Below are 85,111 nucleotides of genomic sequence, written 5' to 3'. Positions count from 1 at the left end.
TCAGAATGTCTGTTCGGACATATGGAGCGCCCCCTGATTTTAGGGGCTTATGCGATAAGACGTGCTATACTTGAGTCAAGCGATACCTATGCTAAGGGGATAGACCCCAACTCGTTTCAGGGTCCATTTTGTCATCTGTCGAGCTGTTATCGGCATGGATGCTGAAACAAGTTCAGCATGACGGATTTGGAAGAATGACGGGTTTAAATGCGCGTCACCCCGGCGAAAGCCGGGGTCTCATGGCGAAAGAAGCGCTTTTTCGTTACGAGATTCCGGCCTTCGCCGGAATGACGTTTGAAATTGAGGGAGTGAAGACATGTTCGATCTTTCGGGAATGACCGCGCTGGTAACCGGCGCCTCCGGCGGCCTCGGTTCCGCCATTGCGAAATCGCTCGCCGCCCAGGGCGCGAAGGTCGCGCTTTCCGGCACGCGCGAGGATGCGCTGAAGGCGGTGCAGGCCGAAATTGGCGGCGACAGCGTTATCCTGCCCTGCAATCTGTCCGATGCCGCAGCGGTTGATGCGCTCGTCCCGCAGGCAGTTGAAGCGCTCGGCGGCAAGATCGACATCCTCGTCAACAATGCCGGTGTGACGCGCGACAATCTCGCCATGCGGATGAAGGATGAGGAGTGGGACACGGTGATCCGCGTCAACCTCGAAGCCGCCTTCCGCCTCGCCCGCGCGGCTTTGAAGCCGATGATGCGCGCAAAGTTCGGCCGCATCATCTCGGTTACGTCCGTCGTTGGCGTCACCGGTAATCCGGGTCAGGCCAATTATGCGGCGTCCAAGGCCGGCCTCATCGGCATGTCCAAAGCGCTCGCGCAGGAAGTCGCGAGCCGGGGCATCACGGTAAACTGTATTGCGCCTGGCTTCATTGCCTCGCCGATGACGGACGCGCTGCCCGACGCGCAGAAGGACGCTTTGCTTGGCCGTATTCCAGTCGGCGCGCTCGGCACGGGCGACGATATCGCCGCCGCCGCCGTCTACCTGGCCAGCAAGGAGGCGGCTTACGTCACCGGCCAGACGTTGCACGTCAACGGCGGGATGGCGATGTTGTAAGCGCCCAAGTTTCAAGCCCACTTGCCAGCGGGCGGGGTGAAAGGCTAGGGCAGCGTCAAACATCACGAAGGAAGGCTTGAGTTATGAGCGAGACCGCTGATCGCGTTAAGAAGATCGTTGTGGAGCATCTGGGCGTTGAAGCCGAGAAGGTCACCGAGGAAGCGAGCTTCATCGACGATCTCGGCGCGGACAGCCTCGACATCGTCGAGCTGGTCATGGCGTTCGAAGAAGAATTCGGTGTCGAAATTCCCGACGACGCGGCTGAAAAGATCGCGACCGTGAAGGACGCCATCGATTATATCGATCAGAACAAGGGCTGATCCGGCCCGGCCGCTTCGCTCCGGCGAAGCGGGCCGACAGGATTGCCGCCCGGCTGTGCCGGTACGGTAGGGGAAGGGGGCGTTTGCCCCCTTTTTCCGTTTCCTACACAATTGCTTCCTGCCATGCTCGCCCGGAGTAGCGAGGCTTTTGGGGAGTGGCGGAAACTGACAAAACTGACGGTTTCGTTGTGCGAAACCATCAAGAACGTCAGCTTTCATATCTGCCTGAGCAGCAGCGCCCTGAGCGGGAAGCCGATTGACGTAACGGCTCCTCGCCATCAAAGGCCATGAAGCCGTTTCTACTTTTGACGAACTGAGGAGTTAGCGGATGCGCCGCGTCGTTGTAACCGGACTTGGACTTGTGACCCCGCTCGGTGCGGATGTCGAAACCAGCTGGAAGAACATCCTTGCGTCGAAAAGCGGCGCTGCCCGCATCACGCGCTTCGATCCCACCGATTATGCCTGCACCATTGCGTGTGAAGTGAAGGCGCCGGACCATGAATATGGTTTCGACCCTTCACTGCGCGTCGATCACAAGATCCAGCGCCAGGTCGATCCCTTCATCGTCTACGGCATCGATGCTGCTGGTCAGGCGCTCGAAGATGCGGGCCTCCTCGATATGAGCGAGGAAGAGCGCTACCGCGTCGGCTGCTCGATCGGTTCGGGCATTGGCGGCCTTCCGGGCATCGAGAAGGAATCGATCGTTCTTCACGAAAAGGGCCCGCGCCGCGTCAGCCCGCACTTCGTCCATGGCCGCCTCATCAACCTCATTTCCGGTCAGGTCTCGATCAAATACGGCCTGATGGGCCCGAACCATGCGGTCGTCACGGCCTGCTCGACGGGCGCCCACTCGATTGGCGACGCCGCGCGGATGATCCAGCTCGACGATGCTGACGTGATGGTCGCGGGCGGTGCGGAAAGCGCGCTCTGCCCGCTCGGCATCGCCGGTTTCGCCCAGGCGCGCGCGCTCTCCACCAATTTCAACGACCAGCCCGAAAAAGCGAGCCGCCCGTGGGACAAGGCGCGCGACGGCTTCGTCATGGGCGAGGGCGCTGGCGTCGTCGTGCTGGAGGAATATGAACGCGCCAAGGCGCGTGGCGCGAAGATTTACGCCGAAGTCATCGGCTATGGCATGTCGGGCGACGCCTATCACGTCACCGCGCCGCACCCCGAAGGCGCGGGCGGCTTCCGCTCGATGCAGGCCGCGATGAAGCGTTCGGGCCTCGCGCTCGAAGATATCGACTATATCAACGCCCACGGCACCTCGACCCCGCTCGGCGACGAGCTGGAGCTTGGCGCGGTGAAGCGGCTGTTCGGCGACAAGGTCGGCGGCCTGTCGATGAGTTCGACCAAGTCCGCCATCGGCCACCTTCTCGGCGGCGCAGGCGCGGTGGAAACCATTTTCGGCATCCTCGCCATGCGCGACCAGATCGTGCCGCCGACGCTGAACCTCGACGATCCTGAAGAGATTACGCAGGGCGTCGACCTCGTGCCGCATAAGGCAAAAGAGCGGAAGGTGAAGGCGATCCTTAACAACAGCTTCGGCTTCGGCGGCACCAACGCCAGCCTGGTGCTGCGCGCCCTCTGATGTCTATCCGGGTCAAGGCCCTTCTCTCCTACGCCGCACTGGTCCTGATCGTCCTTTCGATCGGGTTCGTGTTCAAGAGCTGGTGGGGAGAGGGGGCAACGGCCCGCGACCGCAACTTCGTGGTGGAGCAGGGCGCCACGCTGACCAGCGCTGCGCGGAAGTTGGAGGAAAAGGGGCTGATCCGCTCCGCTTCGACCTTCACGAAGTTTGCGGCGGTTCTGGGATCGGACGATCCCGTGCGGGCCGGCGAATTCACGATTCCCGCCGGTGCCAGCGCCTCGCAGATCCTCGACATATTGCAGCATGCCCAGCCGATCCGTCGGCTCGTGACGATCCCGGAAGGCATGCCGTCCATCCTCGTCCATGAGCGCCTTCGCGGCGAAGCGCGGCTGACCGGCGCGGTCGCGGTTCCGGCGGAAGGCAGCGTCCTTCCGGACAGTTACAGTTACGAAAGCGGCGAAACACGCACCGCCGTCCTGAAGCGTATGCAGGACGCGATGAGAAAGGAACTCGACCGGCTCTGGGCTCAGCGCAAGCCGACGAGCGTGGTCAGAACCAAGGAAGAAGCGATCATCCTCGCGTCAATCGTCGAAAAGGAAACCGGCAAGCCGTCCGAGCGCCGCATGGTTGCTGGCGTCTATTCCAACCGGCTCCGCGTGGGCATGAAGCTCGATGCCGATCCGACTGTCATCTATCCGATCACCAAGGGCAAGCCGCTCGGCCGCCGCATCCTGCGCTCCGAGCTTCAGGATAAAAACGGTTACAACACCTATGCGAGCCCCGGCCTGCCAATTGGCCCGATCGCCAATCCCGGCCGCGAATCGATCGCCGCCGTCCTCGATCCCGCACCGACGCAGGCGCTCTACTTCGTTGCGGATGGTTCAGGCGGCCACATTTTCGCGAACACGCTGGCCGAGCACAACGCCAACGTCCAGAAATGGTACGCCATCCGCCGCGCCCGTGGAGAGATGTGACAAGGCACCCAGCTCTTACCCAACAACCGCTAGCCCTGAGCCTGTCGAAGGGCGCGTGAAGGGCACGATGCACACGGGCTTCGACGGGCTTAGCCCTAACGGGAGTGTTAAATTAAACCTTCAACCGCGTAGCAGGAACATAGCCGACAATATGATCCGCCACTCGATAGCCCCAAGCCCAACCGCCTGTAATATCGAGAAGCGCAAACTCTTCCTCCCCCATGTCCGCCGCTACTTCGGACCCGTCATCGGCTTTCACATGAAGCGGTCCAGCCGACACCATCCGGCTCACTGGCTTCACGTAATGCGGCGCGAAATGCGTGCTGGCGAGCGCGATGTCGGCAAGGTCACCGCGCCACGCGTCACGCAGCGGGTCGAGCGGCGCCGACCGGCCGCTCAAAGTGAACCTTTCAACTGTGTTGGAGGAGGAGTCCGCGTTCTTTGCCGGATTTCCGGTCGCTACTGCCTTGGCCGATATTGCGTTCGAAGCTGTCAAGAAAGTCCTGCCCTGTCGGTGTCTTGGCGACGAAAACGTTTCGCCGGTCCGCCTCGTCACGGACGCGCCGCAGATAGCCGAGAGCGCCCAAGGTATTCAAGGCGCGAGTGATAACCGGTTTGGATACACCCAAAAGCTGGGCCAGCCCCCGCACCGTATGCGGCCCCGGTGTCAAATATACCAGCATCATCAGGGCCATCTGGCGGTTGGTAAGATCGGGCTGCCCCGACCGGACGTAGCGGATGAGGGCGTCCATCCAGCTTTTAAGACTGCGCTCCGACACGGATAATCTCCGAACAACAAATCATTTCACGTTCGGAAGTAAAACCTGTCAGACCGCGTTTCGTTTCGACGCAAGATCGGATTTCATCGCAAAAGAGCAGTTGGTTCGTCTCAGCAGTAGCGGCTCTTCAGCATCGCCCATGCCGCGCGAAGGCCCATGGCATCCCCGCCCTTGGGCCGGCCGGGCTTGGCAGCCGGACGCCAGGCGAAGGTGTCGAAATGGGCCCAAGCCGTGCCGTCCGGCACGAATTTCTGCAGGAAGAGGGCGGCCGTCACGCACCCTGCCATCGGACTGTCGCTGGCGTTACCGATGTCGGCGATGTCGGATGACAGCATCTCGGCATAATGCTTCCACAGCGGCATCCGCCACAAAGGGTCGGATATTTGATCGCCGCTCTTCAGCAAATCGTCCGCCAGATCGTCGCGATTGGCGAAAAGGGCAGGGAGGTCCGGACCTAGCGCCACGCGGGCGGCGCCGGTCAATGTCGCAAAATCGAGGATGAGTTCGGGCTCGCCTTCCGCAGCTTTGGTTAGGGCATCGCCGAGGATCAGGCGGCCCTCGGCATCGGTATTGCCGATTTCCACGGTGAGGCCCTTGCGGCTCCTCAGAATATCGCCCGGGCGGAAAGCATTTCCCGAAATCGCATTTTCAACGGCAGGAATGAGAAGATGGAGCCGGACGGGCAGGCGGCTCTTCATGATGATTCGTGCCAGCGCCAGCGCGTGCGCCGCGCCGCCCATATCCTTCTTCATAAGGCGCATGCCGGATGAAGGCTTGATGTCGAGTCCGCCGCTGTCGAAGCAGACGCCCTTACCCACAATGGCGATGCGCGGATTGGCCGGATCGCCCCATTCGAGCTCGATCAGTCGCGGTGCACGGTCGGTGCTTGCGGCCTTTCCGACCGCGTGTATCATCGGGTAGCCCTCGGCAAGCTCATCGCCTTTTGCGACGGCGACGGTCGCGCCGCATTCGGCGGCAACATCCTCGACGGCTTTTTGAAGTTCAGCGGGGCCGAGGTCTGCGGCGGGTAGATTCACGAGGTCGCGTGCGAGTAATGTCGCCTCAGCAATTAATGTGATTTCAGCGATTCGTGCGGGATCGTCGGTCAGCAGGATGCGTGGACCCGTCGGCACTTTGTCCTTTTTATACCGGTCGAACCGATATTGACCCAAAATCCAGCCAAGGGCGGCCGGACCGGGGCTCCGGCCTTCGACGCGATAGCTGCCCTCCGGTAGGAGATCGGCAGCTTTCGACAGGCACCAGACACTCGGAAGGTCCACGTCGGCAACCCCGAGTACGGCCGCCCAATCTTCCGCTTTTTCGCCGGGCACAATGGCAAATTGATAACCGTCCGCCTTGAAGCCGCCTGCGAGCACCGCCTGACGCACCCGTTCGGGCTGAGTGGACAGCCAGGCGGCAAAGCCCTTCTTGTCGACGAGTATGAGCGAGCGGGCGGCCTGGCCCTTGTCGGCCTGCAAAAGCTGGGAGATGTCGTTCATGCAACCAACATAACGCTGAAACCGCCACTCGCTAGGGGTGAGCGTGTTTAAGCCACCAAATGGTGTGGGCTTAAGGGTCAGCGCTTCTGTAAAGCAGGCACGCCGAACAAATCGTGTTCGTCGGCATCCTCGATCAGGACCGGAATGATGTCGCCCTGCGCAAAGCCCTGAGCGTCGCGGAGGTGGACTTCGCCGTCGATTTCGGGGGCATCGGCCTTGGAGCGGCCCGTCGCGCCGCCTTCTTCATCTACCACATCGAGGATCACATCGATCGTGCGACCGACCTTCGCCTGGAGCTTTGCGGCGGAGATGAGCGCGGTCTTCTCCATGATGCGGGCGTAGCGTTCTTCCTTCACCTCTTCCGGCACGGCGCCGGGGAGGTTGTTTGCCGTAGCGCCCTCGACGGGTTCGAACCGGAAGGCGCCGACGCGGTCAAGCTGCGCTTCGTCCAGCCAGTCGAGCAGATATTGGAAATCTTCTTCCGTTTCTCCTGGGAAACCGACGACGAAGGAGGAGCGGATCGTGATGTCCGGGCAGATGGCGCGCCAGTTCTTGAGGCGCTCCAACACCTTGGCTTCGTTCGCCGGCCGTTTCATCGCCTTCAATACCTTGGGCGAGGCATGCTGAAACGGAATGTCGAGATAGGGAAGGATCAATCCTTCCGCCATCAGCGGGATGACCTGATCGACATAAGGATAAGGGTAGACGTAGTGGAGGCGAACCCAGGCACCGAGCTTGCCCAACTCGCGGGCGAGATCGGTCATGTGCGCCCGAACCTCGCCGCCCTTCCACGGCCAGGAAGCATGTTTGAGGTCGAGGCCATAGGCCGAGGTGTCCTGGCTGATGACCAGCAATTCCCTCGTGCCCGCGGCGATCAGCTTTTCGGCTTCGCGCAGGATCGCGTCGGGGCGGCGGCTGACGAGGTCGCCACGCAGCGAAGGAATGATGCAGAAGGCGCAGCGGTGGTTGCAGCCCTCGGAAATTTTCAAATAGCTGTAGTGGCGAGGCGTGAGCTTCAGGCCACCTTCCGGCACCAGGTTGAGGAAGGCGCTTGGCGGCATGGGCGCAGCGTCGTGGACGGCGCCCACCACTTGCTCATATTGATGCGGGCCAGTGACGGCGAGCACCTCCGGAAAGCGTTCGCGGATGACCTCCGCTTCCTTCCCCATGCAGCCGGTGACGATAACGCGGCCGTTCTCCGCAATCGCCTCGCCAATCGCAGCCAGGCTTTCTTCCTTGGCACTGTCGAGGAAACCGCAGGTGTTGACGAGCACGACATCCGCCTGATCATAATCGGGCGACATTTGGTAGCCGTCGCTGCGGAGCTTGGTCAAAATACGCTCCGAGTCGACGAGCGCCTTCGGACAGCCGAGCGAAACCATGCCGACTTTCGGCGGGGAGGGAAGCTGAATTGCCATGAGTGGCGCTCACATAGTGTAAAATGCCACGATTTCCTAGAGGCGCCTCTTCGAGTTGCGGAGCGCTCTCAATTCAGTACCTCGTACATACGAAATGGCGCTTCTGTCCCGGAAGGGTACGGTTCCGAAATGGCTGTAACGCCTTATTCAAGCAGCATTTTTATGTGCTAGATTGACGATGCCCCCACAGGCATTCACGGAGAGTTGGGCATGCATCAGGCCGTCCAAATCCTACCAAGCCTCACTCATCGAGAGGCAGAGATATTGGCAATGATCGCCAATGGTTTGTCGTCGAAAGAAGCTGCAATTCATATCGGCATCGCTCCGCGCACCGTGGAGCGTCATATAGAAAATGTCCGGATGAAAATGCGTGCGCGCAATCGCGTCCAGATGGTCACCCGCGCCGTCGGCCAAGGCATGCTGACCGTTGCGCGTGGGCAAGCAGCACCTGCCTGCGCGGTCCAGACCGAGATGTTTTTGCCGTTGCCCCATGCGTAGCAACATGGCTGGGCTTGAAATGTAATCATCGATGGCATCCATGATGTTGCCTTTGGCATCGGAGCAGAGGCTCCGAAGCACCTTCGCCATCGTTCCTACTACAAGCCGGGGAGGCACCGCCCGATTGAGCTGCAAGAGAGCCAACCCCGTGCCGCATCCCCCTATGCTAGCGTAGCAGTCGAGCGTGCCCTCCGGCACGCGCAATGCGTCTTATTAGAAATGCCTTATAAGGATCTCTTATAAGGGGCGCGGGCTTGATGACGCCCTCTGTAAGGCTCGGTTGCAGTTGGTACGGCAGTGTTTTTGTTGCTCTGATCGACGCTGCTTAGCTCGAATGCCGCTCCTCTTCCATTGTGGGCAGGATTTCGATGATAATATCGTCCGCCTCGAGCGCCTGCGCTTCGGACTCCCAAAAGCCGTGAGGGCGGCCATTGCGGTAGATGCGAAGGCCAATCGTTTTCGGGCCGCGCGTAAGCGGGTGGCCGATTTCGTCGGAGCGCACCGGACGCTGGACGAGGCGCACGCGCCCATGGGTCGAGGCGAGGTCGGCCAGATAGTCCGATATGTTCGCACCGTGGGTGGATGTGGCGAGCAGGAGGCCGGTGAAGCTCACCGGATTGATTACGGTGGTCGCTCCGGCCTGGCGTGCAGGAAGCTCATTATCTTCGTTGCGGATCGCGACGCTGATTGAAAGGTCCGGAGCAAGGTGTCGCGCGGTCAGAACCATCAGGATCGATGTGTCGTCGCGGCCCGCCGAAATGATCATCGCGCGGGCGCGGTCGATCCGGACATCTTCCAGCGTACGGTCGCGGGTCGCATCGGCCTGGATGATGTTGCAACCCAGCGCCTTGGCCTTGTCCAGCGCCGCATTGTTCATGTCGATAACGACGATGCACGACGGATCGGTGCCGTGGGCAAGCAGTTCCGACACTGCGCCTTGGCCGCTCGTTCCATATCCGGCGATTACGATATGGTCGTTCAAATTCCGCTGAATATAGGCCATGCGCCACCTGTACCATGTCCGCCTCAGCACGAAGCTATAGGCGGTTCCCAAGAAAACGAGCACCGCGAAGACGCGGATCGGCGTGACGATCAGCGCATCGAACAGGCGCGCGCGATCGCTCACCGGGGTGATATCCCCATAGCCGGTTGTCGTGATGCTGATCATCGTGAAGTAGACGACATCGAGGAAGCTCACCGCGCCGTCATATGTGTCGCGAAGTCCGTCGCGTTCAAACCAGTGAACGGCGATGGCGAGGCCGAGTAGGGCGAGGACGAATAAGACGCGCCAGCTGATCTGCGCCCAGATGGGCAGGCGCCCCTTGCGCTGCAGGGTCGAGAGGAGCCCGCTTGTCCGCGTGCGTGGAGCCATCAGGAATAGAGGCCCTTCAGCCGGGATAAAGAGGCATCGTGCGTCAGATCGAGATGAAGCGGCGTCACGGTCACGTAACCATCGGCCACAGCCTCAAGATCCGTATCATGGCCCGGCGTTTCAACCATAGGGCCAAGGCCGAACCAGAAGTAGTCATAGCCTCGCGGATCAGTGCGCTGTACGAGGCGCAGGCGACCATAATCGCGTAGCCCCTGACGGACGACGCGCACGCCCTTCACCTCACTGGGCGGCAAGGCAGGGAAGTTGACGTTGACCAGAGAACGCGGTGCCATCGGCTCGGACACGAGCGGACGGACCACGCGCTCGCCCCATTCTTCGGCGGCTGCAAAGGGGACGGTGTACCCCATGCCTTCGCGTGCGTAGACCTGGCTTAAGGCGATCGATGGAATGCCCGCGAGCGCGCCTTCCATAGCAGCCGATACGGTCCCCGAATAGGTCACGTCCTCCCCCAGATTGGCGCCGCGATTAACGCCTGAAAGGATGAGGTCGGGCGGATTGTCTTTCATCACATGAGCGATGGCCATCATCACCGCGTCGGTCGGCGTGCCCGTAACGCAGAAGCGCCGCTCGCCAAGCTGGCGTAGGCGGATAGGCTTTGTAAGGGTAAGGCTATGGCCCGCGCCGGATTGCTCCTCCATCGGTGCCACGACCCAGATGTCATCGGAGATCGTCCGCGCGATTCGTTCCAGAACCTTCAGGCCGGAGGCATTCACGCCGTCATCGTTGGTAAGCAGAATCCGCATTCGCAAATCTATGGTCGCGCCCTGTCATGCGCGCAAGCCGGGCAACCATCGTCCACCATTCGGCGTTGGCCAGATAACGGGACAAGGAGAAGCAGATGCAAGTACCGCATAACAGCTTCGTTCTCGTCGCGGATGGGCAGAAGATGCTGTTCTTCCGGAACGAGGGCGACAACGACTTTCCGAACCTCACGGTCGAAACGAAGGAAGTTCAGGATAACCCCGCAGATCGCGACCAAAAAACCGATGGTCCGGGCCGTTCGGTCAACAGCGTCGGATCGGCACGCAGCGCAATGGAGGAAGTAGATTTCCACCAGCAGGAAGAAGACCGCTTCGCAGCCGATGCAGCCCAGATGCTGAGGGAGCGCGCGCTTCAAAACAATTTCGAATCGCTGATCGTGGTGGCGCCGCCGCGAACGCTCGGCGAGCTTCGCAAACATTATCACAAGGAAGTCGAGAAGCGGCTGATCGGGGAGATTGCCAAGGATCTCACGGGTCATCCAGTCGATGAGATCGAACGAATCATCGCCGCAAGTTGAATTTGAAGCCTTTTAGGCGGGTATCGGCCGGCCGTCGCCCTATTCGGTGACCGCCGGCCATTTTATTTATTCAGCAAAAATAACTACTTATATAGTTCTTGTGCTGCCTCGGGCGCAAATGTATAGGCGCAGCCGGGCGATTGCCGACAGGTCCGATTAATCGGATCGGGCCTAAGGAAACCGCAAGCGGCTATCGTGGCCGCACGGTGAGTGGAGGGGTTTATGGCTACGGCTTTGAACGAAACTTTCGACCCGGTATTTCAGGCGGACATGCCTACCGGTTACGTGCCTGAGCCTGGCGAAGAGTTCATGAACGCGCGCCAGCTTGCCTATTTCCGCAAGAAGCTGCTCGATTGGAAGGAGGCGATCGTCCGCGAATCTCGCGATACGATGGCGCAGCTGAAGAGCGGGCCGATCCAAGAAGCCGACATGACCGATCGCGCGTCGAGCGAGACTGATTGGTCGATCGAGCTTCGTACGCGGGACCGCCAGCGTAAGCTTATCTCCAAGATCGATTCTGCGCTTCGCCGCATCGAACAGGGTGAATATGGCTATTGCGAAGTGACCGGGGAGCCGATCCCGCTTGCCCGCCTTGAAGCACGCCCGACCGCAACGATGACCGTCGATGCGCAGGAGAAGCACGAACGGAACGAGCGCGTTTCCCGCGACGATTGAGCCGAAGCTGTCGTGTTCCGGCGGACCCTGGAACCCGGCAGTTCAGGGCGACTGGCTCCGGCTTTCGCCGGAGCACAATCTACCTCCGCAGGATGCCCAGCGCCTCAATGAAGGCCGCTAAGCTCTTCCTTCAGCTTCAATTTCTGCTTCTTGAGTTGGGAAACGAGGGCCATGTCGGGGAGGGGGCGATGCTCCTCAACTCCGATGCGGGCATCAAGATCGGCATGCTTGGATTGAAGTGCCGAGATATGCGCGTTGGCCATTCTCATCTCCTCTTCATGATACGGGAATGAGACTAGACCGGCTTTCTTGCTTTTGTCTTTCCGGTTTAGACGATTGGCCGATAATCTGCGACATGCCGTTATGGCGGCGGCCGGGTGTGGCTCCGCAGCGGTGAAGTGTGGGCAAGGGGCAGAATGACGGATCAGGACCAGCAACCCGATCTCGCCGCGAAAGTGGCGCAATTGCAGATCGAACATCGCGATCTCGATGCCGCTATCGCTGCGCTGGCAGCCGCCGGGACGCCCGACCTTTTGCAGGTTGCGCGCCTCAAAAAGCGGAAATTGCGGCTAAAGGACGAGATCAAGACCATCCAGGATCTGATGATCCCCGACATCATCGCCTGAAAAGAGTCCCGAATCGGGCGAAGCCGTTTGATCGCTTGCCATTTCGCGTTTCCGGAGAGCCATGCTTTGTGGCACAAGGCCGCCGCAATGTACGCCGAAGACGCCCATAGCCGGATCACGCCAAAGCTCATCGATGCGCTCTATGCGGATGCGATGGCGCTCGCCGATCGGGCTCGTGCTTATTTCGACAGTGAAGGCCGGGCCGATCGCATGGCGCTCGATCCGCTCATCCGCGTCGGCTTTTCCTGCGAGTCGCTGAAAGTCACGACCCGGCTGATGCACGTCATCGCCTGGTTGCTCAATCAGCGCGCGGTCGAATCGGGCGAGATGACGCCCGATGACGCGATACGGCCCGAGCGCCGCTTGGGTGATGCTCCCGACGTTGATGGAGAGCTGATGCCGCTTCTGCCCGATCGGGCTCGTGACATCATCTCGGCCAGCATTGACCTATACACGCGCGTCGAGCGTCTGGAGGAAGGGACGGTGCGGATCGAGCCGCCTTCCAGCCCTGCGCGCAGCCTGTTGAGCCGTCTTCAGCGCTCGCTTTAAACGGACAGTCCATGAAGGCGTTCGATTTCAGCTACGGACCCAAGCTTGTTTGCGGTGCGGGCACGACCGCGCGGGCCGGTGACTTGCTTCCCCAAGGGCGCTGTCTGGTGGTGAGCGATGCGCAGGTGCTGGGGCTAGGGCTGGCCGATGCGATGCTGGCCGCTCTACCTGATTCCGGGATCGAGCCGGTGTTGTTCGATGCGGTTGAAGCCGATCCCTCGCGCGCCACTCTGGAAGCCGCGGTCGCAATGGGCCGCGACGCGGGCGTTAGATCCGTGATCGGCTTTGGCGGCGGCAGCCCGATGGATGTTGCAAAGCTTGCCGCCTATTTGCTCGGCTCAGACGATGATCTCGACACGCTTTGGGGCGTCGGCAACGCGAATGGTCAACGCCTGCCTCTGATCCTGATACCCACGACGGCGGGCACTGGATCGGAAGCGACGCCGGTAACGATCATCACAGTCGGGAAAGGCGAAAAGAAAGGTGTGTCCAGCGCCGCCTTGATCGCGGATCACGCCATCTTGGACGCCGAACTGACGCTCGGTCTGCCGCGCGCCGTGACTGCGGCCACCGGCATCGACGCGATGGTTCATGCGATCGAAGCCTTCACTTCTGTCCGCCTGAAAAATCCGCTGTCCGACATGTTGGCGCGGGAGGCGTTGACGCTGATCGATGCCAATTTGCTGCGTGTCTGCGAGAAACCGGGAGACGTGGAGGCGCGCGGCGCGATGCTGCTGGGCGCGCATCTTGCCGGTGTGGCCTTTTCCAACGCGCCGGTCGCCGGCGTTCATGCCCTGGCCTATCCGCTCGGCGGCCATTTTCATGTGCCGCACGGCCTGTCCAATGCGTTGATGCTGCCGCACGTTCTTGGCCACAACATGTCGCACGCGCTTCCATTATATGCCGAACTTGGCGCTCTGCTCGATCCTCGTCTGACGGGCGAGGGACGTCAGGCACAGGCAAGCGCACTGATCGGGCGCATGGAATATCTGTCGCAAGCATCCGGATTGCCCCAGCGGCTTCGCGAGGTTGGCGTCAGTGCCGAGCATCTCGACATGCTGGCGCGAGACGCGATGAAGCAGGAGCGCCTTCTGATCAATAATCCCTGCCCGATCGACGAGGCCGATGCGCGTCGCCTCTACGAGGCTGCTCTATGAGCCGCGCGCCATTGAGGGTAAGGAGCGCCTATAAGGTGTGGCGCGAAATCGGCACGCGCTGGGCCGACAATGACGCTTATGGCCACGTCAACAACACCGTTTATTATGCCTGGTTCGATACGGCAGTGAACGCCTGGCTGATCGAGACGGGACTGCTGGATATCGAGCGCGGCGATCCCATCGGCCTCGTCGTCGAAACCGGCTGCCGCTATGCGCGATCGATTTCTTATCCGGAGACGGTCGATGTTGGGCTAGTGGTGGATGAAATAGGCTCGTCCAGCGTCCGCTACCGTATCGGCGTCTTTCGTAAAGGTGAAGCGGAGGCTGCGGCCGAGGGCCATTTCGTCCACGTCTATGTCGGACGCGAGACGCGACGCCCGGTGCCCCTACCGGACGAATGGCGATCACGACTTGAATCGATAAGGGCGGCCTGAGTCGGGATCAGAAGGCGACCTTCAAGGCCAATTCGCGCTTCGCCGCTTCATATTCCGCGCCCAGCTTCGCGATATAGTCCGCCGCGGGAACCACGTCGCGGATGCAACTGATACCTTGGCCGGATCCCCAGATATCTTTCCACGCCTTGGCCTTGCTGCCATCGCCCGTGCCGAAGTCCATCGTCTTCAGGTCGCCTTCCGGCAAGGCATCGGGATCCATGCCCGCAGCCACGATCGACTGGCGCAAGTAATTGCCGTGAACGCCGGTGAAGAGGTTCGAATAGACGATGTCGTCGGCGCGGCCCGCCACGATGGCCTGCTTGTAATCGTCGACCGCATTGGCCTCCGCCGTCGCGATGAACGGCGATCCGATATAAGCGAGGTCCGCGCCCATCGCCTGCGCTGCCAGCACCGCCCGGCCATTGGCGATTGCGCCCGATAGAATGAGCGGACCGTTAAACCATTCGCGAATTTCCTGAACGAGCGCGAAGGGCGACAGCCGTCCGGCGTGGCCGCCAGCGCCTGCGGCGACAGCGATCAGGCCGTCGGCGCCCTTGTCGATCGCCTTGCGGGCAAAACGATCGTTGATGATGTCGTGCAGCGTGATGCCGCCCCAGGCGTGAACACCCTTGTTCACATCCTCGACCGCGCCGAGCGAGGTGATGACGATCGGCACCTTCCATTTCGCGCAGGTCATCATGTCTTCTTCGAGGCGCGCATTGGAACGGTGGACGATCTGGTTGACCGCGAAGGGGGCAGAAGGGCGATCGGGATTGTCGCGATCCCAAGCGGCCAGCTCCTCCGTGATCCGGTGCAGCCATTCGTCGAGCAACGACTGGGGCCGCGCATTGAGCGCTGGGAATGACCCGACGATGCCCGCCTTGCACTGCGCGATGACGAGATCGGGGTTGGAAATGATGAAGAGCGGCGATCCGATAATGGGCAGCCGCAGGTGGTCGAGGGGCGCGATCAGGCTCATCCTCTTTCCCTTAACGTAAACTGCGCACCCGGCAAGGGGCGGACCGTGACCTAAGCGGCGGCCCGCTGGGGATTGTTTCACTAACATATTGAAACGCAAGTAAAACAAGGCTTGTAGAGGCGGAACGTCCGCACTCCCCCTCCCGTTACTCGCACTCTGGAGAGGAAAGGAGCCACCCATGTTCATGCACAACAAACGCCTCCAATATACGGTGCGCGTATCAAATCCCGATCCCGTTCTTGCGTCCATGCTGCTTGAGCAATTTGGCGGGCCGGACGGCGAACTTGCCGCGGCCATGCGCTATTTCACCCAAGGGCTGGGCGAGGATGATCCCGGTCGCAAGGACATGCTTCTCGACATCGCCACCGAGGAGTTGAGCCATTTGGAGGTGATCGGATCGATCGTCGCCATGCTCAATAAAGGCGTGAAGGGTCAGCTTGCCGAAGGGCATATGGAAGAGGCCGAAATGTTCATGGCGCTGAACGCGGGCGGCAACAGCCACACCCAGTCCATCCTCTATGGCGGCGGGCCGGCTCTTACGAATTCGTCCGGCGTGCCGTGGACGGCAGCCTATATCGACAGCCGTGCCGATCCCACTTGCGACCTGCGATCGAACATTGCCGCCGAAAGCCGGGCCAAGATCGTCTATGAGCGGCTCATCAACATCACCGACGATCCCGGCATCAAGGAGGCGTTGGGGTTTCTCATGACTCGTGAGGTCGCCCATCAGAAATCGTTCGAAAAGGCGCTTTATTCCATCGAGGATAATTTCCCGCCCGGCAAGTTGCCGCCCGTGGAACGCTTTGCCAGCACTTATGTGAATACGTCTCAAGGCGAAGGCGATATGACCGGCCCCTGGAATGAAGGCGAACAATGGGATCGTGTGGACGACGTGCTCGGCCACCTCCCCTTCGACGGCCAAGGAGATGGCATGGCAACGGTCGATCTGCGCGGGGGTGAGCGAGATGCCGTCTCGCAGCTCATGTTCCGCACCAAATCCGATCCGGTAGCCAATCCGCTCACGGGCGCAGACCTGGGCGCCGGTCCCGGTGCCGGGCGTACGACCAACGGCGACATGGGTGGCGCGTCCAGCATTCAAGACGCGGCGCAGCAGGCCAAGCAGAAGGTGAAGGTGGATTGAACCTTGTGCCGGTGCCGTCGGTTCGGCACCGGCACCTACCCTTCAGAGGTCAAAACTGATGAATGATCGGCCGAATGACGTGAGATGTCGCTGATCCTGACAGGCTTTCTGGGCAGCCTCGCGGCTGGCGCGGCAACAGGGGTTGGAGCGCTCCCGATCCTGAAGCTCGGCATGCCGGATGAGCGCCGCCAATCGATCCTCCTTGGCTTTGCTGCGGGCGTCATGCTGGCAGCCTCTTTCTTCTCGCTGATCCTTCCCGGCATTGCGCAAGGCCAGGCAAGCGGCATGTCGCCTGTCTTGTCCTTTGGCGTCGTCGGCGCGGCCGTGCTCCTTGGCGGCGTAACGCTGGCCCTGACCAATGTCCTCATGCCGCCGCTCGATCGCTTTGGCCTTGGTCCGGAAGGCATTGCCGCGACCCGCTTCAGGCGCATCTGGCTGTTCGTCGCCGCCATCACCCTCCACAATTTTCCGGAAGGCATGGCCGTCGGCGTAAGTTTCGGTGGCGGGGATTTTTCCGCCGGGCTGACGACGGCGATCGGCATCGGCCTTCAGAATATGCCTGAAGGGCTCGCCGTCGCGGGCGCGGTGGCGAGTCTAGGCTATTCACGCCGGGCGGCGTTTGGGACGGCATTGTTGTCCGGTCTCGTTGAGCCGGTAGCGGGATTGATGGGCGCCGCCCTGGTTTCGCTGGCGCTATCATTGCTGCCCTGGGGCCTTGGGTTTGCGGCGGGTGCGATGATTTACATCGTCGTTTCGGAAATCATTCCAGACGTGCGCCGGGAGGTGGCGGTCCGCAAGCCCGCCATGGCGAGCTTGATGACCGGCCTCGTAATCATGATGGCGCTCGATCTTTCCCTGACCTGATTACTGCGCAGCTGTCGCAGAATTGCCGGTCTGCTCCGGCGCATTCGGCTCCATCAGGGTCGTGGAGATCATCTGCCCGCGATCGCTGGTTGACTTGACGGTCTTGCCGGGCGTCAGCGGGCCGCCATAAGGCCAGCATTCGCGCGGTTGCCCCGGCCAATCGAAGCAAAGCTGCCCATTGGTGACGGACCACCGGCCGGTTTTATCAAGGCCGGCCGAGTCGGTCATCCGCGCCGTGCCATCCATATTATGAACCACGTCGATCACGCGGCCATCCGCCAGCGTCACGCGCGCGGTTCGACCCGACAGGCCCTGAACGATTTCCGGGTCGCTCGGTCCTTGCGCCGAAACATCGGTCGCCTGGTTGGTCGTGTTAACCTCAGCCGCATTGCTCGCGCTTTGGCGCTCGCATCCGGCAAGAGCGATTAAAGCGAGGGCTGAAGCTGCAATAAGTGCCTTGTTCGACATGACGCTCCTCCTGACACTTGCCATATGGCTGCGTTCGATGATTATGGTCCAAAAAGGTTCGCGGCGCCAGATCGTCTTACGCAACCGTCCCTCAAAGGGACTATTCCAGTGGCGAACGGCGTGCGCCGAAAAAGACTGGCCGGCCTTGCGAAATCGCAACGCGCCCCTTCCGCCCATCGGTGACAACATTTCCCAGTAAAAACAGGGAGGAAGAGATGAGTGTGGTCGACGCCCCCGGCTTTATCCTCGCGGCCCCCATTCAGGTTTCACGCCGCCGGTCAGCCACCATCTGCGTGAGCGGAGGTGCGGGATTTCTCGGCTCCCACCTTTGTACCGCGCTTGTCGAGCGCGGCGACGATGTGATCGCTCTCGACAATTTTCACACCGGTCGACGTGCCAATGTGGAACATCTGATGGGCACCGGGCACTTCAGCCTTGTCGAGCACGATATCGTTCATCCCCTGCCGGGCGATCTTCCGGCATTCGACGAAATCTACAATCTCGCCTGCCCCGCTTCGCCGGTCCATTATCAGTCGGATCCGCTCAGCACGCTCGGCATCTGTTCGCTGGGAACCCGCAACATGCTGGAGCGGGCAGTGCATGACGGGGCGCGGATCTTTCATGCCTCCACGTCGGAAATTTATGGTGATCCGGACGTGCATCCCCAACCCGAAAGCTATTGGGGAAATGTGAACACGCTCGGGCCGCGATCCTGTTACGACGAGGGCAAGCGTTTTTCCGAAACGCTGATCTACGAATATGCGCGCCGCTATGACGTCTCCACGCGAATGGCGCGCATCTTCAACACATACGGTCCCCGGATGCAGCCCGATGATGGCCGGGTCGTGTCCAACTTCGTCATTCAGGCGCTGAAGGGCGAAGATATCACCGTATATGGCGACGGGCTCCAGACGCGCTCCTTCTGTTATGTCGATGATCTGATTGCGGGCATCATCGGGCTGATGGAATCCGATGACCCGATCGAGGGGGCGGTTAATATCGGCAATCCGGTTGAGGTAACGGTCCTCGATCTTGCCCGGATCGTCATCGACATGACCCATTCGTCGTCCCGCATCGTGCATCGCGCGTTGCCGCAGGACGATCCGCGCCGGCGCAGGCCCGATATCGGACGTGCCCACAACATGCTCGGCTGGGCGCCGACCATCGCCCTGTGCGTCGGGCTTCAGCACACGATCGAATATTTCGCGCGTGAAATCGCGAGCGGAGATCTGGAACGCGGCATGGCGGAGCGCGGCTTCATCGCCGCCTGATCGTCCGGAGGGAAGGAGAGGGCGATGGGCGTAAATTTCGACAGCGGGACCATCCTCGTCGCCATGTTCGTTTGCGTCCAACTTCTTTATTTTGGCAGCTTTCTAGTCGATTTCTATCTCTTCTCCCGGCCCGTAAACTGGGTTGAGGTCGAAAATGCCGACCTGCTTTCCGAGGCGGAATTTCCCTACATCGTCCTGTTCTATCCCGTTCTTCGCGAACTCGAAGAAACGATGCGGACGACATTCACGTCGCTGACCGACATGGATTATCCCGCCGCGCGCTACCGGGTCGTTGCTATTCCCAACGCTGATGATCAAGAGACTGTCGCCAGCCTTCGGCGCCTGGCCAGCGAGTTTGATTTTCTTGAGGTCATGCCGGTTCCGGCGACCACGGACCCTAGTTGGGACAATGTCTGGCAAAGCTGGGACGCCAATAGCCATGCTTATTGGTGGCATCATGGCCCGCGTGCCTATGCCCGAAACTTGCCGCCGAAGAAAACCCGGCAGCTCGTCTACGCCTTCTACCGGATGGTTGATGAGCATGAGGAGATGGGCGACTTCCTCGTCAACTATATCGATGCCGATTCAGCGCCGCCCAAGGACCATTTCAAGGCGGCGGCGGCGGGTATGCTCCGCTACGACGTGCTTCAGGCGACCAATGTCGCGGGCAATCTCAACGACACCATGGCGTCGACCTGGCACAGTTTCGACCACATGGTCTGGGACGGCCGCAAATATCCGCATCTGTCCGCCAATGGCCGCCATCCCTATTGGGTTCTTGGCAAAGGCTTGTTCTTCCGCGCCTCAGATCTCGTCGAGCTGGGCGGCTTCCATCCGTGGATTACGATCGAGGATCCGGAAGTCGGTATGAGGATGTGGAAGCATGGCCGACGCCTGGGGGTCATCGCCAACCCCCTGATCGAGGAAGTGCCCAATACGATCTATCACGGCATTACCCAGCGCAAGCGGTGGGTTGCGGGTTTCTTTCAGAGCCTGGACGTGCCGCTGCGCGAAATGGGCTTCACCTTTGGCGAGCGGGTGAAAGCGTGGATGAACTTTCTGCCCTGTATGTCGCTGTGGCTCAACGCTGTGGGTCTTCCGATCGGCATCTGGGCGATCGCCGATTATATGCAGGGCGGCAATATCCTGCCCGCCTGGGCGGTGGGGCTCTCCCTCTTTAATCTCGCGCTGTTCATCGGATCGCTCGCCTTCATCTACTGGAGTACATGGCGCCGCACGGCCTTCGTCCTGAAGCGGCGCCGCGACCGGATCTGGTACATGATCCGGATCAATCCGCTGTCGATCATGGTCTTCTGGCTGATCTGGCTCATCCCCCTGTGGATCGGCTGGCGCATGTATCGGAAGGACGGCGGGCTGGTGTGGGAGCGCACCGTCAAGATCAACGCGAATGAGGAACTGGTTCGCGAAGTCCACGGCCAAGGCATCGAGCCGCCTACAGCGCCGATTTTCACCCGGGAAAAAGCAGGAGTGATCGCATGACAGGGCATGTTCTCATCACCGGCGGCGCCGGGTTTATCGGCTCCCACCTCACCGACATGATGCTGGAGCGCGGCTTTGAAGTGACGGTGCTCGATTGCCTGTCGCCTCAAGTGCATGGCGATGCGGAAATGGATGTGGATGGCTGGCCCGTCTACCTTAACCCCGGTGCACACCGGATCCGCGGTGACATATTGGACGATGGCGTGTTTGAAGGAGCGCTATCGGGAGTGACCCATCTTTGCCACCTAGCCGCTTCCGTCGGCGTCGGTCAGAGTATGACGAATATCGTCGATTACACCCGCAACAATGTGATGGGCGCGGCCGTGGTGCTCGAAACCCTGTCGCGCGTGCCACATACGGTGCAGCGGATCGCGGTGGCCTCTTCCATGTCGAGCTATGGGGAAGGCGAGTATCGCCGCATTGACGGATCCGCGGTCGCGCCCCCGACGCGCGGCCACGATCAGCTGGCCCGGCGCGATTGGGAGTTGGAGCTGGAAGGCGAAAGCCTGGCTCCAGTCCCGACCAGCGAGGATAAGCCGCTACAGCCCACCTCAATCTATGCGATCAACAAACGCGATCATGAGGAGATGTTTCTCTCGGTCGGTCGCGCGCTGGGTATCCCGACAATCGCGCTCCGCCTATTTAATGTCTATGGATCGCGGCAGGCGCTTTCCAATCCCTATACGGGTGTCGCCGCCATCTTCATTTCCCGTCTTATTAACGACCAGCCGCCTTTGGTGTTCGAGGATGGAGAACAGCGGCGCGACTTTGTCCACGTTCACGATGTCGCCAACGCTTTCGCGACCGTGCTGGAAAGCGATCTGCGGATTTGGGACGCCTTCAACGTTGGCAGCGGCCAGGCCGTGTCGGTCAACGAGATGGCCTTCACGCTCGCCCATCTCCTCCACAAGAATATCGCGCCGCGCATTTTGGAGCAGTATCGCGTCGGCGACATCCGCCACTGCTTCGCCGATATCGGCAAGATCGAGCGCGTATTCGGCATCCGGCCGGAGCGGAGTTTCGAGGACGGCATGGCCGAGCTGATCGACTGGGTCCGCGTTGCCAGGAAACCCACGGACCGCAGCGAGGCCTGCCTTCAGGAGCTTTCCGTCAGCAAGCTCGTCGTCTGATCAGGCCTGCAGGAAGGCTTCGCGCATGGCGTAATACATGTCCTTGCGTTCAAGCTTCGCGTCATAGGGAAGCCCGCGATTGATCTTGTGAGCCTTGTGGACGGGCGGCAATCCCTTGGACTGATCTTCCAGCCAGCTGTGCCGGTCGCTAAGGCCCCAAGTGACGACGCCGGTCACCGCAGGCTCGTCCAGCGCCACTTCCAGGAACGACCGCGCTTCCGCCGCCACGCGTTTGTCGCGAAGGGGAAGGGGCGCGCCCTTGTCATGTTCCTTCACATCAAGCTCGGTAATGACGACGTCGATGTCGAAGGCGCGCAGCTCTTTCAGGAAATTGCGCACCACCTGCGGCTTGAACGGACCCTTCGACAGATCGAGGTGAGCCTGAACGCCGACGCCATCCAGCGGCACATTGTCCTTCTTCAGCCGCTCGATCAGCTTCAGGAAATAGGTTCGCCGGTCCTCTTCGACGGGATTGTCATAGTCGAAGCCATATTCGTTGATGAACAGCTTTGCCTTGCGGTCGTAGCGCCGCGCCTCATGCATTGCCCGTTCGATATAAGATGGCCCAAACGCCTTATAGAATATGGTCGTGCGCAGGCCGTTGACGCCGCGCTCGCTATCGATCGGCTCGTTCACCACGTCCCATTCGTGAACGCGCCCTTCATAGCGCGGCAGTACTTCCTTGAAGAAAGCGTCGACGAGGCTCCAATCCTTCGTCCGCTTCAGTTCCTTGATCGCCCAGCGCGGCGTGGTCTGCTCCCAGAGCAGGCTGTGACCGCGCACATGGAGACTGTGCTGCTCAGCGAGCGCGACCAGGCTGTCGGCATGTTCGAACCAGGGGCTGTTGCGATGGTAACGGAAACTGTTCCAGTTGAAGTGGATTTCCGGCGTCAGCGACGAACATTCGTGCAGTACCGCATCCTTCAGGTCGGGATCGGCATCCAGCTGATCCATGCGGATGGCTGCGCCGAAAAACCGCCCCCTGCGCCGGGCCGCCTCCGCGAGGGAGGGCGCCGGATCGTTCTTGAATGACGCCGCCATTGCACCCTGAAACGCCTGGCTGCCAGCCAAGGGGCCAGCGCCCATCGCGGCAAGAAAATGCCTGCGCGAAATCTGGAAAGACACGTCCCGCCCGCCTCTGCTCGCGCGGCGGGTTGTATGGCGCTGGCACAGTCATGCCCGCTCCATGCGCCCCGCCGCGCCCCTTCTGCCCGCGATGGCTTTAGGCGAAGATTTTACGGCGGTGCAAGTGTTAACGCGCGCTCAGATGGGGATAAGTTCCTGGAAACGGATAAAATTATCGTGGCCTGTTATCCGCATTCGTTATTGCGGTATTTTCGTGAGCCCTGTCGCAGGTCGGCCTGGCGGATTGCTCTGCGTGTTTTCCACCATGGCTGGATGCGCTCTGATCGGCGATACTTGCGCAGATAAAGCCGCCTTTTGACGGGAGGGGAAAGGCCAGAACGAAAAGGGGTTGATCATGCAGATGCGCGCCGCACTCAAGGCTCTTTCCGTCCTTGGCCTGGCCACCCTGCCAGCCGCGTTGCAAGCCCAAGCCTTTGTCCAGGACCAAGGGGAGGGGCGGGTCATCATAACCGGCCTTTATTCGAACAGCGACAAGGCGTTCGACGACAATGGCAACGTCTACGACATCAACAATTACCGTCAGGCCCAGGTTTATTTCAATTTCGAATATGGCGCCACGGACGACCTGACGCTGCTTCTCACACCGAGTCTCCGCGACATCAACATCAAGAACGAGCCGCAGCGCAATGAGACTGGATTTCAGTTCGTCGATCTCGGCGCCCGCTACCGGATCGCCGAAATCGGCAGCACGCACATCTCGCTACAAGGGAAAGTGCGCATCCCCATCGACCCCTTCCGCGACACGCTCGGCCAGGTGAGCAGCGAAGGCATGGAATTCGATCTGCGCGCCCAGGTCGGCCATGGCTTTGGAATAAGCGGGCACGACGCCTTCGTCATCGGCGATGCGGGCTATACGTTTCGTGGCGATGATCCGCCGAACGAATTTCACGCGGACATCATCTTTGGCTTCCGTCCCACCCCGCGGACGCTGCTCATGGCCAATTTGTACAATACATTTTCCGACGGTCCGGGCGACGATGAATTCCGCAGCTACCGCTACCACAATCTGTTTTTGAGCGGCGTCTACGACATCAACGATACCGTCTCCCTGCATCTCGGCGGCTTGATGACGCTGGACGGCAAAAACGCGCTACGCGAACGCGGATTGCTCCTCGGCGCCTGGATCCATTTCTGAACTGAGAAGGTGGTGGCCGCATCACTGCTCGAATCTGGCATCAGCGGCTAAGGTGCACTTCTAATCGGCTTTGGGCGGGAATGCTGCCAAGGCAGTCAAAGCTTCAGCCGCGCCGCCGACATCCAACGCCTGCACGGTTCTGGCGGCTATCGGCGCAATAGCGCCGCCATATTCGTCGATTGACGCATTACCCAGCGCGACCCTGGCTGCATCCAGATCGCCATCCTCCAGGAATATGCGCGCGGCCTCTATCCGCAAGGCGCCATTGGTCGGATTGAGTGAATAGGCATGGAGCAACGCCTGACGCGCCGATGGCGTAGGCTCCTGGCTCGCCGCGCGGAACGATTCGTAGAAGAGTTGTAACGGGAAAAAATAAAGCGGATCTGCCTCATTTGCCGCCATGAACCAGCTGCGCGCGGCGGCCCAGGTGGACGGATCACTGGCCTCCCTGACGGCCAGCGCAGCGAGTGCACGGCCCTTGACGATCATCGCATCGACCGATCGCGGATCCGCCGAAAGTGCACGATCGGCTGAGGCCGAAGACAGTGCGAAGTCGCCTCCATCATAGGCCGCTTGGGCCAGGACATTCTGTACGGCCGCATCGTTGACGAATGGCGCAGCAAACGCGCGGGCCTGTATCAAGACGTCACGCGGTCTTGCGGTGCTGCTCCTGCTGCGAAGCCGCATAACCACGGGTATCATTGCGGCCTCGCCGGTAGTCAGTGCACGTGTGGTGACCGGGTCGATCGGCACCTCGTCAACGCTCAATACGGCTGAGGGCCAAGTCGGGCGTTTGCCGTAAGCATCGAGCTTTTTGTCGAGCCAGGCATCTACGCCCAAGATCGCCGCTGCCTCTTGCGTCGGCTTTCCGGACCGGATCGCCGCAACATAGGCGTTCAACAGGTTCGATCGATCAGTGTCGAATGTGAGATAGTTGATCAACAGCCAGGCGCGGCCGATGAAGACGTGCATTTGCTTGGCATCGGTGAAATCGGGGCCGGTGCTGACGAGCCGCTCGACCGGAAAAACATCTGCCTGATCGATGCCGTCCCAGCGATATTCGGGAAGGCCACCTAGAACAACACTGCCATCGGAGCGGACTTTGGTCGTAGCGAAAAATTCCGCAAACCCTTCGCTCAGCCATGGCGGCAGCTGGACGTCCCGCCAGCTGCCAAGCAGGACACGGTGGGTGTAAGCATGCTGCAGCACTTCTAGCGGCGAAGGAGTCCGGCGGCCGTGATCATTTGGGCTGCGCTGCGGGAAAAACGCCCAAGCTCCTGCTTGCGATTGCGGCTGATAGATGTCGGCGCCCTTCATGCCGGTGATCCGCTCGACATCGTCGGTCGACCGCACAATAAAGATCATCAGTCGACCGGACGGACCAATGGCCGGATCAGGTAGATTGAGGGCGACGCGCACCGCCTTGTCGAAACGTTCTAGTCGCGTGGCAAAAGCGGTCAATTCTGCCGGGTGATCGTCCGAATAGACAATGAAGTGCTTGGACTGCGCAACGTGCCACCCGGCCTGCGCCGGCGCCGGCATCAGGGCAAGGCAGACGGCGGCGGGCAGGAGGTTGCGGATCACGGGTTACCAGACCCGGATACGGTCGCCGGGAGGGAGGAAAAGCGGGGCGCCAGCTTTGACGTCGAACGCCTTTACCCAGGGATCTATGTTGCGCACCAAGCCGCTGCGGCAAGAGGGCGGGGCGTGATTGTCGGTCTCGACCTGCGTGCGCAATGACGCGTCCGTCTGTAGCCGCCGCCAGCGTTGCGCGAAGGCGGCGAAAAAGCGCTGATCGCCGGTCAGGCCGTTCTTGACGCTGTCGGGTTTGCTTTGCAGCGACAGGCGGTAGGCATCGTAGGCGACTGCCAACCCTGCGATATCGGCGGTGCTTTCGCCGAGGATCTTGCTAGCGCGCGCATAGAGCCCCGGTGCCGCGGCACAGGCGGCGAGCTGGCTCGCAAGCAGTGCCGACGCCGCCTTGTACCTTGCAAAGTCGCCCTCGCTCCACCAATGCCCAAGCCGCCCTTGCGCGTCGTAGATATTGCCGACCTCATCGAAGCTGTGGCTGACTTCGTGCGCCAGTCCGGCGCCCGCCGAACCGTAATTGGCCGCAGTATCGCCGTCCGCGTCGAAATAGGGAGGCTGCAACAATCCGGCCGTAAACTGCATGCTATTCGGGCTGAGGTTCAGGACCGCGCTCACCTTATGCGGATGGAGGTATCGGGGCCATTCATTGGCATCGACCGCGCTGCGAAGCTTCGCGATCTCACGGGCATAGGCGAAGGCTTCGGCGCGCTTGAGATTGCCGAAGGCATCGCCGCGTATCACGGCGAGCGGCGAGTAATCGACCCAGGCCGAAGGGTAACCAAGTCCGACCTTCAGCGCATCCAGCTTGGCGAGCGCCTTGGACTTCGTTTCCGACGCCATCCAGGTGGAGTTGGCCAACCGCGTGCGGAACGCCGCACGAATATTGTCTACCATGGTCTCCGCAGCCGCCTTTGCGCGCGGCGGGAAGTAGCGATCGACATAAAGCTGTCCAATCGCGTCGCCGAACACGGCTTCGGTCGCGTTAAAGGCATCGGGCGCCGCACCACCGGCCGCCCGCGGTAAGACTGCGGCATAGTGGTCGATCAAGTGGAAGGCGAGATAGTCCTTCCACACGTCGAGCGGTTGCGTCGCCACCAATCTGGCGCTGCCGGTTACCGCGCTCGGCTGCCAAACGACGAAGCTCGGCGCGGCGTCGAGCCCCGCCGCGTCGAAATAGACATCCCAGTCGAGACCTGGGGCTCGTGCGGCGAAATCGGAGCGCTGCCACTCATTGTCGATCTTGAAAACATCGTCGGTATGCGACCGTGGCGCGTGCGTTCCGGCGATAGCGATTTCGAGGTTGAGAATTCCGCCGGCGCGATCTTCCGGCCGGTCGAACCCGGCCAGTTTGAGGGCGCTGGCGATCCGCGCGCGATACGCCGCGCGCTTGGTCACGGCGTCAGCCGACGCGTCGAGATACGCGTCACGGTCGCCGAGACCAAGGCCGCCCTGCACCAAATGCGCAGCATAACGATCGGGATCTTGGTAGCCTTGGTGGATCCAAACGCCGAACACGCTTTGGGTCTGCTGGTTGTAGCCGTCGTCGAGGCTCACAGTGCGGCCGAGCCAGCTTGCGAGCGCGCGTCGATCGGCAATCGCGGCCACCTCTGCCAGGTCTGCGGCAATCGGCGTCAATCCTTTGGCTTCGATTGCGGCGCTGTCCGTCAAGGTCAGGTAATAATCGGCAATCTTCTGATCGGTTGGGGTGACCGGGTTGGTGATTCTTTCCGAGACGAGCGCGCGCACGCGGCGCACATTCTCGGCACGCAACTGCGCCGTCGTGTCGATGCGTGACGCACCCTCGGGCAGCTGCGTCGCGCTGAGCCATGCATTGTTGGCATAACGATAGAAATCCTCGCCCGGCCGGATCGAGGGATCGACCGCTTCGGTTTGAACGGGCGGTATGCTCGCCGACGCGATGCCAGTGGCGGCAAGGCAGGTCGTGGCCAGGAGCAATCCGGCTCGTGGCGCGCGGGTCTTAAGCATGGGCAACCTTTCTATCGGTGGAATTGGTAAGGGCGGCGATCAGCCATTCGCTGGAAACGATGTCGGCGAACTCGGCCTGCAGATCGCTGAGCGCAGCATCATGGACCTCGGCGGCGGGGCGGACCCGGCCATCAAGATTGGCACGGTCGAATGTCGCGGTGGCGTCTGCCGCAAGGAATGTCTTGAAGCCGAGATTGCCCGCCATCCGGGCGGTGGTCGATATGCAATGGTTGGTGGTCAGGCCGACGATCGCCAGCGTATCCACGCTTTGTCTCCGCAAATCCGCTTCCAGGCTGGTGCCGATGAACGCGCTGTTGACCGTCTTTCGGTACAACCGCTCGTCATCCCGCGGTTGTGTCTCGGGCTTCGGCGCATTGCCCGGCGTACCGGGGCGTAACAGCCCCGTGGGATGCGGCGAATCATGATGGACGTGGATCACCGGCGCGCCGACGTCCCGCCAAGCTGCGATCAGGGCTGCGACCTTGGTCTCCGCGTCGGGGTTGTTGCGAGGCCCCCAAGCGGGGTGGTCGAACCCGATCTGCATGTCGACTACTAGTAAGGCGGTGTTGGGCGACAAATCGGTCAAGCGTTACTCCTCGTCTTCAAAACGAATGAGCGATTGGCGTGGCGTACCAAAATGGCGATAAGGTCATCGGAAATACCGATGGGACGCGCATGATCAGAGACCTCGAAGTCCGGCACTGCCGCGCGCTTGTCGCAGTGCACGAAGGCGGCGGTATCGGTGCCGCGGCGCGTGCGCTCGGCGTTGCGCAATCGACAGTGTCCGAGACCCTGTCGTCGCTCGAACGGTTGGTCGGCGTGCCGATGACGCTGCGCCGCGCGGGGCGCGAGGCCGTGCTGAGCGCCGGGGGCGAGGCGATGTTGCCGCACGCCAGATCGCTGATTGCGGCGTCGGAAGCCGCGCTCGCGGTCGGTAAGCAACCGGGGCAAGCGACGATCAAATTGGGGACCGTGGAATCGATCAGTTCCTACTTGCTGCCGGGGCCGCTGGGCGCCTTCCGCCGGCACTGGCCCGGGGCCGATGTCCGGATCGCGATCGGGCTATGCGAGGACTTGAGGAAACGCGTCACTGACGGCGATCTCGACGCTGCACTCACCATCGAGGGCGCGAGCAGTGACGACGACAACGACTTGGCGCTGGTCGCATTGCGATTGGTCGTGGCCCCGCATCATGCCTTGGCGAGCAAGGTGGTGGCCCCGCGCGATTTGGCGGGAAGGACGGCCCTCCTTTCCGATGCGGAGGGTGCGTTCAACAAACTAGTCTATGCGTGGCTAGGCGATACGGCTCATCCGCCTCGCCTGGAATCGGCGGGCAGTGTCGAGGGTGTGAAGCGCGGCGTGCTGGCAGGCGCCGCTATCGGGGTTTTGCCCAACTATGCCGTCGCGGATGAGCTGTCGGCTGGAACCCTGATCGCGCTGCGATCGGCCGTTCCCTTACCGTGCGTTGCGTTACGGCTGACGACGCTTCGGCCGCTACCGCAGGGGTCGCCGCTCGCTAGCCTGATCGAGCATGTGCGTAAAACACTTCCCGCAGATTAAGGAGCTGCTGCGAGATATTCTCCGTATCAGCCCCACAGAATGTGGCCTTCGTCCAGGGCTGTCTGAAATCAATGATTAAGAGTTTGTGTGGTAAAATCACCGAAAAATGGTGGACGCACTAGGGCTCGAACCTAGGACCCGCTGATTAAGAGTTTGAATTAGTCGGTGTTAGTGAAGGTTAGAGTATGTGCTCGTAAGTAGTTCTGTGATTGAAAATACTCGCGAAAGATGCGGGAGACATCAGGCGTAGGTGATCGTAGGGATGTGCAGTCTACTTACGGGCAACTTACGGGACACTTCTTCATGCCGCAGCTCAAGCTCACGAAGACTAACATTGATCGGGTCGCCAAGGCCGGGGGCAAAGGCGACGTGCTTTACTGGGACAGGGATGCCAAAGGCTTCGGCCTTCGGGTGACCCCAACCGGCTTGGCCAAGTTCATCGCGCAGGGGCGCGTGCGTGGCACCAACACCGATGTTCGGGTCACCATTGGCAGCTACGGCGCGTGGACGGTGGACGAGGCGCGTCGCAAGGCCGACGAGTACCGGCACCAGTTCGAGCGCGGCATCGACCCGCGGGAGGTCGCTCGCGAGCAAAAGGCCATGCAGGTCACGCTACAGGAAGTGCTCGAAGCCTATGTGGGGCGGCCGGGTAAACTCAAGCCGAACACCGCGGCGGAGTACAGGCGTCACGTCGAGCAGGTGTTCGCGACCTGGGTCAACAAGCCCATCGCCAGCATCACTCGCGAGATGGTCAAGGATCGCCACGAGGAGATCATGACCGGCGGGTTAGATGGGAAGAAGGCGGCACCCGCTAGCGCAAACTCCGCAATGGTCACCCTCCGTATTCTCTTCAATTTTGCCGTCGACGAGTACCGGCGTCCGGACGGCACCCCCGTGATCGCGCACAACCCGGTCGGTGCGCTTAAACACCACTGGGCAAAGCTGGGTAGCCGCACCGAGCGCTACATCGACAAAGGTAAGGTGGGAGCGGTCTGGAACAAGCTAAACGAAGCACGCCAAAACCCGAAGAACCGGGACGCGCTGGCCGGCATCGACCTCACGATCTTCCTGCTGCTGACTGGCGCGCGCCGGGACGAGGGCGCAGCGCTGACCTGGAAGCGCGTGCACCTTACCGACGATCTGGCGGAATGCTCATGGCATCTGGACGAGCGCAAGCGCGGGGAGCCAATCACTCTGCCGCTTTCATCACAGGCCGTCGCACTTCTTCGCGCGCGCAAAGCCGCAGCGGACAAGCTAGCGGCGGATACAGATACAAATCCCAGCCCATACGTCTTCCCGAGCTGGTCAAAGGCGGGGCGGATCATGGATGCCCGCAGTGCCATGGAGACCGTCAGCAAGGTTGCGGGCAAGCACCTCAGCCTCCATGATCTTCGCCGCACCTTCACCAACATCGCCATGCGGGAATGCCGGATCGAGAAGTTTCGCACGGATATGCTGACCGGTCACAAACCCGCGCAAGAGGACGTGACCGCTCGCAATTACCTTGATCTTACCAACCTCGGTTGGCTGCACCGGGAGGTACAGCAGATTGGCGACTGGATCGAGCAGCAGGGCAGGGTGGCCGCCGCACAAGCTTTCGGTGCCAACGTGGTGGCGCTGCGAGCATAACGGTATCAGGGTCGTCCAGCGCTGATCGGTCAGGCTCCCTTCCCAAGGGAAGGCGGCCTTCCTTAGTCCGCGACGTTCAAGGCCGGCCAGCTTTTCGCCCAAAGGGCATTTGACCTGCCTGCGGAGAATCCCAACAGCCGTCGTAGTTCAGGCGAAGGCCGGGCGTCCGCTAACGGGTCGAAAGCAGCCGCTCGAAATCGAGTTCGCCATGCCGCGGCTGAGCACCCTCATCGCCGCCGTCGCGCCGTGTCGCTCAGAGCGGTCCAAAATGGAGCAGATCCGGGACAGCCGGGCAGGCCCTGATCGACGCTTCGAAGTTGCCGACTGCCGCAAATCGAGGCTAGCCTCGTCCTCTTAACGGAGCAACGATATTGGCGACAGCGGCGAACCTGACTGACGACGAGCAAGCTGGTCGCGACTCCGCCGACCGTCTGGCGAACGACTGGGACAATCGGGGCTGGGTGCCGGCGTCGCCTTCGATCTCCTGGGCACGGGCGGCCGTCGTTCGCTTCGGCGAGATCATGGCGGAGCAGCGATCCATTTTCCGCGTGAGCATGAAGCGAGCGGATAGGGGGGCGAGCACCCTCAGCCCACGCCCGTTCCAGGGCATTCTTGAATGCCTCCAGAACGCCGACGATCTTGCCGCCAAGAGCCTGCGGGTCGCATACCGTGACGAAGGCCGACCGGAACTCCTCATTGTGCATGACGGAGAGTGCGTGACCTTCGCGAATGTGGGCGCGATGCTGCTGCCTTGGCTCTCGACAAAAGAGGAAGACGCCGACGCCGCCGGCCGCTTCGGCATAGGACAGAGAACACTAAATGCCCTAGGCGGACCGATTGCCCTGCACGCTTCGCCGTTCCACCTGGTGATGAGCGCGGATGGACCCCAACCATGCGAGCCGGAGCCCGACATCCCCGGAATCTACGACGGCGTGCGCCGCGACACGATGCTCGTCATCCCGTTGTCGTCAAAAGTCACGAGTCAGCGGATCGCGGACGCCGTCAGTGAACTCAGCGCGGAATCCCTAATCTTCCTCAAGAGCATTCGGGAATTACGCTACGACGACCTCGGTGATCCTGACCGCGGGCTCCGCTTCGCGGTTGACGTTCGGCATGTCGATACGGGGTCGATCAGCTTCTCCGGCACGACCGTGGACGTCACGATCGATGACGTGAGCGTGATCGAAGGCGGACGCGACGAAAGGCCCATCTTCCGCCGCTACAACACTCAGAGACCGGTTCCAGTGGGCGAGGAGCGCGCCAACAAGGATACAGGCGCAACAACGCCGCTCGGTGTTTGCGTACCCCTGGGTGGTGGAACACCCCGCGGCCTATACGATCGCATGCCGCTGCCCTCGGCGACTGGGTTGTCGATCGGACTGAATGCACAGTTCGATCCGGACGCAGCACGATCGACGCTGATACCGAACGATTGGAATTTGGCCCGTATGAAAGACCTCGGCCAGCTTGTCAGTTGGGCGGCGCTCAACGCGTTCGCGCGAGATATGCAGACGGGCTGGAACCACGTCCCCATCGCGAGCGAGGCAGGCACGAACGGCGGGTGGATGGACGAGACCATCCGCGAGCACGTCGTAGAAGCGAGCCGCACGCTGCTCCAGAGCAACCTGACCCTCCAAATTGGAGACGAAGAAGTCGATCTTGACGACCTGGCGTGCGAGGCGCCGGAGCTCGAGGCGATCCTTACCGAGCGGGACGTCGCCGCCCTCGCAGCCGACTCTGTTGCACTGCCTAGGAGCGCCCGAGACCCCGCTGGCCGTTGGCGGCAGGTTATCAACGAACTTGGCGGGCCGGAAAAGATCGACGTTTCTGATGCGCTCGAGATCATCGATGGCGACACGGCGCGAGGTGTCGAGTGGTATGTTGAGTTCGCCGCCGTTTTCGAGCGCGAGCACCTGATCGCGCAATTCCTCGCAAAGCCCGGCATTATGCTGGCAGATGGAACCACCACGATCGGGCCGAGCCCTAACGAGCCGTGGGTACTGGTGAAGGAGGCGTCGCCGACAGCACTCGCCCCACGTCTCGGGATTGCCCGCCGGATTCACCCGGCCTATCTTGATCCCGGAGCGCCGACCGCCCCCTTCGTAGCGACGCTCGAGAAGGCCGGGCTGCTGTTCGATAACCGCGACGAGCCTGCCGACGTGTTCGCGATCATCGGTCGCCGGTCGTGGGGTCAGCAGAATACGCCTCCGATCCGGCTCGCGGATGCCGACCTGACCGCGTTACGTGATGGCTGGTCCAACCTATCGCGCGAGCGCCGGCTGGAACTCGGTCCGCTGATGGGCCGCAGCGTAGCCATCAGATCAACCTGGATCGACAGCGCCGGCACCCGTCAACGCGGTTGGGACAGGCCCGCCGACCTCTATCTCCCGGTCGCGATCGATCGTGAGGTGGACAGCTTCGCGAAAGCTGCCGACCGCACCCCGGGTCTCAAGTGGGCGGACGGGGAATACGCGAAACTGCTGAAGCAGGCATCGGGACGTGCTGGCATAGGCGCACAGAAGCTGTTCTCCGCTTGGGGTGTATCACGCGAACCCAGACTCGTGAGACCACTGGACGAGGTGGCGCCATACGCGCGCGACAGGACGTTGGCATCGCCCGTCGACACGGCCATGCGGACCGCAGACCACATGCTGGCGATCCGGTCTGCTGGCAACTACACGCACCTGATCGACGACCATTGGTCGCCGGACGCCGACGCGGTCGCCGCCGACATAGCCCGGGCACCGCTCAAGAGCAGACGTAAGCGGGCGCTCGCGCTGCTCGCGGTCCTCAGCCGGGGTTGGGACAAGCGATACGCGGACCTCGCGACCGCCCATCCCGCTTGGGCATACAACGGCTTCTGGAATCGCGGCAACGAGGTACGAGCCACATGGCTCGCGCGCTTGGCCGACGTCCGGTGGATGCCGGACGCGGGCAATGGCTACCAACGCCCGTGCGACCTGCAACTCCAGACGCCGGGTAGTCCGCCTCGGCCCGCTGACCGTTCCACGACGATCGCGAAGCTTGATCCTCAAATATTGAGAAGCGGGGTGCTCACCGCTCTTGGGGTCAAGGCGGGTCCCAGCCAGCGCGACCTGATCGACCGCCTGCGTGCGCTGCGCTCGGTCCCGATGACCCCGGCGGTGGCCGAGGAGGTGCTCGCCGCCTACCAACTCCTTGCGGCCACCCTCCGCGACAGGAGCGATGCTGGTCCCGACGAACGAATGCATCCCGCGAAGTTGCGGAACGCGTTCCGCGCGAGCCCGAACGAGGCAGGCCTTCTGCTCGTCGATGGCGCCTGGCTCTCCCCGGAATCCGCGAGGCGCGGACCACCAGTGCTCGGCAAGCGGCGCCCGTTCGCTCCCCACGTCGAAGGTCTGGACCCGCTCTGGAAGGCGCTCGGCATACAACTACCATCACCGGCAGACGCAATTGCCGTGTTGAAGGAGATTGCGGGCGGCGAGCCTTCAAAGGCGGACCAGGGCGTTGCCATCCGCGCCTTGACACTAATTGCGGAAGCCATCGACACGATGACTCCCCAACTGCGCTCGACGCTGCGACGACTCCCGCTATGGACCGGGCGCGGATGGACCACGGCACGCCCCCTCTACGCTCTCGAGGGCGAAGCCCTCCTGCAGAGCGCCCCTTCCGAACTCCCCGTCTGGCGACCCGGGATCACATCCTTCTCTTCGATGGCTGCGCTCCTCGAACCCCTTGGCGTCGTGCGATTAACGCCGGCGGACTTTCGGGCCGCCTCCCTGCCGGCCTATGGGGTCGCCGAGGGCGACGCCCTGCGACCGACATTCGCCCGAGCGGTCGCGCTCCTACGCCAGGAACTCGTCAGGGCGGACCAGGCGCTCCTAGATAGCCTCACCGTTGACTGGGACGAACTCGCCGCTGCGCCAGTCCTGCTAGACCCCGAACTGTCGATAACCGCGCATCTGGCAACCGGCTCCCTGACCTTACACGCGCGCGCACACGTGGCCCGTGAACCGGTCTGCCTCGTCGTGCGGAGTGAAGAAGACGCGGGCACCGCAGATGGGGCGGGAGCAGCGATCTCGGCGTTGTTCGAGGGCGATCGTCAGAAGGCTGCGTGGGCGTGGGCGGCGATCTGGCCGCGCGCGAAGGCAGGCGAGCAGGCCGAAGGCGCAGTGCTCCCGAAGACCCGGGCAGAGCGGGGCAACGCTTCCGAACGACTATCACAACTCGCCCAACAAGCGGCGCAACGGGCTCGGTCGAAGAAGGAAGCCTCGAAGTCGGCGGCCAAGTCGGACGCGAAGACGCAGCCAGTGCAGGTGCGGAAGCTCAAGGATCCCGCCTCGCTGAGGCCGTCCGCGGGGGTTTTGGTGAACAAGGGGGCGTCGGCGACGGGCAATCCTGTCATCAACAAACGCCGGGCGAAACAGCAGCAACGCAACTTCAGGACGGGCCACGGTGGCGATGGAAACCAAGGATCACCCCGCACCGTACTTCCCCCGTCAAGTGACCGGGAGAAGGTCGCCATGGAAGCGGTGCGGAGCGCGCTAGCTCTGGACGTGGAGCAGTTCAACGACCTGCGCGCTGAGAGAGGGCTCGGCGTCGACGCGATTGACGAACTCCGCCAATGCTATGAGATCAAGATGTGTTCCGGTGCGGCACTGCCGACCGACGTTACGCTCACCGCCTCCGAGATCGAGGCCGCGCGGGACGACCCGGACTTCTTCCTCGCGATCGTGACGGGCCTCGAGGAAGGCGCCGGCAAGCTGAGGGTCCGCTTCATATTCGATCCACTTAGCCAACTGAACGTTCGAGTAAGGAGCGACCTCACGCTCACCGGGGTGGATAAAGCCGAGGCGCTTGAGTTCGAGTTCGATGTCGCAGGTGAGCCGGATTGAGCCGCCTGGCCGGAGGCATGATCGAGCCGAAACGTCATCGACTGCTGGTCAGTGAACGTTCGTTGCTGTCGGAGGGCGTTCGAATGAAATCACGCCCGCGTTAGTCGTTGCTAAGTTCGTGAGCGTGCGGGCCGCTGTCGGCCAAAATCTGTCGTTGAGTAAGGTGGGAGGTTGAGTGCCAATCAAAGCTGCTCTTGCACGCCGCAGTGACGCTTTTAGGTGTTGCACTTTGGCTACTATCGAAAACTGTCTGATTTTCTCGTTACAATTTCCCGTTGCTTGACGAACCTGTGCTTACGTAACGTACCGGCCTAGCCTGCTTGCGCGGGTGCACTCGTTTCAGCGTGGCCTAGGGGGACGTTGGGAAGCTTGGGGCTTCAGAGTGCGCGGAGCGTAAGCGATAGTAGCGGGCCATGGGGCAGCGGCTGGCGTCGGGAGGACCGACGAAGACCCCATTCGGACCGCTAACATGACCCTACTCAGCAGCGCCCAAGCCGCGTCATTGCTCGGCATCACGCCCAACACGCTAAAGTTCTGGCGGCACAAGGGCCGCGGACCTCGCTTCATCAAAAACAGCGACGCTCCGCAGGCGGGTGTCGCCTACGACGAGGCGGACGTTCGCGCGTTCATCGAGAGCCGCAAGTTCGGCAGTACGAGCGCCTACAGCCCAGCCGCTAAAGCCGCCGTCCGATCAACAGTCAGGCGGCCGTAGCCGGTAAGTCACTGGTTTCGCGGATGATCGAACGCGGCATGCCCACTTCAGAAGACGACCGGAAGAACCCCAACCGAAAAGCGGCGGTGACGCGCTAACGTCCCGCCGCCTGATCAGAGGCCTTTGAAGCCATGGACACCATATCCGAGCCGCGATGCGGCACACAACCCGACCAGCACGAGCTCTGGTCCCGCATACCCGTCGAAATGCGAGCCCTGCCGCAGTGGGCACTGGCTGAACCGGGTCCGGAAAGGCACCATAAGCGTCCTCGCACGATTACCGGCGGCGACGCGAGCAGCACCGACCCCAGCACTTGGACGGATTTCGATACCGCCTGTGCGGCGGCGGCGGAGTGTGGCTGGCAGGTGGGCTTCATGCTGCACAGCGACGACCCGCTGTGCTGCATCGATCTCGACGTGAAGGACGGAACACCGCCGGAAGACCTCGCTCGGTTCGAGAGTGTCATCGCTACGATGGACAGCTACACCGAGCGGTCGCGGTCGGGGCGCGGTTGGCACATCTGGGTGCTTGGGGGCATCGGCCCGGGACGCCGCCGAAACGGCATAGAAGTTTATTCTCAGGACCGATTTATCATCTGCACGGGGCAGGCGACCCATGACCGACCGGTGGCCGCCCGCCAGCAGCAGTTGAACAACATGGTCAGCCAGATGGGTCCGCCTGCGCCCGACATCCAGCTCTGGGGCGAACCGTACCCTGATTACAGCTTGGCAAACGACGCGTCGCTAGACCAGGGGCAGCTTGGTAGGCTGTTCCGAGGTGATTGGGAGGGGCGCTACGAGTCACGCTCCCATGCCGACCTGGCGCTGGTGAAGTTGCTAGCTCCGAAGACCGAAAGTCCGCGAGAGTGCTGGGAGACCTTCCTTCTGTCCGCCTTGGGCGCCCGGGACAAGGCAAAGAGGCCCGACTACGCACAATCGACGATCGGCGCCGCCGTTGCTCACCTTGCCAATGACGCAGCTTTACGACAGCACGGGCAAGAGGTGGCTGAAGCGCTGCTCAACTCTGGTGACGCGCAATCGGAGAGAACCGGGGATGGCGCTTCCTTACTCAGCAGATTGTCGGTCGATTGGAACACTGGCGACGATGCTGAAGTGCCAGACATTGTCGATGGTTTGGTCGCGGACGAGGATGTGACGCTTCTCGGCGGTCACGGCGGCATCGGCAAGTCGTTTCTCGCCCTGCAAATCGCGTGCGCGGTGGCGACGGGCGCGACCATCCTTCACCGAGGAGCGAGGCAGTGCCGCGTCCTCTATTACTCTGCGGAAGACGGTAGGAAGCGTCTGACGCGCCGCTTGCGCAAGTTGATCGCATCGGTCGGCTACCAAGAGGAGGTTCTGCGGAAAAACTTGCGCGTTCTGGATGCGAGCGAGGTTGAGCCTCTCTACGGAGAGACATTGCAGGAGAGCGGCGGGAAACGCGCTGCGTTCCCTAAGTTTCTGGGCGCGAGGGCGGACTTTCGCAACCTCCAGCAGATGGTGGAAGAGTTTGACGCCGAATTCGTGATCATCGACGGAGCGTCCGACACGTTTGATGGAAACGAGATTGCACGGAGGGAAGTCCGCGCCTTCGTAAAGCTGCTTAGGCAGGTGCACCCCAAACGCCCAATCGGCGTCCTGCTCAACGTACACATCGACCGAGCGAGCGCACGCGGGAACAGTTCCAATGACGACGGTTACGCGGGTAGCGCTCAATGGCACAACTCCTGTCGGAGGCGGCTCTTCCTCCAGCAGGAGATCAAGCGTGAGTATGATGAAGATACGAAGCAGAGCAGCATGGTCGCCGGCGACATTCTGCTACGCGTTATGAAAAATCAGGACGGGCCGCCGGAGCCCGACATGGTGGTTCAGCGCGGGATGCACGGTTTATGGCAGAGCGCCGCCGACCTAACCGGCATCACCTCCGTGCAGAAGTATGAGGCAGACCACGGCCCGACCATCCTCCGCCTAATCGCGGAGTACTATGCGCGTAATAAGTTCATGAGCACTTCGCTCGCACCGCAGGCGAGCACCGGTGTCTACGCTACACTGAAGAGTGACCCGCAGTTTCCGGTTGGTCTTACGCGGAAGCGAACGAACCAGGTCGTCCGTCAACTCGAGCGGGATGGCCTACTTATCGAGGAGACGTACAAGCGCGGCAATCGAGCGACAGGCGAGCGCTGGGCGGTTGCCCTCGGACCAAACGGAGCGAACTGAATGCACACGCTGCATTGACTGCACATAGCACGAAATTGTGCAGCCGGTTCACTGTGTGCCGCGCCCCGGCGCACACAGTGCGGGGGTATATAGGGGGGGACACTGTGTGTGCGCCGGTAGTGTGGCCCTCCAGTATCTCACGCAGCCTGCCTCTACGCGGTATCTGATACCTAATCAGACGTGAGGCTGCGTAAGCGCCTATTCCAGCGTCGAGTTTCGGCCCCGCCCGAATACCATACTGTTGTCGTAAGAAGGTGCGCTCCTCTGTGGGAATACTTTAATACCCAAATACGGTCCGCGGCTGCCCCCAGGTGATATCGGGAGGCGTTTTGCGCGATCTCACATCTAGAGGTTCGGACGAGCCGCGACCGGACGTTCCTGCGCCGCAGTAGGGCTACGCGCTGGTGAGCCGAGCGGATCGTAGGATGGCGGCGACTGCCTCGAGGACAGGGACCCGACAGGGTCACGCTAGCGATCTCAGAATGCACTAGCTTCGTCCGGCACATCAAATGTGTCATGCTCCAGGCTGATGTTGGTCCGCGAGATATAGGGTTGGAAATCGGGTAGCAGCGACATGATGCTCCCATCCGGCTGAAGGAACTCATGAGCCGCGCCAGAAATTAGCTCAGGATCGAGCGGTATCCGCGCATGAGGATTGTGTAACACAACGGCGCCCTCCACCCAGCTTTCGGCATAAGCCGGGTCGCAAACATCCTGATGGAACATGGTCGGCCGCGGATCATGCAGGTTCATTTCGCCGCGTGCGATGCCGCTCCGGATCATCCGGATGTCGCGGTTGCCAAAACCCGCGACGTAGCCGAGCCGGTTGAACTTGGTGATCGTGCCTTGCGGATTTAGGAAGACAGCGCTGACATTCTCCGCCTCGGGGAGCTCAAAGAAGTTCGATGGCTCGCGAGCATTGCCATAAACGTGCTCGGTGAGCCGCTCAATCTGGCGTTTACCGTCGGTCATCGAATGACGCACGCCGAACACATATTCGGTGGCCAGCGGCGTGATCCGGGTCATTGCTGCGGGCGCATGAAAATCCTGCAGGGCAATCACGAATGGCGCACCATCAATCCTGGGCGCATTCCAGTAGCGCTGCTTGTGATAGAGTTTGCGCGTCAGAGCCCGAGCAAGTTTGATCTGCACATAATTTTCCAGATAAGCGCGGATCTCGTCGTCGGACGTCGGCTGCGGCACGGCTCCCAGCTGCGGCGGGTTAGCGGTTGTAGCCTCGATCGCGATGCGACCACGCGGGCCAGCGAGTAGAAGGTCCGGGACTCCTATGCCCTCTTCAGGAGCATAACCGAGCTCGGTGAAGGCCGCGAAGAGGTAAAGCTCCCAGAGTCGCGGATCGAAGCCGGTGGTCTGGAACTGTTCGATGAAGTTGCCGTCGGCATCCTCGAAGAAAGGCATCATCGCCCTGATTAGTTCGCGCGCAGGGGAGAAACGTTCCTGCTCGACCAGCACCTTGAAGATCGGGTTTAATCTCGCCTCGGCAACCGTCGGGGTGAAAAAATCCACCGGCGCCCCTTCCTCATCCCCTTGATAATAGCTCTCGTCCGGTGAGGCCGCATGCTTCTCAACTGCTTTCGCGAGACGATCCTCCGCATGGGCGAAGGTCGGGTACGAAACGTCCTGATCGATGGCGCGGAAGCGCCCACGCCGGTCCCGTCCAAGGACGACCCATCCGTAATCATAATCGAAGCGGTCCCAGGTGATGATGCCAAGCAGGCGTTCGTCCGCAGTTGCGAACCATGCCGCTTCCTGGATGATCAGTACGATCGTTGGTAGACGGGTATACCCGGCCAGTGCGTCGAAACGTTGTTGGCTAATCGGAGTCATCGCGTCCGTCCGCGGCAGTTAGTGCTGGACGCCGGCGCTTCAGGGGCTCCGAAGCCTCTTTTATCTTCCTCGGCGCTAGCTGCATGTGCGTATCCTCGAGTCGAACCGTCCCATTATGCTTGTGTATTGAGACCCGGCTAGGGGCGAGGCGCAGTGCACTTCGTGCCGCCAACGTGGCGCGTACGCTGGATCGGGGCATAAGAGAAAAGGCTCGCACGGGGCGACGACGCAGTGGCTTGCGGCCGGCCTCGGCTTGACCTGGGGAGGGGACTTCACGGAAGCAAACTATGCCGCTATCGTCAGGCCCTAAGGGGTGGAGGCCGGAGGTCTGGCAAGGTTATCCCGATATTCGCGATCATCGCCCACGGGGTGACCCGGGCTGACTTCAGGACGAGCGCTTGATGACTCCTTTAGCGCAATGCGACGCTCTCAGACCAGCTGTCCGCACGCAGGAAGACGTCGACGCCGAACTACTGAAGCTACTGGAGACCAAAGGCGCCGACCCAGACTTCTGGTCCCTGAAGGATCGCGACCGCAGCGATAGCGCTCACCGCATCTTCCAGTATCCGGCGATGATGGTCCCGCTAGTCCAGCGCCGACTCCTTGAGGCCGTGTTGGAAGCGCGGCCAGATGTCCGGTCGATCTACGACCCGTTCCTAGGCTCGGGCACCTCGCTGGTCAGCGGTATGCACTTTGGGCTCGATGTCTACGGCAACGACATCAATCCCCTTGCGGTGCTGATCAGCCGGGTCCGGACGGCCCGGACCATAGAATTTTCCATCGGAGCCATCGCTGAACAGGTGGCCGCAACGGCCAAGGCCGATGGCCGCAAAACCATTGAAACCGCGATGGCCAACCGTGAAAAGTGGTTTCAGCCAGAAGTGGCGGTAGAGCTGTCGCGGCTGCGACGGGCCATTCGCACGTGCGACAACCTCTGGGTGCGCCGGTTCCTATGGGTGACCCTGGCCGAGACCGTCCGACTGACCAGCAACGACCGCACCTCAACCTATAAGCTGCATGCCCGTCCCGCTGAGGAGATCGCTAAGCGTGCGCTCTCGCCGATCGCGGTGTTTGGTGAACTCGCCCGAGAGAACGCATCGAGCTTCTCCACCTTTAGGCGCCGGCTGGGCGAGGCGAAGCAGATCAAGGCCTTCAAATATGTCGGCGAGACGGAGGTCCGCGTCGGCGATACACGGCAGGTCTTGGACTACTGGAGCGATGCAGCGCCCTTCGACCTCCTGATGACCTCGCCGCCCTATGGCGACAATCTAACGACGGTCACCTACGGCCAGCACTCCTATCTTCCGCTGCACTGGATCGACTTCAAGGATATCGACCCTGCGGCCGACATTGCAACCTTGCGCACCACCCAAGAGATCGATCGGCGCAGCCTAGGCGGGGCCTCCGGGAATGCGGCCTGGGACGAGGCCAAGCTCCTGGAAGCGTCGCCCAAATTGAAGCGCTTCGCCGATGGCTTGCCGGCCAAGCCCGATGACGGCCGCAGCCGACTTATTCGCTTCTATCGCGATTTCGGCGCCAGCCTCGACAGCATCGTTGGGGTCATGAAGCCCGACAGCTACATGATCTGGACGGTTGGCAATCGCAATATCGCTGGTCAGCAGGTGCCTACCAATCTGGTGCTCGGCGAGCTGCTGGAGGGCTTGAACTGCAAGGTGGTGACCACCCTGACCCGGCGCATCCATCACAAGCGCATGCCGGATCGAAACGCGAGCTCGGCGACCATGCGGGAGGAAAAGATCCTCCTAGCCCGCAAAGTCGAGAGCTAGTCGCATGGTTGGTCCACACTTCGATATCAGCGCAGCGGTCGTGCGCCAGCTGGGGGACGAGCTGGTCTCCGACGAGGTCACCGCCATCGTCGAATTGGTCAAGAACGCCTATGACGCGGACGCCGACTACGCCCACGTGGTGGTCAATACCGTGGACTCGCATCCTGGCGAGCAGGGTAAATTCCCAAACGCCGTCGGCTACATCACTATCGAAGATGACGGCATGGGTATGGACCGGGATGATATCGAGCGCGGCTGGCTGATGATCTCGCTGTCGGGGAAGCGCGTTTTGAAGGCGGCCGGAGGCGTGACGCCCAAGGGGCGCACCCCCCTCGGCGACAAAGGCTTGGGGCGGCTCAGCACCCAGAAACTAGGGCAGAACCTGGAACTATATACGCGCAAGGACGGTCAGGCTGCGACGCAGCACGTCGCTTTCGCTTGGAACGCCTTTACCGACGATAAGAGTCTCAGCGAGGTACCGGTGACCATTGAGCCAGCGGCCACTGGCCGGGCGAAGGGCACGATGCTGGTCATCTCGGACTTGCGCAATCCAGATGTCTGGCGCGGCGGCGCCGTGGAAAAGCTGATCGCTGACCTCTCCCAGATCATCTCACCGTTCGCTGAGGCCCGGCCGTTCCTAGTGACGCTGCGCATTGATGGCCGGCCGATCGACCTTGGCCAGGTCTCCACCAAGGTGCGCGGCGCGGCCGTCGCCAAGTTTGTAGTCGACTTCGTCGACGGGCAGATGGACCTCAGGGGCAAGTTCCGGCTTGTGAAGCTCCGTGGCAATCAGGACCAGGACTCGTTCGACCAACTGTTGGCCCGCGACAATGGCCGCGCGTTCTATGAGTATCTGAAGGCTCGCAAAGCGCCGGTAGAGTTTAACTACAGCGACGATCCGAACTATTTCCTAGAGTTCAGATACCGTCTGCCGCTGTCGTCCCTTGCGAAGGTCGAGACGGTTCCGGGGGAAGGCGATGGCGACGCCATTGTCGCCGATCCCGGCCCGTTCCACGCTGAGATCGACGAGTTCCTGCTCCGCGGCGACGAGGTTGGCGCCAAGCTTGGCGGCTTAGCCAACGCCCACGAAGTGCGCCAGATCGTCCAGCTCCACGCGGGCATCAAGGTGTTTCGCGACGGATTCGCCATTAAGCCCTATGGGCTGAATGGCGAGGATTGGCTGCGGCTCAGCGCTCAGCAGACGAGCGCAACATCCTACTACGGTCTGCGTCCGCAGAACGTCCTAGGGTTCGTCTCGATAAGCGAAGCCGCTAACGGCAACCTAAAAGAAAAGACCGATCGTGAAGGCTTCGTCGCCAATCCCTATTCCCACAATTTCCGGCGCTTGATGATGCAAACTGTTGAGGTCATCGGCGGCTTCTACGAATGGACGCGACGCAACTTCAACACCTACAAGGCTGATCTACCCGCGCGCTCTAAGCCCTTCGAGGGCGGCCGTAAGGCGATTGCCGACGCCGAAGTTGTGGCCCGCCGACTGTCCACCTACAGCCGTTCCGCACAGGCGCTGGAGGCCAATACCACTGCTGCCCGCAGCAAGATCGCGGCGGTTACGAGCAGGATCAAACAGGCCCCGATTTTATCGAGCGCGGCGGAGCGCGAACTTGCCGACTTGTTGACCGAAGCCAATCAGGCGCTTGAAGCCTCTCAGGCGCTGTTCGGCCAACTTTCGGGCTACGCCGAAGAGGCCAAGGATCTCGCCGACATAGTGGGGACATTGTCGCCGCGGCTCGACGTGCTGAATGACCAGCTCCAGGATTTCTCCGAACTTGCCGGTCTTGGCCTACTCGCGGAAGCGCTATCACACGAGGTGCAGAACCAGACCGACCGGCTAATGCAGAAGGCCGCAGCCGCAATTGCTCGCGCGCGCAAAGCGTCACCCCCGAACGCCGACTTGTTGGTCCTGGGTCAGGACGTGACCGCCGCAGCCTCAGCGCTTCGTCGGCAGATCGGCCATCTGTCGCCGTCACTGCGCTATCAGCGCGATAAGATCGAGAGATTCAAGGTCGGCGGCCTCGTCGATCAAATTCGCGAACACTTCGCCGACCGTTGGACCAACTGCGGTATCGAAACGGAAATCGAGGCGGGCAGCGTCGATTTTGCCGTGAAGACCAATCGAGGGCGACTTACGCAGGTCATCGACAATGTTCTGCTGAACGCCGAGTACTGGCTTGCCGAAGTTCAATCCCGCGACAAGGCCTTCCGCCCCAAGCTCTCGATCGCCTACGCCGCGCCCCGGCTTCGTGTCTGGGACAACGCCGGCGGAGTGGACCCGGCCGTCGAGGACGTCCTGTTCGAGCCCTTCATCACCTTGAAACCAAAAGACGAGGGGCGGGGTCTTGGCTTGTTCATAAGCGCCCAGATTTTGGAGTCTATGGGCTGCAGCATCGCTCTGCTAAGTGATCGCAACCCCCAAGACCGCCGATACATCTTCGAGTTGGATCTCTCAGGGATTATCGATGGCTAACGAACCCAAGCCGAAGGCGCCCAACGTAACCCCGGCGCCTGCTGCGCTCAATCTCGTCACGCCAGAGTCTGTTGCAGCCGGCGACACGGTTTTTGCAGTGACAACGTCACCCTCGCAGCCGGCCGCCGAGGCGGTGGCGCCGGAGGGGGATGACGCGCGCAGCAAGCTTGCCCAGCTCTTCGCCCATCTGAAGATCGCTAAGATCGTTTTCGTCGATGACAAGGCCGAACTTCAGACCGACGCGGGCGCAGTCATCAAGGCCCTGGCGGCGAAACCCGAAGCGAGCGAGGCGCTAGCTCCGTTTTTCGTCGGCGTCTTATTGAACCTGGAAAATGATGCGCTGCAGGAGCAGCTAGCGGCACGACTGGCGGAACTCGACGGCGATAAGCTGGCGGAGCTTCGCGCAGTGCTCTCCGCCCAAAGCGAGGACGCCGCGGAACGCGAGGCCCTGGGGCGGCTCCAGGATCTCCTACCCGACGAAACGACGGCGCATCTGCTGACGCCCCAGGCATGGTATGAGCGGCGGGCCGCCTTGATCGCAGAATGTACTGAGGAGCGTCGGACACTCTTCCTGTTCGACCAGGAACTTGAGGTCGATGACGCCGGCCTGGGTTTCCATAAAGGTTCGGACATCATTCGCGACATGGCTGAGAAGGAGCGGGCCGGGTTCGGCACGCGCTGGTTCTGCGGAATGCTGACCCACACCGTCGACAAGGACGAGGAGGTGGCTTCCTGGCGTAGGCTGGAGAAGTCCGAGAAGTTGGACCTTCGGTTCTTCATGCCGATCGCCAAGGCCACCTTGGACGACGCGCCAACCTTTTACGGCGCCGTCTATCGGACCCTGATCAACACCTACAGCCAGACAATGAAGAATCTGGCGGCCGACGCCTTCGAGAAAGCGCTGGAAGACGCCCTTGAACGATTCTCGGATCTTGATCCGATCGATTTCGAGCACATGATCGTGAAATCGTCTGAGACGGAGGGAGTCTCGGAACTGGAGACATTGATCCGCCTGTATGGGATCATCCAAAAGGACCAGGTGAAGACCCAGATCCTGCAGCAGGCTAGGGTGAGCGATTTTTCGGCCGCAGCGCGGACCGTAAAGGACATCGCCGACATCGGCCGTGAGCTGTCGGCCACCTCGCAGGAGCGGCTGCACAAGTTGCGGTGGGAAGAGCTCTACGAGAGCGATGAGCTGGTCAACGGCTATAACGACCCGTTGCGGAACGGCGACTTGTTTGAGATCGGGGAGGGGGCCAATCTCAAGCTCTGGGTACTGATCGCTCAACCCTGCGACCTGATGGTCCGCAGCAATGGCGAGCGGGCGCGCGAAGACAACTTCAAGGTCGCTGTTCTCGCGCCGCTGCGCACCCGGGAGTTAGGCGTTGAAGCGGCGATGAAGGATGGCTTGACCTTCTCGCTTGATCATTACGACCACAATGGCGCGCAATCCGCCGCGGTCCTGTTGGCCGACGCCACACCCGCCAACCTGCATGTGCTGGACCTCGCCGTATTGAACAAGGACGGCGCCTGCCAGCTCGGCGCCGAGGCCGATCCGGACCTGAGCCTTCCCAGTAGGTCGTGGGAGAAGCGTGAGGGCAAGCTGAGGGCGCATTTCGGCAAGGTGAGCAGGCAGATCGAGGATGCGCGAAAGGCGCACAAGGATGCGGTCGCCGACCTTCTGGCCGCCGCGGTCGTCCCGCGGGCGTCGCCCAAGAAGGGGTTCGTCAAGTATGGCGCCTATGATAAGGGTGCCTACAGCTATCCGATCCGTCGGCGCGGCCGGATCCGCGATCCCCTAGCGACCTCACTCTTGAACGCCTACAGTCGGTTCTTGGCTCGCGACGCCTACGAACACGACTACTCGCGTGCCGGTTGACGGACGGTATGTGCTTCCTGAAGCAGATCGACTGACGACCCGAAGGGGGCGGTACCCGAACCTTGGGCCCAACCCGATCGGATGGCCCGCCATGTCGTCCCCGCCTGGAAGCCCACCCGACGTCGTATAGACGCTGAGAAAACGATGGCCGCGGCGGTGTCTACTGGGCACGGCATGAAGAAGCTCGACGAAGCCTCTCCCGCTCCCCAGAGGTCGCACCTAGCCGGCTTCCGCCCCCATCGCGGCCCCAGCGTGCAAACGGCCGAATGTCCGCGGGCACTCCTTGAATTGCCTCCTAACATCGTGGCAAGCAGTGTGCGCGTCCGGCAAACTCCGGACGTGGGGCGTGGAATCCCCTTGACGCATAGCTCGGTCGAATTTCTCGGCCGGGTGACCGCTGCGTATGTCCAAGGCTCGCGCCCAAAGGTAGCGGTGCCCTGAGCTATGCGCGGGGATTCCAACACCCGGCTTTGACCGGGACGCTCCATTTTCAAGGTGGAGCGGACACATGAGATCGAAATCAGCGCGAACAATCAGTTTAGGAGGATGCCTTCGTCTTCTGATAGGTGCGGCATTCTTTTGTCACCACGCTGCTTTTTCTGAGCCAATCAGCCGCTTCTACACAAGCAGGTTGGACCAACTGGTAACTGCCCATCGCTCGATGATCGACGCGCTCGCTGATGCCAGCCTTAATAGTGCGTGCTTGAGTACAGCCAACTTCAACAAAGTGATCGCGGGACTCGAGGGTGAAGCGCGGAACACCGCAGTGCGTATGCGGGAGTCTGGTATCAAGAAGCTGAACGAGACCAGGGCATGGCGAACGTGCAAAGGCCAGGCGGAACAAGCCACCTTACTGAAAATGAATATGGACACGGCGCAGACATGGAGTCTTCAGCGCGCCCAAGCCAAGCGCCATGCCTTGCTTACTGACGAAGAAGAGCTTGAGGATGGCGCGCTAGTTCACCGCAACACCAAAGCCCCTGTCAACTCCGGACCTAGATTATTCGCCCCGGTTAGCACAGACGCTCTTCTCGAAGGCACTTATGGCATTCGGGGCACCTTCGATGCGGCGCTGACAGTGTCACAGGAAGGGCTAGTAAGCGCCTGCGACGTTGTATCCAGCATAGGAAATGAGGGGGCCGACCAGGCGATCTGTAGAAAGGCTCGGTTGCTGATGCGCTACCGCCCTGCGTTTGCGGATGGCCGCCTAGTTCCATCCACGACTCATCTGCGTCTCAGTGTCATCGATTGACCACGTGCGCAGCGTCGGGGGGGGGGGGGCATGCTCCTCCGCTTCTAGCGCTACTTTCGGTGCCTCGCTCCTTCGATTGGGGGCCTGTCCTCAGTCCTGCAAATCGCCGGGCAACAATATAATGGCAGGGTCTACCCCCGGTTCGCGGAACGGCTTCTGGAGTGTTTTGACAAGCGCTGCGCGTACCAGTCGGTCGTACTGCGCTTCTTTCCACGCGCGAAATTGGTCGCCGTTGATGCTCTCAATTAGATCGTCCTCCGCAGTTTCGCGCGCGATGCGGACGAGCATTTCAGAACTGCCGACCTCTGTAAGAAATTCGAGAAACTCTGGGTTGTCCATTTCTGGCCATCTTACCATGCGAACCTCCTGCTGAAGCAGCCAAGCAGGGGGCGTCGCTGGGCGCATCAAACATCCAATCAGGACAGCTCTGGTGCTAGATGCCTGTCGCCATGGTAATCCAGCCGCGGCCTCGGATGCGGAAGAGCGTCGTAAGCGCAGAGCAGGTGCCGCTTATTGATACTTAGCTCCTGTTGGCTCAATGAACGCGAGTGGAGTGTGACTGTGGTCGAGTCTGACGTTGAATACTACGCGCGCCGATGCCTAGAGGAGGTGACTGCGGCGGCGCGTGCTACTCACCCCAAGGCCGCGAAGGTCCACGCGATGCTTGCTGACGAATATATGCGACCCTGGTTGAGATAAAAGCCTGTGACCGACAGAGGCTGGCGTTCACACTCGTGCCGAGCTAGTAGGTGAGGAGCAGGCGATCGGTAACAAGCTCAGCCTCTAGGCTTTGTCCGTCCATCTGAAACCGCCGCAGCATAGATCGACCGATCTGGACGTACACTTCGCGCTCGAACAATCCATGAGGAATCGGTAGCGCTACTTTTTTGTCCCCGGACTTCTTGGTCCCATCGAGACTAAGTGCGACCCGCACACCGCGTCTTTTGCAGTCCTCTACTACTTCAAACAATCGGTTTAAGCTGAACCGTTGGGCGCCATATAGGATCGCCTGGCTGTCAGCATACGGCGGGTCCAGATAGCATACGTCTCCGGCCTGCGCTCGTCTCATCGTCTCTTCGAAATCCGCGTGCAGGAACTCGACAGATCGCGTGCGAGCCGCCCAGACGCGCGCTCGTTCAGCGAAGCTCTCCGGGGACATCGGTTTGTGTGGGCCACAGGGGGTGCTCATGTAGCCGTCGGCCTTCCGAAACCGCACCACCCCGCCGTAGCAGACGCGGGATAGAAACAGCAGATCAGCCCCGTTTGGACCAGCATTATAAGAAGCCTTCACCTTCTCATAAGCCGCCTCCTTGCCCATGGTCGCCACCAGAGCGTGGCGGTCAGCGTACCAACGAATCAGCTCCTCAGTATCGTTGTGAAGCTGCTGCCAGATCTCCACGAGCGGCTTGAAGATGTCCGATGCCACACCTCGGCTGGGGGCTAGGTGTGCGAGCACAGCCCCACTTCCCAGAAAAGGCTCGTGGTATGCACCGAAGTCCTTGGGCAGGTACGAAATGATCTCTTTCGCGAACTTCTGCTTGTTGCCGATCCATTTGAGGAGCTGACCCTTGAGTGGTGGCAGGCCGTCGTCGTGCCTATTGAGCGGCAGTGCCTGCTGCACGTAACGAGGTTCGCTTGGCCGAACTTCGGGGGTAAGTGATTCGTGCAGGGGAACAACCACTTCAAAGCTCTCGACAAGGGGTTTTGGGCGCATGTCCGGTCTCTATCTCAAACATTAGGGTATACGGCACGGGGTACCGGCAGCATAAAGGTGCCGACGCTCGACGATATAGTAGATGGCATGAAGAAGCTCGGCCTTCATAGCCACCACTTGGTCGAACAGGGCCAATCCACCGCCTTCGCGAGAACGCTCCTCGCATACTTCGCCTATCGCGCGGACATTCTGAACAACACTGTTCAGCACCAGCTTATGGACAAAATCGCCGCCCAAGCGATGTATGAGCGCCTGCTGGCTAGCGGAGAATACAAACTTCCAGCAGCAATGAATAAGCAGAAGGGTGAAAAGAAGCAGGTCGCGTATCTGACCGCGATGGTGAACATGCTGATTGAAGCAAATGCTCAAGGCATGGACTATGACCACGATCCGCGACAGCTCACGACAGTCACCCGAGACGGGATGCCGCTTCGAACTCTGGCACGGCGAATTGATGGAGCGTTCCCATCTGCCGTCAATCCGGTCGCGGTGTGGGAGATAAAGGAGTATTATCACACCACTACGTTCGGCAGCCGCGTGGCCGACGGTGTCTACGAAACCCTGCTGGACGGCATGGAGTTGGAGGAGATGCGGCTGGAGACTGGCGTCGAGGTCGAGCATGTTCTCATTGCTGACGCTCATTACACGTGGTGGGAGTGCGGGCGCTCCTATCTGTGTAGGATGATAGATATGCTCCACATGGGGTACGTCGACGAAATCCTTTTCGGCAGGGAAATCGAGGAGCGTCTGCCCGCAATGGTGGCGAGCTGGGTTGAAAAGACCAAGGAGCGGCAAGCGGCAGCCAAAGTTGTGCTGCCCAATGACACCGCTATTCTGTAAGGTCAGATCACTTCCCACGACTGCGGTATGTGAGTGGTATCAGCCCTGCGCTACCTTAAAAGCGGCGTACGGAGGCGGCTGCTGGGTTTATCCCCAGCTTTTTGCTTACGGGAGACTTACGAGCGCGGCGGCGGCCACAAAAGCCGTGGCCCGGCAGCCTTTAAGCTGTTGTTTTTCGGGGGAAAGGGTGGTGGACGCACTAGGGCTCGAACCTAGGACCCGCTGATTAAGAGTCAGCTGCTCTACCAACTGAGCTATGCGTCCATGCCTTAAGGCAAAGGCCGGGGATTGGTATTGGTTCCATCCGGCGAGGCGTGCCCGCTAGCATGGGCGGATATGCGATGCAATGGCTTAAACCAGCCTTTGTTGCTTCTTTCGATTATTTCGGTCGATCGACATCAAAATGCCGAGCGAGATCATCACCGTCAGCATGGCCGATCCGCCGTGAGAGAAGAGGGGCAGGGGGATGCCGACTACCGGGGCGAGGCCCATCACCATCATGAGGTTGATCGCCACGTAGAAGAAGATCGTGGTGGTGAGGCCCGCCGCAACCAGCCGGTCGAAACGCGGCTTGGTATTGAGCGCCACGCGCATGCCCCAGCGGAGCAGCAGGAAGAAGCAGAGGATCAGAAACAGGCCGCCGACCAGGCCCCATTCTTCAACCATGGCCGGGAAGATGAAGTCGGTATGGACTTCGGGGAGGTATTTCAGATGACTTTGCGTGCCGTTCAGAAAGCCCTTGCCGAATATGCCGCCCGATCCGATCGCAATCTGCGACTGGCTGATATGATAGCCGGCGCCCAGCGGATCGGTTTCGGGATCGAGGAAGATGGTGACTCGCTTTTGCTGGTGCGGAAGCATCAGGAAGAAGTAAGCGAAGGGGATGATCGTTGCCACGACCGCCAGCCCGCCTAGGAAAAGGCGCAGCGGCAGGCCTGCGAGAAACATCACGACGATCGCGGAAAACACGACGAGCGTCGCCGTTCCAAGATCAGGCTGGATGAGGATCATCAGCGTTGGAACGCCGGTCAGCGCGGCGGCGGGCCAAATAGCCGACCAAGTGCGAATCTGCCCGGCGGGGAGCAGATCGTAGAAGCGGGCGAGTACCAGAACGATAACCGGTTTCATCAGCTCGGATGGTTGGAGGACGATGAAGCCGAGATTGAGCCAGCTTCGCGCCCCCCCGCCGATCACGCCCAGCACCTGCACCAGAATGAGCAGGAAGATGACCCCGATATAAGCCGGGAAGATGAAGGGCTTCATCTGCTTCGGACTGATATAGGAGATGACGAGCGCCATCGCGAGGAAGGTGCCGAAGCGGATGACGTGGCTCAGCGCCCAAGGCGAAAACGAACCGCCGCCCACCGAATAGAGAACGAGCCCGCCGGACAAGGCAATTGCCGCGGCAAGGAAGATGGCTTGCCACGATTGCCGCGCGACCGCGGCAGGAATGAAGGATGGGCCCATCAGGCGCCACCGTCCGGGGCAGTAGGCCGGCCTTGCGCGGCGAGCCATGCGGCGGCCTGCCGATCCATGCGCGTCTTGATGTCGCCGCCCCAGCCTCCCTCAAGCGCCGTCAGGGCCGCCATCGCCTTGTTCTTGTCAAACAGATATGTGAGCACATCCTTCGCGACCGGGGCTGCAGCCTTCGATCCGCCCATGCCGTGCTCGATCACCACGGACGCGGCATAGCGCGGATTGGCGGTCGGCGCGAAGCAGACGAACAGGCCGTGATCGCGATATTTCCACTCCCCGCTCTGGCCACGCTGGCTGCCGGTGATACGGCGCACCTGCGCGGTGCCGGTCTTGCCGCCCATTTCGATCCCGGGAAGCTCCAGGCGGCTGCGTCCCGCCGTGCCGTTGCCATTCACCACTTCCCACATGCCGCCGCGCACCGCCTCGAAATGCTCCTTGGGAAAGGGCAGCATGGATGGGGCCGGATATTGCCCCTTCACAAGGCGAGGCTGAATGTCACGGCCCGATGCAACGCGGCCCGCCATGACGGCAAGCTGGAGCGGATTGACGATCACATAACCCTGGCCGATCGAGGCGTTCAGCGTGTCGGATTGCGACCATTCCTGCTTGTACCGGCGCATCTTCCAGGCCGTGTCGGGCATGGTGCCGAAGCTTTGCGATACGACCGGCAAGTCGAATTTCTGCCCGAAGCTTAATTTGCGGCCCATATCCGCGATCGCTTCGATGCCGACGCGCCGCCCCATAGCGTAGAAATAGGTATTGCAGCTCTTCGCGATGGCACGATGCAAGTTCATGCCGCCGTGCCGCCCGAGACAGCGATAGAAACGGTTGCCGAGCTGATATCCACCTGGGCAATTCACGATCTCGTCCGGATCGACGCCAGCCTGGAGAAGGGCCATCGCTACCATCGGCTTGAAGGTGGAGCCGGGCGGATAAAGGGCGTTTAGCGACTTGTTGATCAGCGGATGCCGTTCATCCTTCGACAGCATGTTCCATTCATTGTGGCTGATGCCGTCGGAGAAGGTATTGGGATCGTAGCAGGGCATCGATGCCATGCAGAGGATCTCGCCCGTATGGCAGTCGAGCACGATGCACGAGCCCGATTCATTGCCTAGCCGCCGCGCGGCATAGGCTTGAAGCCCGGCATCGATGGTGAGCGGCAGGCTTCCACCGCTCTTGTCGGGAAGCGAAGCCAATTCGCGAACCAGCTTGCCGCCCGCCGTGACTTCCAGCCGCTTGGCACCGGGCGTGCCGCGCATCCGGCTTTCCATCGTCTTCTCAAGACCTTCCTTGCCGATCTTGAAGCCCGGCGTGATGAGCAAGGGATCCTTGCCCGCCGCCTCATATTCCTCCTTGTTCGCCGCGCCGACATAGCCGACGAGATGGCCGACGGCAGCGCCTTCGGGATAAAAGCGGCTGAAGCCCCGCAGCGGAGCCACACCGGGCAGCTCCGGCTGCCGCACGGTAACAGCGGCATATTTGTCAAAGGGCAGGTTTTCGGCAACCGGTACGGGCTGGTATCCCGCGGCCTGATCCAGCTCCTTGCGGATGCGCTCCACTTCTTCGGGCGGAAGTTGAAGGATGGTGGTGAGCTCGCGGATGACCTGCTCTGCATTCTGGATCTGGTCGGGGATGAGGTCGACGCGATAATCGCTGCGGTTGATGGCGATCGGCTGGCCGTTACGGTCGACGATCCACCCCCGACGCGGCGGCACCAGCACCATCTGGAACCGGTTTTCCTCCGACATCAATTTGTAGCGGTCATTCTCCGCGATGGCGAGCCAGCTGACCCGGCCGGCAAGAAGCGCCGCAACGCTGGCCTGCAAACCACCAATCACCATCGCGCGGCGCGTGAAGGTGAAGCTCTGCGAGTTTTCGGTGATCAGGGGCTTTCCGCGCCGTCTCATCGTGCAAGCCGCCAGCGGTCGAGGGCGAGGACGATCCGCGCCACGACGGGATAGAAGAAGATGGTGAGCGCCAGTTGCGGCAGGATCACTCCGATAGCCGTATTGTCACCCATCATCCGTGCAATGGCCCAACCGCCAAAGACATAACCGGCAATGGCGAGCGCGGCGATCAGCCAATCCATCCAATAGTCGCGCCAATGGATGCGGCTGTCGATAATGTCGAAGGCGAGGAAGGTAATCGTCCAAAGGGCCATGGATTGGCCGATCGGATGGCCATCGACCAGATCGTTGAGGAGGCCGAGGGGGAGGGCGATATGCGCGCTCCACATTTCCGGCCGCAGCAACCGCCAGGAAATCAGGACCAGGAAAGCGAAATCCGGAATGATCGGGCTCGAAACGACGATCGGCAAAGCCGCGATCAGTATGGCGAGGATGGTGGTGACGATGGGAATGTAGCGGTGCCGCGCTTGGGCGATGGCGACATCGCGGCGAGAATAGGCAATGCGCTTCACCGGGGCGCCTCGACGGGGGCGTCGGCAAGTGCATCACTCCCCTCGATCGGAGCGTCGGCGGCGGGTTGATAGACGCGCATTACCAACGCGAAGTCGATTTTTGCCGGATCGGCGAGCGGGCGGGCCACGGTGATATCGCGGTCCGCGCGAACGACCATGGCCACCGGGATGTTGGGGGGGAAAATGCCGCCTGTCCCAGACGTCACCAGGATATCGCCCTTGCGGAAGGGGTTTTTACCCACTTCCAGCGGTTTGATCTCGATCGTGCCATCCCCCCGACCGGTGGCAATTGCGGGGATGCCGCTGCGGATCAGTTGCACCGGAATGTTGCTCGACCCATCGGAAACCAGCAGGATGCGGGAAGCGAAGCGGCCCGTCTCGATCACGCGGCCGATCAATCCCTCCGGTCCGCGCACCGGCATTCCCGATGCGATGCCTTTGGACGATCCGGCGGAAAGCGTGGCGAGGCGGCGGCTGCTGTCGAAACTCGACCCCACGATGCGCGCGGTTGCTACCCGGGCGGCGGTATCCTGGGTAACGTCGAGCAGGGCCTGGAGCCGCTGATTTTCAGCCTCGATGGCGCGGGCTTCGACCAGTTTCTGCCGGGTTGCATCCAATTCGCGGCGCATTGCGGCATTTTTCGACGCCGCGAAGAAATAGTCGCCGATCCCGTCAACCGCATTGCCGACGAAGCGGACCGCGCTCCGCCCCGCGCCTGAAATCGGGGCGGTGACATCGAGCGCGGCTCCCCGCAATGCCGAAAAGCCGCGTGGGTCCACTGTCGCGATGATCATCAGCAGAACCGCGAGCAGCACGCCGCCCACGGCCACGATATAGCCGATAAACAGTCCATATTGCGCCCGGCGGGAAAAGCCGGGTCGCCGGGTGGAGGGCGGCGCCATACGCCTCCGTTTTGATTAAGCGGTGGTCAGGACGCCGCGGAAGATTTCCTCTTCCAGGGCGCGGCCGGTTCCAAGTGCGACACAGGTGAGCGGATCGTCCGCGATGGTGACCGGCAGGCCGGTTTCGTCGCGCAACACTTCGTCAAGGCCGGTCAGCAAAGCGCCGCCGCCAGTAAGGACGATGCCCTGGTCGACGATGTCGGCGGCGAGTTCCGGCGCGGTATTTTCAAGCGCGATGCGGACGCCTTCGACGATCGTGCCAACCGGTTCGGACAAAGCTTCCGCGATCTGCCGCTGGTTGATCGTGATTTCCTTTGGCACACCGTTCACCAGATCTCGGCCCTTGATATGGACGGTGAGACCGTCGCCATCGACGGGCGGCTTGGCGATGCCGACCTGCTGCTTGATGCGCTCGGCCGTGGCTTCACCGATGAGGAGATTGTGGTTGCGGCGGACATAGGAGCTGATCGCTTCGTCCATCTTGTCGCCGCCGACGCGGACCGAGGTGGTGTAGGCAAGACCGCGGAGCGAGAGAACAGCGACTTCGGTGGTGCCGCCGCCGATATCGACAACCATCGATCCGATCGGTTCGGTGACCGGCATGTCCGCGCCGATCGCGGCCGCCATCGGCTCCTCGATCAGCCAAACCTGGGAAGCGCCTGCGTTCGAGGCTGCGTCGCGGATCGCGCGGCGCTCGACCGATGTCGAGCCCGACGGCACGCAGATCACGATTTCCGGCCAGCGCGGGAAGCGGCGATTGCCGTGCACCTTCTGGATGAAGTGCTTGATCATCTGTTCGGCGACATCGATGTCGGCGATGACGCCGTCGCGAAGCGGGCGAATCGCTTCGATCTGGTCCGGGGTCTTGCCCATCATGAGCTTGGCGTCGTCACCGACAGCCTTCACGCGCTTCACGCCGTTGATCGTCTCGATGGCAACCACGGACGGCTCGTTCAAAACGATGCCGCGGCCTCGAACGTAGACCACGGTGTTGGCCGTGCCGAGGTCGATCGCCATGTCGTGTGACGGGATCTTCAGGAAACGCAGAAAGGACATAGGTTTGCTCTCGCCTCAATGAGATGGCGCCGCCCGGGAAAAGCCCCCGATGGCCCGGATGTTCCGCTCTATAGGATGCCCCCACGGCTCCCGTCCACAAAACAGTTAACGTGGTCGCAGGAAGGCTTCGCTTCGTCTACAGGCTGATTCATGTCAATACGCCGACTTCCCGAACATCTGGTAAATCGTATCGCCGCCGGTGAGGTGGTGGAAAGACCAGCCAGCGCGTTGAAAGAATTGGTGGAAAATTCCATCGACGCTGGCGCGACGCGGATCGCTATCGCCCTGTCGGGCGGCGGAATCGACCTGCTGGAAGTTTCCGACGACGGCTGCGGCATGGACCCGGAGAGCATGCAGCTGGCCCTACAGCGCCACGCAACCTCGAAACTGCCCGACGATGCGATCGAAGCGGTTACAACTCTCGGCTTCCGGGGCGAGGCTCTGCCGTCCATTGCCAGCGTCGCCCGTCTGCGCATGGAGAGCCGCGTGCGCGGCGCCGATGGCTGGTCGCGCATTATCGACAATGGAGCGGTGGTGGAAGAGGGACCGGCAGCGCTTCCCCCCGGTACCCGGATCACCGTCACCGATCTCTTTGCCCGCGTTCCTGCCCGCCGCAAATTCCTCCGGTCCGCGCGGTCCGAATATGCGGCCTGCGTCGATGTGGTGAAACGCCTCGCCATGGCGCGCCCCGATATCGGCTTTACCCTGGAACATGAGGGCCGCCGCGCCCTTCATGTTCAGCCCGGCGAGGATCGACCCGCCCGCGTCGCCGCTCTGACCGACCGGGGCCTTGCCGACAATAGCGTCGCGGTGGACTATGAGCGTCACGGCGTTCGGCTTGGCGGGGTAGCGGGCCTGCCGACCTTCAATCGCGGCATTGCCGATCACCAATATCTGTTCGTGAACGGTCGCCCGGTGAAGGATCGCCTGCTGATCGGTGCGGTGCGCGGCGCCTATCAGGATCTTCTCGCCCGCGACCGCCATCCAATCCTTGCTTTGTTCATCGACCTTCCGGGCGAAGAAGTGGACGTCAACGTCCATCCGGCGAAGACCGAAGTCCGCTTCCGCGACCCCGGCGGCATACGCGGTCTCATCGTCGGCGGCCTCCGTCATGCCCTCGACGCGGCGGGGCATCGAAGCGCGCAACGGCCTTCGGCGGCGGCGTTGGGGAATTGGCAGGCGGAAAGCCCCCTTCTTTCAGGAGAGGAGCTGGGATTGGGAAATACCGCGCGGACAGGCCCCGCGCCCTTCACCCGCTTCGGCCAACGCCCTGAAGGGGAGAGGAGCTATCAGCACAGCGTCTGGGACTCCCATCAAGCTTACACCCCAGCGCCTCAGGCTCGCGCAGAAGTGGCGGTCGCGCCGGCGCCAGAAGCGGCTCGTTTCCCTCTTGGCGTCGCACGCGGGCAAGTGGCAGCCACCTATATCGTTGCGGAGGCGGAAGACGGTCTGGTGCTCGTCGATCAACATGCCGCCCACGAACGCCTTGTCCTTGAACGCATGCGAAGGGCAGTTGCAGATGGCGGCGTGGCGCGCCAGACCCTGCTCCTCCCCGAAGTGGTCGAGCTTGACGAACCGGCCTGCGATCGCCTCGAATCCCGCTCCGGCGAACTTGCCGAAATGGGCCTGGATCTCGAGCGGTTCGGCCCACGCGCGGTCCTCGTCCGCGCCACGCCAGCCATGCTGGGACAGGGTGACATTCAGGGTCTCGTCACCGACCTCGCCGATGAACTCGCTGCCTTCGACGAAGCGCTGTTACTCAAGGAAAAGCTTGACCACGTCGCCGCGACCATGGCCTGCCACGGCTCCGTCCGCGCGGGCCGGATCCTCTCGGTCGCAGAAATGAACGCGCTTCTCCGCGAAATGGAAGTCACCCCCCACAGCGGCCAATGCAATCACGGCCGACCGACGTGGGTGAAGCTTGGCCATGCGGATATCGAGAAATTGTTCGGCCGGAAATGAGCTGAGCCGTTTAGGGGGTGGGACTCAATCGGGCTGGATTGCCCACAGCTGTCGCGCCTGCTGGTATAGCCGTGTTACCACGCTGCCTTCACTGCGGCTGGGAGGCTTTAGTCGCCGGTCGTGAAGGTCAGGGTGGATCCAAAGACGCTGTAGTGAGCGGTCATGCTGGTCGCACCTTGGGTCTGCGCGTCGGCGCCGCTATCCCAATCCTGGGTGACGAAACCCGCGCCGGCAAGGTGGCTGTTGTCCGCGTCGCGGATGGGCGCACTGCGATAGCCGGCCGAGCTGCGCAAGGCCTCGGGTGTGGCGAAGTCCGGATCGCTCCTCATCGCGCGATTGACGGTGAGCGCGACCAGAGCTTCGTTGGAAACGAGGCCGTGTTCGGCTTCAAACATAACATGCGGAACAGCCGCGTCCGCCTTATCGGAAAGAAACAGGATCTTTTGTGATTTGGATCCGTCCGCCATTGTGGCAGTCCCTTCGGACGTGGCGGGGCCCATCGCGGCCAATGCAACCCCCAGCATCACTATCGTCATCTTTTTCTCCCGCCCGGTTTAACCGGAAGGGAAGGCATAGTGAGGAACGGCTTGAGGGGTGTTGCGTTAGGGCAATATAATGACGGCTGCGGAACAGGCGTCGGCGATTAGGTGCCGCCAGCCGCAAGCGCGCGCATGCGGGCGGCAACTGCCTCGATCGGATGAGTTGCGGAGGCAGAGCGAGCCGCGCGCAGACCAGGATAATCCTGCTTTGCCTCCGCAACCAGCCGCTGCGCAAAATCGCCCTTTCGTACCTCGGCAAGAATGCGGCGCATTTCGCGGCGCGTATCGTCAGTCACGATCCGCGGGCCGCCGATCAGCGCGCCATATTCGGCCGTATTCGAAATCGCCTCCCGCATGCCGGCAATGCCGCGCTCGACCAGCAGATCGGCAAGTAATTTCACCTCGGTGAGACATTCGAAATAGGCGATTTCGGGTGAGAATCCGGCTTCGGTTAGCGTGTCATAGCCTGCAAGGATCAGCTCAGGGATCGCACCCCAAAGCACCGCTTGTTCGTTGAAGAGATCGGCTTCGCATTCTTCGGCGAAGCTGGTCTCCAATATGCCCTTCCGCCCGCTTCCTAATGCGGCGGCGTAGGATAAAGCCACAGCCCGGCCAGTCCCGCTCGGATCCTGATGGACCGCGAACAAGGTGATGAGGCCGCTCCCGGCGAGATAATCATTGCGCAGCGCCGTGCCCGGCCCCTTTGGAGCGACCAGCAGCACGTCGAGATCGGAGCGCGGACGGATAATCCCGAACCGAATGGCGAGGCCATGGGCGAAAATCAGTGCCGCGCCAGGCTTGATATTGTCCTTGAGATAATCGTCGTAAAGCACGCCCTGGTGCTCGTCCGGCGTCAGAATTACGATAACGTCGGCCCAGCGCGCCGCTTCGTCCGGCTCCACAACGGCCGTTCTATCCGCTTGCGCTTGCGCGCGACGTGTCGATCCGGCCTTGAGGGCGATGCGCAGCTCGGCCACGCCGCTATCCTTCAGGTTGAGTGCCTGTGCGCGGCCTTGATTGCCATAACCGATGATTGCGACCTTCTTGCCCCGGATTAGGGCAAGATCCGCATCCGCATCCCGGTAAACCCGCATATGCATTCCTTCCGGTTCGCTCCCGGAAATGACCGGGTTAGTGGCCGCTCTTGACCGCCGCCAGTTCGTTACCGCCCGGATCGGTGAAGTGAAAGCGCCGCCCGCCCGGGAAGGCGAAAATGGATCGAGTGATGATACCGCCAGCCGCAGCCACGGCCTGCAGGGCTGCTTCCAAATCCGGAACTTCAATGACTGGCAAAGGCGCGGACGTCACTTCGGAGGGGTCACCCTGAATACCAAGATCGACATCGCCCGTCGTGGTTGCCGCATAAGTCGGCCCAAACTCAGCAAGACTCCAGCCGAAGGCCGTTTCGTAAAATGTCTTTGCCGTGCCGATATCGCGGACGGGAAGTTCGACATAGTTGATCCGCGCCATGACCCAATCCCTTAATAGCGGCGGAGCAGGCCGGCGAGGCGGCCCTGAACGACGACTTGATCCGGCCGGTAACGTTGCGGATCGTAAAGGCGATTGGCCGGATCGAGGCGAACCATCGATCCTTCGCGGCGGAACGTTTTCAAAGTCGCTTCGGCATTGTCGATCAGGGCGACCACAATCTCCCCGTCGCGCGCGATATCCGTCTTGCGAATGAGCGCGTAATCGCCGTCGAGGATACCTTCCTCAACCATCGAATCCCCGGATACTTCCAGCGCGTAATGTTCGCCCGGGCCGAGTAGGGCGGCAGGCACCGGCAGGCTCTCGGTGCCTTGCAGCGCCTCGATCGGCGTCCCCGCCGCGATCTTGCCGTGCAGCGGTAGCTCGACAATGTCGTTCGCAGCCGCCGGAATTTCGACCCTCTGGCGCGGCGCAGGCTGGATCGTCGTGGCGCCAGCACCCGCACCGGCCGAACGCTCCGGCATCTTCAAAATATCGAGTGCGCGGGCGCGGTTGGGCAGGCGGCGAATGAAGCCGCGTTCTTCCAGCGCCGAAATCAGGCGGTGCACGCCGGATTTGGACTTCAGCTCCAGCGCTTCCTTCATCTCCTCAAACGACGGCGATACGCCGGTCTTCGAGAGGTGATCGTTAATATAACAAAGCAGTTCATGTTGCTTGCGCGTCAGCATCGGCCCGCACTCCTTCGGAACGAACAGGGAACGTGTAGGAAACGCTTCAGAACCTGTCAAGGCCGAAACGAATGACCATAACATATTGGCCGGAGGGAATATCAGCCTCCCTGCTTTGCTATCTGCAGGAAATTGCGAAGCAACGCATGGCCATGCTCGCTGGCGATGCTCTCGGGATGAAACTGGACGCCGTGGATCGGTAAGCCGCGATGGACGAGGGCCATGATCGCGCCGTCTTCGCTACGCGCGGTGATGCGGAGGTCCGCCGGGAAATTCTCGTCCGCCACGCTCAGCGAGTGATAGCGAGTGACCGCGAAGGGGGAGGGCAGGCCGGTGAAAAGACCGCTCCCCTCATGAACAATGGCCGACCTCTTGCCATGCATGATCCGGACACACCGCTCCACCGTGCCGCCGAAATGCTGCCCGATCCCCTGGTGGCCGAGGCAGACGCCGAGGAGGGGGCGCTGCGCTTCGGCGGCCGCAGCGATGAGGTCGAGGGATATGCCTGCTTCATCCGGTGTGCCCGGTCCAGGAGAGATCAGGGTCGCATCCGCCTCGATCGCCATCGCCTCGGCCACGGTCAGGGCGTCGTTGCGCTCGACCCGAACCGCCGCGCCCAACTCTTTCAGATAGTGGACGAGGTTCCAGGTGAAGCTGTCGTAATTGTCGATGACGAGGATCATCGGTTCCCTCTCCCGAAGCGGGGAGAGGGCTCCTTAATCTTACCGCGCGTTGCCGCCACCAAGCAGCTGCGTCTTCAAGCGCTGGATCGCCGCGTCATGCTTTTCGATCTTCGCGGTCTTGCGGGCGGCGTTGGCGAATTGAGCGCCATATTCGTTACCCACGGCCTGACTGAACTGCTGGCGAGTCGCCTCGATCAGTTCCGGCTGTTTGGTGGCATCGCCCGGGATGACTTCGTTCAGGTGAACGACGAACCAGCCGATGCCGTTCGGCGCGGCCATCACGCGGGCTTTGCCTTTCGGGATAGAAAACATCATCGCGATCGGCGGAGGCACTTGCTGGCCCTGACGCGCGATTTCGATACGGCGGGCACTGATCGGGCGGGGCGCCTCGACCGGAACGCCCGCGGTACGGAAGGCTTCGGCAGGCGCCATGCCGCCGTTGATCTTCGCAGCGATTTGATCAGCGATCTGCTTGGCCCGATCGCTGGCGCGTTTGGCGACGAGGTCGGTGCGAACCCGGTCCTTGATCTGCGCGAGCGGCGGAGCGGCTGCTGCCGTGATCGTACCCGGTGCGACGATTGCATAGCTCTGGTTGGGCTGGATGACATGGACGACGGGATCATCGTCAGCCGCAAGGTCGAAGGCAGGCTTCAAAAGCGCCTGAGCCTGTTCCGGAAGCTGATAGCCGGCCTGGCCAATCGCCTGACCGGTTGCGGTAACCGGCTGGGTCTCCTGGATCTGCAGCTTTTCAGCAGCAGCGGCCTCGGCGAAGGTCGCGCCGTCGGCGATCGCATCCTCGATCCGGGTGGCGAGGGCGGTCAGCGCCTCGTCGACCTTCTGCTTTTCAAGTTGCGTCGCGATCTCGGCCTTGGCGCTATCGAGCGAACGCGCCGCAGTGCGGGCGATGCCGTCTACCCGCAGGACGTGCCAGCCGAGTTCCGAGCGGGCCGGAGCGGTCGTTGCACCTTCGGCTGCGGCGAAAGCGGCGTTGGCGATCGCGGCGCTCGACAAGCGGGTCAGGCTTTCCTTGCTCTGCTCACCAATCGAAGTATCGCTGGCCGAGAAACCAGCCTCCTGCGCGGCCTGGGCGAAACTCTTACCGCCTGCAACCTTTTGCTGGAAGGCGCGCGCCGCGGCTTCATCGGGCAGGACAACCTGGCTGAACCGCCGGCTTTCCTTCGCGCCATAGGTTGCCGCGTTGCTATTGTAGAAAGCCGCGATTTCGGCATCGGTGGGCTTGGCCGCGGCTGCGACCTGCTCAGGACCGAATAAGGCATAGCGGATCACGCGGCGTTCGGGGATCGTATAACGGCCCTGATTCTGGGTGTAGAAAGCGTTGATGTCCGCGTCGGTGGGCGCCGGCCCTTGTGGAATGCCCTGAATGGACACCGCGCCGACGCTGCCCGAACGCTGTTCGAGCAGCAAGGACGCATATTGCACCGCCACACTGCGGGGAATGCGCGCGCCTGCGCCGATCGGCAACATCAGTTGCTTTTCGATCAGCGACGCGGCGAGATCTTCGCGCAGCTGATCTTCCGTGATGTTCTGTTGGGCAAGTGCCTGCTGGAACGTCGTTTGGTCGAACTGGCCAGCGAGATTATGGAATGCGGGAAGCGAAGCGATTTCCGTATCGATCATCTTGCGCGACGCAGTGAGCCCCTGATCCTCAGAAAAGCTGATAATCGCCTTAGCGGTGATCATCTGCTCGATCAGATTTTTCAGCATATCGCCCTGCAGAAAGGCCTGCATGGTGAGATCCGGCTGCTGCTGCCGGGCGCGCTCAAGCTGCCGGTTAACCTGATCGACCACTTCGGTCGCAGTGATCTTTTCTCCACCGATCTCGGCCACGACATCGCCGCCGCCCAGATTGCCAAGGCCCGATGGCGTACCGACGCCAGTTACGATGAAGGCAAGCGCAATCAGGCCGAGAAACGCGATGACAACCCAGGAAGAAAGACCGCGACGGAAAAAGGAGATCATCAATCAGGCACCGATCTGTGGAAGTGTTGAGACAGGCTCTTAAGGACTCTTTTCCCCGGGCGGAAGTCTGAGTTTTGCGCCCGCGCCGCGCAGAACGTTGGCTCAGGCGCGGAGGCCTTTCCTATGACCGCCTCACAATTCCCGTGCATTGCCCAGGATACGGGCGTCGGTGCCATAGTGAATGCCGCAGAGGCGCGCGGCAATGCGTGCACGTCGCGATATCTGATCGGCCGACAGGTTACTGTCATAATACCAGCCATCAACGAGGGTGCAGGCGAACGTGCGCGCAAGGTGGGGTGAGTTTTCATAAAGCTGTTCCGCCACCTGCGCAACGAAGCGGCGACTGTGACTGCGTTCTTGAGCGAATAAAGGCAGGAAGTCCGGATACGCCTCGGCTAGTCGGCGTAGGAAAATGTAGTAAGCGTTCTTGAGGTTGGTGGCCGCAATCCGCTCCTGCCCGATCACGACCGTCCAACTGCCACGCGCCCTCGCGCCGATACGGGCAGGCGATTTTCGCGATGAGGCTGTTTTAGGGTCATGCGCGGGCTGCGCCAGAAGCAGGCGTCGCAGGATGTCATTCTCGCTTTCCCCAAACGACAATCGACTTTGCTCGATCAGCCGATGTACATCGACGTCGATCCCGATTTGCTTCAATCCACCCATCGGAAAACACCCTTTAAATCTCTCGATCCCTGCAAGGGCTACAACTAGCAGTAGTAACCCTTATAAGCTATTCCTTATAAGGCGCATTAATAAGGCGACGAATGGCATAATGTTTTTCTCCTGCGTGGTGAGCATGAGAAAAGGGGGAAGTTGGCGCGAGTGACGAGCGGCAACCGGTTAAGCTGATGGACAGTTAGGTGGCAGGCTGTGGCTAGCTGCATGAGAAGGTAGGCGCGGGCCGCAAAGGGCCATGCGTATCGCGTTCTTAGGTGGTGTAGTGGAGCCGAGATGGGGCGTTCGATATGCCGCAGATTAGGCGAGGAGGATTTGGCCTTCACCGCGAAGGAGATCTATTAGGCCCCCGGTTTCTATTCCTGGCGGAAGTTCGGCTGCGGTCATTCCGGCCAACACAAGGCCGCTTTGGCAAGCGATGACGAGAACGCCAAGAGCGCGACTTTCCTCGAGGAGAGCGGCGAGCTTGGGCAGGCCGGCCGCCGCATAACGATCGTCGAACGGGGCGGCGATCGGAGTACGGACGAGGATTACTGCTTCAGCCTGGAGGAACAAGCGAGTCGGGCGATCGAGCGCGGCATGCGCCGCCGCCAGCGACAATGCGGCGTGGAAGCGCGCCGGATCGGCGGTTGGTACAATGATAGTCAGCGGCTGCATGCTGGGCATCCAGGATCCTTGGCGATCCGCGCGGCCCGGAAACGCATGGAGAGGGCATCGATGCGGATTAACCGGCCGACCTGGCTCTCGCCAAAGCCCGTCACGAGCCGGATCGCCTCGAGTGCCGCGAGGCTGCCGACTACTCCTGCCATCGCGCCGAGTACGCCCTGTTCCGAGCAGCTTTGCTCCACCCGCGCGGGATCGCTGCCGACCAGGCAACGATAGCAAGGCTGATCTGTCTCCCAACCCCGATAGACCGCGACCTGTCCGTCAAATTCCGCCACTGCGGCAGAGACGAGCGGCACCCTGAGGCGGGTCGCCGCGTCGGAAACGATCAACCGGGTTGCGAAAGTGTCGCAGCCATCAACGATCGCATCGGCGCCATCGAGGAGGCGATCGGCATTTTCGGCGTTCAATCGCCGCCGGTGAATATCCAATTGAATGTCGGAATTGAGGCGCGTCACGAAAGCGGCTGCCTTTTCCGCCTTGGGCTGACCGGCATCTTCTGTCCGGTAGAGCGTCTGACGCTGGAGGTTGGATAGGTCGATCCGGTCATCATCAATGATGGTCAACCGACCGACGCCCGCGGCGGCGAGATATTGGATGGCCGACGATCCGATCCCGCCGGCGCCTATGATCGCGACATGTGCGCCGAGGAGCTTCTTCTGTCCATCGCCGCCAATCTCGCGCAGTACGATGTGCCGGGCGTAGCGGTCGAGCTGAGTGTCGCTTAGGTCCATTTTAGCGGCCCGTCGAGCCGAAGCCTCCGCTGCCGCGCGCCGTGTCGTCCAGCTCATCGACTTCCGCGAAATGGGCGCGCTGAACGGCAGCGGGTACGAGTTGCGCGATGCGTTCGCCGCGCACGATCTCGAACGGATCGGATCCGAGATTGGCGAGGATGATCTTCACTTCGCCGCGATAATCGGCATCGATCGTGCCGGGCGTGTTGAGGCAGGTGATGCCGTGCTTCAGCGCGAGGCCGGAGCGCGGGCGGACTTGCACTTCATAGCCTTCCGGAATGGCGATAGCGAAACCGGTCGCCACGGCATGGCGGTTGCCGGGCGCGAGCGTCAGGTTTTCAGCCGCAACCACATCCATGCCCGCCGCATGCGCGGTGGCGTAAGCGGGGAGCGGCAGCCCTTCGCCATGAGGCAGGCGCTTCAGGGCAATGCGAATTTCAGGCGAGGGCATCGGCGATCCTTTCGGCGAGGCGGCGGGCGACATCGGCCTTGGAGGCGGCGTCCCAATGTTCGACGCCGTCTTGCGTGACGAGGTGAATTTCGTTGGTGTCGCCCCCCATCACGTCGCCCGACACGTCGTTGGCGACGATCCAGTCGCAACCCTTGCGCACACGCTTGGCCTGCGCTTCGGCGACGACATTGTCGGTTTCAGCCGCGAAGCCGACGAGGAGGCCGGGCCGCTGCGGGCTTTGCGCCAATGTCGCGAGAATATCGGGATTGGCCGTCCACTGAAGCTGCGGCGGACCGGCCGATTTCTTGAGCTTGGAGGGCGACGCCGCGACCCGCCAATCGGCGACGGCGGCAACCAGTATCGCGGCATCGGCGGGCAGGGCCTGCTCCACCGCGTCGAGCATTTCGGATGCCGTCTGGACGTCCACGCGCGCCACGTTCGCGGGCGTCGCAAGGCTCACCGGCCCGGACACGAGCGTCACCCGCGCGCCCATCGCCCCAAGCGCTTCCGCGATTGCATAGCCCTGCTTGCCGGACGAGCGGTTGGCGATGATGCGAACGGGATCGATCGACTCATGCGTTGGCCCGGCGGTGACGATGATGTGTTTGCCCGCCAATTTCCCGTTCGCTTCGAGCGAAGTCGAGAAGCCTTGCCTAGCACCGATGTTTCTCCGCTCCGCACGAGCATGTGTCTCGACTTCGCTCGACACGAACGGTTTGATGGCTTTGAGAATGTCTGTAGGCTCCGGAAGCCGCCCCGGCCCGAACTCACCGCAGGCCATCTCGCCTTCGTCCGGCTCTAGAACCGTAATTCCATCCGCCCGAAGCTGCGCCACGTTCCGTTGCGTCGCGGGATGAAGCCACATGCGCACATTCATCGCGGGCACGGCCAGCACCGGCTTGTCGGTGGCAAGGAGCAGCGTGGTGGCAAGATCGTCCGCAATGCCCGCCGCCATCTTCGCAAGCAAATCCGCCGTCGCGGGGCAGACCACCACAAGATCGGCCTCCCGCGACAATTGGATATGCCCCATCTCCACCTCATCCTTGAGGTTCCAGAGGGAGGTGTGAACTTCCTGTTCGGAAAGCGCGGCCAGCGTCATCGGAGTCACGAATTGCTCGCCCGATTTGGTGAGGACGCAGCGTACGCTTCCACCTTCCTTGCGGATCAGGCGGATCAGCTCGCACGCCTTATAGGCCGCGATGCCGCCGCCGACGATCAGGAGGATGCGCTTGCCCTGCATAGCTTTAATTTAGGAAGAACATCGCCGCAGCACCAGTCGCCGCCGAAACGATCGCGGTGAAGAAGTAGCGGCCGAAGCGCGGGGGCTGCATCACGGCGATTTCGCGCAAAGGTGGAGGCGGCGGAGCGGCACCGGGGGCGGGATAATAATAATCCAGACGGCGGATGAGGTCGGGCAGCTTGCGAAGCGTGCGGACGTTGCGGACCAGTTCGTCGGCGATTTTCGCCTCCGGGCCAAGCTCGCTGCGCAGCCATTCGCGAACGAAGGGCTCAGCGGTTTCCCACATGTTGACATCCGGGTCCAAGGCGGTCGCGACGCCCTCCACCATCACCATCGTCTTTTGCAGGAGAAGGAGGTGCGGCTGGGTCGGCATGTCGAAATCGCGGGTGATCGCGAACAGGCCGTCCAGCATCTGGCCGACGGAAATGTCCTTGACCGGAAGGCCGCGTATCGGCTCGCCCACCGCGCGCAGGGCGGTGGTGAATTCGGCCATATTATGATGCGGGGGCACATAGCCCGCCTCGAAATGGATTTCGGCCACGCGCGCATAATTGCCGGTGATAAGGCCATAGAGGATTTCGGCGAGCCACAGCCGCGCCTGTCGGTCGATTCGCCCCATGATACCGAAATCGATCGCGCCGATATGGCCATTGGGCTTGGCGAAGAGATTGCCTTGGTGGAGATCGGCGTGGAAGAAGCCTTCCGCAATCGCCTGGCGCAAGAAGGCGCGAACGAGGCGTTGCGAGAGTTCGCGGGTGTTGAGGCCCGCGGCGATCAGCCCTTCGCGATCCGACAGCTTGATGCCGTCGATCCACTCCATCGTCATCACCCGCCGCGCGGTGCGGCTCCAGTCGATGGCGGGAACGTCGAAGCCCGGCTCGGCGGCCATGCCTTCGGCCAGTTCGGAGGCGGAGGCGGCTTCACGGCGGAGATCCAGTTCGCGCGCCGTCCATTGCCGGAAATGGGCGATGACGAGGCGGGGGCGGAGGCGTGCCAATTCGCCGCCCATCGCTTCCGCCTGCGCCGCTGCCCATTCATAGGTATCGAGCGCTTTGGCGAATTCTTCCTCGATGCCTGGGCGGAGGATCTTCACGGCCACCTCGCGGCCATCCATCGTTACCGCGCGGTGCACCTGTGCGATAGAGGCGGCACCCACGGGTTCCGGATCAAACTGCGCGTAAATCTCTTCAAGCGGGCGTTCCAGCGACTGCTCGATTGCGGCCTTAATCTGCGCGAAGGGCGCGGGCGGTAGAGCGTCCTGAAGGCGGAGAAGATCGCGCGCCGCTTCCTCGCCGACGAGGTCGGGACGTGTTGCGAGCGCCTGGCCGAGCTTGATCGCGGCCGGGCCGATATCCTGGAAGGCGACCGCATATTCCGGCACCTTGGGCACACGTGCGCCAAAGCGCGCGATGCGGGCGAGGCGGCGGACGGGCGCCGGCGTATTGGGATCGCGCTCGATCCCACGCAGCGCCCCATGCCGCGCCAGCACCCGGCCCCATTTCAATAGCCGCCAGATATGGGTGGTGGAGGCTGTCATGCCTTCTTTGATCCTCTCCATCCGTTCGCTTCGAGCGAAGTCGAGAAGCGTTGGCACGCGCGATTAAGCGACGTCTGTCGACTTCGATCGAGACGAACGGGTAAGTGCCTCATCAAATCTTCCACCCGCTGTGGATCGCCACCAAACCGCCCAGGATCGGTTCGACCTTGGTCTGCACGAACCCAGCCTTGTCGATCATGCCTTTGAAGGTGGGCATGTCGGGGAAACGGCGGATCGATTCGACGAGGTAGCGATAGCTTTCTTCATCGCCCGCCACCGCCTTGCCGATCTTCGGCACGAGGTGATGGGAATAATTGTCGTAGACGGTCTTGAAGCCCGGCCAGGTGACCGTCGAAAATTCGAGACAGAAGAAGCGCCCGCCCGTCTTCAGCACGCGGTGCGCCTCGGCCAACGCTTTGTCGATATGGGTCACGTTACGGATGCCGAAGGCGATTGTATAAGCGTCGAAGCTCTTGTCCGCGAAGGACAATGTTTCGGCATTCTGTTCGCTCCAGACGAGGCCGTCGATGCCGCGCTGCTTGGCGCGTTCCATACCGACCTTCAGCATCTCGCCATTGATGTCAGCGACGGTGACGTTTGCGCCCTTCGCGGCCATACGGAAGGCGATGTCGCCGGTGCCGCCCGCCATGTCGAGGATCGATTCGCCGTCACGCGGCTTCACCCGGCGCACGAAATGGTCCTTCCACAGCCGGTGCATGCCGCCCGACATGAAATCGTTCATCAGGTCGTAGCGCGACGCCACGGACCGGAACACATCGCCCACCCGCCGGGTCTTTTCCTGCGGATCGACATCCTCATAACCGAACGAAACCTTTTCCATGGGCAGTGCCTCTAGCAGGGGAAATGGACGATGTGCACTCTTCTCATTTCCGTTCTACAACGTCACCCCGACGAAGGCCGGGGTCTCAGGCCGGGTAGGGCGCGTTTCCGTCACGATATTCCGGCTTTCGCCGAAATGACGCTAAAGGAGAAGCATGCCCGAACTTCCTGAAGTCGAAACCACGGTAGCGGGGCTTGTTCCCGTGCTGGACGGCCACCGCCTGACCCGCGTCGAAACTTATCGTGCGGATATGCGCAAGCTTTTCCCGGAAGATCTGCGTCAGCGGCTCACCGGCGCCCGCGTCACCAGCCTAGGCCGCCGCGCTAAATATGGGCTGATCGATACGGATCGCGGCGACACGATGATTTTCCACCTCGGCATGTCCGGGCGTTGGCGGATCGATCCCGGCGCGCTTGGGCCTCATGACCATCTGGTGCTGGAGACGGAGAAGGGACTGGTACTTGCCCTCAATGATCCGCGCCGCTTCGGTTTCGTCGATCTATGGAGGACGGCTGATATCGACGCTTATGATGCCTTCGCCCGTATGGGCCCGGAGCCTTTGGGAGAGATCTTCTCCGCCAGTTACCTCAAGGATAGGGTCGCTGGACGACAGGCACCGATCAAGGCAATGTTGCTCGACCAGTCGGTCGTCGCGGGCCTTGGCAACATCTATGTCTGTGAAGCGCTGAACCTTTCCGGCATTCACCCTGGCAAAGCGGCGGGGCAGATATCGAAAGCACGCCTCGGAAAGCTGGTCGAGGCAATCAAGGCCGTGCTGATCGCGGCGATAAATGCGGGGGGCTCCTCCCTGCGAGACTATGCGCGGCCCAGCGGCGAACTCGGCTACTTCTCCGAGGAATGGCGCGTTTATGGAAGGGAAGGGGAAGCCTGCGCATGCGGCGCGCCCGTTCTCCGCCGCGTCGACAGCGGCCGTTCCACCTTCTACTGTGGGAAATGCCAGAAATAACATTGCCGTTCGTGCTGAGTAGGAACTGAGCGAAGTCGAAGGCCCTTATCGAAGCATTCCGTGCGGAGCCCTTCGATATGCCGTTTCGACAAGCTCAACGGCTACTCAGGACGAACGGAACAAGATTGGCAACCTCCGCCTTGACCGCTCAGACCTTTCCACGTAGAGGGCGCCCCTGACCGGTGCGGGACGATTCCGCGCCTTTTTCATTTTGCAAGACGAGGCAGTTAGAATGGCGAACACGCCGCAAGCGAAGAAACGTATCCGCCGCAACGATCGCCGCGCCGAAGTCAATGGCGCGCGCGTTAGCCGTATCCGCACCTTCGTGAAGCAGGTCGAGCTCGCTCTCGCCTCGGGTGACAAGGACAAGGCCAAGGACGCGATCGCGAAGGTTCAGCCGGAGCTGGCGCGCGGCGTTGCCAAGGGCGTTGTCCACAAGAACACTGCGGCGCGCAAGTTTTCGCGCCTCGTGAAGCGGGTCGCCGCCCTCGGCTAAGCTTCGTTTCATTTAGGAACAGGAAGACCCGCCGAATGCAAAATCCGGCGGGTTTTTTCATGCCGGTTGCGAAATGACAAACCCAAGCTTTTCCCGCGATTCGCGTCGTTCCCGGTTCGTGCCGTTGTTGTGCTTAAATATTGAAAATATTGGATTTTAGATCAAGTGCCGCGGCTTCTAAGCATTTCCGTGTCAACGATTTTATTTCAGTTATATGACCTAAATCAGCCTTGATCGTTCGGCGATTTCGTCCGTACAACACAACTCTTCCGGGGCGCGAATCTCGCCTTCGGATGCACACAGCAAAGTGACCTCACGGATTGGCGCGCGACAATCGCGTTTCGCCATACGGGCGAGCTTTGTCTGGCGGATTTGATGGGCGCGCTTTGTCGTGGAGGCGGTCCTTAAAGGGGGTTGAGCGCGTGGGTCAAAAGCAAGCCATTGCCATGGACGAGGCCATTGCCGGTGATCCCATCGCTGCCGCGTGGGATGCGATCCGCACGGGCCTTCGCCGGGATTGCGGCGCGCGGACCTTCGATGGCTGGCTGCGCCCGATCGCGCTTGGCGCCTTTGATGCTGATTCCGCGACACTTACGCTCGAACTCCCTTCGCAATTCATGGCCGATTGGGTGCAGACCCATTTCGCAGAACGGCTCGTGCTCGCATGGCGAGCGACGTTGCCGAGCGTCCGTCACATCCGCGTAGCGGTCGGTGCCAACGCGCCCCGCACCGCCGCTGTTGCCGCAATTCCGGCGGCCCCCGAAATCGAAGAAGCACCGGTGGAAGTCCAAGGCAGCCTTTACGGCGTGCCGCTGGAGCCGCGTTATCGCTTCGACAGCTTCGTCGTCGGCAAGGCCAATGAGGTTGCGTTCAATGCCGCGCGCACGCTCGCGACGGCCGAGAATGTCGCCTTCAATCCGCTCTTCATCCATGGCGGCACGGGGCGCGGCAAAACGCACCTTCTCCACGCCATCGGCCACGAATTCCGCGCCCGCCGCCCGGGTGCCAAAATCGTCTACATGTCGGCCGAGAAGTTCATGGTCGAGTTTGTTGCCGCGCTCCGCGCCAACGATACGATCAGCTTCAAGCAGCAGCTGCGTTCTGCGGACCTGCTGATGATCGATGACGTCCAGTTCATCGCTGGCAAGGAATCGACGCAGGAAGAATTCTTCCACACGATGAACGAGATCATCTCGGCCGGAAGCCGCCTCGTTATTTCGTCCGATCGCGCGCCGCAGGATCTAGACGGCATCGAGCCCCGCATTCTGTCGCGCCTGTCCTGGGGCCTCGTCGCGGACGTCAACCAGCCGGACCTCGAACTGCGCCTCGGCATCATCCAAAAGAAGCTGGAAACGCTTCCGGTCAGCGTGCCGGACGATGTCGTGATGTTCCTCGCCAAACGGATCAGCTCCAACGTTCGTGAACTGGAAGGCGCGCTCAACCGTATCGCGGCTTATGCCCAGATGCAGAATCGCGCGATCGACCTCGATTTCGTCGGCGAGGTGCTGGCGAACATCCTGCGCGCCAACCAGCGTCGCATCTCGATCGACGAGATCCAGAGCAAGGTGTCGGATCACTATCGCATCCGGAAGGCGGAAATGACCTCCGCCCGCCGTGCCCGCGAAGTCGCCCGTCCGCGCCAGGTCGCCATGTATCTGTCCAAGCAGCTGACGCCGCGTTCGCTCCCCGAAATCGGCCGCCGCTTTGGTGGACGCGATCATACAACCGTGATCCACGCCGTCCGTCAGATCGAAAAGCTCCGCGCCCAGGATGCCGAGCTCGACGCCGATATCCGTTTGCTGACACGCCAGCTCGAAAGCTAATCGCGGGGCCCTGAACGGCTTCGACCACAAAGGATTTTACTTCGCCGTTAGCCCTGAGCTTGTCGAAGGGCGTGTGCACCGTGTGATTCACACGCCCTTCGACAAGCTCAGGGCTAACGGGAGTGGGTGACGGCCCGCAACACCGGGATGCGATGCGAGAGGCGCCCACCCACGCCAGTTTGATGTAAACCGTCGTTCGAAAGGCGCTTACAGCGTCGCGCCGATTGCCCTTGCGGCCTGATCGGGATCTTCTGCCTGCGTGATCGGGCGGCCAATGACGAGGATGGACGCGCCATTGTCGAGGGCGGCGCGCGGGGTCATGACGCGTTTCTGGTCGCTTGCGCCTGCATCAGCGGGGCGGACGCCAGGCACGACGAAGAAGCCGCCGGGCCAGAGCGCTTTGGCCGCCGCCACTTCATTGCCGGAGCAGACGACGCCGTCCAACCCGGCCTCGCGGGCAAGTGCAGTCAGCCGCTCCACCTGCGCATGAGGATTTGCGGCCACGCCAATCGATTCAAGGTCGTTGCCATCAAGGCTGGTGAGGACAGTCACGGCCACCACCTTCGTGCCTTCAGGCGCTGCGGCCTTGGCATCTTCCAGCATCGCCCGTCCGCCCGCGGCATGAACGGTCAGGATGGCGGGACGAAGCGGACGCAGCGCATGCACCGCCTTCGCCACGGTGTTCGGAATGTCGTGCAATTTCAGGTCGAGAAAGATTGGAAGGCCAACCTTCGCCATTTCCTGCACGCCTGAAGCGCCATGGGCGGAAAAGAATTCGAGACCGAGCTTCAGGCCGCCGACATGGTTGCGGACGCGGGCGGCGATCACCCTCGCGCGATCGATGTCGGGTGTGTCGATGGCGACATAGACGGGGCTGCTCATACCGAGGGTCCAATATCGCTAGCGGTAGGATGCGGCGCCTCCGTGAGTGAATGCGAAGAAACGCTTTCGACGGGCATCGCGGGAGGGGTCGCATTCCGCTCCAATGTTTCGACCCGCCTGCGCAGCGACCAAATGCGCGCGCGATAATAAGCGAAGGGGGGAGCGAAACCGATGAGGAAGGCCGCGAAAATCAGAACCGGCAGCTTCACGACTGCCTCCAAGCCGCCCCATAAATTGACGGTCACGGGTGTCCAGTTCGCGCTGGAAAAGAGCACGATGGTCATCGCCAGCACCACCCAGAACAGGGTTCTCAGAAACTGCATTTTTTGCCTCCCTGGCAGCCCTGTTCCCTGCCTTACGATAAAATCGCTGTCAGTCTACCCTTGACGACCCGGCCTGCGGTTCGGAAGGCGGCGTGCCGATCTCCCGCTCAAGTTCGTCAAGCAGGCTTTGTGCGCTGAGGCACCGCCCTCGCTCGTCGGCGATGATCGCGGCGAATGCCTCCTTCTTGAGGGTAGCGGCTGCACCGGCCGGAAGCCTTTTTCCAGCGGGCAAGGTCGATATGACGATGTCGATCAGCCGGTCCGCTCCATGGAGACGGCCCCAGATATAGTCATTTTCGCGATAGGCGCGGCTGAAAAAGGCGCCAAAATTGTGAAACTGGATTCCCTTAAGGGTGGCTTCGGCGCCGCCTTCGCGGATGGCCGTCGCATCGTCGGGCGAAATGCGGTCGACCTTTACCGGATCGAATTCGTCCAATCCCTCGCCTTGGAGGAGGGGTAGGGTTGCGACGTCGTAAAACGGGAAGCCGAGGTAAGCGAGGATCATCGCCCGGCGCTCTGGGGTAGGGAGGGACGCCAGCGCCTCGGCCAGCACCTCGTCCGCTTCGTTATCGAGCGCCTGAAGATCCATCCGCGCGCCAAGCGCGGCCATTGCGGCTTCAGCGTTTTCCGTGACGGAAGCGAAGACTGCTTTTTCTTCCTCGGTGCTCGCGCTCAGATGGCGATAGCGGCCGATCAGGCGGTAAACGACTTCCCGCACCTTGTTCGCCGCTTCGCGCGGAAGCTCAACCGTTTCGTCAATTTCGTTGAGCCGCCGCGCAAGAAAGCGCAGGCGCCGCGTCCGGAATGAGAGGTCGTAGTGGCGCATGAAGTCGATCACGTCGGCGCGGGCGCCCTTCGATGTCATCGCATCATCAGCATCGAGGCCTTGTGCCCGAACCACGCGCCAGATGGCCTGCCGCACCTCTTCATAACGCTGCCGTCCATCGCCCTCACCCAGACGAAAAATAAGATGGGCCATATCCTCGACGACCACCGAGAGCTTGAGGTGGCCGTAAGCAGGATAGGTGAAGCCGGCGTCCCGAGCGGCGATGGTATTGGCCTTGAAGCGCCACGCGGCAAGGCGCGCGGGCGTCGGTCGGGTGAGGAGCAGAGTGAGCCCGAACGTCCGCTCGATTGCCGCCTCGACTTCGGGCCGCATCGAAATGACGATGCGCGTCATCCGGCGAATGCGGGAGGATCGCTGGTCGATCGCCTCCAGATTGTCGCGAATTGGCTGTTCGCGCGGAATATCCGACATGGCGCCGAAGATAGTGGCGAAGAAACCGGGCTTTTCCGCCCCGTTGTCACCGCCATTGCCCATACGGATGCTTTTGTGCCCAGGCGTCGGATCGATGTAGACGAAGCGCCTGTCGACTTCTCGCCGCACCGGCCGGTCATCGAGCGCTGCCAGAGCCGGGCGAAAGGGAGCGTTGGCGAGTACCGATCCGTCGATCAAGGTCGCCGCGTCGATGTCGCCGATCGCCACATGGCGCGGGAGTACGCGTTTCAGGAAGTTCAGGCGTCCAGGCCATGGGTGATCCCGGTCGGCCAATGCCTTGTCGAGCTCCGAGACCTGAAAAGGCGGGAATGCGCCAGGAAAGCTTGCCGTCGCGCGCGCCGCGAAGACAAGCTCGGCCATATCCGCCAGTCTCCGGCTAGCCCCGCCTTCATCCCGGAAGGCGAGCGTGATGCGATGTTCGCGCTCGACCACCTCCGCAGGACTGTGGAGGCGCAGGCGCTGAGGATAACCATGAAAATCGGTCACGGTGACGAATAGATCGAGCGGCTGATAATCGGGAAGGAGGGGCGGGCCTTTGGGCTCGGCACTCATCGCCTTGAACGCATCGAGCAGCAGATCGGTAAAGATACGCCCGCCAAAGGGCGGATCGAACCACCGGGCGCGCACGAAATTAGCAAGCTTCCCGCGGACTTCGGCACGGTGATCGGCCTCAACTGTCCTCTCGACCGCGCCGCCGCGCTTGGCCGAGAGCATCCACGCAAAGGGTACGGCAGCAGCTTTGGCAAACCGGGATACGGCGCTCACTTCCGGATCGACGAGCTTGTCGACGTCGGCCGTCTCCAGCCACAAATCGGTGAGCGGGTCGAGAGAGGCCCCGGATGAAATCGCTTCTGCGAGGAAAATGGCGTTGATTCCGCCCGCGCTGGCCCCGGCGAGGATATCGACGATGACCCGTAAATCGATCCCGCATTCGTCCGCGATCATGCGTAGCAGGCGACGGTACACGCAGGCCGTCCCATCCGTGCCCGCACCCGGCCTGTGATGCGCCTGGCTTGCGCTGGCAAGGCGCCAGATCTCCTTGGTGATGCCGTGCATGTAGACGGCGAGGCTAATGCCGCCATAACAAACGAGGGCGAGCCGAAGTTCTTTCTCCCGCATTACGCAAGGGTGGCAGGAAGCAGGATCGCTGTCGAGCCTTACGTGCGTGAGGCCCCTTTTCAAGCTTTAGGGGATGTGCAAGTGTGTGACCTGCATCACACACGTTATGCCGAGGGGTTTTCTAAGCATGTTCAAGCATTTGATCTTGTCCGGTGTCGCGATGGCTGCGCTTGCCGCAACCACGCCGAGTCTCGCCGCGACCCAAGCCGCTTCACCGGCCGTAGCGAAAGCGGCCGCCGCCGCGCAGTTCGGCAAGTGGGGCGTCGATATGTCCGGCATGGACACGCAGGTGAAGCCGGGCGACAGCTTCTTTGAATATGTGAATGGCGGTTGGGCACGCACGACTGAAATCCCTGCGGACCGTTCCTCTTGGGGCAGCATGGCGATCCTCCGCGACCTTTCCGATCAGCGCACGCGCGAGATCATCGAAAGCGCAGCGAAGGAAAAGGGGCCGAAGGGCAGCGTCAGCCAGAAGGTCGGCGATCTTTACGCAAGCTTCATGGACGAAGCCACGATCGAGGCGAAGGGGACGGCGCCGCTGAAGCCTTATCTCGCGAAGATTGACAGCGTGAAGACGGCGAGCGATCTCGCCCGCTTGTTCGGGGAATTCGGCCAGGTCGGAATCGGCACGCCGGTCGGCGCAGGCGTCGAGCAGGATCTTCGCAAGAACGATCAATATGCTGTTTACCTTGGCCAGGGCGGCCTCGGCATGCCCGACCGCGATTATTATCTCGACGCCAAACATGCCGCCGCGCGCGACGCTTATGTAAAGCATGTCGGCACGATGATGCGCCTTGCCGGCCTTTCCGATCCTGAAGCGCGCGCGAAGCGTGTGGTCGATCTCGAGACGAAGATTGCGACCGCGCATTGGAGCCGGGTCGAGCAGCGTCAGCTCGACAAGCTCTACAACCCGACCACTCTCGCGGATCTCGAAAAGAGGGCGCCGGGTTTCGACTGGAAGACCTATCTCGCCGCGACCGGCATTCCCGCGCAGCAAAATTATATCATGCTCCATCCGAGCGCGATCGAGGGTGCCGCGAAGCTTGTGCAGAGCGAGCCGCTTCAGGCGTGGAAAGACTATCTCGCCTTCCAGGTGATTTCCGACGCCGCGGCCGTGCTTCCCAAGGCCTTTGTCGATGAAAGCTTCGCCTTCAATGGCAAGACGTTGCAGGGTACGCCGCAACTCAAGGATCGCTGGAAGCGTGGCGTGGACCTCGTCGGCTCCAGCCTCGGCGAGGCCGTGGGCGAACTCTATGTCGCCAAATATTTCCCGCCGGAATCCAAGGCGAAGATGGATGTCCTCGTCGGCAATCTCATCAAGGCGATGGACAATCGGCTCGCCCATCTTGAGTGGATGTCGCCGGAAACGCGGGTGAAGGCCCGCGCCAAGCTCGCCTCCTTCACGCCAAAGATCGGCTATCCGGACAAATGGCGGGATTATTCGTCGCTCGAAATCATCGCGGGTGACGCGCTGGGCAATGCCGAACGCGCAACGCGGTTTGAATATCTGCGGCAGGTGGCGAAGCTCGGTAAGCCGGTCGACCGCAGCGAATGGCTCATGTCGCCGCAGACTGTGAACGCTTATGCCAACCCGCTGCTGAACGAAATCGTGTTCCCCGCCGCGATCCTGCAGGCGCCTTATTTCGATCCGAAGGCAGACGATGCGGCCAATTACGGCGCGATCGGCGCGGTGATCGGACACGAAATCACCCATCATTTCGACGATCAGGGCCGCAAGTTCGACGCGACCGGCAACATGGTCGAATGGTGGACGGCTGAAGACGCTGCCAACTTCAAGAAACTCACCGACCAGGTCGTGAAGCAATATGGCGAATATGAGCCGGTGCCGGGCCACAAGGTGAATGGCGAACTGACGCTTGGCGAAAACATCGCCGACCTCGCGGGGCTCCGCATCGCCTATGACGCCTACAAGATGTCGCTCGGTGGCAAGGAAGCGCCGGTGATCGACGGCTATACCGGCGATCAGCGCTTCTTCCTCGCTTTCGGCCAGGCATGGCGTGCCAAAGTCCGTGACGCGGCCATCCAGCAGCAGCTCGCGACCGACCCGCACACCCCGGCGCCGCTCCGTTCGCTCGTCGTCCGCAACTTCGACGAATGGTATAAGGCGTTCGATGTGAAGGACGGAAAGCTGTATCTGACCCCTGAACAACGTCTGAAAGTCTGGTAAGCCATGTGGCGGCGGAGGCTCCCCCTCCGCCGCCATTTTCTTTTACCAGCTTGAGGAGAGGTTCGCTGAACCGGCGAATCCATTATATATTGGCGAGTATCCTGCTCGTCATTCTTGTCATCGCCGCCGCATCAGTTGGATCGGGCAGTGAACCGGAGCCGGACCAGGCGCGCACGGCGGGGTCCGCACCGTCCGGCCTGAAAGCCGCGCTCGCAAAGATCGTCGATGCCAAGCCACGGCCGAACAAGGTCGATTATGCGCGGCTCGACCGCCTGCTGACGGAGCTGTCTTCGCGCAAGCCCGTCGTCGGCCTCGCGGTGGCGGTCGTCGAAGACGGCGAAATCCGCTTCATGAAAGGCTATGGCGAAACCGTGTCCGGAAGCGGCGATCCCATTACTACCGGAACTGTCTTCCGTTGGGCTTCGGTGTCGAAAGGCGTGGCGGGCGACATGGTCGCGAAGCTGGCGGCGGATGGGCAATTGTCGCTTTACGATCCCGCGAGCAAATATGCGCCCTCGCTCCGTCTTCCGGCCGGTGCGGAGCATAAGGCGACCGTGTCGGACATTCTTTCTCACCAGCTCGGCCTGTTCGCCCATGCCAATGATTCGAAGCTTGAGGACGGCATGGACGCGCGGCTTCTGCGTAGTGAGCTTGCGACATTGAGCCTTATCTGTCCGCCGGGGCAATGCCACGCATACCAAAATGTCGCTTATGACGCGGCGAGCGAAGTGGTGGAGAAGATTACGGGCCAGCCTTATCCGGAGGCGGTGCGCGAACATCTGTTCGAACCGCTTGGAATGACGACCGCCAGCGCCACGCGCGAGGGCCTTTACGCTGCGCGCAGCTGGGCCAAGCCGCATCAGGGCGGCAAGGGATCGAAGCCGGTCGAGGTCACCGATTCCTATTATCGCGTGCCCGCAGCGGGCGGCATCAACGGGTCGATCAAGGACCTTGCGCTCTGGATGATCGCGCAGATGGGCGAGATGCCGGATGTGCTTCCGAAGAAAGCGCTCGAGGCCGCACACACGCCGCTTACCAAAACGCCGGGTGAGCTTGGACGATTGCGCATCGCGCGTGAGCGGTTGAACTCCGCCGAATATGGCCTTGGCTGGCGGATCTACGATTATTCCGGACATCGGGTGGTCGGCCATCGCGGCGGCGTCACCGGCTATCGCTCGCTCATCCTCTTTGATCCGCAGCAGAAGAGCGGCGTCGTCGCTTTGTGGAATTCGGCGACCAGCCAGCCTGCCGGCGTCGAATTCGAAGTGCTCGACATGCTCTACGGCTTGGAGCCCAAGGACTGGCTGAAGCTAGAAAACAATATCTAACCTACCCTCTCCCCTTGTGGGAGAGGGTAGGGTGAGGGGTATGGCTGAAGGCGCTCGATGCGCCTGAAGACATCTTAAAGGCTCGCTGGCGCTCGCACCCCTCTCTCCCACAAGGGGAGAAAGGCTTTAGAGGCGTATCCGTGCCCAGATCGGCAGGTGATCCGATGCCTTTCGCGCCTGCAAACTCTGGTGGGCGCCGCTGTCCAATATCTCGACTTCATTCGACACCATGATCCGGTCGAGCTGCGCCACGGGACGCCGTGCGTGGAAACTCCGTCCGCAATCCGCGAAGCGGTGATGGTGGGCAAAATCGCGCAAACAGCCGCCAGCCACGCTCCATTCGTTGAGATCGCCCATCAGCACGGACGGCATCTTCTCTTCTCGCCGTTCGAGATGGTGGAGGATTGCATGCGCCTGCCGCCGCCGCCATAGGCCGGAAAGGTCGAGATGCATGCCGACCACGCGCAGCGTCTGTCCATGCACGGAAACATCCGCCATCACCGCGCCGCGCGGCTCTAGCGACGGGATGTGAAGCATTTCATGATGCAGAACCTCAGCATCCTTCCGCACGAGGATCGCATTGCCGTGCCAGCCAAGGCTTCCGTGTCGCGCGCCGAAGGGCACCGGCTTATAATCGCTATGCTCCTCGATCATATGGAGGGGCAGGGCGCTTTCCCGCGCGCCAAAGCGGCGGTCGGCTTCCTGTAGCGCGACCACATCCGCACCCACTTCATTCAGAACGTCGATGATGCGCCCAGGATTGCGCCGCCGGTCGGTGCCGATGGCCTTGCGCATATTGTAACTGGCAACGAGGATCATTCCGCCCTGTGTGGTGATTTCGAACCGGGGATGCAACGCCGCAACCCCTCGCTTCTTTCCGCCGCCATGCTAACAAAGCGGTCATGGCGAAACCCCGGAAACGTTATGTCTGCCAGGCCTGCGGGTCGGTCTCCAGCCGCTGGCAGGGCCAGTGCGCCGATTGTTCGGAATGGAACACGCTTGTCGAGGACGCGTCGGAAGTCGTGACGCCCTTTTCGGCCAAGCATAATCTCCGCTCCGGCGGGCGTGCGGTGACTTTGGTGGGCCTTGACGCGGACATCGCACTTCCGGATCGGACGAAGACCGGCATCGCGGAATTCGATCGCGCGCTCGGCGGCGGCGTAGTCGCGGGTTCGGCGACGCTCATCGGCGGTGATCCCGGCATTGGCAAATCGACTTTGCTCCTACAAACTGCCGCCAATATCGCCGCGCGCGGTCTTCCTGTGGCTTATATATCGGGCGAGGAAGCGGCGGATCAGGTTCGCCTCCGCGCCCGCCGCCTCGGCCTTGGCCAGGCGCCGGTCCAGCTCGCCGCTGCAACCTCGGTCCGCGACATCCTGACGACTTTGGGGGAGGGGGCACCGCCCGCGCTCTTGGTCATCGATTCGATTCAGACCATGCATTCGGACCTGATCGAAGGCGCGCCCGGCACGGTGAGCCAGGTCCGCGCTTCGGCCCAGGAACTGATCCGCTTCGCCAAGGAAAGCGGGACCGCCCTCATCCTTGTCGGCCATGTCACGAAAGACGGCAGCATCGCGGGCCCGCGCGTGCTTGAGCATATGGTTGATACCGTCCTTTCCTTCGAAGGCGAGCGCAGTCACCAATATCGAATCCTCCGCGCGGTGAAGAACCGCTTCGGCGGCACGGACGAAATTGGCGTCTTTTCGATGCAGGAAGAGGGGCTCACCGAAGTCGCCAATCCGTCCGCTCTGTTCCTCACCCATCGCGGCGAGGCTGTGTCCGGCGCCACCGTCTTTCCGGCCCTTGAAGGGACGCGGCCGGTCCTCGTCGAAATTCAGGCCCTCACCGTCCGCCTTGCGAGCGGCGCCACGCCCCGTCGTGCCGTTGTCGGCTGGGATTCGGGCCGCCTCGCTATGATCCTCGCCGTGCTGGAGGCGCGCTGCGGTCTCAGCTTCTCGACGGCGGAGGTCTATCTAAACATCGCGGGCGGCTACCGCGTCAGCGATCCCGCCGCCGATCTCGCCGTCGCGGCAGCGCTCGTCTCCTCGCTTTCCGAACGCCCGGTTCCTGCGGATACGATCGCGTTCGGTGAAGTCGCTTTGTCCGGCGAACTTCGTCCCGTCGCCCATGGTGCGTTGCGCATGAAGGAAGCGGCCAAGCTCGGCTTCGAACGCGCGCTGGTGCCGGCCTCCCTCAAGGGAGAGAAGGGCCCGCTCGCTCTCACCGGCTTCCGCACCCTAGGTGAATTGGTCGACCATATGCTCGGTCGCTAGTTCAGCATCCCGTTCGCGCTGAGTAGAGGCTGAGCTTGGCGAAGGCTCGTATCGAAGCACTCCGTCGAAAGCCCTTCGATACGCCATTTCGACAAGCTCAATGGCTACTCAGGGCGAACGGATAAAAGTTGGAGGAAAAACCCCTCTTCCCCAACCTCGCAACACCCCCTAGCAGGGCGGCATGGGAAGCCTCACCGCACTCGACATCATCACCCTCATCCTCGTCGGCGGCGGGCTCGTCCGTGGTTTCATGCGTGGCTTCGTCACTGAAGTGCTGGCGCTCGCCGCCTGGATCGCCGCCATTGCCGCGCTGAAGCTCTTCCACACCCCGCTTGCCGAGCGGCTGGAGGCCCCCGTCGGCACCGTGTCCGGCGCGTCCGTTCTCGCCTTTGCAATCATCTTCCTTGGGGTGTTCATTGTGGGGAAGATGATCTCCCACCGCATTGGCGGCGCGACCCGCAACAGCTTCGTTGGTCCGGTGGACCGCGTGCTGGGCGGCGGTTTTGGCGCCCTAAAGGGCCTTATCGGCGCGACCCTGCTCTTCCTCGCCGCCAGCCTCTTCTACGATCTCTTTTACGGCCGCGATGCGCAGCGTCCGGAGTGGATGACGGAGAGCCGAACCTATCCGTTATTAAGCGCCAGCGGCCGCGCGATCGTCGATTTCGTCGAGGCGCGGCGCGGCGCGGATGATGAGGCCGCCGCGAACGAAGCGTCCACGGAAAGCGAAGAATGACCGAAATCCGTCTCCACGACACGATGGCGCGGGAAAAGCGCGTCTTCACGCCTGCCGATCCCAGCCGCGTGACCATGTATGTCTGCGGCCCGACCGTCTACAACCGCGCCCATATCGGCAATGCGCGGCCCGCCGTGTTGTTCGACGTTCTCGCGCGCCTTCTGCGCCACACTTATGGCGAGGATGCCCTGGTTTATGCCCGCAATGTGACGGACGTGGACGACAAGATCATCACGTCTGCGGAAGCGGAGGGCGTCGACCCCTCCGTCATCACCAAGCGTTTCGAGGACTTCTACCTGGTCGACATGGGGGCGCTCGGCGTTCGTCCGCCCAATATCGCGCCTAAGGCGACCGAGAATGTCGGCGAAATGATCGACATGATCGCGCGCCTGATCGAGACGGGGAACGCCTATGAAGCGGACGGCCACGTCCTCTTCCACGTTCCGTCCGATCCGAACTACGGCGCGCTCGGCCGCCGCGACCGAGATGCGATGATCGCCGGCGCCCGGGTTGAGGTGGCGTCCTACAAAAAAGACCCCGCCGACTTCGTCCTTTGGAAGCCTTCGGCGCCGGAAGTGATCGGCTGGGACAGCCCGTGGGGTCGTGGCCGCCCGGGCTGGCATATCGAATGCTCGGCGATGATCGAGCGGCATCTAGGCGAGACGATCGATATCCACGGCGGCGGTCTCGACCTCATCTTCCCGCACCATGAAAACGAAATCGCCCAAAGCCGCTGTGCGCACCACGGCGCGCCGCTTGCCCGCTATTGGATGCACAATGGCTTCCTCTCGATGGCGGGCGCGGAGAAGATGTCCAAATCACTCGGCAACGTCGTGACGGTCGCGGACCTTTTGGAACAAGGCCATAAGGGCGAGACCCTTCGCCTCGCTTTGCTCTCCGCCCATTATCGTCAGCCGCTCGATTGGTCGGAGTCGCTTATCGCCCAATCCAGGGCAACGCTCGATCGGCTTTATCGGGTAGCGGCCGACGCTGAGCCGGGGCAGCCGGCCCCAGAGGTGGCCGAGGCGATCGCCGATGATCTCAATACGCCGCTCGCCTTGTCCCGCCTGTCGGCCATCGACGATCCGGCGACGCTGAAAGCGAGCGCCGCGCTTCTCGGCTTCCTCACGGACGATGCAACCAGTTGGTTCCAGGGCGAAGGCGATGCCCGCATCGACGCCCTCATCACCGCGCGTGCGGAAGCCAAGAAGAACAGGGACTTTGTGGAGGCAGATCGCATCCGCTCCGAACTCGCCGCCGAGGGCATTCTTCTTGAGGACGGACCTGCCGGAACGACCTGGCGGCGCGCCTGAACAATAAAGCCGTCACGGCACAATCCGTCATTTCATTGCGTTGGGGAATCATGAGCAAGTCGGCAACTGAAGTCATGCAGGAGATCATCTTCTCTGCCGTCATCGATGCGATCACGGCCCTGAAAGCTGGTTCTGGAGGCATGCAGAATGCACTGCTGCGCGATCTTAATACCGTGCATGCCAACACGACCTTCGCGGATTTGCCCAAGCCCCTGCAGGCGGCGATCGGCGAGAGCGTCCGCTCCGCTTTCACGAAACTCTTGAAGGAAGGCTATGCGGTGTCCGACCGCAAGCTTGCCCAGAGTGACCCGCGTCCGCCGCGTTCCCAAGATCAGCGTCTTCGCCCGCAGGCGCCACGCCGTCCCGGCGGCAATCCCGGCCCGCGCCGGGGGCCGAGGACGCCGCGCTGATCAGCTTACGCTGACGAAGCTGTCGAGGACGCGTTTGCGGCCGGCATGTTCGAAATCGATTTCGAGCTTGTTGCCCTCGATCTCCGCAACGGTGCCGTAGCCGAATTTCGCGTGGAAGACGCGCTGGCCGAGTGAAATGTCGGTGCGACCCGGATTGCCGAGGCTGATCGCGCTGGCACGCGCTTCAATCACACGCGAAGGGCTGCGATCGAAGCCGCCCGTCGTGGCGGCGCGCTGCCAGCCCGGACCGCGACCAGTACCGCGCGCGACGTCCGCGAAGGGATCGGCGCGTTCGGACCAATTGGCGCGCCACAGGCTTTCGCCGCCCGTCATCGTCGTTTCGCTCGTCACATGCTCGTCCGGCAATTCGGCGACGAAGCGGGAGGGGATGGAACTCGTCCACTGGCCGTAGAT

General features: G+C 61.7%; 77 protein-coding genes and 1 tRNA gene (1 of these 78 cut by a window edge). 38 read left to right on the top strand and 40 right to left on the bottom strand.

Annotated elements, in window-relative coordinates:
* Positions 1–158 precede the first annotated feature (158 nt).
* From C7I56_RS12280 to mltG, 5 genes are all read left to right on the top strand, one after another.
* A complete protein-coding gene (locus tag C7I56_RS12280) occupies positions 159–338 on the top strand; it encodes a hypothetical protein (protein ID WP_158703011.1) in 180 nt (59 codons plus the stop codon).
* The gene (fabG, locus tag C7I56_RS05930) at positions 317–1,057 is read left to right on the top strand and encodes a 3-oxoacyl-[acyl-carrier-protein] reductase (RefSeq protein ID WP_106639539.1); all 741 of its coding nucleotides are present in this window, start codon (positions 317–319) and stop codon (positions 1,055–1,057) included. The genes C7I56_RS12280 and fabG overlap by 22 nt, the downstream gene beginning before the upstream one ends.
* An 83-nt stretch (positions 1,058–1,140) precedes the next feature.
* Complete coding sequence (locus tag C7I56_RS05925; protein ID WP_106639538.1) at positions 1,141–1,377, top strand: acyl carrier protein; 237 nt, start codon at positions 1,141–1,143, stop codon at positions 1,375–1,377.
* Between the two features lie 328 nt (positions 1,378–1,705).
* The gene (fabF, locus tag C7I56_RS05920) at positions 1,706–2,965 is read left to right on the top strand and encodes a beta-ketoacyl-ACP synthase II (RefSeq protein WP_106639537.1); all 1,260 of its coding nucleotides are present in this window, start codon (positions 1,706–1,708) and stop codon (positions 2,963–2,965) included.
* A complete protein-coding gene (mltG, locus tag C7I56_RS05915; protein ID WP_106639536.1) occupies positions 2,965–3,939 on the top strand; it encodes an endolytic transglycosylase MltG in 975 nt (324 codons plus the stop codon). Before fabF ends, mltG begins: the two co-directional genes overlap by 1 nt.
* Positions 3,940–4,051: 112 nt before the next feature.
* Here the strand turns inward: mltG and C7I56_RS05910 are convergent, their stop codons facing one another.
* From C7I56_RS05910 to rimO, 4 genes are all read right to left on the bottom strand, one after another.
* On the bottom strand, positions 4,052–4,339 hold the full coding sequence (locus tag C7I56_RS05910) for a hypothetical protein (protein WP_106639535.1): 288 nt from the start codon (positions 4,337–4,339) through the stop codon (positions 4,052–4,054).
* Between the two features lie 10 nt (positions 4,340–4,349).
* The gene (locus C7I56_RS05905) at positions 4,350–4,691 is read right to left on the bottom strand and encodes a MarR family winged helix-turn-helix transcriptional regulator (protein ID WP_106639534.1); all 342 of its coding nucleotides are present in this window, start codon (positions 4,689–4,691) and stop codon (positions 4,350–4,352) included.
* Positions 4,692–4,828: 137 nt separating this feature from the next.
* Complete coding sequence (locus C7I56_RS05900) at positions 4,829–6,217, bottom strand: leucyl aminopeptidase family protein (protein WP_106639533.1); 1,389 nt, start codon at positions 6,215–6,217, stop codon at positions 4,829–4,831.
* 77 nt (positions 6,218–6,294) lie between these two features.
* Complete coding sequence (gene rimO / locus C7I56_RS05895; RefSeq protein ID WP_106639532.1) at positions 6,295–7,635, bottom strand: 30S ribosomal protein S12 methylthiotransferase RimO; 1,341 nt, start codon at positions 7,633–7,635, stop codon at positions 6,295–6,297.
* Positions 7,636–7,845: 210 nt separating this feature from the next.
* Here rimO and C7I56_RS05890 point away from each other — a divergent pair, with 210 nt between their 5' ends.
* Positions 7,846–8,133, top strand: a complete 288-nt coding sequence (locus tag C7I56_RS05890; RefSeq protein ID WP_106639531.1) for a helix-turn-helix domain-containing protein — start codon at positions 7,846–7,848, stop codon at positions 8,131–8,133.
* Between the two features lie 325 nt (positions 8,134–8,458).
* Here the strand turns inward: C7I56_RS05890 and C7I56_RS05885 are convergent, their stop codons facing one another.
* Both C7I56_RS05885 and surE read right to left on the bottom strand, forming a co-directional pair.
* Positions 8,459–9,505: a potassium channel family protein gene (locus C7I56_RS05885; RefSeq protein WP_106639530.1), complete on the bottom strand. Its 1,047-nt coding sequence runs from the start codon at positions 9,503–9,505 to the stop codon at positions 8,459–8,461.
* Positions 9,505–10,269 carry a 5'/3'-nucleotidase SurE gene (surE, locus tag C7I56_RS05880; protein WP_106639529.1) on the bottom strand — a complete coding sequence of 255 codons (765 nt, stop codon included), beginning with the start codon at positions 10,267–10,269 and terminating at the stop codon, positions 9,505–9,507. Before surE ends, C7I56_RS05885 begins: the two co-directional genes overlap by 1 nt.
* Positions 10,270–10,364: 95 nt before the next feature.
* Here surE and C7I56_RS05875 point away from each other — a divergent pair, with 95 nt between their 5' ends.
* Together C7I56_RS05875 and dksA are read left to right on the top strand one after the other, a co-directional pair.
* Complete coding sequence (locus C7I56_RS05875; protein WP_106639528.1) at positions 10,365–10,805, top strand: host attachment family protein; 441 nt, start codon at positions 10,365–10,367, stop codon at positions 10,803–10,805.
* 222 nt (positions 10,806–11,027) lie between these two features.
* Entirely contained in the window at positions 11,028–11,480 is a 453-nt protein-coding gene (dksA, locus tag C7I56_RS05870) for an RNA polymerase-binding protein DksA (RefSeq protein WP_106639527.1), read from the top strand.
* Positions 11,481–11,584: 104 nt separating this feature from the next.
* Here the strand turns inward: dksA and C7I56_RS05865 are convergent, their stop codons facing one another.
* Positions 11,585–11,743 (bottom strand): DUF465 domain-containing protein, encoded by a 159-nt coding sequence (locus C7I56_RS05865; RefSeq protein WP_106639526.1) that lies wholly within the window; start codon positions 11,741–11,743, stop codon positions 11,585–11,587.
* 153 nt (positions 11,744–11,896) lie between these two features.
* On the opposite strand from C7I56_RS05865, the gene C7I56_RS05860 reads away from it, so the two are divergent.
* The 4 genes from C7I56_RS05860 to C7I56_RS05845 all read left to right on the top strand — a co-directional run bounded on the left by C7I56_RS05860 (position 11,897) and on the right by C7I56_RS05845 (position 14,246).
* Complete coding sequence (locus C7I56_RS05860; protein ID WP_106639525.1) at positions 11,897–12,106, top strand: DUF465 domain-containing protein; 210 nt, start codon at positions 11,897–11,899, stop codon at positions 12,104–12,106.
* 87 nt (positions 12,107–12,193) lie between these two features.
* Entirely contained in the window at positions 12,194–12,655 is a 462-nt protein-coding gene (locus C7I56_RS05855) for a DUF1465 family protein (RefSeq protein WP_106639524.1), read from the top strand.
* A gap of 11 nt (positions 12,656–12,666) precedes the next feature.
* Positions 12,667–13,812, top strand: a complete 1,146-nt coding sequence (locus C7I56_RS05850) for an iron-containing alcohol dehydrogenase (protein WP_106639523.1) — start codon at positions 12,667–12,669, stop codon at positions 13,810–13,812.
* Positions 13,809–14,246, top strand: a complete 438-nt coding sequence (locus C7I56_RS05845) for an acyl-CoA thioesterase (RefSeq protein ID WP_106639522.1) — start codon at positions 13,809–13,811, stop codon at positions 14,244–14,246. Before C7I56_RS05850 ends, C7I56_RS05845 begins: the two co-directional genes overlap by 4 nt.
* A 7-nt stretch (positions 14,247–14,253) precedes the next feature.
* On the opposite strand, the gene C7I56_RS05840 is transcribed toward C7I56_RS05845, so the two are convergent.
* The gene (locus tag C7I56_RS05840) at positions 14,254–15,225 is read right to left on the bottom strand and encodes an NAD(P)H-dependent flavin oxidoreductase (RefSeq protein WP_106639521.1); all 972 of its coding nucleotides are present in this window, start codon (positions 15,223–15,225) and stop codon (positions 14,254–14,256) included.
* 178 nt (positions 15,226–15,403) lie between these two features.
* On the opposite strand from C7I56_RS05840, the gene C7I56_RS05835 reads away from it, so the two are divergent.
* Complete coding sequence (locus tag C7I56_RS05835; RefSeq protein ID WP_106639520.1) at positions 15,404–16,366, top strand: manganese catalase family protein; 963 nt, start codon at positions 15,404–15,406, stop codon at positions 16,364–16,366.
* An 84-nt stretch (positions 16,367–16,450) separates the two neighbouring features.
* The gene (locus C7I56_RS05830; RefSeq protein ID WP_106639519.1) at positions 16,451–17,230 is read left to right on the top strand and encodes a ZIP family metal transporter; all 780 of its coding nucleotides are present in this window, start codon (positions 16,451–16,453) and stop codon (positions 17,228–17,230) included.
* On the opposite strand, the gene C7I56_RS05825 is transcribed toward C7I56_RS05830, so the two are convergent.
* The gene (locus C7I56_RS05825; RefSeq protein ID WP_106639518.1) at positions 17,231–17,698 is read right to left on the bottom strand and encodes a hypothetical protein; all 468 of its coding nucleotides are present in this window, start codon (positions 17,696–17,698) and stop codon (positions 17,231–17,233) included.
* A 215-nt stretch (positions 17,699–17,913) separates the two neighbouring features.
* Here C7I56_RS05825 and C7I56_RS05820 point away from each other — a divergent pair, with 215 nt between their 5' ends.
* The 3 genes from C7I56_RS05820 to C7I56_RS05810 are packed head-to-tail and all read left to right on the top strand — an operon-like array spanning position 17,914 to position 21,599.
* Positions 17,914–18,969, top strand: a complete 1,056-nt coding sequence (locus tag C7I56_RS05820) for a UDP-glucuronic acid decarboxylase family protein (protein ID WP_106639517.1) — start codon at positions 17,914–17,916, stop codon at positions 18,967–18,969.
* A gap of 24 nt (positions 18,970–18,993) precedes the next feature.
* Positions 18,994–20,469, top strand: coding sequence for a glycosyltransferase family 2 protein (locus C7I56_RS05815; protein ID WP_106639516.1), 1,476 nt, complete (start codon positions 18,994–18,996; stop codon positions 20,467–20,469).
* A complete protein-coding gene (locus tag C7I56_RS05810; protein ID WP_106639515.1) occupies positions 20,466–21,599 on the top strand; it encodes an NAD-dependent epimerase/dehydratase family protein in 1,134 nt (377 codons plus the stop codon). The genes C7I56_RS05815 and C7I56_RS05810 overlap by 4 nt, the downstream gene beginning before the upstream one ends.
* Here the strand turns inward: C7I56_RS05810 and C7I56_RS05805 are convergent, their stop codons facing one another.
* Entirely contained in the window at positions 21,600–22,724 is a 1,125-nt protein-coding gene (locus tag C7I56_RS05805) for an endo-1,4-beta-xylanase (protein WP_158703010.1), read from the bottom strand.
* A gap of 355 nt (positions 22,725–23,079) precedes the next feature.
* On the opposite strand from C7I56_RS05805, the gene C7I56_RS05800 reads away from it, so the two are divergent.
* On the top strand, positions 23,080–23,880 hold the full coding sequence (locus C7I56_RS05800; protein ID WP_158703009.1) for a hypothetical protein: 801 nt from the start codon (positions 23,080–23,082) through the stop codon (positions 23,878–23,880).
* A gap of 60 nt (positions 23,881–23,940) precedes the next feature.
* On the opposite strand, the gene C7I56_RS05795 is transcribed toward C7I56_RS05800, so the two are convergent.
* Genes C7I56_RS05795 through C7I56_RS05785 form a run of 3 tightly spaced genes read right to left on the bottom strand, consistent with a single transcriptional unit; the run spans position 23,941 to position 28,042 of the window.
* Positions 23,941–25,464 (bottom strand): hypothetical protein, encoded by a 1,524-nt coding sequence (locus C7I56_RS05795; RefSeq protein ID WP_106639512.1) that lies wholly within the window; start codon positions 25,462–25,464, stop codon positions 23,941–23,943.
* A gap of 3 nt (positions 25,465–25,467) precedes the next feature.
* The gene (locus C7I56_RS05790) at positions 25,468–27,456 is read right to left on the bottom strand and encodes a M13 family metallopeptidase (RefSeq protein WP_106639511.1); all 1,989 of its coding nucleotides are present in this window, start codon (positions 27,454–27,456) and stop codon (positions 25,468–25,470) included.
* Positions 27,449–28,042 (bottom strand): cysteine hydrolase family protein, encoded by a 594-nt coding sequence (locus C7I56_RS05785; RefSeq protein ID WP_106639510.1) that lies wholly within the window; start codon positions 28,040–28,042, stop codon positions 27,449–27,451. The genes C7I56_RS05790 and C7I56_RS05785 overlap by 8 nt, the downstream gene beginning before the upstream one ends.
* Before the next feature lie 89 nt (positions 28,043–28,131).
* Here C7I56_RS05785 and C7I56_RS05780 point away from each other — a divergent pair, with 89 nt between their 5' ends.
* The 5 genes from C7I56_RS05780 to C7I56_RS05760 all read left to right on the top strand — a co-directional run bounded on the left by C7I56_RS05780 (position 28,132) and on the right by C7I56_RS05760 (position 38,444).
* The gene (locus C7I56_RS05780; RefSeq protein ID WP_158703008.1) at positions 28,132–29,016 is read left to right on the top strand and encodes a LysR family transcriptional regulator; all 885 of its coding nucleotides are present in this window, start codon (positions 28,132–28,134) and stop codon (positions 29,014–29,016) included.
* A gap of 303 nt (positions 29,017–29,319) precedes the next feature.
* Positions 29,320–30,645: a tyrosine-type recombinase/integrase gene (locus tag C7I56_RS05775; RefSeq protein ID WP_106639671.1), complete on the top strand. Its 1,326-nt coding sequence runs from the start codon at positions 29,320–29,322 to the stop codon at positions 30,643–30,645.
* Between the two features lie 371 nt (positions 30,646–31,016).
* Positions 31,017–35,519: a sacsin N-terminal ATP-binding-like domain-containing protein gene (locus tag C7I56_RS05770; protein ID WP_106639508.1), complete on the top strand. Its 4,503-nt coding sequence runs from the start codon at positions 31,017–31,019 to the stop codon at positions 35,517–35,519.
* A gap of 469 nt (positions 35,520–35,988) precedes the next feature.
* Complete coding sequence (locus tag C7I56_RS05765; RefSeq protein WP_106639507.1) at positions 35,989–36,231, top strand: helix-turn-helix transcriptional regulator; 243 nt, start codon at positions 35,989–35,991, stop codon at positions 36,229–36,231.
* Positions 36,232–36,362: 131 nt separating this feature from the next.
* On the top strand, positions 36,363–38,444 hold the full coding sequence (locus C7I56_RS05760) for an AAA family ATPase (RefSeq protein ID WP_106639506.1): 2,082 nt from the start codon (positions 36,363–36,365) through the stop codon (positions 38,442–38,444).
* Positions 38,445–38,921: 477 nt separating this feature from the next.
* Here C7I56_RS05760 and C7I56_RS05755 read toward each other — a convergent pair whose 3' ends face one another.
* A complete protein-coding gene (locus C7I56_RS05755; RefSeq protein ID WP_106639505.1) occupies positions 38,922–40,292 on the bottom strand; it encodes a hypothetical protein in 1,371 nt (456 codons plus the stop codon).
* Between the two features lie 398 nt (positions 40,293–40,690).
* Here C7I56_RS05755 and C7I56_RS05750 point away from each other — a divergent pair, with 398 nt between their 5' ends.
* From C7I56_RS05750 to C7I56_RS05735, 4 genes are all read left to right on the top strand, one after another.
* A complete protein-coding gene (locus C7I56_RS05750; RefSeq protein WP_158703007.1) occupies positions 40,691–42,079 on the top strand; it encodes a TRM11 family methyltransferase in 1,389 nt (462 codons plus the stop codon).
* 4 nt (positions 42,080–42,083) lie between these two features.
* Positions 42,084–44,564: an ATP-binding protein gene (locus C7I56_RS05745; RefSeq protein WP_106639503.1), complete on the top strand. Its 2,481-nt coding sequence runs from the start codon at positions 42,084–42,086 to the stop codon at positions 44,562–44,564.
* Entirely contained in the window at positions 44,557–46,443 is a 1,887-nt protein-coding gene (locus C7I56_RS05740) for a hypothetical protein (RefSeq protein ID WP_106639502.1), read from the top strand. The genes C7I56_RS05745 and C7I56_RS05740 overlap by 8 nt, the downstream gene beginning before the upstream one ends.
* Before the next feature lie 508 nt (positions 46,444–46,951).
* Positions 46,952–47,695 (top strand): energy transducer TonB, encoded by a 744-nt coding sequence (locus C7I56_RS05735; protein ID WP_207789941.1) that lies wholly within the window; start codon positions 46,952–46,954, stop codon positions 47,693–47,695.
* A gap of 90 nt (positions 47,696–47,785) precedes the next feature.
* Here the strand turns inward: C7I56_RS05735 and C7I56_RS05730 are convergent, their stop codons facing one another.
* Together C7I56_RS05730 and C7I56_RS05725 are read right to left on the bottom strand one after the other, a co-directional pair.
* The gene (locus C7I56_RS05730) at positions 47,786–48,034 is read right to left on the bottom strand and encodes a hypothetical protein (RefSeq protein ID WP_106639500.1); all 249 of its coding nucleotides are present in this window, start codon (positions 48,032–48,034) and stop codon (positions 47,786–47,788) included.
* Between the two features lie 403 nt (positions 48,035–48,437).
* On the bottom strand, positions 48,438–49,409 hold the full coding sequence (locus tag C7I56_RS05725) for a DNA adenine methylase (RefSeq protein WP_106639670.1): 972 nt from the start codon (positions 49,407–49,409) through the stop codon (positions 48,438–48,440).
* On the opposite strand from C7I56_RS05725, the gene C7I56_RS05720 reads away from it, so the two are divergent.
* Positions 49,359–50,249 carry a DUF7687 domain-containing protein gene (locus C7I56_RS05720; protein WP_106639499.1) on the top strand — a complete coding sequence of 297 codons (891 nt, stop codon included), beginning with the start codon at positions 49,359–49,361 and terminating at the stop codon, positions 50,247–50,249. The genes C7I56_RS05725 and C7I56_RS05720 overlap by 51 nt on opposite strands.
* A 188-nt stretch (positions 50,250–50,437) precedes the next feature.
* Here the strand turns inward: C7I56_RS05720 and C7I56_RS05715 are convergent.
* The 6 genes from C7I56_RS05715 to C7I56_RS05690 form a co-directional block, all read right to left on the bottom strand.
* Positions 50,438–50,513: transfer RNA gene (locus tag C7I56_RS05715), tRNA-Lys, on the bottom strand.
* An 87-nt stretch (positions 50,514–50,600) separates the two neighbouring features.
* Positions 50,601–51,716: a rod shape-determining protein RodA gene (gene rodA, locus C7I56_RS05710; RefSeq protein WP_106639498.1), complete on the bottom strand. Its 1,116-nt coding sequence runs from the start codon at positions 51,714–51,716 to the stop codon at positions 50,601–50,603.
* Positions 51,716–53,632 carry a penicillin-binding protein 2 gene (gene mrdA / locus C7I56_RS05705; protein ID WP_106639497.1) on the bottom strand — a complete coding sequence of 639 codons (1,917 nt, stop codon included), beginning with the start codon at positions 53,630–53,632 and terminating at the stop codon, positions 51,716–51,718. Before mrdA ends, rodA begins: the two co-directional genes overlap by 1 nt.
* A complete protein-coding gene (locus C7I56_RS05700) occupies positions 53,629–54,144 on the bottom strand; it encodes a rod shape-determining protein MreD (RefSeq protein WP_106639496.1) in 516 nt (171 codons plus the stop codon). The genes mrdA and C7I56_RS05700 overlap by 4 nt, the downstream gene beginning before the upstream one ends.
* On the bottom strand, positions 54,141–55,046 hold the full coding sequence (gene mreC / locus C7I56_RS05695; protein ID WP_106639495.1) for a rod shape-determining protein MreC: 906 nt from the start codon (positions 55,044–55,046) through the stop codon (positions 54,141–54,143). Before mreC ends, C7I56_RS05700 begins: the two co-directional genes overlap by 4 nt.
* Positions 55,047–55,061: 15 nt before the next feature.
* The gene (locus C7I56_RS05690) at positions 55,062–56,102 is read right to left on the bottom strand and encodes a rod shape-determining protein (RefSeq protein ID WP_106639494.1); all 1,041 of its coding nucleotides are present in this window, start codon (positions 56,100–56,102) and stop codon (positions 55,062–55,064) included.
* Positions 56,103–56,252: 150 nt separating this feature from the next.
* On the opposite strand from C7I56_RS05690, the gene mutL reads away from it, so the two are divergent.
* Entirely contained in the window at positions 56,253–58,064 is a 1,812-nt protein-coding gene (mutL, locus tag C7I56_RS05685) for a DNA mismatch repair endonuclease MutL (RefSeq protein WP_106639493.1), read from the top strand.
* Between the two features lie 107 nt (positions 58,065–58,171).
* On the opposite strand, the gene C7I56_RS05680 is transcribed toward mutL, so the two are convergent.
* From C7I56_RS05680 to C7I56_RS05620, 13 genes are all read right to left on the bottom strand, one after another.
* Positions 58,172–58,600, bottom strand: coding sequence for a hypothetical protein (locus C7I56_RS05680; protein WP_106639492.1), 429 nt, complete (start codon positions 58,598–58,600; stop codon positions 58,172–58,174).
* A gap of 107 nt (positions 58,601–58,707) precedes the next feature.
* Entirely contained in the window at positions 58,708–59,697 is a 990-nt protein-coding gene (gene ilvC / locus C7I56_RS05675) for a ketol-acid reductoisomerase (protein ID WP_106639669.1), read from the bottom strand.
* 37 nt (positions 59,698–59,734) lie between these two features.
* A complete protein-coding gene (locus tag C7I56_RS05670) occupies positions 59,735–60,073 on the bottom strand; it encodes a VOC family protein (RefSeq protein ID WP_106639491.1) in 339 nt (112 codons plus the stop codon).
* Between the two features lie 11 nt (positions 60,074–60,084).
* The gene (lexA, locus tag C7I56_RS05665; protein WP_106639490.1) at positions 60,085–60,759 is read right to left on the bottom strand and encodes a transcriptional repressor LexA; all 675 of its coding nucleotides are present in this window, start codon (positions 60,757–60,759) and stop codon (positions 60,085–60,087) included.
* A gap of 101 nt (positions 60,760–60,860) precedes the next feature.
* Complete coding sequence (locus C7I56_RS05660) at positions 60,861–61,442, bottom strand: anthranilate synthase component II (protein WP_106639489.1); 582 nt, start codon at positions 61,440–61,442, stop codon at positions 60,861–60,863.
* 39 nt (positions 61,443–61,481) lie between these two features.
* Complete coding sequence (locus C7I56_RS05655) at positions 61,482–63,422, bottom strand: peptidylprolyl isomerase (RefSeq protein WP_106639488.1); 1,941 nt, start codon at positions 63,420–63,422, stop codon at positions 61,482–61,484.
* Between the two features lie 132 nt (positions 63,423–63,554).
* On the bottom strand, positions 63,555–64,085 hold the full coding sequence (locus C7I56_RS05650; protein ID WP_106639487.1) for a hypothetical protein: 531 nt from the start codon (positions 64,083–64,085) through the stop codon (positions 63,555–63,557).
* Positions 64,086–64,397: 312 nt separating this feature from the next.
* Positions 64,398–64,763 (bottom strand): DsrE family protein, encoded by a 366-nt coding sequence (locus C7I56_RS05645; protein ID WP_342587697.1) that lies wholly within the window; start codon positions 64,761–64,763, stop codon positions 64,398–64,400.
* Positions 64,742–65,494 (bottom strand): HesA/MoeB/ThiF family protein, encoded by a 753-nt coding sequence (locus C7I56_RS05640; RefSeq protein ID WP_106639486.1) that lies wholly within the window; start codon positions 65,492–65,494, stop codon positions 64,742–64,744. The genes C7I56_RS05645 and C7I56_RS05640 overlap by 22 nt, the downstream gene beginning before the upstream one ends.
* A gap of 1 nt (position 65,495) precedes the next feature.
* Entirely contained in the window at positions 65,496–65,945 is a 450-nt protein-coding gene (gene dut / locus C7I56_RS05635) for a dUTP diphosphatase (protein WP_106639667.1), read from the bottom strand.
* Positions 65,932–67,185, bottom strand: a complete 1,254-nt coding sequence (coaBC, locus tag C7I56_RS05630; protein ID WP_106639485.1) for a bifunctional phosphopantothenoylcysteine decarboxylase/phosphopantothenate--cysteine ligase CoaBC — start codon at positions 67,183–67,185, stop codon at positions 65,932–65,934. Before coaBC ends, dut begins: the two co-directional genes overlap by 14 nt.
* A gap of 4 nt (positions 67,186–67,189) precedes the next feature.
* Positions 67,190–68,722: a 2-polyprenylphenol 6-hydroxylase gene (gene ubiB / locus C7I56_RS05625; protein WP_106639666.1), complete on the bottom strand. Its 1,533-nt coding sequence runs from the start codon at positions 68,720–68,722 to the stop codon at positions 67,190–67,192.
* Positions 68,723–68,834: 112 nt separating this feature from the next.
* A complete protein-coding gene (locus C7I56_RS05620) occupies positions 68,835–69,563 on the bottom strand; it encodes a class I SAM-dependent methyltransferase (RefSeq protein WP_106639484.1) in 729 nt (242 codons plus the stop codon).
* A gap of 154 nt (positions 69,564–69,717) precedes the next feature.
* On the opposite strand from C7I56_RS05620, the gene mutM reads away from it, so the two are divergent.
* The 3 genes from mutM (at position 69,718) to dnaA (ending at position 72,849) form a co-directional block, all read left to right on the top strand.
* Entirely contained in the window at positions 69,718–70,530 is an 813-nt protein-coding gene (gene mutM / locus C7I56_RS05615) for a bifunctional DNA-formamidopyrimidine glycosylase/DNA-(apurinic or apyrimidinic site) lyase (protein ID WP_106639483.1), read from the top strand.
* A 232-nt stretch (positions 70,531–70,762) separates the two neighbouring features.
* On the top strand, positions 70,763–71,026 hold the full coding sequence (rpsT, locus tag C7I56_RS05610; RefSeq protein ID WP_106639482.1) for a 30S ribosomal protein S20: 264 nt from the start codon (positions 70,763–70,765) through the stop codon (positions 71,024–71,026).
* Positions 71,027–71,472: 446 nt separating this feature from the next.
* Positions 71,473–72,849, top strand: a complete 1,377-nt coding sequence (dnaA, locus tag C7I56_RS05605) for a chromosomal replication initiator protein DnaA (RefSeq protein ID WP_106639481.1) — start codon at positions 71,473–71,475, stop codon at positions 72,847–72,849.
* Positions 72,850–73,056: 207 nt separating this feature from the next.
* On the opposite strand, the gene pyrF is transcribed toward dnaA, so the two are convergent.
* Genes pyrF through C7I56_RS05590 form a run of 3 tightly spaced genes read right to left on the bottom strand, consistent with a single transcriptional unit; the run spans position 73,057 to position 76,452 of the window.
* On the bottom strand, positions 73,057–73,731 hold the full coding sequence (gene pyrF / locus C7I56_RS05600) for an orotidine-5'-phosphate decarboxylase (protein WP_106639480.1): 675 nt from the start codon (positions 73,729–73,731) through the stop codon (positions 73,057–73,059).
* A complete protein-coding gene (locus tag C7I56_RS05595) occupies positions 73,728–74,054 on the bottom strand; it encodes a LapA family protein (RefSeq protein WP_199792325.1) in 327 nt (108 codons plus the stop codon). The genes pyrF and C7I56_RS05595 overlap by 4 nt, the downstream gene beginning before the upstream one ends.
* Before the next feature lie 49 nt (positions 74,055–74,103).
* Entirely contained in the window at positions 74,104–76,452 is a 2,349-nt protein-coding gene (locus C7I56_RS05590) for a patatin-like protein (protein ID WP_106639479.1), read from the bottom strand.
* Positions 76,453–76,579: 127 nt separating this feature from the next.
* Here C7I56_RS05590 and C7I56_RS05585 point away from each other — a divergent pair, with 127 nt between their 5' ends.
* Together C7I56_RS05585 and C7I56_RS05580 are read left to right on the top strand one after the other, a co-directional pair.
* Complete coding sequence (locus C7I56_RS05585) at positions 76,580–78,640, top strand: M13 family metallopeptidase (protein ID WP_199792324.1); 2,061 nt, start codon at positions 76,580–76,582, stop codon at positions 78,638–78,640.
* A gap of 89 nt (positions 78,641–78,729) precedes the next feature.
* Positions 78,730–79,968 (top strand): serine hydrolase domain-containing protein, encoded by a 1,239-nt coding sequence (locus tag C7I56_RS05580; protein WP_158703005.1) that lies wholly within the window; start codon positions 78,730–78,732, stop codon positions 79,966–79,968.
* Between the two features lie 126 nt (positions 79,969–80,094).
* Here C7I56_RS05580 and C7I56_RS05575 read toward each other — a convergent pair whose 3' ends face one another.
* Positions 80,095–80,787, bottom strand: a complete 693-nt coding sequence (locus C7I56_RS05575; RefSeq protein ID WP_106639477.1) for an endonuclease/exonuclease/phosphatase family protein — start codon at positions 80,785–80,787, stop codon at positions 80,095–80,097.
* A gap of 83 nt (positions 80,788–80,870) precedes the next feature.
* On the opposite strand from C7I56_RS05575, the gene radA reads away from it, so the two are divergent.
* The 4 genes from radA (at position 80,871) to C7I56_RS05555 (ending at position 84,697) form a co-directional block, all read left to right on the top strand.
* Positions 80,871–82,241, top strand: coding sequence for a DNA repair protein RadA (radA, locus tag C7I56_RS05570; protein WP_106639476.1), 1,371 nt, complete (start codon positions 80,871–80,873; stop codon positions 82,239–82,241).
* 181 nt (positions 82,242–82,422) lie between these two features.
* Entirely contained in the window at positions 82,423–82,974 is a 552-nt protein-coding gene (locus C7I56_RS05565; RefSeq protein WP_106639475.1) for a CvpA family protein, read from the top strand.
* On the top strand, positions 82,971–84,287 hold the full coding sequence (gene cysS, locus C7I56_RS05560) for a cysteine--tRNA ligase (protein WP_106639474.1): 1,317 nt from the start codon (positions 82,971–82,973) through the stop codon (positions 84,285–84,287). Before C7I56_RS05565 ends, cysS begins: the two co-directional genes overlap by 4 nt.
* Positions 84,288–84,337: 50 nt before the next feature.
* On the top strand, positions 84,338–84,697 hold the full coding sequence (locus C7I56_RS05555) for a hypothetical protein (protein ID WP_106639473.1): 360 nt from the start codon (positions 84,338–84,340) through the stop codon (positions 84,695–84,697).
* Here C7I56_RS05555 and C7I56_RS05550 read toward each other — a convergent pair whose 3' ends face one another.
* Positions 84,698–85,111: the 3' end of an ATP-dependent helicase gene (locus tag C7I56_RS05550; protein ID WP_106639472.1), read on the bottom strand. Its footprint extends 1,860 nt past the window's final position; the window shows 414 of its 2,274 coding nt (coding positions 1,861–2,274); its start codon lies beyond the right edge, outside the window; it ends in the stop codon at positions 84,698–84,700.

Source organism: Allosphingosinicella vermicomposti (assembly GCF_003012815.1).
Classification (GTDB): domain Bacteria; phylum Pseudomonadota; class Alphaproteobacteria; order Sphingomonadales; family Sphingomonadaceae; genus Allosphingosinicella; species Allosphingosinicella vermicomposti.
The sequence above is the reverse complement of the archived record's forward strand: the minus strand, read 5'-3'. Positions and strand labels throughout refer to the sequence as shown.

What these genes read in the sequence shown, in the direction of transcription:
- C7I56_RS12280 (WP_158703011.1), top strand. Translation starts at nt 159, where the DNA reads ATGCTGAAACAAGTTCAGCATGACGGATTTGGAAGAATGACGGGTTTA.
- fabG (WP_106639539.1), top strand. Translation starts at nt 317, where the DNA reads ATGTTCGATCTTTCGGGAATGACCGCGCTGGTAACCGGCGCCTCCGGC.
- C7I56_RS05925 (WP_106639538.1), top strand. Translation starts at nt 1,141, where the DNA reads ATGAGCGAGACCGCTGATCGCGTTAAGAAGATCGTTGTGGAGCATCTG.
- fabF (WP_106639537.1), top strand. Translation starts at nt 1,706, where the DNA reads ATGCGCCGCGTCGTTGTAACCGGACTTGGACTTGTGACCCCGCTCGGT.
- mltG (WP_106639536.1), top strand. Translation starts at nt 2,965, where the DNA reads ATGTCTATCCGGGTCAAGGCCCTTCTCTCCTACGCCGCACTGGTCCTG.
- C7I56_RS05905 (WP_106639534.1), bottom strand. Translation starts at nt 4,691, where the DNA reads ATGGACGCCCTCATCCGCTACGTCCGGTCGGGGCAGCCCGATCTTACC.
- C7I56_RS05900 (WP_106639533.1), bottom strand. Translation starts at nt 6,217, where the DNA reads ATGAACGACATCTCCCAGCTTTTGCAGGCCGACAAGGGCCAGGCCGCC.
- rimO (WP_106639532.1), bottom strand. Translation starts at nt 7,635, where the DNA reads ATGGCAATTCAGCTTCCCTCCCCGCCGAAAGTCGGCATGGTTTCGCTC.
- C7I56_RS05890 (WP_106639531.1), top strand. Translation starts at nt 7,846, where the DNA reads ATGCATCAGGCCGTCCAAATCCTACCAAGCCTCACTCATCGAGAGGCA.
- C7I56_RS05885 (WP_106639530.1), bottom strand. Translation starts at nt 9,505, where the DNA reads ATGGCTCCACGCACGCGGACAAGCGGGCTCCTCTCGACCCTGCAGCGC.
- surE (WP_106639529.1), bottom strand. Translation starts at nt 10,269, where the DNA reads ATGCGGATTCTGCTTACCAACGATGACGGCGTGAATGCCTCCGGCCTG.
- C7I56_RS05875 (WP_106639528.1), top strand. Translation starts at nt 10,365, where the DNA reads ATGCAAGTACCGCATAACAGCTTCGTTCTCGTCGCGGATGGGCAGAAG.
- dksA (WP_106639527.1), top strand. Translation starts at nt 11,028, where the DNA reads ATGGCTACGGCTTTGAACGAAACTTTCGACCCGGTATTTCAGGCGGAC.
- C7I56_RS05865 (WP_106639526.1), bottom strand. Translation starts at nt 11,743, where the DNA reads ATGGCCAACGCGCATATCTCGGCACTTCAATCCAAGCATGCCGATCTT.
- C7I56_RS05860 (WP_106639525.1), top strand. Translation starts at nt 11,897, where the DNA reads ATGACGGATCAGGACCAGCAACCCGATCTCGCCGCGAAAGTGGCGCAA.
- C7I56_RS05855 (WP_106639524.1), top strand. Translation starts at nt 12,194, where the DNA reads ATGTACGCCGAAGACGCCCATAGCCGGATCACGCCAAAGCTCATCGAT.
- C7I56_RS05850 (WP_106639523.1), top strand. Translation starts at nt 12,667, where the DNA reads ATGAAGGCGTTCGATTTCAGCTACGGACCCAAGCTTGTTTGCGGTGCG.
- C7I56_RS05845 (WP_106639522.1), top strand. Translation starts at nt 13,809, where the DNA reads ATGAGCCGCGCGCCATTGAGGGTAAGGAGCGCCTATAAGGTGTGGCGC.
- C7I56_RS05840 (WP_106639521.1), bottom strand. Translation starts at nt 15,225, where the DNA reads ATGAGCCTGATCGCGCCCCTCGACCACCTGCGGCTGCCCATTATCGGA.
- C7I56_RS05835 (WP_106639520.1), top strand. Translation starts at nt 15,404, where the DNA reads ATGTTCATGCACAACAAACGCCTCCAATATACGGTGCGCGTATCAAAT.
- C7I56_RS05830 (WP_106639519.1), top strand. Translation starts at nt 16,451, where the DNA reads ATGTCGCTGATCCTGACAGGCTTTCTGGGCAGCCTCGCGGCTGGCGCG.
- C7I56_RS05825 (WP_106639518.1), bottom strand. Translation starts at nt 17,698, where the DNA reads ATGTCGAACAAGGCACTTATTGCAGCTTCAGCCCTCGCTTTAATCGCT.
- C7I56_RS05820 (WP_106639517.1), top strand. Translation starts at nt 17,914, where the DNA reads ATGAGTGTGGTCGACGCCCCCGGCTTTATCCTCGCGGCCCCCATTCAG.
- C7I56_RS05815 (WP_106639516.1), top strand. Translation starts at nt 18,994, where the DNA reads ATGGGCGTAAATTTCGACAGCGGGACCATCCTCGTCGCCATGTTCGTT.
- C7I56_RS05810 (WP_106639515.1), top strand. Translation starts at nt 20,466, where the DNA reads ATGACAGGGCATGTTCTCATCACCGGCGGCGCCGGGTTTATCGGCTCC.
- C7I56_RS05800 (WP_158703009.1), top strand. Translation starts at nt 23,080, where the DNA reads ATGCAGATGCGCGCCGCACTCAAGGCTCTTTCCGTCCTTGGCCTGGCC.
- C7I56_RS05790 (WP_106639511.1), bottom strand. Translation starts at nt 27,456, where the DNA reads ATGCTTAAGACCCGCGCGCCACGAGCCGGATTGCTCCTGGCCACGACC.
- C7I56_RS05780 (WP_158703008.1), top strand. Translation starts at nt 28,132, where the DNA reads ATGATCAGAGACCTCGAAGTCCGGCACTGCCGCGCGCTTGTCGCAGTG.
- C7I56_RS05775 (WP_106639671.1), top strand. Translation starts at nt 29,320, where the DNA reads ATGCCGCAGCTCAAGCTCACGAAGACTAACATTGATCGGGTCGCCAAG.
- C7I56_RS05765 (WP_106639507.1), top strand. Translation starts at nt 35,989, where the DNA reads ATGACCCTACTCAGCAGCGCCCAAGCCGCGTCATTGCTCGGCATCACG.
- C7I56_RS05760 (WP_106639506.1), top strand. Translation starts at nt 36,363, where the DNA reads ATGGACACCATATCCGAGCCGCGATGCGGCACACAACCCGACCAGCAC.
- C7I56_RS05755 (WP_106639505.1), bottom strand. Translation starts at nt 40,292, where the DNA reads ATGACTCCGATTAGCCAACAACGTTTCGACGCACTGGCCGGGTATACC.
- C7I56_RS05745 (WP_106639503.1), top strand. Translation starts at nt 42,084, where the DNA reads ATGGTTGGTCCACACTTCGATATCAGCGCAGCGGTCGTGCGCCAGCTG.
- C7I56_RS05740 (WP_106639502.1), top strand. Translation starts at nt 44,557, where the DNA reads ATGGCTAACGAACCCAAGCCGAAGGCGCCCAACGTAACCCCGGCGCCT.
- C7I56_RS05735 (WP_207789941.1), top strand. Translation starts at nt 46,952, where the DNA reads ATGAGATCGAAATCAGCGCGAACAATCAGTTTAGGAGGATGCCTTCGT.
- C7I56_RS05730 (WP_106639500.1), bottom strand. Translation starts at nt 48,034, where the DNA reads ATGGACAACCCAGAGTTTCTCGAATTTCTTACAGAGGTCGGCAGTTCT.
- C7I56_RS05725 (WP_106639670.1), bottom strand. Translation starts at nt 49,409, where the DNA reads ATGCGCCCAAAACCCCTTGTCGAGAGCTTTGAAGTGGTTGTTCCCCTG.
- rodA (WP_106639498.1), bottom strand. Translation starts at nt 51,716, where the DNA reads ATGGGCCCATCCTTCATTCCTGCCGCGGTCGCGCGGCAATCGTGGCAA.
- mrdA (WP_106639497.1), bottom strand. Translation starts at nt 53,632, where the DNA reads ATGAGACGGCGCGGAAAGCCCCTGATCACCGAAAACTCGCAGAGCTTC.
- mreC (WP_106639495.1), bottom strand. Translation starts at nt 55,046, where the DNA reads ATGGCGCCGCCCTCCACCCGGCGACCCGGCTTTTCCCGCCGGGCGCAA.
- C7I56_RS05690 (WP_106639494.1), bottom strand. Translation starts at nt 56,102, where the DNA reads ATGTCCTTTCTGCGTTTCCTGAAGATCCCGTCACACGACATGGCGATC.
- mutL (WP_106639493.1), top strand. Translation starts at nt 56,253, where the DNA reads ATGTCAATACGCCGACTTCCCGAACATCTGGTAAATCGTATCGCCGCC.
- C7I56_RS05680 (WP_106639492.1), bottom strand. Translation starts at nt 58,600, where the DNA reads ATGACGATAGTGATGCTGGGGGTTGCATTGGCCGCGATGGGCCCCGCC.
- ilvC (WP_106639669.1), bottom strand. Translation starts at nt 59,697, where the DNA reads ATGCGGGTTTACCGGGATGCGGATGCGGATCTTGCCCTAATCCGGGGC.
- C7I56_RS05670 (WP_106639491.1), bottom strand. Translation starts at nt 60,073, where the DNA reads ATGGCGCGGATCAACTATGTCGAACTTCCCGTCCGCGATATCGGCACG.
- lexA (WP_106639490.1), bottom strand. Translation starts at nt 60,759, where the DNA reads ATGCTGACGCGCAAGCAACATGAACTGCTTTGTTATATTAACGATCAC.
- C7I56_RS05660 (WP_106639489.1), bottom strand. Translation starts at nt 61,442, where the DNA reads ATGATCCTCGTCATCGACAATTACGACAGCTTCACCTGGAACCTCGTC.
- C7I56_RS05655 (WP_106639488.1), bottom strand. Translation starts at nt 63,422, where the DNA reads ATGATCTCCTTTTTCCGTCGCGGTCTTTCTTCCTGGGTTGTCATCGCG.
- C7I56_RS05650 (WP_106639487.1), bottom strand. Translation starts at nt 64,085, where the DNA reads ATGGGTGGATTGAAGCAAATCGGGATCGACGTCGATGTACATCGGCTG.
- C7I56_RS05645 (WP_342587697.1), bottom strand. Translation starts at nt 64,763, where the DNA reads ATGCCCAGCATGCAGCCGCTGACTATCATTGTACCAACCGCCGATCCG.
- C7I56_RS05640 (WP_106639486.1), bottom strand. Translation starts at nt 65,494, where the DNA reads ATGGACCTAAGCGACACTCAGCTCGACCGCTACGCCCGGCACATCGTA.
- dut (WP_106639667.1), bottom strand. Translation starts at nt 65,945, where the DNA reads ATGCCCTCGCCTGAAATTCGCATTGCCCTGAAGCGCCTGCCTCATGGC.
- coaBC (WP_106639485.1), bottom strand. Translation starts at nt 67,185, where the DNA reads ATGCAGGGCAAGCGCATCCTCCTGATCGTCGGCGGCGGCATCGCGGCC.
- ubiB (WP_106639666.1), bottom strand. Translation starts at nt 68,722, where the DNA reads ATGACAGCCTCCACCACCCATATCTGGCGGCTATTGAAATGGGGCCGG.
- C7I56_RS05620 (WP_106639484.1), bottom strand. Translation starts at nt 69,563, where the DNA reads ATGGAAAAGGTTTCGTTCGGTTATGAGGATGTCGATCCGCAGGAAAAG.
- mutM (WP_106639483.1), top strand. Translation starts at nt 69,718, where the DNA reads ATGCCCGAACTTCCTGAAGTCGAAACCACGGTAGCGGGGCTTGTTCCC.
- rpsT (WP_106639482.1), top strand. Translation starts at nt 70,763, where the DNA reads ATGGCGAACACGCCGCAAGCGAAGAAACGTATCCGCCGCAACGATCGC.
- dnaA (WP_106639481.1), top strand. Translation starts at nt 71,473, where the DNA reads ATGGACGAGGCCATTGCCGGTGATCCCATCGCTGCCGCGTGGGATGCG.
- pyrF (WP_106639480.1), bottom strand. Translation starts at nt 73,731, where the DNA reads ATGAGCAGCCCCGTCTATGTCGCCATCGACACACCCGACATCGATCGC.
- C7I56_RS05595 (WP_199792325.1), bottom strand. Translation starts at nt 74,054, where the DNA reads ATGCAGTTTCTGAGAACCCTGTTCTGGGTGGTGCTGGCGATGACCATC.
- C7I56_RS05590 (WP_106639479.1), bottom strand. Translation starts at nt 76,452, where the DNA reads ATGCGGGAGAAAGAACTTCGGCTCGCCCTCGTTTGTTATGGCGGCATT.
- C7I56_RS05585 (WP_199792324.1), top strand. Translation starts at nt 76,580, where the DNA reads ATGTTCAAGCATTTGATCTTGTCCGGTGTCGCGATGGCTGCGCTTGCC.
- C7I56_RS05575 (WP_106639477.1), bottom strand. Translation starts at nt 80,787, where the DNA reads ATGATCCTCGTTGCCAGTTACAATATGCGCAAGGCCATCGGCACCGAC.
- radA (WP_106639476.1), top strand. Translation starts at nt 80,871, where the DNA reads ATGGCGAAACCCCGGAAACGTTATGTCTGCCAGGCCTGCGGGTCGGTC.
- C7I56_RS05565 (WP_106639475.1), top strand. Translation starts at nt 82,423, where the DNA reads ATGGGAAGCCTCACCGCACTCGACATCATCACCCTCATCCTCGTCGGC.
- cysS (WP_106639474.1), top strand. Translation starts at nt 82,971, where the DNA reads ATGACCGAAATCCGTCTCCACGACACGATGGCGCGGGAAAAGCGCGTC.
- C7I56_RS05555 (WP_106639473.1), top strand. Translation starts at nt 84,338, where the DNA reads ATGAGCAAGTCGGCAACTGAAGTCATGCAGGAGATCATCTTCTCTGCC.